The organism is Chryseobacterium sp., assembly GCF_041914225.1.
In the GTDB taxonomy this organism is placed as follows: domain Bacteria; phylum Bacteroidota; class Bacteroidia; order Flavobacteriales; family Weeksellaceae; genus Chryseobacterium.
Map to the genome: position 1 here is coordinate 1 of NZ_JAYSDT010000014.1, position 88,236 is coordinate 88,236.

86 protein-coding genes, 3 pseudogenes and 1 riboswitch are annotated in these 88,236 nt (G+C 37.0%); of the genes and pseudogenes, 37 read left to right on the forward strand and 52 right to left on the reverse strand.

From position 1 onward, the window contains the following. Nucleotides 1–491 (forward strand): annotated as a pseudogene (locus ACE3RB_RS08350) (succinate--CoA ligase subunit alpha); the annotation flags it as partial. A gap of 15 nt (nucleotides 492–506) precedes the next feature. Continuing rightward, nucleotides 507–1,178: a porin family protein gene (locus ACE3RB_RS08355; protein WP_374463813.1), complete on the forward strand. Its 672-nt coding sequence runs from the start codon at nucleotides 507–509 to the stop codon at nucleotides 1,176–1,178. Between the two features lie 126 nt (nucleotides 1,179–1,304). Here ACE3RB_RS08355 and ACE3RB_RS08360 read toward each other — a convergent pair whose 3' ends face one another. From ACE3RB_RS08360 to ACE3RB_RS08370, 3 genes are all read right to left on the reverse strand, one after another. Then, complete coding sequence (locus ACE3RB_RS08360) at nucleotides 1,305–2,615, reverse strand: ABC transporter permease (protein WP_374463814.1); 1,311 nt, start codon at nucleotides 2,613–2,615, stop codon at nucleotides 1,305–1,307. Nucleotides 2,616–2,620: 5 nt separating this feature from the next. Beyond that, a complete protein-coding gene (locus ACE3RB_RS08365) occupies nucleotides 2,621–3,532 on the reverse strand; it encodes an ABC transporter ATP-binding protein (protein ID WP_374463815.1) in 912 nt (303 codons plus the stop codon). A gap of 107 nt (nucleotides 3,533–3,639) precedes the next feature. Further along, on the reverse strand, nucleotides 3,640–3,990 hold the full coding sequence (locus tag ACE3RB_RS08370) for a T9SS type A sorting domain-containing protein (RefSeq protein WP_002977152.1): 351 nt from the start codon (nucleotides 3,988–3,990) through the stop codon (nucleotides 3,640–3,642). Between the two features lie 118 nt (nucleotides 3,991–4,108). Here ACE3RB_RS08370 and hemB point away from each other — a divergent pair, with 118 nt between their 5' ends. Then, entirely contained in the window at nucleotides 4,109–5,098 is a 990-nt protein-coding gene (gene hemB / locus ACE3RB_RS08375; RefSeq protein ID WP_374463816.1) for a porphobilinogen synthase, read from the forward strand. A 79-nt stretch (nucleotides 5,099–5,177) separates the two neighbouring features. On the opposite strand, the gene ACE3RB_RS08380 is transcribed toward hemB, so the two are convergent. Then, nucleotides 5,178–5,471, reverse strand: a complete 294-nt coding sequence (locus ACE3RB_RS08380) for a TM2 domain-containing protein (RefSeq protein WP_374463817.1) — start codon at nucleotides 5,469–5,471, stop codon at nucleotides 5,178–5,180. Between the two features lie 187 nt (nucleotides 5,472–5,658). Between ACE3RB_RS08380 and lptB the strand changes: the two are divergent. Both lptB and ACE3RB_RS08390 read left to right on the forward strand, forming a co-directional pair. Beyond that, nucleotides 5,659–6,384, forward strand: a pseudogene (gene lptB / locus ACE3RB_RS08385) (LPS export ABC transporter ATP-binding protein); the annotation flags it as partial. 504 nt (nucleotides 6,385–6,888) lie between these two features. Further along, a pseudogene (locus ACE3RB_RS08390) lies at nucleotides 6,889–8,611 on the forward strand (ABC transporter ATP-binding protein). Between the two features lie 47 nt (nucleotides 8,612–8,658). Here ACE3RB_RS08390 and ACE3RB_RS08395 read toward each other — a convergent pair. Both ACE3RB_RS08395 and ACE3RB_RS08400 read right to left on the reverse strand, forming a co-directional pair. Next, entirely contained in the window at nucleotides 8,659–9,123 is a 465-nt protein-coding gene (locus tag ACE3RB_RS08395) for a carboxymuconolactone decarboxylase family protein (RefSeq protein ID WP_374463818.1), read from the reverse strand. A 189-nt stretch (nucleotides 9,124–9,312) separates the two neighbouring features. Beyond that, nucleotides 9,313–9,885 (reverse strand): Crp/Fnr family transcriptional regulator, encoded by a 573-nt coding sequence (locus tag ACE3RB_RS08400; RefSeq protein WP_374463819.1) that lies wholly within the window; start codon nucleotides 9,883–9,885, stop codon nucleotides 9,313–9,315. 95 nt (nucleotides 9,886–9,980) lie between these two features. Between ACE3RB_RS08400 and ACE3RB_RS08405 the strand changes: the two genes are divergently transcribed. Further along, nucleotides 9,981–10,934, forward strand: a complete 954-nt coding sequence (locus tag ACE3RB_RS08405; protein WP_374463820.1) for a helix-turn-helix transcriptional regulator — start codon at nucleotides 9,981–9,983, stop codon at nucleotides 10,932–10,934. Between the two features lie 64 nt (nucleotides 10,935–10,998). On the opposite strand, the gene ACE3RB_RS08410 is transcribed toward ACE3RB_RS08405, so the two are convergent. Beyond that, complete coding sequence (locus tag ACE3RB_RS08410) at nucleotides 10,999–11,490, reverse strand: DinB family protein (RefSeq protein ID WP_374463821.1); 492 nt, start codon at nucleotides 11,488–11,490, stop codon at nucleotides 10,999–11,001. 173 nt (nucleotides 11,491–11,663) lie between these two features. Here ACE3RB_RS08410 and ACE3RB_RS08415 point away from each other — a divergent pair, with 173 nt between their 5' ends. From ACE3RB_RS08415 to ACE3RB_RS08440, 6 genes are all read left to right on the forward strand, one after another. Then, entirely contained in the window at nucleotides 11,664–12,248 is a 585-nt protein-coding gene (locus ACE3RB_RS08415) for a hypothetical protein (RefSeq protein ID WP_374463822.1), read from the forward strand. A gap of 334 nt (nucleotides 12,249–12,582) precedes the next feature. Then, nucleotides 12,583–15,003, forward strand: a complete 2,421-nt coding sequence (locus ACE3RB_RS08420) for a TonB-dependent receptor plug domain-containing protein (protein WP_374463823.1) — start codon at nucleotides 12,583–12,585, stop codon at nucleotides 15,001–15,003. A 155-nt stretch (nucleotides 15,004–15,158) separates the two neighbouring features. Continuing rightward, entirely contained in the window at nucleotides 15,159–15,728 is a 570-nt protein-coding gene (locus ACE3RB_RS08425) for a cob(I)yrinic acid a,c-diamide adenosyltransferase (protein ID WP_041461407.1), read from the forward strand. Further along, on the forward strand, nucleotides 15,718–16,365 hold the full coding sequence (locus ACE3RB_RS08430; protein WP_374463824.1) for a thiamine diphosphokinase: 648 nt from the start codon (nucleotides 15,718–15,720) through the stop codon (nucleotides 16,363–16,365). The genes ACE3RB_RS08425 and ACE3RB_RS08430 overlap by 11 nt, the downstream gene beginning before the upstream one ends. A 111-nt stretch (nucleotides 16,366–16,476) precedes the next feature. Further along, the gene (locus tag ACE3RB_RS08435; protein ID WP_374463825.1) at nucleotides 16,477–17,352 is read left to right on the forward strand and encodes a tyrosine-protein phosphatase; all 876 of its coding nucleotides are present in this window, start codon (nucleotides 16,477–16,479) and stop codon (nucleotides 17,350–17,352) included. Nucleotides 17,353–17,474: 122 nt separating this feature from the next. Beyond that, entirely contained in the window at nucleotides 17,475–18,869 is a 1,395-nt protein-coding gene (locus ACE3RB_RS08440) for a decarboxylase (protein WP_002977177.1), read from the forward strand. Nucleotides 18,870–19,072: 203 nt separating this feature from the next. Here ACE3RB_RS08440 and ACE3RB_RS08445 read toward each other — a convergent pair whose 3' ends face one another. Both ACE3RB_RS08445 and ACE3RB_RS08450 read right to left on the reverse strand, forming a co-directional pair. Next, nucleotides 19,073–19,732 carry an HAD family hydrolase gene (locus ACE3RB_RS08445; protein WP_374463826.1) on the reverse strand — a complete coding sequence of 220 codons (660 nt, stop codon included), beginning with the start codon at nucleotides 19,730–19,732 and terminating at the stop codon, nucleotides 19,073–19,075. A gap of 125 nt (nucleotides 19,733–19,857) precedes the next feature. Then, a complete protein-coding gene (locus tag ACE3RB_RS08450) occupies nucleotides 19,858–20,595 on the reverse strand; it encodes an SDR family oxidoreductase (RefSeq protein WP_374463827.1) in 738 nt (245 codons plus the stop codon). A 121-nt stretch (nucleotides 20,596–20,716) separates the two neighbouring features. Between ACE3RB_RS08450 and ACE3RB_RS08455 the strand changes: the two genes are divergently transcribed. The 4 genes from ACE3RB_RS08455 to ACE3RB_RS08470 all read left to right on the forward strand — a co-directional run bounded on the left by ACE3RB_RS08455 (nucleotide 20,717) and on the right by ACE3RB_RS08470 (nucleotide 23,682). Next, nucleotides 20,717–21,037: a winged helix-turn-helix transcriptional regulator gene (locus tag ACE3RB_RS08455; RefSeq protein WP_374463828.1), complete on the forward strand. Its 321-nt coding sequence runs from the start codon at nucleotides 20,717–20,719 to the stop codon at nucleotides 21,035–21,037. Nucleotides 21,038–21,188: 151 nt separating this feature from the next. Beyond that, the gene (gene speB / locus ACE3RB_RS08460; RefSeq protein WP_002977181.1) at nucleotides 21,189–22,046 is read left to right on the forward strand and encodes an agmatinase; all 858 of its coding nucleotides are present in this window, start codon (nucleotides 21,189–21,191) and stop codon (nucleotides 22,044–22,046) included. Between the two features lie 69 nt (nucleotides 22,047–22,115). Further along, nucleotides 22,116–22,958, forward strand: a complete 843-nt coding sequence (locus tag ACE3RB_RS08465) for a bifunctional helix-turn-helix domain-containing protein/methylated-DNA--[protein]-cysteine S-methyltransferase (RefSeq protein ID WP_374463829.1) — start codon at nucleotides 22,116–22,118, stop codon at nucleotides 22,956–22,958. 115 nt (nucleotides 22,959–23,073) lie between these two features. Further along, nucleotides 23,074–23,682 carry an alpha-ketoglutarate-dependent dioxygenase AlkB gene (locus tag ACE3RB_RS08470; protein ID WP_374463884.1) on the forward strand — a complete coding sequence of 203 codons (609 nt, stop codon included), beginning with the start codon at nucleotides 23,074–23,076 and terminating at the stop codon, nucleotides 23,680–23,682. Between the two features lie 241 nt (nucleotides 23,683–23,923). Here the strand turns inward: ACE3RB_RS08470 and ACE3RB_RS08475 are convergent, their stop codons facing one another. The 5 genes from ACE3RB_RS08475 to ACE3RB_RS08495 form a co-directional block, all read right to left on the reverse strand. Then, a complete protein-coding gene (locus ACE3RB_RS08475) occupies nucleotides 23,924–25,783 on the reverse strand; it encodes a CocE/NonD family hydrolase (protein ID WP_374463830.1) in 1,860 nt (619 codons plus the stop codon). Between the two features lie 239 nt (nucleotides 25,784–26,022). Continuing rightward, the gene (locus ACE3RB_RS08480; protein WP_374463831.1) at nucleotides 26,023–27,528 is read right to left on the reverse strand and encodes an outer membrane beta-barrel protein; all 1,506 of its coding nucleotides are present in this window, start codon (nucleotides 27,526–27,528) and stop codon (nucleotides 26,023–26,025) included. Continuing rightward, nucleotides 27,525–28,790, reverse strand: a complete 1,266-nt coding sequence (locus ACE3RB_RS08485) for a hypothetical protein (protein WP_374463832.1) — start codon at nucleotides 28,788–28,790, stop codon at nucleotides 27,525–27,527. Before ACE3RB_RS08485 ends, ACE3RB_RS08480 begins: the two co-directional genes overlap by 4 nt. Before the next feature lie 96 nt (nucleotides 28,791–28,886). Continuing rightward, the gene (locus ACE3RB_RS08490) at nucleotides 28,887–29,306 is read right to left on the reverse strand and encodes an SH3 domain-containing protein (protein WP_202838807.1); all 420 of its coding nucleotides are present in this window, start codon (nucleotides 29,304–29,306) and stop codon (nucleotides 28,887–28,889) included. A gap of 6 nt (nucleotides 29,307–29,312) precedes the next feature. Beyond that, entirely contained in the window at nucleotides 29,313–29,801 is a 489-nt protein-coding gene (locus ACE3RB_RS08495) for a BON domain-containing protein (RefSeq protein WP_002977195.1), read from the reverse strand. A gap of 228 nt (nucleotides 29,802–30,029) precedes the next feature. Between ACE3RB_RS08495 and ACE3RB_RS08500 the strand changes: the two genes are divergently transcribed. Together ACE3RB_RS08500 and ACE3RB_RS08505 are read left to right on the forward strand one after the other, a co-directional pair. Further along, nucleotides 30,030–31,280 carry a dicarboxylate/amino acid:cation symporter gene (locus ACE3RB_RS08500; protein ID WP_374463833.1) on the forward strand — a complete coding sequence of 417 codons (1,251 nt, stop codon included), beginning with the start codon at nucleotides 30,030–30,032 and terminating at the stop codon, nucleotides 31,278–31,280. An 8-nt stretch (nucleotides 31,281–31,288) separates the two neighbouring features. Continuing rightward, nucleotides 31,289–32,014: a phytanoyl-CoA dioxygenase family protein gene (locus ACE3RB_RS08505; RefSeq protein WP_374463834.1), complete on the forward strand. Its 726-nt coding sequence runs from the start codon at nucleotides 31,289–31,291 to the stop codon at nucleotides 32,012–32,014. Between the two features lie 189 nt (nucleotides 32,015–32,203). Here ACE3RB_RS08505 and ACE3RB_RS08510 read toward each other — a convergent pair whose 3' ends face one another. Both ACE3RB_RS08510 and ACE3RB_RS08515 read right to left on the reverse strand, forming a co-directional pair. Next, nucleotides 32,204–35,005: a GH92 family glycosyl hydrolase gene (locus ACE3RB_RS08510; RefSeq protein ID WP_374463835.1), complete on the reverse strand. Its 2,802-nt coding sequence runs from the start codon at nucleotides 35,003–35,005 to the stop codon at nucleotides 32,204–32,206. 194 nt (nucleotides 35,006–35,199) lie between these two features. Continuing rightward, complete coding sequence (locus ACE3RB_RS08515) at nucleotides 35,200–35,655, reverse strand: hypothetical protein (RefSeq protein WP_374463836.1); 456 nt, start codon at nucleotides 35,653–35,655, stop codon at nucleotides 35,200–35,202. 151 nt (nucleotides 35,656–35,806) lie between these two features. Between ACE3RB_RS08515 and ACE3RB_RS08520 the strand changes: the two genes are divergently transcribed. Continuing rightward, a complete protein-coding gene (locus ACE3RB_RS08520) occupies nucleotides 35,807–36,913 on the forward strand; it encodes an Mrp/NBP35 family ATP-binding protein (protein ID WP_002977210.1) in 1,107 nt (368 codons plus the stop codon). 44 nt (nucleotides 36,914–36,957) lie between these two features. Then, entirely contained in the window at nucleotides 36,958–37,206 is a 249-nt protein-coding gene (locus ACE3RB_RS08525) for a NifU family protein (protein WP_002977212.1), read from the forward strand. A 134-nt stretch (nucleotides 37,207–37,340) separates the two neighbouring features. Here the strand turns inward: ACE3RB_RS08525 and ACE3RB_RS08530 are convergent, their stop codons facing one another. The 8 genes from ACE3RB_RS08530 to ppk1 form a co-directional block, all read right to left on the reverse strand. After that, a complete protein-coding gene (locus ACE3RB_RS08530; protein WP_374463837.1) occupies nucleotides 37,341–37,724 on the reverse strand; it encodes a barstar family protein in 384 nt (127 codons plus the stop codon). A gap of 85 nt (nucleotides 37,725–37,809) precedes the next feature. Then, nucleotides 37,810–38,049 carry a hypothetical protein gene (locus ACE3RB_RS08535; protein ID WP_374463838.1) on the reverse strand — a complete coding sequence of 80 codons (240 nt, stop codon included), beginning with the start codon at nucleotides 38,047–38,049 and terminating at the stop codon, nucleotides 37,810–37,812. Nucleotides 38,050–38,070: 21 nt separating this feature from the next. Then, nucleotides 38,071–38,463 (reverse strand): DUF3060 domain-containing protein, encoded by a 393-nt coding sequence (locus tag ACE3RB_RS08540; protein WP_374463839.1) that lies wholly within the window; start codon nucleotides 38,461–38,463, stop codon nucleotides 38,071–38,073. A gap of 170 nt (nucleotides 38,464–38,633) precedes the next feature. Next, nucleotides 38,634–41,672 (reverse strand): choice-of-anchor I family protein, encoded by a 3,039-nt coding sequence (locus ACE3RB_RS08545; RefSeq protein WP_374463840.1) that lies wholly within the window; start codon nucleotides 41,670–41,672, stop codon nucleotides 38,634–38,636. Between the two features lie 138 nt (nucleotides 41,673–41,810). Next, entirely contained in the window at nucleotides 41,811–41,960 is a 150-nt protein-coding gene (locus ACE3RB_RS08550) for a hypothetical protein (RefSeq protein WP_172617085.1), read from the reverse strand. After that, entirely contained in the window at nucleotides 41,957–42,610 is a 654-nt protein-coding gene (locus ACE3RB_RS08555; protein WP_374463841.1) for an NAD-dependent epimerase/dehydratase family protein, read from the reverse strand. Before ACE3RB_RS08555 ends, ACE3RB_RS08550 begins: the two co-directional genes overlap by 4 nt. A gap of 306 nt (nucleotides 42,611–42,916) precedes the next feature. Then, the gene (locus ACE3RB_RS08560; protein WP_374463842.1) at nucleotides 42,917–43,801 is read right to left on the reverse strand and encodes an exopolyphosphatase; all 885 of its coding nucleotides are present in this window, start codon (nucleotides 43,799–43,801) and stop codon (nucleotides 42,917–42,919) included. Continuing rightward, complete coding sequence (gene ppk1 / locus ACE3RB_RS08565) at nucleotides 43,798–45,870, reverse strand: polyphosphate kinase 1 (RefSeq protein ID WP_374463843.1); 2,073 nt, start codon at nucleotides 45,868–45,870, stop codon at nucleotides 43,798–43,800. Before ppk1 ends, ACE3RB_RS08560 begins: the two co-directional genes overlap by 4 nt. A 233-nt stretch (nucleotides 45,871–46,103) precedes the next feature. On the opposite strand from ppk1, the gene ACE3RB_RS08570 reads away from it, so the two are divergent. Together ACE3RB_RS08570 and dnaK are read left to right on the forward strand one after the other, a co-directional pair. Then, nucleotides 46,104–46,808 (forward strand): hypothetical protein, encoded by a 705-nt coding sequence (locus tag ACE3RB_RS08570; protein WP_374463844.1) that lies wholly within the window; start codon nucleotides 46,104–46,106, stop codon nucleotides 46,806–46,808. 199 nt (nucleotides 46,809–47,007) lie between these two features. Further along, the gene (gene dnaK, locus ACE3RB_RS08575) at nucleotides 47,008–48,906 is read left to right on the forward strand and encodes a molecular chaperone DnaK (protein WP_374463845.1); all 1,899 of its coding nucleotides are present in this window, start codon (nucleotides 47,008–47,010) and stop codon (nucleotides 48,904–48,906) included. 111 nt (nucleotides 48,907–49,017) lie between these two features. Here the strand turns inward: dnaK and ACE3RB_RS08580 are convergent, their stop codons facing one another. Then, nucleotides 49,018–49,380 (reverse strand): winged helix-turn-helix transcriptional regulator, encoded by a 363-nt coding sequence (locus tag ACE3RB_RS08580; protein WP_374463846.1) that lies wholly within the window; start codon nucleotides 49,378–49,380, stop codon nucleotides 49,018–49,020. 92 nt (nucleotides 49,381–49,472) lie between these two features. Here ACE3RB_RS08580 and ACE3RB_RS08585 point away from each other — a divergent pair, with 92 nt between their 5' ends. The 3 genes from ACE3RB_RS08585 to ACE3RB_RS08595 all read left to right on the forward strand — a co-directional run bounded on the left by ACE3RB_RS08585 (nucleotide 49,473) and on the right by ACE3RB_RS08595 (nucleotide 52,585). Next, the gene (locus tag ACE3RB_RS08585) at nucleotides 49,473–49,916 is read left to right on the forward strand and encodes a DUF3291 domain-containing protein (protein WP_374463847.1); all 444 of its coding nucleotides are present in this window, start codon (nucleotides 49,473–49,475) and stop codon (nucleotides 49,914–49,916) included. Nucleotides 49,917–50,027: 111 nt separating this feature from the next. After that, nucleotides 50,028–51,170 carry a cytochrome-c peroxidase gene (locus ACE3RB_RS08590; protein WP_374463848.1) on the forward strand — a complete coding sequence of 381 codons (1,143 nt, stop codon included), beginning with the start codon at nucleotides 50,028–50,030 and terminating at the stop codon, nucleotides 51,168–51,170. Nucleotides 51,171–51,472: 302 nt separating this feature from the next. Next, nucleotides 51,473–52,585, forward strand: coding sequence for a heparan-alpha-glucosaminide N-acetyltransferase domain-containing protein (locus ACE3RB_RS08595; protein ID WP_374463849.1), 1,113 nt, complete (start codon nucleotides 51,473–51,475; stop codon nucleotides 52,583–52,585). A gap of 60 nt (nucleotides 52,586–52,645) precedes the next feature. On the opposite strand, the gene ACE3RB_RS08600 is transcribed toward ACE3RB_RS08595, so the two are convergent. The 4 genes from ACE3RB_RS08600 to ACE3RB_RS08615 all read right to left on the reverse strand — a co-directional run bounded on the left by ACE3RB_RS08600 (nucleotide 52,646) and on the right by ACE3RB_RS08615 (nucleotide 55,014). Further along, nucleotides 52,646–52,999 carry a cupin domain-containing protein gene (locus tag ACE3RB_RS08600; RefSeq protein WP_374463850.1) on the reverse strand — a complete coding sequence of 118 codons (354 nt, stop codon included), beginning with the start codon at nucleotides 52,997–52,999 and terminating at the stop codon, nucleotides 52,646–52,648. 12 nt (nucleotides 53,000–53,011) lie between these two features. After that, on the reverse strand, nucleotides 53,012–53,437 hold the full coding sequence (locus ACE3RB_RS08605; protein WP_374463851.1) for a DoxX family membrane protein: 426 nt from the start codon (nucleotides 53,435–53,437) through the stop codon (nucleotides 53,012–53,014). Nucleotides 53,438–53,601: 164 nt separating this feature from the next. Next, the gene (locus ACE3RB_RS08610) at nucleotides 53,602–54,393 is read right to left on the reverse strand and encodes an AraC family transcriptional regulator (protein ID WP_374463852.1); all 792 of its coding nucleotides are present in this window, start codon (nucleotides 54,391–54,393) and stop codon (nucleotides 53,602–53,604) included. A gap of 45 nt (nucleotides 54,394–54,438) precedes the next feature. After that, nucleotides 54,439–55,014 carry a hypothetical protein gene (locus ACE3RB_RS08615; protein WP_374463853.1) on the reverse strand — a complete coding sequence of 192 codons (576 nt, stop codon included), beginning with the start codon at nucleotides 55,012–55,014 and terminating at the stop codon, nucleotides 54,439–54,441. A gap of 82 nt (nucleotides 55,015–55,096) precedes the next feature. On the opposite strand from ACE3RB_RS08615, the gene ACE3RB_RS08620 reads away from it, so the two are divergent. After that, nucleotides 55,097–55,609: a thioredoxin family protein gene (locus ACE3RB_RS08620; RefSeq protein ID WP_374463854.1), complete on the forward strand. Its 513-nt coding sequence runs from the start codon at nucleotides 55,097–55,099 to the stop codon at nucleotides 55,607–55,609. A gap of 80 nt (nucleotides 55,610–55,689) precedes the next feature. Here ACE3RB_RS08620 and ACE3RB_RS08625 read toward each other — a convergent pair whose 3' ends face one another. The 5 genes from ACE3RB_RS08625 to ACE3RB_RS08645 all read right to left on the reverse strand — a co-directional run bounded on the left by ACE3RB_RS08625 (nucleotide 55,690) and on the right by ACE3RB_RS08645 (nucleotide 57,609). Further along, the gene (locus ACE3RB_RS08625; RefSeq protein ID WP_374463855.1) at nucleotides 55,690–56,280 is read right to left on the reverse strand and encodes a hypothetical protein; all 591 of its coding nucleotides are present in this window, start codon (nucleotides 56,278–56,280) and stop codon (nucleotides 55,690–55,692) included. A 135-nt stretch (nucleotides 56,281–56,415) separates the two neighbouring features. Continuing rightward, a complete protein-coding gene (locus tag ACE3RB_RS08630) occupies nucleotides 56,416–56,811 on the reverse strand; it encodes a hypothetical protein (protein ID WP_002977403.1) in 396 nt (131 codons plus the stop codon). A gap of 51 nt (nucleotides 56,812–56,862) precedes the next feature. Further along, a complete protein-coding gene (locus ACE3RB_RS08635; RefSeq protein ID WP_332385154.1) occupies nucleotides 56,863–56,994 on the reverse strand; it encodes a hypothetical protein in 132 nt (43 codons plus the stop codon). Between the two features lie 82 nt (nucleotides 56,995–57,076). Further along, on the reverse strand, nucleotides 57,077–57,433 hold the full coding sequence (locus ACE3RB_RS08640; RefSeq protein ID WP_374463856.1) for a hypothetical protein: 357 nt from the start codon (nucleotides 57,431–57,433) through the stop codon (nucleotides 57,077–57,079). Nucleotides 57,434–57,444: 11 nt separating this feature from the next. After that, nucleotides 57,445–57,609: a hypothetical protein gene (locus ACE3RB_RS08645; RefSeq protein ID WP_241676876.1), complete on the reverse strand. Its 165-nt coding sequence runs from the start codon at nucleotides 57,607–57,609 to the stop codon at nucleotides 57,445–57,447. Nucleotides 57,610–58,068: 459 nt separating this feature from the next. On the opposite strand from ACE3RB_RS08645, the gene ACE3RB_RS08650 reads away from it, so the two are divergent. The 5 genes from ACE3RB_RS08650 to ACE3RB_RS08670 all read left to right on the forward strand — a co-directional run bounded on the left by ACE3RB_RS08650 (nucleotide 58,069) and on the right by ACE3RB_RS08670 (nucleotide 62,382). Beyond that, a complete protein-coding gene (locus ACE3RB_RS08650) occupies nucleotides 58,069–59,082 on the forward strand; it encodes a nucleoid-associated protein (RefSeq protein ID WP_374463857.1) in 1,014 nt (337 codons plus the stop codon). Between the two features lie 62 nt (nucleotides 59,083–59,144). Continuing rightward, nucleotides 59,145–60,107 carry a hypothetical protein gene (locus ACE3RB_RS08655; protein ID WP_374463858.1) on the forward strand — a complete coding sequence of 321 codons (963 nt, stop codon included), beginning with the start codon at nucleotides 59,145–59,147 and terminating at the stop codon, nucleotides 60,105–60,107. 316 nt (nucleotides 60,108–60,423) lie between these two features. Next, nucleotides 60,424–60,594 (forward strand): hypothetical protein, encoded by a 171-nt coding sequence (locus ACE3RB_RS08660; RefSeq protein WP_374463859.1) that lies wholly within the window; start codon nucleotides 60,424–60,426, stop codon nucleotides 60,592–60,594. 79 nt (nucleotides 60,595–60,673) lie between these two features. Further along, nucleotides 60,674–61,525, forward strand: coding sequence for a GLPGLI family protein (locus ACE3RB_RS08665; protein ID WP_374463860.1), 852 nt, complete (start codon nucleotides 60,674–60,676; stop codon nucleotides 61,523–61,525). Between the two features lie 83 nt (nucleotides 61,526–61,608). Beyond that, complete coding sequence (locus tag ACE3RB_RS08670) at nucleotides 61,609–62,382, forward strand: cyclase family protein (protein ID WP_374463861.1); 774 nt, start codon at nucleotides 61,609–61,611, stop codon at nucleotides 62,380–62,382. 97 nt (nucleotides 62,383–62,479) lie between these two features. On the opposite strand, the gene ACE3RB_RS08675 is transcribed toward ACE3RB_RS08670, so the two are convergent. The 6 genes from ACE3RB_RS08675 to ACE3RB_RS08700 all read right to left on the reverse strand — a co-directional run bounded on the left by ACE3RB_RS08675 (nucleotide 62,480) and on the right by ACE3RB_RS08700 (nucleotide 69,664). Continuing rightward, the gene (locus ACE3RB_RS08675; RefSeq protein WP_374463862.1) at nucleotides 62,480–63,232 is read right to left on the reverse strand and encodes a succinate dehydrogenase/fumarate reductase iron-sulfur subunit; all 753 of its coding nucleotides are present in this window, start codon (nucleotides 63,230–63,232) and stop codon (nucleotides 62,480–62,482) included. Between the two features lie 12 nt (nucleotides 63,233–63,244). After that, the gene (locus ACE3RB_RS08680) at nucleotides 63,245–65,161 is read right to left on the reverse strand and encodes a fumarate reductase/succinate dehydrogenase flavoprotein subunit (protein WP_374463863.1); all 1,917 of its coding nucleotides are present in this window, start codon (nucleotides 65,159–65,161) and stop codon (nucleotides 63,245–63,247) included. 11 nt (nucleotides 65,162–65,172) lie between these two features. After that, a complete protein-coding gene (locus tag ACE3RB_RS08685) occupies nucleotides 65,173–65,829 on the reverse strand; it encodes a succinate dehydrogenase cytochrome b subunit (protein ID WP_374463864.1) in 657 nt (218 codons plus the stop codon). A 16-nt stretch (nucleotides 65,830–65,845) separates the two neighbouring features. Then, a complete protein-coding gene (locus tag ACE3RB_RS08690) occupies nucleotides 65,846–67,276 on the reverse strand; it encodes an anion permease (RefSeq protein ID WP_374463865.1) in 1,431 nt (476 codons plus the stop codon). A gap of 20 nt (nucleotides 67,277–67,296) precedes the next feature. Beyond that, on the reverse strand, nucleotides 67,297–68,460 hold the full coding sequence (locus tag ACE3RB_RS08695) for a porin (protein WP_374463866.1): 1,164 nt from the start codon (nucleotides 68,458–68,460) through the stop codon (nucleotides 67,297–67,299). 154 nt (nucleotides 68,461–68,614) lie between these two features. Next, nucleotides 68,615–69,664 (reverse strand): linear amide C-N hydrolase, encoded by a 1,050-nt coding sequence (locus ACE3RB_RS08700; RefSeq protein WP_374463867.1) that lies wholly within the window; start codon nucleotides 69,662–69,664, stop codon nucleotides 68,615–68,617. A 382-nt stretch (nucleotides 69,665–70,046) separates the two neighbouring features. On the opposite strand from ACE3RB_RS08700, the gene ACE3RB_RS08705 reads away from it, so the two are divergent. The 3 genes from ACE3RB_RS08705 (at nucleotide 70,047) to ACE3RB_RS08715 (ending at nucleotide 73,860) form a co-directional block, all read left to right on the forward strand. After that, a complete protein-coding gene (locus tag ACE3RB_RS08705; RefSeq protein WP_374463868.1) occupies nucleotides 70,047–72,245 on the forward strand; it encodes an ATP-binding protein in 2,199 nt (732 codons plus the stop codon). Nucleotides 72,246–72,265: 20 nt separating this feature from the next. Next, a complete protein-coding gene (locus tag ACE3RB_RS08710) occupies nucleotides 72,266–72,817 on the forward strand; it encodes a biliverdin-producing heme oxygenase (RefSeq protein WP_374463869.1) in 552 nt (183 codons plus the stop codon). 116 nt (nucleotides 72,818–72,933) lie between these two features. After that, nucleotides 72,934–73,860: a malate dehydrogenase gene (locus tag ACE3RB_RS08715; RefSeq protein ID WP_374463870.1), complete on the forward strand. Its 927-nt coding sequence runs from the start codon at nucleotides 72,934–72,936 to the stop codon at nucleotides 73,858–73,860. A gap of 310 nt (nucleotides 73,861–74,170) precedes the next feature. On the opposite strand, the gene ACE3RB_RS08720 is transcribed toward ACE3RB_RS08715, so the two are convergent. From ACE3RB_RS08720 to ACE3RB_RS08760, 9 genes are all read right to left on the reverse strand, one after another. Further along, a complete protein-coding gene (locus tag ACE3RB_RS08720) occupies nucleotides 74,171–75,088 on the reverse strand; it encodes an alpha/beta fold hydrolase (protein ID WP_374463871.1) in 918 nt (305 codons plus the stop codon). A 46-nt stretch (nucleotides 75,089–75,134) separates the two neighbouring features. Further along, nucleotides 75,135–75,608 carry a PaaI family thioesterase gene (locus ACE3RB_RS08725; protein ID WP_374463872.1) on the reverse strand — a complete coding sequence of 158 codons (474 nt, stop codon included), beginning with the start codon at nucleotides 75,606–75,608 and terminating at the stop codon, nucleotides 75,135–75,137. A gap of 113 nt (nucleotides 75,609–75,721) precedes the next feature. Beyond that, nucleotides 75,722–76,273: a putative glycolipid-binding domain-containing protein gene (locus tag ACE3RB_RS08730; protein WP_374463873.1), complete on the reverse strand. Its 552-nt coding sequence runs from the start codon at nucleotides 76,271–76,273 to the stop codon at nucleotides 75,722–75,724. Nucleotides 76,274–76,317: 44 nt separating this feature from the next. Then, the gene (locus tag ACE3RB_RS08735; RefSeq protein WP_374463874.1) at nucleotides 76,318–76,890 is read right to left on the reverse strand and encodes a Crp/Fnr family transcriptional regulator; all 573 of its coding nucleotides are present in this window, start codon (nucleotides 76,888–76,890) and stop codon (nucleotides 76,318–76,320) included. A gap of 99 nt (nucleotides 76,891–76,989) precedes the next feature. Continuing rightward, nucleotides 76,990–78,060: a tetratricopeptide repeat protein gene (locus ACE3RB_RS08740; RefSeq protein ID WP_374463875.1), complete on the reverse strand. Its 1,071-nt coding sequence runs from the start codon at nucleotides 78,058–78,060 to the stop codon at nucleotides 76,990–76,992. Between the two features lie 97 nt (nucleotides 78,061–78,157). After that, on the reverse strand, nucleotides 78,158–78,391 hold the full coding sequence (locus tag ACE3RB_RS08745) for a hypothetical protein (protein ID WP_002977426.1): 234 nt from the start codon (nucleotides 78,389–78,391) through the stop codon (nucleotides 78,158–78,160). Nucleotides 78,392–78,493: 102 nt separating this feature from the next. Then, nucleotides 78,494–79,030, reverse strand: a complete 537-nt coding sequence (locus ACE3RB_RS08750) for a GNAT family N-acetyltransferase (protein WP_374463876.1) — start codon at nucleotides 79,028–79,030, stop codon at nucleotides 78,494–78,496. Nucleotides 79,031–79,046: 16 nt separating this feature from the next. Beyond that, nucleotides 79,047–79,439: a VOC family protein gene (locus ACE3RB_RS08755; protein WP_374463877.1), complete on the reverse strand. Its 393-nt coding sequence runs from the start codon at nucleotides 79,437–79,439 to the stop codon at nucleotides 79,047–79,049. Between the two features lie 19 nt (nucleotides 79,440–79,458). Beyond that, the gene (locus ACE3RB_RS08760; protein WP_374463878.1) at nucleotides 79,459–80,244 is read right to left on the reverse strand and encodes a hypothetical protein; all 786 of its coding nucleotides are present in this window, start codon (nucleotides 80,242–80,244) and stop codon (nucleotides 79,459–79,461) included. A gap of 105 nt (nucleotides 80,245–80,349) precedes the next feature. On the opposite strand from ACE3RB_RS08760, the gene pafA reads away from it, so the two are divergent. The 3 genes from pafA to ACE3RB_RS08775 all read left to right on the forward strand — a co-directional run bounded on the left by pafA (nucleotide 80,350) and on the right by ACE3RB_RS08775 (nucleotide 85,225). Then, a complete protein-coding gene (pafA, locus tag ACE3RB_RS08765; RefSeq protein WP_002977430.1) occupies nucleotides 80,350–81,996 on the forward strand; it encodes an alkaline phosphatase PafA in 1,647 nt (548 codons plus the stop codon). Between the two features lie 117 nt (nucleotides 81,997–82,113). After that, nucleotides 82,114–82,292, forward strand: a riboswitch (cobalamin riboswitch). A 30-nt stretch (nucleotides 82,293–82,322) separates the two neighbouring features. After that, nucleotides 82,323–84,149, forward strand: coding sequence for a TonB-dependent receptor plug domain-containing protein (locus ACE3RB_RS08770; RefSeq protein WP_374463879.1), 1,827 nt, complete (start codon nucleotides 82,323–82,325; stop codon nucleotides 84,147–84,149). A gap of 20 nt (nucleotides 84,150–84,169) precedes the next feature. Continuing rightward, on the forward strand, nucleotides 84,170–85,225 hold the full coding sequence (locus ACE3RB_RS08775) for a YncE family protein (protein ID WP_374463880.1): 1,056 nt from the start codon (nucleotides 84,170–84,172) through the stop codon (nucleotides 85,223–85,225). Between the two features lie 157 nt (nucleotides 85,226–85,382). Here ACE3RB_RS08775 and ACE3RB_RS08780 read toward each other — a convergent pair whose 3' ends face one another. From ACE3RB_RS08780 to ACE3RB_RS08790, 3 genes are all read right to left on the reverse strand, one after another. Then, nucleotides 85,383–86,801: a CCA tRNA nucleotidyltransferase gene (locus tag ACE3RB_RS08780; RefSeq protein WP_374463881.1), complete on the reverse strand. Its 1,419-nt coding sequence runs from the start codon at nucleotides 86,799–86,801 to the stop codon at nucleotides 85,383–85,385. A 37-nt stretch (nucleotides 86,802–86,838) separates the two neighbouring features. Continuing rightward, nucleotides 86,839–87,183 (reverse strand): nuclear transport factor 2 family protein, encoded by a 345-nt coding sequence (locus ACE3RB_RS08785; RefSeq protein WP_374463882.1) that lies wholly within the window; start codon nucleotides 87,181–87,183, stop codon nucleotides 86,839–86,841. Nucleotides 87,184–87,288: 105 nt separating this feature from the next. Then, entirely contained in the window at nucleotides 87,289–87,837 is a 549-nt protein-coding gene (locus ACE3RB_RS08790; RefSeq protein ID WP_374463883.1) for an L-threonylcarbamoyladenylate synthase, read from the reverse strand. Nucleotides 87,838–88,236: the final 399 nt, after the last annotated feature.

Sequence of the window (88,236 nt, forward strand, 5' to 3'; positions counted from 1 at the left end):
TTACTTCTGAAGAAGCTAAAATTGGTATTATGCCAGGTTTCGTTTTCAAAAAAGGAAAAGTAGGTATCGTTTCAAAATCAGGTACTCTTACTTACGAAGCTGCTGATCAGGTTGTAAGAGCAGGTTACGGTATTTCTACTGCAATCGGTATCGGTGGTGACCCAATCATCGGAACTACTACCAGAGAAGCATTAGAGCTATTTATCAACGATCCTGAAACCGAAGCTGTTGTAATGATTGGTGAAATTGGTGGAGGTCTTGAGGCTGAAGCTGCAAGATGGTACAAAGCAAGCGGATCTACTAAACCGGTTGTAGGGTTCATCGCTGGACAAACAGCTCCAAAAGGAAGAACAATGGGTCATGCAGGTGCTATCGTTGGAGGTGCAGAAGATACAGCTCAGGCAAAAATGGAAATCATGAGAGAAAACGGTATCAACGTTGTAGATTCTCCTGCAGATATCGGTGCTACTGTAGCAAAAATTTTAGGATAACATAAACCACAGCATATGAAAAAACTTTTATTAGCCTCAGCTTTGACCCTTTCTGCTTTATCCTTTGCACAAGTGCAATGGAATAACACAAGATTTGGTATTACAGGAGGTTTAAACTACTCCAGAGTATCTAATGCCCATAACCCTTCAGGGCCTAGATACACTTTCCAGGCTGGAGCTTTGGCAATGATTCCCGTAGGAAAGGCTAACCAGTTCTTTATTCAACCTGAAGTTCAGTACTATGGTGCAGGAGAAACAGGAAAGGATAAAGATGCAAAAGGAGTAAGCGGTTATGACGCAGTATATGCAAATAACTACCTGAGTGTGCCTCTTTATTTTAAAGGATATTTTTCTGAAGCAGAATCAGAATTCTTTGGACTGATAGGACCAAGGTTTAATTTTTTGCTAAGTCAGAACGTTAAAGATGTTCCTGTAAGCAGACCTTATTATGACCCGGATGTTACCGATCCTAACCAGCCGGCAGGCGTAAACGGAAAGGCGAATAGCTTTAACTGGGGACTAGGACTGGGAGTAGGATATAGCTACAAAAGACAACTTGAGGTCGCTTTAAAATATGACTTAGGTCTGGGAGATACTTATCCTGGTCTCGCTAAAGAAACCAAAGGTACTGATAAGAAAAAATCAGAACAGGTAATTGCCCTTACTTTAAGCTATATATTCAAATAGAAATATTTCAGAATAAAAAAATCCCGGAAACGAAGTTTCCGGGATTTTTATTTTATATATCTGTCGGCCAATCAAATAATTTTTCTTAGCCTTTTCGCTATTTTAGGATTTCGCCATTTAGCATAATTACCCTTTAATCCACTTCCAAAGCTCTTTTAAAGTAGCTTTATTTCCATACATCAAAATACCTACACGATAGATTTTTCCTGCCAGGAAGATCATAAAAATAGTGGTTGCCAGCAATAATACAATAGATAATGCAATTTGCCAGACAGGAACTCCAAACGGGATTCTGGCAATCATAGCCACCGGTGAAGTAAACGGAATAATTGACAGCCAGAAACCTAACGGACCATCAGGATTATTCATTAAGGAAAAACTTCCGTACATTCCTAATGTCAAAGGTAAAATCGCAAATAAGGTAAATTGCTGCGTCTCTGTTTCGTTATCAACCGCAGAACCGATTGCTGCGTAAATAGAGCTGTAAAAGATATATCCTAAAAGGAAGAAAACGATAAATACAAAGATAATTAACGGGAAGTTCAGCTCCAGTAAGCTATGAGAAATCTGGGTAGCAAGCTGTCCTACATCCAGTTTGCTTGCAAGTTCTTCATTTCCTCCCGGAATATTTTTCTGAATAGGAGAAAAACCTGTATTTAATACCAGTGCACCAATTACTGACATTGTAATCCAAATCACGAATTGTGTCAGTGCAACCATCGTTACCCCAAGAATCTTGCCCATCATCAGTTCAAAAGGCTTTACAGAAGAAATAATGATTTCCACAACACGGTTATTCTTTTCCTCAAGCACACTTCTCATTACCCTTACCCCATAAATAATGATGAACATGAAAGTAACATACATCAGCACCATGCTCAGCCCGGATTTAACGCCAAAGACAAGATCCGAATCCTCTTTATTGTTATCCGTAACATTGATGGTTTTTAAGGTAAAGCTTTTATCCAGATTATTCAATTGAACTTCCTGGATACCCAGCTGCTTGATTTTTTCTTTTCTGACAACATTGCTGATGTCAGATACAATTCTCTGTTTCGTATCAAATCCTATTTTGCTGTTGATGATCAGTCTGGTATCATTTTCAAGCTCGTCAAAATTCTGGTTTTTCAGTTCCGGGAGAATCAGGATGCCATCCAGAGATTCGTTGCCTTTTAAATTGTTAATCTTGGATTTTTCGTCGGCTGCAGAAACAAAAACGTAATTTAATTTGTCATTGGATTTCAGTTGGTTGGTAAACAGTCCGCTCTTGTCAACCACTTCTATAATACTATGTGACTCGTTTGCCTTAAACATTAATCCGATCACAGCCCCGAAAGCAATGATCATGATAGGAGCAAGCAGGGTCAATATAATGAAAGATTTTTTCTTAACCTGTGTCAGAAATTCTCTTTTGGTAATTAAAAAAATATTATTCATAAAAATTAAGAATGGTTACTTACAGCATTAATAAACACTTCATTCATACTTGGGATTCTTTCGTCGAATGATCTTACTTTACCTACCTGTACAAGGTCAAGGAGAATACTATTCTGGCTTTCTTCATTTTTAAGGTCAAAGGAAACAAGATTGTTTTCATTGGATACATTGAAAATCTCATATTTGTTTCTGAAATTTTCAAACTGATCGTTATTGATTTCAGAAAGCGTAATTCCGAAGATATTTTTCTTGAATTTTTCTCTTACATCAAAAACCCTTCCGTCAATGATTTTCTTCGAATTGTTAATCAAAGCCACATAATCACACATTTCCTCCACACTTTCCATTCTGTGGGTAGAAAGAATAATGGTTGTTCCGTTATTTTTAAGATCAATGATCTGATCTTTGATTAAATTGGCATTTACCGGATCAAAGCCTGAAAAAGGCTCATCAAGAATCAAAAGATGGGGTCTGTGAAGAACCGTAACTACAAACTGAATTTTTTGTGCCATCCCTTTAGAAAGTTCAGAAAGCTTTTTCTTCCACCATTGATCAATATTCAGTTTTTCAAACCATTTTTTGGCTTCATTCAAAGCATAACTTTTGGTCATGCCTTTCAGTTCTCCGAAATAAAGGATCTGATCACCAACCGTCATGTTTTTATACAGCCCTCTTTCTTCAGGCATGTAGCCAATGTCTTTAATATGGCTTGGGTTCAGTTTCTGTCCATTAATAAAAATATCTCCTGAATCTGCCTGGGTAATTTGGTTGATGATACGTATAAAAGAAGTTTTTCCGGCTCCGTTAGGACCTAAAAGACCATAAATACTGGCTTTTGGAACATGGATGCTGAAATCATCCAGGGCGACCTTTTTTCCGGCATTATAGGTCTTTTTAATATGTTCAGCTTTTAGCATTAAATTGTTCTTTTTACAATTAGTATAAAAAAGTTCCGAAAGTTACGGAAATATTAAAACAGAATTAATGTAAAAGAAAAAATCCTGATGATTATCAGGATTTTAATTTATTGTTTCACGATTTGAGTAACTTTCTGCGTGTTGTCACTTAAAATATAACGGATCATATACTTTCCGGGCTTCAATTTTTCAATATTGATCTCTCCGGAATTCATGTTCACAGTATAATTGGCAACCTGCATACCCAAAATTGAATAGAAAGTCACACTTTTGATCCTTAAAGAAGAATCTTTTGCCTTAATAATAAGGAAATCCTTTGCAGGATTTGGATAGGCAAGTAATACACCATCATCCGCCTTTTGAGTGATGGAACCCGGCTCTCTAAGCTGAGCTTTAAAATTGTTGGAAAATCCAACAAAAGTGCCTACAAATAGAAATAAAAGTAAAAGTTTTTTCATCAAATTTATAATTTCTCGAATATATATAACAAATGTAATACATTCTGCAATTTCATACAATAGTTTTTTGCAGAACTTATATTAAATTTGTAGAAACTTATTCAAAAAGTATTCCAAAATGATACATTCAAGAAATAGAAGACTTAGAGTTAATGAATCTATCAGAAGTCTGGTAAGAGAAAATGTGCTTACAACTGATGATTTTGTAATGCCGATCTTCGTAATGGAGGGCGAAAACAAGCAGGAGGTAATCCCGTCTATGCCGGGAATTTTCAGGCGGAGTATAGATTTAACAGTGAAGGAATGTAAGGAATTATTTTCTTTGGGAGTAAAAGCTGTCAATCTGTACATGAAAGTGTCAGAACATCTGAAAGACAATACAGGAAAAGAAGCATGGAACAAAAACGGATTGATGCAGAACACAATCAAGGCTATCAAAGATGCCGTTCCGGGAATGATTGTAATGCCTGATGTAGCTTTGGATCCTTACTCAATATACGGACATGACGGAATCATTGAGAACGGAAAAGTTCTGAATGATGCAACCAATGACGCTCTGGCAAGAATGTCAGTATCTCATGCAGAAGCAGGAGCAGACCTTGTGGCACCAAGTGATATGATGGATGGAAGGGTACAGGTCATCCGTGAAGCATTGGAAGAAAGCGGATTTACAGACGTAGGAATTGTAAGCTATGCTGCCAAATATGCAAGCTCTTTCTATGGGCCTTTCAGAAGTGCTTTAGACAGTGCCCCGAAAGACAACATGGAAATTCCGAAAGATAAAAAAACCTATCAGATGGATTTTCACAATACCCGTGAAGCATTGAATGAGGTATTTAAAGATATAGACGAAGGAGCGGATGTTATCATGATCAAGCCGGGACTGCCTTATCTGGACATTGTTTCCAAAGTGCGTGAAGCCATTGATCTTCCGATCGCAGTATACAATGTAAGTGGTGAATATGCCATGGTAAAGGCAGCTGCCCAAAACGGCTGGCTGGATAATGACAAAACAATTATTGAAAGCTTAACATGCTTCAAAAGAGCAGGGGCAGACATGATCTTTACCTATTTTGCAAAAGAAGCGGCGATCTTATTAAACAAATAAGATGATATCCATTCAAATAAAAAGTCCGGCTGTTCTGATCAGAACAGCCGGACTTTTTTATTATTAAGTTCATTATTTCTTATAACCATCCTTTTTTGCCATACACATACGTGTCATCAAATTGTTTGTCGCTCATAAAGAGATATAAAATACCTTCAATAAAAGGGATAACAGAGGCTGCTCCAAAAGTGACAATATTAAGGACCAGCTGAATAATAGCTTCTTTCTTGTAGCCCAGATAAAATTTATTTAAAGCCAGCCAGCCTACAAGAATTCCCAACAGAGCAGCAGGGATTTTCTTTTCTGAACGGTAAGGGACACCGCTTTGCTGGTTCTGTACATTTTCTGTTTTTGTGTAACCGTAATTTTCCATTGCTTAGTATTTTGTAATTGATTGATCTGTTTTACAATAAGTAGTTTAAAATGATAAAAAGTTACAGAAAGCAAAAGAGTGGAAAGCCGAAATTGCAAATTCACTTAATTCCCCTTCTGCTATTTGCCTTTTAGCCTTTTTGCTTTTTCGCCTATCTGCGAGTTTATATTTTTGATATATTTGCCCTATGATTTTACGAGGAGAAAACTTAATCAAGGAATACGGTCCTAAAAAAGTTGTAAAAGGAGTTTCTGTACAGGTTCAACAGGGAGAAATTGTTGGTTTGCTGGGTCCTAACGGAGCAGGAAAAACCACATCGTTTTATATGATCGTAGGGTTGGTTAAGCCCACTTCAGGAAAGATTTTCCTGGATAAACAGGAGATCACTACGGATGCCATGTACCGAAGAGCTCAAAAGGGAATCGGGTATCTTGCTCAGGAAGCTTCAGTTTTCAGAAAGCTTTCTGTGGAGGAAAACATTATGGGAGTATTGCAGCTGACCAAGCTTTCAAAGCGTGAGCAGCAGATCAAATGTGATGAGCTGATAGAAGAATTCTCTTTGCAGCATGTTCGTAAAAACAGGGGAGATCTTCTTTCCGGAGGAGAAAGACGTAGAACAGAAATTGCACGCTGCCTTGCTACAAGTCCGAACTTTATCCTTCTGGATGAGCCTTTTGCGGGGGTAGACCCTATTGCCGTTGAAGATATCCAGAAAATTGTAAGAAGTCTTGTTGATAAAAACATCGGAATCCTGATTACCGATCACAACGTACAGCAGACCCTGGCAATTACCAATAAGACGTACATTATGTTTGAAGGAAAGATCCTTAAAGAAGGACTTCCTGAAGACCTTGCGAATGACCCGCAGGTAAGAGAAGCTTATCTGGGTGAAAACTTCGTGTATCAGAGTATTTTAGATAAGCCTAAAAAGAAAAAATATGCCTATAACATCTGGGCAGGAAACTTTGATTCAAAAGCACAGCTGCAGGGATTTGTAGATGAAAATTTCAAACAGTTTGATGATCTGAGGCTCATGTATGGCTTCGAGGATATCAGTTTTGCTTCATTAGCCAACTCTGAAATTGAACATATCTTTAATGATATTGTAGATAAGAATGCCAACAACTCCTTTGTTTTCCAGAAAAAAGAAATCAACAGCCAATATTCTCTGGAACAGGCGGAAGCAGAGTCTAAAGAAGCCAGCAGAAAAGAACTGCATTATCTTACGACTTATATGTATGAAGGATAAAATATAAAGCATTTATTTGCTGAACATGATAATAAAACGTACCTTTTTCTTTTGAAAGCGGTACGTTTTTCATTTAAAATGATTTCTATGGCTAAACCTTTTAACAGAACCGTAACCTTATTCGGAATTTATAAGCAGCTTGTCCCGTTCATCAGACCTTACCGATTAATGATCTACGGAACCCTGTTTCTTACTTTCCTCGGCGCTCTGGCAGCACAGGTCAACCCGATTGTTTTGAAATACACGGTAGATGAGGTCACCAAGCTTACTCATCTTCCACACCCGATGTCAGAAGGAATTCATATTCTGATCATTATTTCCGTTATTTTATTGGGAAAGGAACTTTTGAATATTTTTATCAATTTCGGGCAGAAATTTTATGGGGAAAAGATCAGGATCAATGTCAGTTCTGTATTGGCGCAATCAGCAATTGATAAAATCCTGACCTACAGAGTTGCCTATTTTAACGACGAAAACCACGAGTCCGGAAAGTTGCAGATCAGGATAGACCGTGGAATAGAAAGCCTGACAAGACTGGTACAGAATTTTTTCATTGATATTCTACCATTGTTTTCCAATGCAATCATAGCACTGATTATTATGTATATGCAGAATGTCTATGTGGGGCTTGTTTCCACTATTATTGTTCCTATTTATTTCTACATCAGTTCTCTTCAGGCCAAAAAACTGAGCGGAGTCCGTCGTCAGCTTAGAAATCAAAGAGAAAGAAAAACGTCAGGACTTCTGAACCTGATCAATTCGATTATGGTGATTAAAAGTTTTGTCCGAGAAAAATTTGAAGGGAAGAAACAATATGATCTTCAGATGGAGCTCATGGAAAGCCAGATGGTGACAAGAAGAACCAACTTTATTTATGATGGGTTGAAAACCTTTATTGAGCAGTTCGGGGTGGTTTTGATCATTCTTTTAACCGTTTATCTGGTTCTTGATCAGCAAATGACTATTGGTGCTATTATGCTTCATATCATGCTTTTTAACAATGTTTCGGCACCCATCCGCCAGCTGCACAGGATTTATGATGATATGAATGATGCCATGATTTATGCCGAAGGTTATTTCGATATTTTAAATGCTGATGACGAAGCTGAACCGAATGGAAATTTTGTAGAAAGAGAAATCAAAGGAACTTTTGAACTGAAGAATGTTGATTTTACCTATCCCAACGGTACAAAGGCTTTACATAATGTTTCCATGAAAATTGAAAACGGGAAAACAACAGCTTTGGTAGGGTTGAGTGGCGCAGGAAAATCAACAGTTATCAATCTTTTGTGCAAATTTTACCTTCCCGATTCCGGAGAAATTCTTTTGGATGGAGTAAACCTTAATGAGTATGACAATACTTTCCTGAGAAGTGACCTGGGGCTTGTTCTTCAGAAAAATCACATTTTCCAGGGAAGTATTGAAGATAATATCAGGTATGGAGATATGAATGCAAGTTTTGAAGAAATTCAGGAAGCCGCAAAAAAAGCTTATCTGCATGAGCAGATTATGGATCTTCCCGAGAAGTATCAGCATGATGCAACGCAGCTTTCCGGGGGGCAGCAGCAGAGAATTGCCATTGCAAGACTGTTCCTTAAAAATCCTCCTATCATCTTTCTGGATGAACCGACAGCCAGTCTGGATGCAATAGCCACTGAGCAGATTAAAAACTCTCTGGATGCGATAAAAGAAGGAAGTGATCATTATTTCTCATTCCCTGTCACAGATCCTGGATTCTGATATCATTTACGTAATGAAAAAAGGAAGAGTAGTAGAGAACGGGACTCATGATGAGCTTTACAATAAAGAAGGTACTTACCGTGAAATTTTTGATGCTTCCGCCCGCAGCCTGAATCTGGATAAACTGGTCAATACTTTTAAAGAAAATTAAATAAAAAACTCAGCGGCCAGGCTGAGTTTTTACTTTTTTAGAATTGTTTACTGAGCTTTTTCAGAAACCTGATAGGCTCCTACATCCGCTCCGAAGGCAATATTAATTCTGTTGTAGCTGTTAATCGCAATGACAGCCATGGTTAGATCTACCATTTCGGTTTCGGAAAAGTAATGACTTACTTTTGTATAAATTTCATCGCTCACTTCTTTACCATTTAAAGCTGTTAAAGTTTCTGCCCATAATAATCCGGCTTTTTCTTTATCCGTATAAAACGGGCATTCTCTCCATGCACTTACCAGGAATATTCTCTGTTCCGTTTCTCCTTTCGCTCTTAATTCTTTGGAATGCATATCCAGGCAAAAAGCACATCCGTTCATTTGGGAAACCCTGAAATACATCAGCTCCAGAAATGAATTATCCAGTGAAGAGTTCTGTACCTGAAATCCCATGTTGTGAAGGGCATTTACAGCTTTGTTTCCTACCGCAAATGCGTTGATTCTTTGTGACATAATATTTGTTTTTTGATTAATTATGTGACAAATGTAGAACTGTATTTTCCTGATTTTTTTTACAAATGATAAATTTTAAAAAGAAAGATTTTTGAAGCTAGAAGTTAGAAGCTGGAAGTTACTATCAGGTAGACGATATATATCCGGTCATCAATAACTTCCCTCTTCCTGCCTCCAGTTTCATTTCCTCTAAAACTTCTGTGCCCTGATCCTGCTCAAAGAAACCTGAGTAATGCCGATATAATCTGCAAGATCTCCAAGGCTGATGCGCCGGATAAGATCAGGTCTTTGTTTGAGAAAATTGTGGTAACGTTTTTTTCCGTCATCTTCCAGCATTTCACTGATCCTTCCCATCATATTGACCGGAGCCTTTGAATACAGTTTGCTGAAAAGTGTTTCCGCTGTGTGATACTTTTTACACAATCCTTCAACAACGTCTCTATGCACACGCAGAACTTCAGTAGGTTCCAGAGCTACGATCATATATTTCGACGGCTGCCCTGTAAGAAAACCACTCAGTTCAGTGAAGAACGCATTTTCTGCAAAAAATGTCATAATGAAATCTTTATCACCATTATCAAAAAACAGCTTTACCAATCCTTTTTCAATAAAATAGAAATATCTGCAGGTTTCATCGGCTTTGAGCAGAAAATCTCCTTTCCTGTAAGTTTTAGTTTCAAGATGAGAAACAAGTTCGTCCATGACTGCCTGTTCCGGTTTCAAAATTTTTTCAATAGACTGAACAAAATGAGTATGAAGCATAAAGAAAGAATCTGTTTTTGCAAAAAATAAATTTAATAAAAAACCTGTCATATTTATAAGTATACCTCAAAAAAGAATTTTAGCTTTGTTACATAATGAACGACCACTACCTTAAAAAACTTGATCGGGTAACGGCTATTCTTACCCAGTTACAGTCGAAACCTGTTGTGCGGGCACAGGATCTGGCTGAAAAGTTCGATGTAAGTATCCGAACCATTTATCGTGATGTGAAAACCCTGGAAAATGCGGGAATTCCTATTGTCGGAGAGGCCGGCAACGGATATTCTTTAATGGACGGTTACAAGCTTCCTCCGATTATGTTTACCAAAGAAGAAGTCTTAAGTTTCATTACTGCCGAAAAGCTGATGCAGAAATTTTCCCATCAAAGCCTGGGTAATCATTATCAGGCCGCTATGGAGAAAGTACGGTCGGTATTGAAATATTCTGATAAAAATCTGATCAAAAATATAGAAAAGCAGATTGATGTTTTCAGCTTTCATACGGATTCCGGGGACTCACTGAAAAATGTAATTCCTATTATTCTTGAAAGTATCGCAGAGAAAACACAGCTGATTATAAAATATCAGACGGTAGACGGGAGGGTAAATCACAGAACGATTGAAACCGTCGGGATGTTTTTTGAATTTAATTTCTGGTACATCATGGCGTTCTGTACTTTGAGGAAAGACTTCAGGCAGTTTCGTATAGACCGTATCCTTGAAATTTCAAAAACACAGAATCCTTTTCTACAGGAATACGGTCAGGTGAATGATTACCGTAAAAAATCCAATGGAAATAAAGAAAGGGCAAAACTTCTGGTAGATAAAAAAATAATGTCTCACCTGGTGAATTCTAAAAAATATTACGGACTCATAGAAGAAGTAGAAACCGAACAAGGGATGGAACTCACTTTTGAAACAGAATGGATCAGTGACGGTTTCCCTCGCTGGCTCATTACTTTTGCAGATTATGCTACTGTTCTTGAACCGGAAAGTCTTCGCATACGATTGAATGAACTGCTGAGAAAAATGACAGAAAGACATCAATAAAACCCCAACAGATACCTGTTGAGGTTTAAAGACTTAATTGAGGCAATAAATGAAATGGCTTTTATTAGAATCTTTCCCAGAAGAATGGCGGTTCAATACCTAAAGCTCTTAGATAAACATATCCCTGGCCGCGGTGGTGGATCTCATTGTCAATGAAATAAAGGATATTTTCATACACCGGGAATTCATATTGTCCGAACAGGTTAAATACCTCCTGGAAACGTTCTTCAGAAATCTGATTGAAATAGTGATTGATCACTTCTGTTTCTTCATCCCATTTTTTTAACAGCTCTTCCTTAGAAGCAGGATTGAAGCCGTCTTCACTATAACCTTCCATATTTCCTTCAATGATTCCTTTCAAAGCAGGACCTGCAATACTGATCATCTCTGTGGCAAGTTTGGCAAAAGGTCTCATACCTCCTACAGAAAATTCAAATAATTCTTTTTCAGGAAAAGCTTCAATTACTCTTCTTGTAAGATTTCTGTGTCCCTGCCAGTCTTTTAGTAACTGATCTGTGGTCATAAATTGCTTAGTGGCTGTGGCTGTAGTTGTCATAATATTATTGTTTTTGTTTGTTGTTGATACAAAGATAAGATGAGATAATGACAACAGTTTGTCAGTAGGATTTCCGGGATTTAAAAAATATTTTTTTCTTTGCTAAAATATCCTGACTTACTTTTCCGTTAGAAGAAAGGATATTAATAAAAGAAATCGCTATTATTAGAATTATGAAGAAGTATATTTTGCCTGCTATCACCACTTTTTTATTAGTATCATGCAATAAGATTGAGGAAAAAATAGACCAGACTGTTCAGAAAACAACCGAAACCGTACAGCAGAAAGCGCAGCAGGCCGTAGAAGAAACAGTGAAAAAGACAGTCAATGAATCTGTGAATTCTTTAATTAATTCCGAGGATGTTAAGTTTAATACTGTTTTTCCGGGTAAAGGAGCTTCCATTGTTTCTGAAGAGAAAGGAAAGAAGATTAAAATTCCGGGAAGGCCGGAAGGCTATATCTTTAAATATAAAGCGGATATTGCTGTTTTACTGCCGTTTTTAGAAGCGCAGCCCACTTCTGATGAAAGTAAATCTGATAAAACTGCCCGTAAGATTGACGGACAAAGTATTGTAGACAAAATAAGTTTTCTGTCAAAATTCCTTCCTGACAATACATTTGATGCCAAAATTCTTGAAGATATTAAATCAGATAAGAATATTCAGTATTATAAGCTGAAAAGGTTTCCCAACAGCAGTACCATTATCTACAACCCAAAAAATCAGACCATCATACAATACGTAGAGGTAAATAAATAATTTGGATATGGCCGGTTTCTCCCGGCCATTTTTATTCCCATTCATTGCAAGTCATAAGCGTAGCAATCTCAACCCGTTGAAAATTACCTATCAGAACAAGTAAAATCATATTTATTTCTAATGTTAACTAATTGATTTTTTTATACAAATAAGATAATATTGATTTATTTTTTTTCATGTTATTAATAAATCACTTTATGTTTTGTGGATTAATTATTATTTTGACGAAATGGTATGATTTTAGTAAATATGAAATAGAATTATTATCATATATTTTATTTTAGTAATTAATATTAATTTTTTTATTAGATTTATTGAATATTTAATAATCCACATGAAAAAGAATTTATTTAATGGTAAAATCTATGCATTAGTATTAAGCGGAGCTGGTGCTATGGGATATGCTCAGGACAGCATAAAGCAAAATAAAATAGATGAAGTTGTGGTTACCACGGGTAGAACTAAGCCAAGAACCATCATTACCTCAGCAATTCCTATTGATAATATTTCTGCCGTACAATTAAAATCCACGGGACAGATTACTTTTGACAAGGCTTTAACCTATGCTGTTCCGTCTTTCAATTCATCACAACAAACTGTTTCTGATGCAACGGCTCATTTCGATCCTGCTGATTTAAGAGGATTAGGACCATCCAGAACATTAGTGTTAGTCAATAATAAAAGAAAAAATCAAAGTGCTCTCATTTATGTAAATGATACCCCAGGAAAAGGTGAAGTAGGTACAGATCTGAAAAGTATTCCATCAGCAGCTTTACAGAATGTAGAAGTATTAAGAGACGGGGCATCTGCCCAATATGGTTCAGATGCTATTGCAGGTGTAATCAATATTATTCTTAAAAACAGTGTCGGAAAAAGCACAGTCAATCTTTTTTCAGGGATTACTTCAAAAGGAGACGGCTTTAATATCGGAGCAGATTTTAACACAGGAATCAGGGTTGCAAAAAACGGAAGCTTAAATCTTACACTAGGATTTTCATCCCAAAATAAGACCAACCGTGCAGGTTCTGTTACAAAAGATGAGCTTTTTGGTGTGGATAATGCCTGGACGCAGGCTAATCCCGGTTTAGGAATGATCATCGGACAGCCTGAGACAAGAGTTGCCAATATGTTTGTAAATTTTGAATTACCGACTAGTGAAACGGGTAAATTTTATGCGTTTGGTGGTACGACTTACAGAAACGGGACCAGTTTCGGTTTATACAGAACACCTTATTGGGTAACTTCAGATTTTGGGTTGTTAACTCCAAAAGGACAGCCTTACAATGGATTTCAACCGGAATTTAAAACAGATGTTTATGATTATAATTTAACCTCCGGATGGAAAGGTATGTTTGGAAAATGGAGTTTTGACGGGAGTGCAACATATGGTTCTAATGCAGTGGATTATGTGGTAGGAAATACCATTAATGTATCTTTGGGACCCAATTCACCAACCCGTTTTAAAGCAGGTGGCCATCAGTTCAGTAATATTATAGGGAACGTAGATATCAGCCGGGATTTTGGTGCGCTTGTTTTAGGTGCCGGAGCAGAAGTGCGTAATGAAAACTATCAGGCGAAAGCAGGAGAAGAGGGATCTTATACAGGAAGTGGTGCAGAATCATTTCCAGGGCTGCAGCCTCAAAATGAAGTTAATAAAAACCGTCAGAACATCGGAGCTTATGTGAATGCTGAATGGGATGTTACGAAAAACCTGTTGCTTGGAGGAACAGTGAGATATGAAAACTTCAGTGATTTTGGAAATAATGTTTCCTGGAAAGGAAATACAAGATATAAGTTCCTGGGTGATAAACTGGTTTTCCGTGGGTCTGTTTCTACAGGATTCCGGGCACCTTCATTACACCAGATTTATTATTCCAATGTTCAGACCAAAATTATAGGGAATAGTGTAGCTAATCAGGGTACTTTTAACAATGACTCTCAAATTGTAAGATCTGATCTTGGCGTACCAAAATTAAATGCCGAGAAAGCCTTTAACATTACCGGAGGATTTGCAGTAAAACCTTTTAAAAACCTTACTATTACAGCAGATTATTATAGAATAAAAATTAAAGACCGGGTGCTTTTCTCAGGAGATATCGGTTACAAAACCGGCGCTCCGGGGAGTCCGGATATAACAAACCCTGTGGAAGTCATATTGAACAATAATAAAATAACATCCCTGAAGTTTTTTACTAATGCTGTAAATACAGTTACTCAGGGGATAGATTTCGTTGCCAATTATTATACTTCTGCTATTGGAAAAGGAAGATTGGGAGTTATTGCTGCTTTTAATTATAATGAAACTAAAATAGTAGATAATATCGCCGTTCCACCTATTTTGGCTCAAAATGGTTACTCAGAAAACTTTTTTGACAGAAAAGAGCAATCCAGAATTATTTCTGCAAGGCCAAAAACAAAAACTATCCTCAGTCTTTCATATGATATTTCAAAGTTTAATTTTAATCTTAATAATACTTACTTTGGTTCTGTTACCTGGCAGCACGCCACTGATCCTGCCAAAGATCAGACGTTTTCCGGTAAGGTAGTTACAGATGTAGTTTTAACCTATAAAATCACGAATGATTTTAAAGTTTCCGGAGTTGTAAATAATTTATTTAATATTTATCCGGATGTAATAGACAGCAAAGGAGATGTGGTAACAGATCTTGGAGGAAGGTTCAGGTATCCCTGGGAGGTAAACCAGTTCGGATTTAATGGAACAACTTTTCAGCTTAATGTCAATTATACTTTTTAATCTAAAAGAGAAAGTAACTCAAAAGACATAAAACCTAACTATTCAAATATTAACTGACATTAATTTCTAATGTCAGTTTTATTTTTTCGGATAGAATAGGAAGCTATTACTGCATTTTACTTTTTACATTGTATAAAAAAAGGTATTTTAGTACTATGAAAATTTACACAAAGACAGGAGATAAAGGTCAGACTGCATTGTACGGCGGAACGAGAGTTTCCAAAGCCAGTGCCAGAGTAGACAGCTATGGAAATATAGATGAGCTGAATTCATTTATCGGAATTGCAAAAAGCCATATTGAAGATGAAGAAGTACTGAGACAACTGAAAAAGATCCAGTTTGATTTATTTACAGTAGGTTCTGAAGCTGCTACACCAGTAGATAAACTGATGCTGGCCAACGGAAAATCACGTCTTCCGATCATCATTTCAGAAACAGAAATTGAAGAACTGGAACAATGGATGGATGCCTTCGATGAAAAGCTGGAACCGCTTCAGTATTTTATTCTTCCCGGAGGAGGAAAACCCGCCACTTTTTTACATGCGGCAAGAACAATTTGCAGAAGAGCAGAACGTTCATTAGTTTTCTTAAATGAATCCGAGGAAGTACGTCCTGAATTAATTAAATATTTAAACAGGCTTTCAGATTATCTTTTCGTGCTGGCAAGATATATTTCAAAACTGAACAACGAACCGGAAGAATACTGGAACCCGAATGAAAGATAAAGCATTACTTTTCATCAACGGAGATGCTCCAAAATCATTGCCCAATCCTGAAAATTATGGTTTGATCGCCTGCACAGACGGGGCCTTCCATTATTTGAAAAGAATGGGCTTTCCTTTAGATAAACTGGATTTTATATCCGGTGATTTTGATTCGCACTCCGGATCAGATGAAGATATGTATGAAGAAAAATTTATTCTTACATTAGATCAGGACAAAACAGACTTTCATAAAGCTCTGGAAATTATTCAGGAAAAAGGTTTTTCAGAGATTGATGTTTTTGGAGGAAGTGGAGGTGAACAGGATCATTTTCTTGGAAATCTTACCGTTGCTTATACCTTCAAAGAACATATGGATCTAAAGTTTTATGATGAATATTTAGTGTATTATTTTATCCCTAAAAGCTTTAAGGTAGAAGGAGTGAAAAATAAAATGATCTCTCTATATCCCTTTCCTTCAGCGGAAAATATCACCACAAAAGGGTTGAACTGGCCATTGGAAAATGGAAACTTATCCATTACGTCAAGAATTGGAACCCGGAATTTCGCTGTTGAAAATGAAATTTCCATAGAATATGAATCAGGAGACGTTTTATTTTTTGCAGGGATCAAGGAGATAGAATATCCTGCAATCTATTAAATATTAAAAGAGTCTTTATTGGCATATTATCCTATTAATAGAAGCGGGCATTAGCCTGTTTAATAAAAATAGACGAATCTACTGGCTTTAGCCAAAACTTATTAAAAACCATTGAATAAACTAATCAAAATATCAGTTTTCTCCATTTCATTATGCTGCATTGTTTCATGCAAGACACAGCATTTTGAAACTCCGGAATATGGAAAAAATGAAACTGAAAAAGTAATTCACCTTAAGAAAGTAACCAATTTCCGGACTGTAGGCAATATCAAAAATACGGAAGGAAGAACATTAAAAGAAGGAAAGTTTTACAGGAGTGCCCATCTTCATAAGCTTAAAAAGAAATCTTTTGACCGTTTTGATGAACTGGGCATCAGAGAAATCATTGATCTCAGGAATTCAAAGGAAATCGCTCAGAAACCTGATCAGATTCCTGCAGAAAACACATATAAGAAATATTCAGCGTTTGAAGATGAAGGCGATCAGCTTGCCCAGGCGAAAAAATTGGTCCTTAAAGGTAAAGTGAACGCTTCTGATGCGGATAAAAGAATGATTGGTTTTTACCGTGAGTATGTTACAGAAAGCCCGGAAACTATAAGAACAATTATCACCGAAGTGCTGGAATCCAAAGACCCTGTTCTTTACCACTGTACTGCTGGTAAAGACAGAACCGGGATTATTACAGCGCTGATCCTCACGATTCTGAAATTTGATAAAGAAACTATTTACAACGATTATCTTTTATCCAACAATTACAGGAAAAACCTTGTTCAGAAAAGACTCCGCCTTGCTAACAGGTTACATTTCCTCTATCCGAAGATGGATTTACAGGTGCTGGAGAAACTGAGCTGGGTTGAAAAAAGATACCTTGATGCTGCTTTTGAAGAGATCAATAAAAAGTATGGTTCTGCAGATGCTTATATTCAGCAGGTATTGGGGATTTCAGATACCAAAAGAAATGAATATATTCAGAAGTTTACCTATTGATTATCAGAAGTAAATTTTTCTAAGATCCAATATTGGGTGTTAATTTAAAATTATAATAATTTTAACACCTAAAAATGAAACTTTTTTAGCAATTTTGCATTTCTTAATTCACTTGTTTAGAAATGAAAATAAAGTACTCGGAACTTATTGATCAGACATTATATTTTCCTACGGAGGAATTTAATGTTTCTGAGAACAATTTGTTGTTTCACGATATTCCTTTGATGGATGTTGTTGAACAATTTGGCACCCCGCTAAAGATTAGCTACCTGCCGAGAATTTCTCAAAATATTCAGAAAGCGAAAGGCTGGTTTAAGGAAGCTTTTGAGAAAACCGAATATAAAAAGAATTATACCTACTGTTACTGTACAAAATCCAGTCATTTCAATTTCGTATTGGAGGAAGCCCTGAAGAATGATATTTCCATAGAAACATCGTCTGCTTATGATATGGATATTGTAAAATCTCTTTATGAAAAAGGTAAGGTAGATAAGAATATTGAAGTGATCTGTAATGGTTTTAAAACCGATGATTATCTGGCTAAAATCTCAGATATGATTAATAGCGGATTTGAAAATATTACCCCGATTCTTGATAATTACAGAGAGCTGGATAAGCTTACAGAAAGTATTGATTCTACTTTTGATATCGGAATCAGAATTGCATCAGAGGAAGAACCAAAGTTCGAATTCTATACTTCAAGATTAGGGATCGGATATAAAGATATTATTCCGTATTACAGCCAGAAAATTGCGGAACATCCGAATGCAAGACTGAAAATGCTTCATTTCTTTATCAACACAGGGATTAAGGATACAGCCTATTACTGGAACGAATTGTATAAATGTCTTCGTGTATACGCACGTCTGAAGAAAATCGCTCCGGAAGTGGATTCACTGAACATCGGAGGAGGTTTCCCGATCAAAACTTCTTTGAACTTCGATTATGACTATCAGTATATGGTGGAAGAAATCGTTTCCCAGATCAAGAAATTCTGTGAAGAAGAAGGAGTAGAGGAACCTAATATCTATACTGAGTTCGGAAGCTTTACCGTAGGGGAAAGTGGAGCGAACCTTTATAAAATCATTTCTCAGAAACGTCAGAACGACAGAGAAAAGTGGAATATGATTGATTCTTCTTTCATGACCACGCTTCCTGATACCTGGGCTATTTCAAGACACTTTATCATGCTTCCTCTTAACCGTTGGGAAGATACTTATGAAAGAGTATTCTTAGGAGGACTGACTTGTGATTCCGATGATTATTACAATTCTGAACAGCATACGAACGCAATTTATCTGCCGGTTTTCAGTGATACAAAACCTCTGTATATCGGGTTCTTCCATACCGGAGCTTACCAGGAAACAATCGGTGGTTACGGTGGAGTGCACCATTGCCTGATGCCTCAGCCGAGACACGTCCTGATTCAGAAAGATGAAAACGGTGAATTACAGTACGAAATTTTCCGTGAAAAACAGGAACCTGAAGATGTATTGAAGCTTCTTGGGTATAAATAGACCTTAATCTGTCATTGCGAGGAACGAACGTGACGAAGCAATCCCATCTTAATAAATGTAATCACTCAATGGATCTTAATGTTTTAAAAATGTAACCATTAAGTTTTTTATTAAGAATTAAGTAAAGTTAAGAATCTTCACTTCGCTCAGATGACTAAATACATACAATAAAAAGCTCTCAGATTTTTCTGAGAGCTTTTTATTTAAAAATATTTTGAAACTTTATCCAGTTCTAATTCTTCATAATCAGAAACTACCGTGTCTGCCAAAGTATAATCCTGGTTTTTTGAATGCGGGCTTCTGTATGCCGCACAGAAAATTTTAGCACGGTGTGCAGCAAGAATTCCATTGGTAGAATCTTCAATCACCATACAGTTTTCAACAGGTTCCCCAGCCATTTCTGCAGCCAGGAGAAAAACTTCAGGATGAGGTTTTGATTCCTTTAAATCGGCCCCGCTGATTTTTCCGCTGAAATATTGTTCCAATCCGAATTTCTCAAAAACCATATTGATCGTTGTCATGGTGGCAGAAGAAGCCAGGATTAGTTTTATTCCATTCTCATGATAATGCTCGATCAGTTTTCTCACTCCCGGAATTAAGTCAAACTCATCGTCATTGTAAAAATAATCCTTGAAATGAGATCTTTTGATTCCTGCGATTGTTTCGTAAGTCTGATCTAAATTAAATTCACTGATCAGTGTTTCAGAAACTCTTTTGGTAGAAGCTCCGGTAAAAGAGGTATACAGTTCTTCAGAAACTGCAATTTCCAGTTCTTCAAATGTTTTGAAATAGGCTTTTCTATGCAATGGTTCAGTGTCTACTATGACACCATCCATATCGAAGAGAACAGCTTTTAAAGGCATATCAGGAGTTTTGTACAAAAATAGGTAATTAATATTTAAGTAAGGAATTAAGAAAATGTAATAAGGATGCACTTGATCACCAATTTTGCACAGTATTATTTTATCGTACTGATCTGTCAGGTCTTTTACATAGTGGTTTCTGCATCAACAATAATCTTTTCATTTCTTAGAACAAGAGATTTGTCCGAAATAAGAAATTCCAATATAGGAGCCATATCTTGTGGATTTAAAATTCTTCCAATAGGAGACGTATCCGAAAAATGTTTTAATAGGTTTTTAATTTCTTCATCATTCATGCCGGATTTTTGCTGAATATCACTTTCTGTCACTCCTGGGGCTAAGATATTGACACGAATCCCTTTTGAGGCTAGTTCAATATTGAAAACTTTAGCAACACTTTCTAGAGCAGCTTTACTGGCTGTATAAACACTTGTATTAGAAAATGCCTTAAATACAACTACTGATGATGTTAAAACGATACTTGAAGGATTATTCATAATAGGAATAAATTTCTGAACCGTAAAAAAGGCGCCTTTAAAATTGACATTCATTGTTTCGTCAAAAAGCTCTTCGGATGTACTTTCAAGGCTTTCCGATTTAAAAATTCCTGCATTTATAAACAAACCGTCAATCTTTCCAAACTTATTTTTTACTTTTTTTACTAGATAGTCAATATCGCTAAGATTTGAAGTATCAGATATAAATCCTGTTACTTTATTATCCAATCTCTTTAAAGCAGTACTTAAATTTTTTTCTGATTTACCAGTAATAACAACTTCATATCCATTTGCTAAAAGATGCTGAGCACAAGCAAATCCGATCCCTGTTGTTCCTCCGGTAATAACGACTGTTTTTGTATTCATTTTGTTTATTTTTCTACGAAGTTAAATGTTAACTATATTTGTAACAAGAACTTACTGAAAAGTAATATACTTACTTTTTATACAGAAATATTGTAAATCAAATAATTATTAAATTGAAAAAATGGAAAAAAAATATGATGAAGCTAATGAATGCCCCATTACCATTTTTATGAATAAAATTGGTGGTAAATGGAAACCTGTAATTATATGGTTATTGTTGGAAAATGTAACAATGCGTTTTAGTGAATTGGATAAAGCCATAAATGGAATCACACAAAAAATGCTTTCACAGCAACTTAAAGAACTGGAACAAGAGAATATTATTAAACGAATTTCCTATCCTGTAATTCCCCCAAAAGTGGAGTATGAGCTAACAGAAAAAGGAAAAACCCTTTCCGAACTCTTAAAAGGGGTGATGCAATGGAGTAAAGATAATTTATAGAACTTATAATTAAAAGTACATATCCATTTTTGCATTTTCCTACTCTATTTTTAAACCATAAGACTCTAATACTTTCAACTCATAAACTCTTCGTATCTTTGTGGAATCATTTAATCTTTCAATCATTTAATTTTTTAATTAATAATTATATATGAAAACATACGCAGGAATTCCCGAGGAAAATGCAACGTTAGAGAATTCGAAAGTAATGTTGGTAACTGTTCCTTATGACGGAACTTCAACATGGGGTAAAGGAGCTGATAAAGGTCCGGAATTATTCTTAAACGCTTCTGAAAATATGGAGCTTTATGATATCGAAACACAGACAGAACCTTACCTTCAGGGAGTTTACTTAGCAGGAGAAGTGTCTGAAAATTCTTCTCCGGAAGCAATGACGGAAGCCGTTTATCAGAAAACCAAAGAGCTTTTGAATAATGAAGGTAAATTATTTACTCTTTTTGGCGGGGAACACTCTGTTTCTATCGGTTCTATTCGTGCGGTAGGCGAAAAATTTGAAAATTTAACGGTTCTGCAATTAGATGCCCACACAGATTTACGTCCTGAGTTTCACGGTTCTACTTCAAACCATGCTTGTGCGGTTTTTGAAGCTAACCAGAAACATAATCTAGTACAGGTGGGAATCCGTTCTATGGATGCTGAGGAAGCACAATACTTGCCGGAAGGAAGAGTATTCTTTGCTCACGAAATCGCGAACAATGAGAACTGGATCAATGATGTATTGGAGAAAGTATCAGGAAATGTTTATATCACGATTGATTTGGATGCTTTCGATCCTTCTATTGCTCCATCTACTGGAACTCCTGAGCCAGGTGGGTTACAATGGTATCCAACACTTGAATTATTAAGAAAAGTATTTGAAAAATGTAACGTTGTAGCATTTGACATTGTAGAGTTAATGGATTCTCCAATGGCTAAGCCAACTGCTTTCTTATCTGCGAAGTTATATTACAAAATGCTTGCTTACTACGATATTTATAACAACAACTAATATTCCGCAAGAATCGGATTTTTTCTGCCGTATATTCTTTGGAAATTTGTGAGGTAAAATCATAATACAATGTCCACACAAAGTCAGATAGATTATAACAGAATTGCCAAAGCGATAGAGTATATCCGAAGCAATTTCAGGCTTCAGCCAAGTTTGGAGGAAGTGGCAGAGAATATTCACTTGAGTCCGGCCCATTTTCAAAAGATCTTTACAGATTGGGCAGGAACAAGTCCGAAAAAATTTTTACAGTTCATCAGCCTTGAACATGCTAAAAATTTATTGAAGGAAGAAAAAGCAAGTTTGTTTGATACCGCTTATGAGACAGGACTTTCAAGCACCAGCAGGCTTCATGACCTGTTTGTGAAGATAGAAGGAATGTCTCCGGCAGAATATAAAAACGGAGGAAAAAGCCTCAATATTCATTACAGTTTTTCCGAAAGCCCTTTCGGAAATATCTTAGTAGCTTCTACAGAAAAAGGGATCTGCTATATGGCTTTTGAAGACGATAAAGAAAAAGCATTCGGGGAACTGAAGCAAAAGTTCCCTAATGCTTCTTTTATTGAGCAGCAGGATGCTCTTCAGAAGAATGCACTGTCTATATTCGATAAAGACTGGACCCAACTCAATACGATAAAATTACATTTAAAAGGAACCGATTTTCAACTTAAAGTATGGGAAAGCTTGCTGACCATTCCGATGGGTAAACTGTCTACTTATGGCACTTTAGCCGAAAAAATAGGAAATCCTAAGGCATCCAGAGCAGTAGGAACAGCCATTGGAAGTAATCCGGTTGCATTTCTTATCCCATGCCACCGCGTGATTCAGTCTACAGGACATCTCGGTGGCTACCGATGGGGAAGTGAAAGAAAACAGCTTATTGTAGGTTGGGAAGGATCGCGTATCTATTCGTGAAATAAAACATGTTAGTAAGTTTTGGCTAAAGTCCTTTTCTATTGATGCAAAAATTCGTGTCATTTGTGAAAAATATTAGTGTAATTTGTGTTTAATGAAAAAAAATAAAATGATGATGAGCCTTTTCGAAGAAATATCAGATTATCCACTCAACATACTTCCGCATGACGGAACCGTTCATTATTATGGAAAGGTTTTCACCAAAGAACAATCAGATTTTTACTATGAATATCTGCTCAATCAGATTCCATGGGAGAATGATGAAGCTGTAATCTTTGGGAAACTGATTTTAACCAAAAGAAAAGTAGCCTGGTTTGGAGAGAAAGCATTTGAATATACGTATTCAAAAAGAACAAAATATGCCAGATTCTGGACTCCCGAATTACTGGAACTGAAGAAAAAATGCGAAGAAGTTTCAGGTGAAACCTACAATTCTTGCCTGCTTAATTTATACCATGACGGAAGCGAAGGCATGGCCTACCACAGCGATGGTGAAACAGACCTGAAGAAACATGGGGCAATTGCTTCTCTGACCTTTGGAGCAGAAAGGAAATTTTTATTTAAACATAAAACAACCAAAGAAAAAGTTGAAATATTTCTGGAAAACGGCAGTCTGCTGATTATGAAAGGAACCACCCAGGATCATTGGCTTCACAGACTTCCAACCACTACAAAAGTGAAAACTCCCAGAGTAAACCTGACCTTCAGAATCATTGAAGAGTAGCTTTTAAGAGAAATTTTATCCATAACGTTTGTCACTCCGAAGGAGTCCCAATGATGCTTTATCTAATGGCAAGCCGTTTACCCAGACTTTAGAGGATTACGCTTATCATCTCCATCAATAGAAGTGGGCTTTAGCCTACTTAAACAAAAAGATCAAATCCATCTGGCTTTAGCCGAAACCTAAAAATAAACTTCAGGTTCTCAAAAACAAAAAAGCTGTTCAAACGAACAGCTTTTTCAATTTATTTTAAAACATCAGCTTCAATGGAGCTGTCGTCATATACTTTAATAAATGCTTTGGTGTAATCTTCTTTGTTGGCAAAATTCGGATTATCCATAAATTTCTGCGGGTTGATCGCGAAAAGCGGGAACCAGGTACTGCTGATCTGAATCTGGATTTTATGTCCTTTTTTGAAGGTATGAACCACATCCTGAAGTCTGAAGTTAACAGCCGTTTTCTGGTTAGGAACCAGAGCTTCTCCCTTTTCTTTCGTATTTCTGAACCTTGCAGGCATAATTTCACTTCTTACCATCTGGTGATAGTTTCCATAGATAACGCCTTCTTTCTTTTCTGCAGGTTTGAAATCTTCAGGATAAACATCAATCAGTTTTACTGCAAAATCAGCATCTGTAGATGTGGAAGCAATATTCAGTTTAGCCATGATCTCGCCGGCAAAAGTGATATCTTCAGTAAGTACATCTGTTGTGAATGTTAATACATCAGGTCTTCCCACAGCAAACCTCTGGTCTTCTGACATATAATTCCTTGGAGTGAAACCATTGAAATCTTTTAAATGATCAGAGCTTAAAACAGGATTGTTCGGGTCACTGTAATATTCCGAATATCCTTGTCCTGATGATTTTTTTAAGGTTTTATCCGCCAGGTAGAAATTCACTTTCTGAGCATTTTTAGGAGGGTAAGAAGCAAATTCTTTCCATTCTTTAGCTCCGGTGTCATACATCAGTGCTTCAGGAAGTCCCACATCTTCTTTGGTGTTGCCTTTCAGATAATGATTGAAGAATTTAGTTTCAATATTTTTCTGATAATAGGTTGCAATGCTGTCCCCAAAGTATGTTTCACTGTGGAAATGTTTTCCCTGCTCCTGGGACCAGCCACCATGGGAAAATGGTCCCATTACAATGGTATTTTTGGCTTTAGGACTTGTTTTTTCGATGGTTTTATAAATGTTCAGCGGACCTGAAAGATCTTCTGCGTCAAACCATCCGCCGACAGTCATTACAGCATGACTGATGTTTTTTAAGTGGGGAAGAAGCCCTCTTTTCTGCCAGAATTCATCATAGTTGGTATGATTCATAATTTCTGTCATGAAGAAGTTATTCTTGTAATACTTTTCATACCCGTCTTTCAGGGTACCCATATCTCTGTAAAATTTCAAACCATCTTCAGAAGTCTGCTTGATGAAAGAATCCATATACCATGCCTGCTTTTCCGGTTGTGTCTTTTGAATACCAAAAACAGGAAATGTTCTGAAATAGCCCAGCATAAATCTTCCGTTGTGAAGGAAATCATCATTCCAGAAATCAGAAATTGGTGCCTGCGGAGAAGAAGCGACTAAAGCCGGGTGTTGTGACAATGTTCCTACAGCAGTATAAAATCCGGGATATGATGTTCCAAACTGGCCTACTTTACCATTGTTATCCTTCACATTTTTCAAAAGCCATTCAATGGTATCATAAGTATCCGTACTTTCATCAACATCTTTTTTAGTTTTACGTTCTACCTGTGGCGTCATATTGGTAAAAGTGCCTTCACTCATATATCTTCCGCGTACATCCTGGTACACGAAAATATACTTGTCTTTCATAAGATACGTGTTGGGGCCTACCTTTGTTTTATATTCACTTTCTCCGTAAGGGGCAATGCTGTAGCAGGTTCTCTGCATCAGGAACGGATATTTGTTCTTGTTCGATATATCTTTCGGGATATACACCGCGGTGAAAAGTTTCACGCCATCACGCATTGGAATATAAAATTCTTTCTTGGTGAAATTGTCTTTAACGAAAGTATCTTTCTGTTCCGTTTTCTGAGCTTTTCCAAGAATCAAAAAAAGAATACATAATACTGAAATATGGATTTTCATAAAAAAAATTTGCTGCTAATTTAAAAATAAAAACAGGTTTATTCGTAAATCTTGTTTAAAAGGTTGTTGTAAGAAACCACCCCGTCAAAAATTCTTTGAATTTTCGCCACCTCTCCAAAGGAGAGGAATTTTTCGTCTTCAGTTGTAATGGAGTTTAGGATTGAAATTAAGGCTATCATAAAAATAGCCGGGAAAGATCCGGCCATTATTCAGAAATTATATAAAAGGATGGTGTTGCTTTATTGCGTCTTTTTTCCTGCAAACTTATTCAGCTTCATGCTGATAGAGAACATGACGTACCGTTTCAGGATAAGATCTTCGCGGTCTTCGAAATAAGAATCGGTGATGGTTCTTCTTACGCTTTGATTTTGGTTTAAGACATCATAAACCTTCACTTTTGCCGTAAACTGCTTTTTATAGAATGAATATCCAAGACTGGTATTCCAGAAGTAAAAATCCTTTTTAAAGCCCGGGGCAATATTGGAATTGGTATTGTATTCAAAATCGTTTCCAAATACAAGCCTGCCTTGCAGCATATAATTGGTCAGCTCCAGTTTTAAGGATTGATTGGCTGTATTTACATTCGTTACATTGTAATTGGTATAATTTGAAAAACTGTATCCAAGTCTGTAAGAAGGCTTGATGGTCATTTTGTCTTTGATTTCATAGGTAAGATTAAGTCCCGGATTAAGGCTGTATGAGTTGCTGGTAAAGGCCTGTCCGTCTATAAAACCATTATTGTAAGCATACACCATACTGAATCTCGGGTTGATGGTAAGCTTGTTGTTTTTCCACTTCAGGGTTTTGCTGAAACCTCCGCCTGCGTTGATGTTTTTATTTCCGCTTACGTTGCTGTAGGTAATCACCTGCTTTCCTGCGTTATCATAGGTGGAAAAATTAATGATGTCATTATTCCTGTACGTAAAACCGATATTGAAATAGTAACTGAGGTCTTTTACTTTATTATAATTATTGAAATACAGATAAAGATTGTTGATCCAGGTATTTTTCAGATCAGGGTTTCCCTGATAGGTAATCAATGGATTTGATTCATCTTTATACGGAGTAAGCTGTTCTGCAGTAGGAATATTGAAGTTGGAGTAGTTGTAAATATTCAGGACTTTTCCTTCTCCCAGCTGATAGTAAAGATTGATATTATATTGGGGTAATACAAAATTTTTCTGCAGATCATATTGCTGCCCGTTATAAATAGAGTTTACTTTCATGTCTGAGATGTCAAGATTCATTGAAGCCCAGAAATTCAGTTTCTTTTTATTAAGCTGGTACGTGAACTCAGGAGAGATCTGATTGATTCTTTGCTTCATATTGTTGGATAAAAGCTGATTGAATTTAGTATAATCTCCGGTTGTATTATCAAAATCATTTACATTCCTCAAATTTCTGGCAGATCTGGTTTCATATTTTAATTCAAAACTTACACTTGAAGAATCGGAAACAGGCTCTGTATATCCGGCAGTGAAATTAAAACTGCTGTTCTGATTTTTATTCCTGGCTAACTGATCCCTGTTGTCTACGGTTGTTCCGCCGGATTGATAGAATGTGTTTTGGGACTGGTTCAGGTTATCTCTTTTTGATTCAGAGATGGAGCTGTTTATATTCGCTGAAACCGAGCGGCCTTTTTTTCTGAATTTTCTTGAAAAATACAGATAAGGATTAAATGAATTACTTTCTGAATCATTACTTGAATACGCATTGCTTTCATTCAGAAGCTTGCCGTTATTCAAAGTAGAGAGCGTGAATTATTAAAATTAAAGCTGCTGTTTTTTGTAAATCTTGGAGAAAGGTAGATACTGGTCATGGAGTCCAGTTTGATTTTAGCTGAAGTATCAAAACTGTATTGTTTGGATTCATTTTCTCCGTTACTTTCAGAATTGGTCTGAAGCGTATAATTGGGCAGAAGGGTAGACCTTGAAACTTTGGATCTTGTTTCCATATTGGAATCAGAATGCATCAGACTGAAAGAATCCAGATCAGCATCTTTTCCCAGTTTGTCACTGTAATTTAACCCAATGGTTGTAGACCTTTGAATTCCTTTTGTACCGCCTCCCTGGGTGAAATAAGTCATATTTCCTACCGTTGAGACAGATCCTCCCTGCATCATCCAGGCATTCCGTCCATTTCCCATACTGTCAAAAACCTCATCCCTGGAAAAGCCCTGGGAATTGATATTATTGGAAGAAGCCAGTAAACTTATTTTAGTGTCACCTTTAAAATAACTGGCCAGCCCGCTTGCTTCATACCGCTTATCTGATCCATACCCGACGGTAAGCCTTGTTAGTAACCCTTTATTTTTCTTTTCATCAATATTAAAGTTGATGGTGGTATTCTGAGATTTGGCTGTTTTTCCGCTTAATTCTTCCTCCTTTGTTTTGGTGGTGGTAAACTGAATATTTTTGATGATATCCGCAGGTAAGTTCTGAAGGGCGATTTTGCCATCTTTGTCAAAGAAAGGTTTTCCGTTGATCATGATCTGATCCACATCTTTTCCATTCACTGTAATTTTTCCCTCATTGCTGATCTCCACACCCGGGATCTGCTTCAGAAGCTCTTCTATTTTACTGTCCGGGCGTACTTTGATCGCTGCTGCATTAAATTCAATCGTGTCTTTTTTAATTTTTACCGGAGAAACCGTAATTTTTACCTCATCGATAGCATTCACCAGGCTTTGTTTTTCCAGCTGAATATCTCCCAGGGATAACGACTGATCTATTTTATCAAATTTTTTCGAATAGGAAGATAATTTGTCGGCGTCAATTGTAAGAATGGAAGGCTCTTTTACCTCATCAATTTTCAGAGAGAATTTTCCCTCTTTATTGGTGGCTGTGTAATTAACGATAGATGAATCTTTTTGTTTTAAAAGATAAACGGTCGCATTTTCTATCGGTTTCTTTTCAGAATCTGATATTCTTCCGTCAATGTGTAGTTTTTGGGCGTGCAGTATGATGACTGTGAACATCAAAGTCAATAGCAGCAGAGTTTTCTTCATTAGTTTTTTTTCAGAGCCGTAAAAATATAAAAACATCCCAAAGTTGGGATGTTTCTAGGCTTTTTTTTGTGAAAATTTATTATTTTTTAATAAAAATTATGCTCTTAAATATCTTGAATAAGCATATCCTTCCTGGCCGTCTGCATTTTTCACTTTCCACCAGTCATCAGAAGTCTGCTCAATAAGTGTTACAGAAGAACCTTTTGCAGCTTTACCTACAACGGCAGCTTCAGTAGAAGGCTCCTGTCTGATGTTAAGGTTAGATTCTTCAGTAGCTACTGTAAGAGAAGCTCCTGCAGCAAGACCTGCAACCTGTACATCAATATTGATATCTGAAGCAGAATAAGTAGAATCAATAGCTCCTAAAGCATTCCATACAGCGTCTTTAGCTGCAGTATTGGAAGCATTTCCGGAAACATAAAGAATCCCGTCCTGCTCCTGAACCTGAAGATTGGAAATCCCTGCAGACTGTGCTGCCGAAACTACACTTGAATATTTATCTTGTAATTCGCTCATCTTTAATTATTTTACGATTAGGTTGTTGTTATATTTTCCGATTTTCAAAGCATCTACAGATTCTTTGATTTTTCTTGCCTGTAAGGCAGAAACATTTCCTGTAAGGGTAAGCTGTCCATTTACAACTTCCACTTTTACAGAAGGGAAATCTTTTACCGCATCCTGAACTTTTTTCTGAACAGCAGGATCTACAGCAGATGCCGTTTCAACAGGTGCTGCAGGTGCAGGAGCTGCTACCGTAGACATATCCATTACGTCTTTTACTCCGTTGATTGCCTTTAATTTTGCAATCATCGCGTCTTTAGACTGTTGATCTGCGAAAGTACCGCTTAAGTGTGCCACACCTTCTTTTACTTCAACAGAAGCATTGGGATTAGAAGTTACTATAGTTGTAGCCTGAGTCTGAAGATCGGCATCAGAAACTTTCTTTTTGCAAGAAATAGCACCGAAAGATACAGCTACAGCTAATGCAGCCATTGCAATAGTTTTTTTCATATTGTATATTTATTTTAATGTTGTTATACACTCAAATGTAATAATAAAATTTGTACCAAAAGAATAAAAATTCAATAAATGTTTCTTAATTTTTTTACAAGATTTTCTAAACCAGGGTTTTAATTTTCATGGATTTAAAACTTAGTGAAGGAAATGTGAAAATTATCCACATTAAGAAAATCTTCTGCCAATTGAAAAACCATTATATTTGCGCAAATTGAACTATATATGAAAGGACAGAATAAACTTTTTATAGCAATTATCATTGCACTACTTCTGGGAGTAGGAATTGGGGGAATTGTACATGTAAACTATCCGGACAGTGCAGAGCCCTTTTCTAAAAATATAAAACTGCTGGGGACGGTTTTTATCAGATTGGTACAGATGATTATTGCGCCATTGGTTTTTACAACATTGGTAGTGGGGATTGCGAAGATGAGCGATATCAAAATGATCGGAAGAGTAGGGACAAAAGCGATGCTTTGGTTTATTTCCGCTTCTCTGGTTTCTCTTTTTATCGGGTTGATGCTTGTTAACTGGCTGGAGCCGGGGCATGTGACAAAACTACCTATTCAGGATGTAGCTTCTGCTGATGAGCTTCTTAAAAGCAGCAAAAGTTTTTCCATGGAAGACTTTGTAAAACATATGATTCCTAAAAGTTTATTTGAAGCCTTTGCGACCAATGAAGTATTGCAGATTGTTGTATTTGCCGTGATGTTCGGAGTTGCACTGGCTAATTTAGGAGAAGAATATTCAAAACCCGTTGTAAAGCTTTTTGATATTATTGCTCATGCTATCCTTAAAATGGTAGGATATATCATGTGGTTTGCCCCGCTTGGAGTATTGGGAGCAATTGCAGCCGTAGTGGCAACCAATGGTTTTGAAATCTTTAAAGTATATGCTATTTATTTAAGAGATTTCTTCTTTGCGATAGCCGTTCTTTGGCTGGTCCTTTTACTGGTGGGATATCTTATCTTAGGAAACCGTCTTTTTGACCTTTTAAAAAGAATTAAAGAGCCTTTGCTAATCGCTTTCTCTACTACGAGTTCGGAGGCAGTATTTCCAAAACTGGTTGAAGAACTGGAGAAATTCGGGTGTAACAGCAGGGTAGTATCATTTATTTTACCTTTAGGATATTCATTCAACCTGGACGGAAGTATGATGTATATGACATTTGCTTCCATCTTTATTGCTCAGATCTATGGAATCGAAATGACGCTTGGGCAGCAGATCACAATGCTTCTGGTATTAATGCTTACGTCAAAAGGTATTGCAGGGGTTCCGAGAGCTTCTCTGGTAATCATTGTAGCAACCTGTTCCATGTTCGGTATACCGCCGGAAGGAATTGCTCTGATTTTACCAATTGACCACTTCTGTGACATGGGTAGAAGTATGACCAACGTGTTAGGAAATACTTTGGCAACTTCAGCGGTTTCAAAATGGGAAGGACAGTTAACCGAGCCGTTAGACAAAATTTAAAACAATTCATGAGTTTACATCACTTAGAAAATTATAAAAGCCATATTCTTGAATATGGCTTTGCTGTTATCAATAATGTGTTTTCACAGCGGGAACTTGAAGAAATAGACAATGTTCTTCAAAATATTGATATCTCAAAAGAAAACTTCAGAAAATCGGAAGATCTGTTCGCCATAAGACAGTTTTTAAAAGAAGTTCCGGAAATCAAAGACCTTATTTTTAATGAAAATATCAGGAAAGTAGTTAGGGAAATTTTCGGAGAAAAATATTTTGTAGTTAAAAGTATCTATTTTGATAAACCTGAAACTTCCAACTGGTATGTAGCCTATCATCAGGATCTGACGATTTCTGTTGATAGAAAGCTTGAACTCCCTAGTTTCGGTCCATGGACAACCAAACAGAATCAGTTTGCTGTACAACCTCCACTCAATGTTTTGGAGAATATCTATACCATCCGAATCCATCTGGATGATACTGATGAAAATAACGGAGCTTTGAAAGTGGTTCCAAAATCTCATGCAAAAGGTATTTACAGGCCAGAAACCATCGACTGGACCGTAGAAACAGAAGAAATCTGCAACGTAGAAAAAGGGGGAATTATGCTGATGAAACCTTTAACACTTCACGGTTCCAACCGAACCACCAACGGAAAGAAAAGAAGAGTCATTCACATAGAATTCTCTGATATCAAACTTCCGGAAGTCCTGCAATGGTCTGAAAGAATGAATGCATAAAAAACGCCCTTCGAGTTTTCGAAGGGCGTTTTTATTGCTGGAAGATGGATGCTGGAAGAAGGAAGTTTATGAAAGCCTAAGTACTAATATTAGTCCATTTAAATTTTTGAAAAATCAAAATCTCTAACAAACGGACTTCAGGAAGTAATTCGTCAAATAGAAACTTCCATCTCCCTTCTCCCATCTTCTTTACTTTATAGAAATCTCATCAATAAAAATATAAGCGTCACCTCCGGCTCCCTGATGCCATTCCGGAAGTTTTCCAAAATAGTAGGCTTTTACTTTGATATACCGGGCTTCAGTAGGAAGAATTTCTGTAGAAAAGTCTTTGATCTGAACTTTCTCATCTTTAGGATCAATATCATTATCAATAGATTTCAGAAGAACAAAATCTTTTCCGTTCATAGAAGCGTAATATTCCACTTTTTTAGGCATCAGAATCCATGCTCTGCTGTCCTGAAGATAGGTGGAGGACAGGGTGGTGATCTGCTGAGGTGATTTAAAGTCAATAATAGCTTCAAAATTCTGTCCCTGATATCCGTGCCATTCACCTTTTCTCCAGTTCACATCTCCTCTGATTCCGTCAATAAGAGCAAGATTTCCGGTAGCACTGTATTGAGGAGTTACTTTTGACAGGATATTAATATCCCAATAATTGGGTCTTCTGTTGAAATGAGCGGTTGTCACAGAGCTTTTTTCACCGTTTCTTTCAGCATAAGCCATTACCTGAGTTGTTTTAGTAATGGAGAACGGACCTTTATACGTAGAAAAAGTCTTTCTTTTATTACTGTCACTTTCGTCCATCGTCATATAATATACCTTGTCATTTGGATTCAGTGGAGTGATCCCAACTTTGGTAGAAAAGTCGAAGATTCTGTCGGCAGCAATTACCGGTGAAGCTGTCTGTTCTGCATACTTAAAATCTTTAGCTGGTTTTACGTTTTCGAACCCTAATTTTTTAAGTTCAGCTCTGCCTGTCGTTTTTGTAATTGTTCTTGTAGTGCCGTCTTCAAGGTGAATTTTGATTTCGTCAAAATAAGGAGTGGTAGTTTCCCATTCCGGTAACCCTGGAGTTACAGAATAAATTCCCATTGAGCTTAAAACATACCAGGCACTCATCTGGCCGCAGTCTTCATTCCCGATAAGTCCGTCGGGCGTGTTTTTATAAAAGTTATCAAGGATGTATTTAATTTTGGCATCTGTTTTTTCTGGTTTGTCTACGAAATTGTACAGATAAGCAATGTGGTGGCTTGGTTCATTTCCCTGGGCGTATTGTCCCATCAATCCTGTAATGTCTGCCTGTTCTCTTCCAGTGGTTTTATCAGGAGCGGTAAAGATAGCATCAATGAACTGTTCAAACTTTTCTTTCCCGCCATGAGCCGCAATAAGGCCCGGAATGTCCTGCTGTACGGAATAAGAGTAATGCCATGAATTTCCTTCCGTATAATTGTTGTTGACTTCTCTCGGATCAAATGGCTCATACCAGTTTCCGTTTTTTCTTGGCTGCATGAAACCTGTTTTCGGATTGTAAAGATTTTTCCAGTTCTGAGAACGCTTCATGAAATACTGATATTCTTCTTTTTTGCCTAAAATTTTTGCCATCTGGGCAATGCACCAGTCATCATAAGCATATTCTACGGTTTTGGAAACGCTTTCATGCTCGTCATCTATGCTGATATAATTATTCTGTTTATAAGCATTCAATCCGAAAATATCCTGCATGGCAGAAGCTTTTGCTGCCTGAAATGCCTTCTCGTAATCAAATCCCTGAATTCCTTTAGCCATAGCATCTGCAATGACAGAAACCGAGTGGTAGCCAATCATACATTCCGTTTCATTGGAGGCCAGTTCCCATACCGGAAGTTTTCCTCCCTGTTCGTATTGTTTAATAAAAGTATTGATAAAATCAGCAGTTCTTTTTCTGTCGATTAAAGTCATTAGCGGATGAGCGCCTCTGAAGGTATCCCAAAGGGAAAATACCGTATAATAATCAAAACCGTTGGCAGTATAAAGTTTGTTATCCCTGCCTCTGTACTTTCCGTCAACATCCATATTGATGTTCGGTTGTGTGAAAACATGATAAAGAGCAGTGTAAAAAACGGCTAATTTGTTTTTATCATCAGACTTCACTTCAATCTTTGAAAGCTCTTTGTCCCAGTCAGATTGAGCCTGTTTTCTTACAGCGTCGAAATCTTTCGTCTGTCCTTCTGCCAGCATATTCTTTTCTGCACCTTCGTAACCGGTGGGAGAAACAGAAACCTTTATATTGATCTTTTCTCCTTTTTTAACATTGGTTGAAAATGCCAGAGCTAGCTTTGTTCCTGTAAAAAGGTTGTTTTCCTGTTTTCCGCTGACTTCCTTTTTTGAAATTTTCATCGGTTTTGAAAATTCAATTCTGGCATAGATATACTGGTTGGTTGCCCACGCTTCACTTCTCCTGAACACTTCAATGGTTTTATCATCAATGATTTTTACCTCACCTTCCAGAAGTTTATCCCTGTGGTTGAGGTCCAGGATAATATTGGCATTTCCTGCGTTGTTGAAGGTATATTCATGGTAGCCGACTCTTTTGGTAGTGGTAAGACGGACATCAATATTGTTTTTATCTAATCTGACAGTGTAGAATCCTGCTGTTGCCTTTTCATTTTTATGCGAGAACTTTGAAGAATATTCTTTACTGTTCAGGCTTGGATTTCCCATTGTAGGCATCAGCATGATGTCTCCGTAATCTGAAACTCCAGTGCCGTTCAGATGGGTATGAGAAAAACCATAGATCACAGAATCCGAATAATGATATCCGCTGCATCCGTCCCAGCTGCCGTCAATCCTTGTGTCAGGAGCCAGCTGCACCATTCCGAACGGAACAATAGCACCCGGAAAAGTATGGCCGTGGCCTCCGGTCCCAATAAACGGATTGACATATTGAGAATAGTTCTGTGCGGAAATAATCTGAGTAATACCTATAGAAAATGCAATAAGCGCTTTTTTCATGTTTTGATTTTATAAAAAGCGAATATATTGAAAAACAGTAAAACAGAGCTAACAAATCATTGGAGTTTAGGTCATAAAAGCATTCTAATACTTAAACTCTTTCTTAAGACTCAAGTCATTCTGAATGAAACGGAAATGAAGAATCTCATTATAAGAAGAAATTCTTGCTTAGCCGGAATAACAATGCAAAATATTTACACTTCTCCTTCAAAGAAATCCCTGAGGTACGTCTCTTTGTCTTTTTCTTCCCGTCCGGAACCCAGATATTTTTTCCAGGACTGGGATTCATGATAGACAATACCCATTCCCCATACACAGTACGTTGGCAGATGGGTTTTGTTTCTGTCCCATACTTCAAATTGTCCGGAACCGTCATAATATACGCTTTCCCACAATTCATTTTCACTTCGCCATGTGCAGACCAGCAAAAGATAGTTTTTTCCGCAACGGTGCATAATAACAAATCCGAGATCATCAATGTTTTTAAAGTTTTCTTCGGCATTGTCAATACATTTTTGGGCATTATCAATGTCCTGTTGGGAAATTTCAGCAGGATCACTGGCCAGGTCATACCACTTGAATTTTGTTTTTCCAACGGTGAAAATCCCTTTTGGCTGTGCATATTTGGAAGGATAAGAAGTTATTTTCATATCAATAATTTACTGAAGGTTGGTGTGGTATCAAGACATAAAACAGGAATAAAAAATTTTTAACGATCTGATTTATCACCTGATATTATAGATTTTATTGATTCTAAATTACCGAAAAAAATGCGTAAATTTGTAAACAATTTATATTTATATGTTGACGAAAGAAAAGGTTCAGGAATTCCTTAAAGAAATAGAAGTAGACGATTTGGTGAATAATCTTCAGATTATGGGTGATGATGTGTATATTGACATGACTGCTCATTCACCTGCAATGCACGAAAAGAAAAAGCTGGAAGCTGCCATGAAACAGGCCTTTGCCAGCGAGTTTGGAGAAAACGTTCATTTAAAACTTAAAATAGTTTCTCCGGAGCCTAGTGAAATTCAGCAAAGTCAGATCAAAGGAAAACAAATTCCCGGGATTCAAAATATTATCGCTATTGCTTCCGGTAAAGGAGGGGTAGGAAAATCTACAGTTTCTGCAAATATGGCAGTAACGTTAGCTAAAATGGGCTTTAAAGTAGGATTACTGGATGCCGATATCTATGGTCCTTCGGTGCCTACCATGTTTGATACAGAAGGCGAGAAACCAATTTCTGTAGAAGTTAATGGTAAAAACCTGATGAAACCTATCGAGAATTATGGGGTAAAAATGCTTTCAATAGGATATTTTTCAGGAGCTAATCAGGCAGTAGTGTGGAGAGGGCCAATGGCTTCAAAAGCATTAAACCAGATGATCAGAGATGCCGCATGGGGAGAACTGGATTTTCTGTTAATTGATCTTCCTCCGGGAACAGGTGACATTCACTTATCCATTATTCAGGAAGTACCGGTAACAGGGGCGGTGATTGTAAGTACACCTCAGCATGTTGCACTGGCAGATGTAAGAAAAGGTATTGCAATGTTCCAGATGGAAAGCATTAACATTCCGGTGCTTGGTCTGATCGAAAATATGGCGTATTTTACACCAGAAGAACTTCCTGACAATAAATATTATATCTTTGGAAACCAGGGAGCACAATATTTGGCCGAAGATCTTGGAATTCCTGTATTGGGAGAGATTCCGTTGATCCAGAGCATCAGAGAAGCAGGAGATGTTGGAAGACCGGCAGCACTTCAGGAGGGATCTAAAATTGAAGAAATCTACACAGAAACTGCCAGAAAGATGGTTGAAAGCTTAGTGGAAAGAAATAAAAACCTTCCACCTACTGAAGCGGTGAAGATTTCCACAATGGCGGGATGCTCGCCAAAAGCAAAATAATAATTTCAATAAAATTTGAAAAAAACCGAATTGAACTGAAAAATATGGAAACAAACATAACGCACGAAGATACAGTAACAAGAGTAATGGAAGCTCTGGAAAGCATCAGACCGTTTTTGAATAAAGACGGAGGTGATATTGAGCTTATTGATGTGAAAGATAATCAGGTGTTTGTGAAACTTTTAGGTAACTGTTCCGGGTGTTCATTGAATTTTTCAACCTTAAAGCTGGGTGTGGAGAATACAATTAAACAACATGCCCCGGAAATAGAAAAGGTAATCAACGTAGAATAATTATATCTGAGATATTTTAAAAAGACGGGCTTTTTAAGGCCTGTCTTTTTATTTGAATATACAATACGTTTGGCCCACTAAGCTTAACCAAACCTGACGGGTTTTTAAAACCCGTCAGGTCTCCGATGATAAAATCAGTTCAGGAGAACTTTGATATTATAATTTTCAAAAATCTCAACGATTTGGTTAAATTTTGTTTTCAGGATTGTTTTACTTCTTTTATGATTGATCCAATTGAGTTCCGAAATGGATTTTACTCCGAAATCTCCCCGGAGGCAATCATACAAAGCATATAGATTGCGTCCGAAATATCCAGAAACTCCATTGATTTCTTCTCCCAGTGTACAGAAAAAGCCATCTAAGCTATGGAAATCATTTCCATCAATCTGAATATTGATATTTTCCCTGTTGATTTCAGGTTGAGTCGAATGTAAAGCATGAACAAGCCATCCCTGCAGTTCATCTTTCCTGAAATTTTTCCAGATATGCTTTTTATTAATTTCATTATTAAGTTTCATATCCAAGGCTTTTTGATATCCTTTTGAGTTAGTCCAGACAAAACCTGTTAAAATAATACTTCTTTTTGATTTACTTATTTTTATATCATTTGATAAAAGTTCCAGATAAAATCTTTTTTTGTTGATCAAGTCTATAAATAAAGCCATTGTTCAGATACATTTTAGATGCATTTTCGACAACAGAAATAAGAGCAGGAATATCATGAACATTAACCAGTCTGACTTTTTTATAAGCAATACCGTTAGAACCTTCAATATTGTATACCTGATCTATTAATGAGATAATTTCAGGAGTATTTCCTGTATCTAGTGCAAATCCAAACATGCAAATAGTCTATCTAAAAAATTATTGTTTTACAACCTTATTTCCTACTCCTGTACTGGAAATATCCGGTCTTCCTGATTTTGTCCCTGATGTTTTGTAGTATACTGTGTTATCGGCACCTTCTAGGGTTACTTTATCCACCTTATCAATGTATACTTTGTTACCTGTCCCTGAAACAGCAATCCTTTTTGCACTTCCTTTAATTGTTACGGTATTACCGCCTCCCTGTACTTCAGCATTTCCTCCGTTAAGTGTATAGTTCAGCTTGTGATCTATACCCTCTACCTGTACAATCTTATCATTGTCTGTTTTTTCTATTCCTTTTGTAGATTCTGTTTTTCTGGATTGTGAGAAAGCTGTACCTGTTCCTAATAACAGAAAAGCAAGAATCCCTGCAGTTTTAATATTTTTCATTGTGAATTTGGTTTTTGTTGGGTTAAATATAGATATAAAAAGCTTCCTTCAGGCATTTCGAAAGTTAAATCATCTTAAATAAGAGTCTTCATACAGTATATTGCAGATTCCAATAACAAAAAGCTCCGGAAATCCGGAGCCTTAGATAGAATGATATATTATGATTGATATTACTTTACAATGACTCTTTTGGCTTGTCCTTCAGACGTTTTTACAAGATAAACACCTGTGGACAGATTGGAAGTACTTATTGTTAAAGCATTTTTTTCCTTTCCAATAAGTTTTCCGGACATATCATACAATTCGTAATCCTGTTTTCTATTGAAATAAAGCGTATTTCCCTTATTCACAGGATTAGGGGATACATTGAATGTCGCCTGCTCAGCTTTTATTTCACCGGTGCCAAGTGTTGCCGGTGTAACTACCTCAAACGTAGACAGGGTACCACTGATTTCATTGGCAACAATCACGTAGCCCTTATTGGTTGTTGTATTTTCAGGGGCAATGTAGATAATTCCTTCAGGACCATTATCACCTCCGTAAGCTGATGTAGAGCGGGAATGCTTATAATCAGTGAAAGTAGGGCTGTTAGGATCTGTGATATTATATACCATAACACCGCCGGTTCTTTCCAGTGTGATGAAAGCGTAAGTCTGTCCGTTGATCTTTCCTAGTGCCACACCCTCCGGTTCAGGACCTTTTGCACGGCTTCTGTTTTTAACTGTGTTCGACTCATTATCCGCATTGAAAATTAAAGGATGATTGGCTGCAATATACCTTTCAAACTGATCTCCGCTGTCATATACAATCTGCTTGGTGTCTGCATTGAAAATAGAGAATGAGCGTGCTCCTAAAGCTGCTATTTCTTCAAACTCTGCATCTCCATCCGTATTTCCCGTAGCAGATGAAACCCTGAATCTTCCCAGGTTATGTGAAGCTTTTAAAATTGCTGAATTCGGGAACAGTGCAGGATCTAAAATATAACTGTTTGCACCCACAGTAGTTCTTTCACTGAAGCCGGAAAGGTCTTTTTCATCTCCTTCATTGGCTGTTACAATATAATTGGTATTTCCTACCTTATAATTCTGCACGGCATCAGGAACGTAATAGGCTTTTACCGGCCAGTTGGCAATAACTACCTCACCGTTATTGTCAGAAGCATCAAAACCATTACCCGGCAGGCTCATATCTTTTTTACCCATTCCCCAGATTCCCGTGATGGTTTTTGTAACCAGATTAATCTCAGCAATGGCATTATTTTCCTGAAGGGTTACCCACGCTTTCTGGCTGTCTGCACTGATGGTAACATATTCCGGCTCCAGATCCTGGGAAAGCGTATTGTTGGTTCTTACTTTTCTTAAACCGGTTGCGGTTAATGCTGTCAGTTGAGAATCAAAACTGTTGAAATTAAGCGTTGTCACATTGGTTTGAGTAAGATTTGCAATTCCTCCTGAAATATCAATAATACTGATTGTTCCTTCAGGATCTACCGTGTATGCGTCATTAGGCTCGCCTTCGTTTGCAGTAACGACTTTTGTTCCGTCGGGGGAGAATGTGATCATGTCTGGTAAAGCTCCCACGGTTACCTGTTTCAGGAAGTTTCCGTTAATATCAAAGAATACTACAGAACCGTTTTGCTGAGGGTCTGTATTCGGAGAAGCGGCTGCGATAATTCCGTTTTTTACGGCAATACTTGTAATTCCGCCATACGGAGCCATGTTGACGGTTTTTACTACAGACAGCATTTCCGGATTACTGAAATCGATAATGTCAAAAACATCCGTAATGGAACTGATTGTGAATAAACGTTGTGTGGTTGCATCATGCACCACAATTTCCGTAGAGCTGTTATTGTTTCCCGAAGGATCAAAACTTCCAAGATAATTGAGCTGGATCTGATGCGAAGGAGCCGGTGCCGGTTTATCATTATCGATAATATAAACGGTTGCAGAGTTATCCCCTGAAATTGTTGCTCCGACAGGATTTTCAAGGCTTACCACAAAATACTCGGCTTCCTGTTCTGCCAATGTATCATTAATAATCGGGATATTAACAGTGTAGCTCGTTGTAGCTGGAGTAATATTAATGGTTTGATTGGCTAAAGTAAAATCATTGGCATCAGCCGTACTGAAAGGTGCCGGTTTTACAACCAGATTTACAGTGGATGCCGAAGGATTGTTAATATTGATTTTAAATGCAAGATTTCCTGTATTCTCATTGACTTTAATGAAATTCTTTTCCAGAGAAATTGTTGTTCCTGCAGTAGTAAATGTGCTGGAAGTAACGGCTGTAATTCCATTATCACTGAAGTCTTCCACCGTATTCGGTTTCAGCGCCAGGTAATAAGTCTGGCCCGGCACCATTCCGGAAGTTGGGATTACTGTAATCGTATTGTTGCTGAAAGTTGTAGTAAAAGGGACCTGGGCTCCCGAAGCATTTCCAAGACGGAAATCTATGAGGTTTTGTGCATTGGAATCGTTGATTGCGGAATTATCTGTTAACCTTATATTTTCGTTAAAAGATAACGTTGGATTTACAGTAGTTGAAGCATTGTTGGTATTGTTGGCCGGAAGATAAGTAACTGTTGGCGGCGTGGTATCAACACCTCCTGCAGGAGTAGCATCTACCGTAAAGTTATCAAAACGGTTATTTCCTCCGGTTCCGCCTCCTGTTGCGGAGAATTCAACCTTTAATTTAAAATCAGGATTGTTGTTAGCTCCCTGAATGGCAGAAAAATCCAGGGTGATCAGTTGTGGATCATTATCCTGAGGATTTACAGTCTGGAATGGTACAAACGTAGTTCCGTCCGTTGAATAAGACCATGTCTGTGTTCCTGCTCCCTGTGCAGATCTTCTGGTGGTAAATTTAACAATAATATTATTGTATCCTGTTGTAGGTAAATTAAACTGTAAAGCTCCACCAATCGGATTGTTGAACCTTAAATGGGTGCCGGATGCATCACCGTTTCTTGCATTTAAATTCTGCAAACTAAAATTCTGGCCGGTACCACCAGTAAAATCAATGACACTGGTACCTCCCGCTATAGCAGCAAGGGAAGCGTTCACCAAGGTGGAAGACGGTGTGGTAATAGCTGCAGCAGAAGTATTATTATTAAAATTCCAGTAATGAATCAATGTCTGTCCGAAAAGGCCGCTCTGAAAAAAGAATGCGGCAATTACAGACCCTTTGAGTAAGTAGTTGTTGATCATTTTTTGCTTTTGTTAGATAAATGCAAAAATGAACTTTATGTTTCGCAACTATTTTAATGGAATTTTAAGAAATGTTAAAAAAATAGGTCTGTTCCGATAAAAGATAAATTATATTCAAAGATTATTTTTATAATTCAGCTATTTTCCTGATTTGCCTGAGAAATTTAAAATCTTTCCTGATTTATTTCCTTCCAGAGGATGTTTCTGCATATAGAAATATCCTGAAACGGCAGTTACAAGCAAGAGTACAAAAATAACCAGAACAATTCTTTTTAACATGTCTCTCATATCGCTAAATTTTTAATATCTCTAATTTCTAAAGTAGATGTAGGGTATCCTTTTTGTGTCACATTGATCATTGCTCTACCCACTTCCTGTAAAGTTAAGGATTTTGATTGAAAAAATACAGGAAAAATCCAAATAAAAGGTTTAAAAAACCATTTTACATTGGATTGACCTTCAACGGGTTTCATAAATCCGGGACGGAAATTATAAGCGCCCTTAAAATTCATTTTTTTCAAAGCATTCTCTGTTCTGCCTTTTACACGCGCCCACATCAGCTTTCCGCTTTCCGTGCTGTCTGTACTTGCTCCTGAGACATAGCTGAAAACCATTTCAGGATTTTGGTTCAGCACCGCTTTTGCAAAATGCAGAGTGGTATCGTAGGTGATTTTAGTGTAATCTTCTTCATTAATCCCTATACTGCTGATTCCTGCACAGAAAAAACAGGCGTCATATCCTTTCAGTTTTTCATCCTGAAGATCTATTGTCAGGAAGTCAGGAACAAGGTATTCTTTCAGTTTGGGATGCTTTTTTCCTGACGGCTTCCGGCTTATGCTTAATATTTCAGAAACGCCGGGGTTGTCAAGGCATTCCATTAAAACACCTTCACCTACCATTCCTGTAGCACCTGTAAGAATTATTTTGATTGGGTTCATTGTTTTGCTATTGATATTGGTATGACGGATGGGGATGAGGTTTTACTTTAAAAATTTAGATAAAAAGTAAAAAGTAAAAAGTAAAAAGTAAAAAGATATTCCTTAAATATCTGAATTCAATAGGGGTGGGCTTTAGACAGCCTTAACAAATGAGCTGCCTTCTATTGGCTTTAGCCAAAGCTTAATATGAGAAAAGAGATTGCTTCGTCGCGTTGCTCCTCGCAATGACAAAGGAATTAGGAATAAACAGTCTCTGAAAATAAAAGCCAGCTCAAAAATGGCTGGCTTTCAATATGTCGTAAATTGTTATTTTTTATGCTGCAGCTGACTGTAAATATTATGAATCAATCCGTCTGCTACCGAGATCTTTGGAACAAAAATTCTGCTGATGTCAGACCAGGACATGACATTGTTGAAAATACCCAGAGCATGTACCAAAACATCGGCACGGTCTTCTCTCAGGTTGTATTTTGTCATTCTTTCTTCTACAGAGAGCTCATTAAACTCTTTATACGTTTTTTTCAGGTGAGACAGAGACATCGGCTTTCCGTCTTTGGTTTTGCTCATGGAGAATACTTTGTTGATGTTTCCCCCTGACCCGATAGCAACAATAGGTTTTTTGCTGACGATATTTTTCTTGATCTCATCCTTCATCTCCTTCCAGTTATCCATTGTCACAAGGTTGTTAAGGAGACGGATGGTCCCGATATTAAAAGATTTTTCATACACCATTTTACCGTTTTCGTAAAAGGTAAGTTCGGTAGAACCACCACCGACATCAATGTATAAATAGGCAAATTCTTTATCAAGACCTTCTGCAACATGATTTTCGTAGATCAGGGTTGCTTCTTCGTCACCGGAGATGATTTCGATATTGATTCCGGATGTTTCTTTTACCTGGCTGATGATTTCATTGCCGTTGGAAGCATCACGCATTGCACTGGTAGCACAGGCTCTGTAATGATCTACTTTGTATATTTTCATCAGGTCACTGAAGATTTTCATAGAATCAATGACCATTTTTTCTCTTTCCGGACCAATCTTCCCAATGGTAAAAACATCCATTCCCAGTCTCAGAGGAATTCTGAGAAGGTTCAGTTTAATGAATTCAGGTTTCCTGTTATTGATCTTTACTTCATTGATAAGAAGGCGGGCTGCATTACTCCCTATGTCTATCGCTGCTATCTTCATTTTTTGCTTGTTTTAGCTTTTAAATATTTATAGGTTTCTATCTGTGAACGGCACTCTTTTTTATCATTTCTTACATACTCATTACTCAGCTTTTTGTCTAAAATTCTGGCTTTTACATTATCCCTAAGCTGAATATCAAGAATATCTTTTAATTCTTTCTTAAGGTTTTTGTCTGTAATTTTAGCAGCCGCTTCAATTCTGTAATCAAGGTTCCTTGTCATCCAGTCTGCGGAAGAAATGTACATATCCTCTGCTCCTTTATTGTAAAAATACATAACTCTGGCGTGTTCCAGGTATTCATCTACAATACTGATGGCTTTTATCTTCTCTTTGAATTCCTTTTGATTGACGGCACAGTAGATCCCTCTTACGATCATTCTGGTCACCACTCCGGCTTTTGCAGCTTCATATATTTTTTCAATCAGGGAACGGTCACTCATTGAGTTTACTTTTACGATGATTTCTGCTTTTCGTCCTGCTTTGGCTTCCTCAATTTCTTTATCGATATGGTGAACAATCTTTTCACGCATAAACTGGGGACAAACTAATAAATTTTTACACGTTTTCAAAACCGGAAGGTAATCATCTTTCGGTTTTTTCAGTACATTGAAAACTTTATTGATGTCTGCCATGATGCCACGGTCGGCAGTCATCAGCAGATGGTCTCCATATATTCTTGCTGTTTTTTCGTTGAAATTCCCTGTGCTTACGAAGCCATACTGAATGGTTTTGTTATGGGCTCTTTTCTTGATAACACAAAGCTTGGCATGCACTTTTTTGTTGGGAAGCCCTATCAGAACAGTAATTCCTTCCGGTTCCAGCATATCTTTCCATTCAAGATTGGACTCTTCATCAAATCTTGCCTGAAGTTCCAGCATTACGGTTACTTCCTTACCATTTCTCGCAGCATAAATCAATGCATTAATGATCTTTGAGCTGCTCGCCAGGCGGTACGCCGTAATCTGTATTGATTTTACGTCCGGATCCATCGCCGCTTCACGGAGAAGGTCAATCACCGGATTGTATTTATGATAGGGGAATGTAAGCAGAACATCTTCTTTTAAGATAACATCTGTTACTCTCTCTCCGTGCTCAAACGCCTGGTGGGTAAAAGAAGTTCTTTCCACAGGTCTTTCATATGCCTCAAAAACATCAGGGAAGTCCATGAAGTGCTTGAAATTGTGGATTTTTCCTCCGGGGATGATACTGTCTTTCTTAGTTAAATTCAGTTTTCTGATCAGGAGTTCCAGCAAGGCTTTATCCATATCTTTATCAAACACGAAACGCGTAGGCTTTCCTTTTCTTCGGTTTTTAAGTCCTTTTTCTATTTTTTCTGCAAAATTGGTCCTGATGTCATTATCCAGATCCAGCTCAGCATCTTTTGTTACTTTAAAAGCATTGGCGGCAAATTCATCATACCCGAAATAAGAAAATATATGGGGAAGATTAAAAGTAATTACATCTTCCAGCAGCATTACATTTTTTTCTTCCGGATCCTCTGTTGGCAACAATACGAAACGTCCCACAAAGCGGGAAGGAATTTCAATGATGGCATAATTGCTGGAGTACTGCCAGTCTTTTTTTCTCATCGCTACACCCAGATAGAGACTTTTGTCCCGTAAATAGGGCATAGGAGTATTTTCATGAAGAAGAATCGGGATCACATTGGACTCTACCACTTCATCAAAATATTGTCTGACAAACTCTTTCTGCTTTGCGGTCAGGTTTTTGGCATTTTTAATAAAAACTTTATGATCAGCCATTTCGGCCTGGATTTTTTTCCAGGTTTTATCAAAATTCAGCTGTTGTTTCATCACTACTTCATTGATTCGCTGAAGGATTTTAGATGGTGGCTGGTAGAAAGATTCAGCAATCACTTTCTCTTTGAAATCCATAGCACGTTTTAATCCGGCAACACGCACTCTGAAAAATTCATCCAGATTATTGGAGAAGATGCCAAGGAAACGTATTCTTAAATGTAAGGGAACTTTTTCGTCCATGGCTTCCTGCAAAACTCTTTCATTAAAGGCCAGCCATGTAATATCTCTGGGATTAAAGTGTAATGACATTCTGAATGTGTATATTTTATCAAAAATAACAATTCGTGAAGATTCTTTCTCTATTTCTTAGGTTAAACTTTGATTAATTTTTGAAGATTTAGTGAATTATTCTTTTTAATTATCGTGTTTTATTATAAAGTAATTGGTTTTCAGTATATTTATGTCATGAATAGCCTGATGTTACCCAGGATGTTTTATTTTTTTTGAGAAATATTTCAAGGAATCATAAAAACCTTTTAACCATGAAAAAATTAATAACCATACTTCTGCTGCAGCTATCTGGTTTGATATATAGCCAGTATGTAGAGATTCTGAAAAAAGGACAACTGGAGAATTTATCACCCCAGAAATTCATGATTCCCTTACAGAATCAGGAAAACTATAAATCTGCATTTGTAGGGCAGTACAAAGCACATTATCCGAACACCTATCTGGGACATTTATTTACAGCCATTGCTGATGAAGCAAAAAATTCAGGGGCAAATGCTTATCACATTGTGAGCTTTAAAGAAGGAGATTCCCAAAATGAATCTGAACTGGTATTGGATACTTACCACATTCAGGATTCTAATATCAAATATCAAAGTACGCTGATTGAAAAGAATAAAATTTATATTATCGGAGAACCTGTTGTAAACGGCGGAAATACTTCAAAATTTAAAGTAAACGGAGAGAAAAAAGAAGTAAAAGACAATACGTTTGCCACTATAGCTCTAAAGGAAAATGAAGAAGTGAAAATAGTAAAAGGAGGGATTACAGGAATGGCAGTCTGGGCAAAATGGAAACCGGAACAGTTTAATAAATTCTACAGCTTTTCAGGCATGGGTTTAGATGGTGCTGGTTTTGGAACTAATGGAATGGGAGTTTCCATTAATACAGGAAAGATATATCCTGTAGATCCGGATCTGGGGTATTTTTTAATTCAGGTTTTAAAAGAAAGCAAATAAAGTCTTTGATTAAATAGACTAAAGTTGACATATCTATGCTCAGAAAAATGATATTTTTTCCTGAATACAATATCAAAAACCCCATTATAAAGGGGTTTTTATTTTTATTGTGTCATTTTGTCATAATTCTTCAAATGGTACAGATATTGAGAAATTGAGAGTGTAAATTAAATTTAAAATAGAAAAAATATAAAATATTATGAGTAAAATAATTGGAATTGACTTAGGAACAACCAACTCTTGTGTTGCTGTAATGGAAGGTAAAGACCCTGTTGTTATTCCTAACGCAGAAGGTAAAAGAACTACTCCTTCTATCGTAGCTTTTACAGAAGATGGAGAAAGAAAAGTTGGTGACCCTGCAAAAAGACAGGCGGTAACGAATCCAAAGAAGACAGTATACTCTATAAAAAGATTTATTGGAACTCATTTTAAAGAAGATGCTCAGGAAATTTCAAGAGTACCTTATGAAGTGGTAGCAGGACCAAATGATACTGTAAAAGTAAAAATCGACGATAGAGAATATACACCACAGGAAATTTCAGCAATGACTCTTCAGAAAATGAAGAAAACTGCTGAAGATTATCTTGGACAGGAAGTAACAAGAGCGGTAATTACTGTTCCTGCATACTTCAATGATGCACAGAGACAAGCTACTAAAGAAGCTGGTGAAATTGCCGGTCTTAAAGTAGAAAGAATTATCAACGAGCCTACAGCTGCAGCGTTAGCTTACGGTCTTGATAAAAACCATAAAGATCAGAAAATCGCAGTATATGACCTTGGTGGTGGTACTTTCGATATCTCTATCCTTGATTTGGGAGATGGTGTATTCGAAGTATTATCTACAAACGGTGATACCCACTTAGGGGGTGATGACTTTGATGATGTGATCATCAATTGGATGGCTGATGAATTCAAAGCTGAAGAAGGAGTAGATTTAAAAGCGGATGCCATTGCTCTTCAAAGATTGAAAGAAGCTGCTGAAAAAGCTAAAATTGAATTATCTTCTTCTCCTCAGACTGAGATCAACCTTCCTTATATCACAGCTACAGCTACAGGTCCTAAGCACCTTGTAAAGACTTTAACGAAAGCTAAATTCGAGCAATTATCAGCAGATCTTGTAAGAAGATCTATGGAACCTGTTGCCAAAGCATTAAAAGATGCAGGTTTATCAACTTCTGATATTGACGAAGTAATCCTTGTAGGTGGTTCTACAAGAATCCCGATCATCCAGGAAGAAGTAGAAAAATTCTTCGGTAAAAAACCATCTAAAGGAGTGAACCCGGATGAGGTTGTAGCAATTGGTGCAGCTATCCAGGGAGGTGTATTGACAGGTGATGTAAAAGATGTATTACTACTTGATGTTACTCCGCTTTCTTTAGGAATCGAAACAATGGGATCTGTATTCACTAAATTAATTGAAGCGAACACTACAATCCCAACTAAAAAATCTGAAGTATTCTCTACAGCTTCTGACAACCAGCCAGCTGTAAGCATCAGAGTAGGACAGGGTGAAAGACCAATGTTCAATGATAACAAGGAAATCGGTAGATTCGATCTTACAGATATCCCGCCGGCACCAAGAGGAGTTCCTCAGATTGAAGTAACTTTTGATATTGATGCTAACGGTATCTTGAGCGTATCTGCTAAAGATAAAGGTACTGGTAAAGAGCAGTCTATCAAAATCCAGGCTTCTTCAGGTCTTTCTGACGAAGAAATTGAAAGAATGAAAAAAGAAGCTCAGGAAAATGCTTCAGCAGATGCTAAGAAAAAAGAAGAAGTTGAAATCTTCAACAAAGCTGACGGATTGATCTTCCAGACTGAAAAACAATTGAAAGAATTCGGTGAGAAACTTTCTGCTGACAAAAAAGCGGCAATTGAAACAGCTCACACAGAATTAAAAGCAGCTTTCGAAGCTAAAAATGCTGATGACGTAAAAGCTAAAACTGAGGCGTTAGATGCAGCATGGATGGCAGCTTCTGAAGAATTATATGCAGCTGGTCAACAGCCGGGTGCAGATGCAGGTGCAGGAGCCCAGAATCCTGGTGGAAACACCGGAGCTGAAGATGTACAGGATGCAGACTTCGAAGAAGTAAAATAATAAATGTAAATATTAACATTTAATAATAAATCAACCCGGTAGTAAACAAAGTTTGCTGCCGGGTTTTATTTTACAGGATATTCATTGTACATCAGAAGTATTGTGCAAATTTTAAGTATCTTTTTTATCCTTCAGAATCATTTTCCCCCAATCATTGATATGATCCAGTAAAGGAATAAATGAAAGGCCCATATCTGACAGACTGTATAGAACTTTCACGGGAGGTTTTGTTCCGAAGACTGTCCGGGTTATTAGCTGATCTCTTTCCAGTTGTCTCAACTGAATACTTAAGGTGGTTTCTGTAATAAAAGAAAGCTCTTTCTTGAGCTCGCCAAACCTTTTATCTCCATTCTTTAAATGACAGAGAATAACTCCTTTCCATCTTCCTCCAATGAGATCCATGACGAAACTTACAGCGCATGGATAAGATTTTTGATCAACATTGATATAGGAAATCTCACATTCTTTTTTCATTTTTTAATAGTATCTATATTGATAGTTATTTCATGCTAATAGTGCAGGATTTATTTTTACACAATATTAATCAGAATAATAAAAATAGAAAAATGTATCAGTTAGCACAAATTAATGTTGCCAGAATGATCGGAACCAACATTGAAGATCCTGTAATGGAAGAGTTTGTAAACCATCTTGATTCGGTAAACCAGTTGGCAGAGGAAAGTGATGGCTTTATCTGGAGGCTGAAAGATGATGAAAACAATGCTACAGGCTTTAATCCATTAAACGATGAGCAGGTTATCATTAATTTATCCGTATGGAGAAATATAGAATCGCTGGAATATTTTACTTATAAAACATTTCATGTTGATTTCCTGAGAAGAAGAAAAGAATGGTTTCAAAAATACGGAAAAGCTTACTATGCATTGTGGTGGATTAAAAATGATGAATATCCGGGTATTGATGAAGCATTGAAGCGCTTAGAATATTTACAGGACCATGGTCCCTCTTCCTATGCATTTAATTTTCAGAATGTTTTTCAGGTACTATAGCTGTAATGTAAGACCTTTATATCTGATATTTTAATAGGCAGTACTGAAAACCTTTGCAATAAGTATGTTAATAAAGCTATCTTTGTACAGTTCAGTATTTTATTGAAATAAATGAAAGACAGATATATCGCTTTTCTGGCGCTTGCCGGAGTCATATCCTTACTAAGTTATACTTCTAATGATCCTGCAGGATATACTGTGGAAGAGCTTCGTACATTGTACAGCAGCGGAGATCAGAGTAAGTGGCCGGTTCCTCATTTATTTGATGAAGCTAAAAAAGGTTTTCAGGATATCGGGCCTTTGCCTGAGATGAAATTTCCTGAAGATAATCCCTATTCTGAAGATAAAATGGAACTGGGAAAAATGCTATTCTTTGATCCGAGATTGTCAGGAAGCGGACAAATCTCTTGTGCAAGCTGCCATAATCCGGAAACAGCATGGTCAGATGGAAGCAGGGTTTCTGTTGGGCACAATAAACAGGCCGGAACCAGAAATGCACCTTCTTTGATCAATATAGGATATGCTAAATCATTCTTTTGGGACGGCCGTGCCGCAACTTTGGAAGAGCAGGTGAAGGCACCTATTGAAAACCCGGTAGAGATGAATCTTCATATGTCAATGGCAGCAAAGAATATCGGTAAGATTGAAGAATATAAACCTTATTTTGTAAAAGCGTTCGGAAATGGAGAAGTGACAGAAGAGAAGATTTCAAAAGCTATTGCTACATTCGAACGTTCTCTGGTAAGTCCGCCTTCAAGGTTTGATCAATTTGTTAGTGGAAAGAAAGATGCTTTAACAGATTCTGAAATCAACGGTCTTCATTTATTTCGAACCAAGGCAAATTGCATCAATTGTCATAATACACCCTACTTCTCTGATCAGAAATTTCATAATCTGGGGTTAACTTACTATGGAACGCAATATGAAGATCTGGGGAGATATCTCGTTACTGGAAAAAATGAAGATATAGGAAAATTCAAAACACCTGCGTTGAGAGAAGTTGCTGAGAACAAGCCTTATATGCATAACGGACTTTTTCCTGAGCTGGCGAACGTTGTTATGACGTACAATGCAGGAATGGTAAAAGAAATTCCGAAAGGAAAACAAGTCAATGATTCTAAATTTCCTCACAAATCCGGAATGATAAAAAAGCTGGAACTGACAGACGACGAAGTTTTTGATATCGTAGCATTTTTGAAAACCCTGAACAGTTACAAATACAAAATGCTCCCTCCGGTGCTACCTAAGTCATAAAAACTCTTCCAGGCGGAAGAGTTTTTGATTTCTTGGAATCAATCGTTTTATTTAATCAAAAGATAATGCTGTTTTCAGTCTAGGATGTGATATTGGGATTCGTATCTGGCTGGCTTTTATCCGGAATGAACTGAAATTAATGTGTTAAACGTCTGAATATTAATGGTTTTATTAAAATTTATTAATGAATGATTTGATGTAGTTTTAATTTGTATATTTGATTTTATTTAGAATAAATAAATATAATTTTCAAAAAATATGACTATAATTTTAATCATTTAATTAAAATTTCAGCTAAAACTATGGAACAGCAAAACAAAAGAATCCTCACTCTGGATGTAATAAAGGGCATAAGCGTCATTGGAATGATCATTATACATACCTTACTGGTGTATGCCAATGTAAAATCACAATATGAAACAGCAATTGGAAGTTTTATTGTCTTTCTGGGAAGAGGAACTTCAATATTTTTAATCTGTATGGGGATTACTTTTATGACTTCCAGCCACCAAAGTCTTAAAAGTGCATTAAAACGAGGCATTTTACTTGTATTGGCAGGCTTGTTCATGAATTTTATGAAATTTATGATTCCTGTATTTTTTGGCTTTGCTCCTGATAATTTCATCCAGAAATATGGGTGGAATGCACCTATTGAACAGCAATATGTTTATCTGATATTGCTTGGTGATATTTTACAGCTGGCCGGGATGTCATTGCTGTTTGTTGGTTTTATCAGAGAATATGTGAAAAATAAATATGTTATTCTTGCTATAGGATTATTGGCAGCACTGGTATCCAGAGAAGTAAGCGGAATTAATATAGATTACCCTGTCATTAATTATATTTTAGATCTTCTCTTTAATAATGACTATCCGGCTTACGTCTATTTCCCTGTATTTCCTTGGATGTCTTTTATCATCATCGGAATGTTTTTCGGCAAATGGTTTCAGGAACTGAACTATGACAGCAAAAAGCTGTTCAGAAATATGCTGTATGTAGGATTGATATTTGCTGCCATTGGAGCTCCTTTGGTTTTTTTCTACAGTGAATACAACTACAATGGCTTTTATCATATGGGTCCCGGAGGCGTAGTTTATTTTGCAGGCTGGACATTAATTTTTCTGTGGATCATTTATAATCTTACCGCAAAGAGTAAGGGAAATAAGGTCATTAAAGTACTAAAATACTGCAGCAGAAACCTGACTTCCATGTACATGATCCAGTGGATATTAATCTCTTGGGGAAAAGGGGTTTTCGGATATAGGCAGCATGAAATCGGGTATGTGGCTGTACTTATTGTGTTGTATATTATTCTCACTTTTTCAGTACAGACTTTGGTAGATATGATAAGAAAGAAAAAAACATTAATTGATTTCAGACCGGTATCATCCGATAAAACAGTCTTGAAGCAGTAATCCTGATTTTTTTTCCGAATAAAAAACCACAGTAAATTTTACTGTGGCTTTGTAATCGTCCTAAAGAATTTCCACTTCTTCCGGTACTACAAAAAGAATGGTACAGCCATGCTCAGATTTTACAGAATGTTTAAAACCTGGCGGAGTATACAGGTAATCTCCTCTTTCAAGCTGGGCTCCGGCAATAGTAGCATCACCTTCCATGATAAATAATTCCTCTCCGGCAGGATGATTGTGATAAGGATAGCTGGCTCCGGGCTCAAATTTTAAAAGAATGCTGGTAGAGCGGTTTTTTTCAGGATCAAACTTTAAAGATTTTACAAAAATACCTTCATAATGAATCCCTTTTTCAATTAAAGGCTGCCAATCTTTTTGCTCTGTTTTTACGATGTAATCGTGGATGTTGGTGTTCATGATATATAAATTTTAATTGTTATTGATGTAAAATTGGTCTAAGCTCCATCTGTAGCGGGAAAGAGTACTTAATAGAAATGCTCCGGCACTGAATGCAAAAACCGAATAATCCAGAGGTTCTTTAATGCCGTAAGAAATACTCATGGCAACAGCAAATAATAAAGTAAGAATGGAGGCGCACAAAGCTGTTTTTTTTAACTGATATCCCAAAAGCAGAAAAATTCCTATTGAAAGTTCAGCTGTAGTAGATAATACAGCAATAGCTGGCGCCCAGGATTGGGGTAAAAATGAATTCGTTTCAGCAGCATAGTCCACAAATTTTTTCCAGCCGGAAGATTGAGCTCCCCAAAAACTCAGTCTGCTTGCCACTGCAGATAAAAACCCGAAAGCCAGAGCTATTCTTAATAGAAAAACGGCGATATCCTGTTGCGTTTTCATACCTATAATTTTTTTGGTTTTAATTACAGTACAAAGTTCAGCAAAAGCCGTTGCCTAAAGAATAGACAATTCCGGGAAAAGCATGTAATATTTTAGAAGGGAGAAGGGAACCAGGAAATTATTGTAAAGCTGTTTATTTTTTAGAGGTAAAACCTTCGGCTGCTTTAAATTTCCTTTACTGTTTTCTGATACTCTTTGGGAGAGCGTGAAGTATGTTTTTTAAAGAAATTCGAGAAATAAAAAGGATCATTGAAGCCAAGTTTGTAAGCAATTTCTTTTACGGTCAGTTTTTCATACATCAAAAGTCTTTTGGCTTCAGAAATAGTAAGGCTGTAGATCACATTCTGTGCGGTTTTGTTGGTATGAAGTTTTGAAACCTCATTCAGTTTGGCTTCGGTAGTCCCGAGGAGATCAGCAAAGTCTGAGACCTGATAATTGTTTTTAAAATGGTCCCTTACACTTTCAAGGAACTTTAAGAATAAAGCATCCGGTTTCCAGATTTCATCACCATTGGCAATTTTACTGCGGTTGATTTCTACCAGCAATAATTCAACCAGTGAATGGGTTGAGATCAGATATTGGTAAGGCTGTTCCTGAATCTCTTTTTCAATAGTATTCAGGGTTTCAGTGAAAAATGCAGGATGCCGGACGGTGATCATTTCATTCATTCCGAAATGACAAAAGAGTCCGTTGTGGAAAATAAGCTCAATATCACTGTCGCTTTTACAGAAAAAATCCAGGGTAAATTCCAGGGCTGTAAGTTCTCCTTCAACAGATTTTAACTGATGAAACTGTCCTGATGTAATGGTTACAGTCTGACCGGTTTTCAGAATGAAAGTATTTTCGTCGATCAGGATTTCAGCGCTTCCATGACTGCACCAGAATAAGGTGTATCTGATGACCCGTCGCGGTTCAGGATATCCTGCCTGATTGGAGTATTTTCTTATTTCAATCATTGTTTGATCTGTTAAAAGTTGAATATTAACTTGAACGGATAAATTTTATTTTGATTTTTCGTGATCAATTTTTTCTAACTGCTCTTTAACTGAGTTTACATTTTCTTCTGTAAGTTTGCCATAGCCGTGATCCTTGATTTGACTTAATTGTAATTTTGATATTTCATCTTGCTTATCTTTATTTTTTAATAACTGATCCCGTAATGAAATAAAATTCTGAGCTGAATATACTTCATCTTTCAACAACTCTGAAATATTTTTATTTTCTCCGACACATCCTAGAGTATATTTCATGATTAAAGGATTGTTAGAATAGAAGGTATAGATATCTAAGAATCTTTTATCATTTCTTTTAAATAATTCCTGACCGGAATAAACCTTTAAAGCATTGCTGCCACTCATCGCATAATAATAGAGCTCATCATTACTTGCTATTTTGGCAATTTTTTTAAATTGATTATAAATCTTGCTTTTTTCACCTCCAACTCCAATATTAGGTGACTCTGCATATGAGATATTGTCTAAAGGCTGTGCTAGTTTTTTTACCCTATCAGAAGCCTGGGCATTATACCCTATGTAACTGAAAGTGATTAAAAATCCATAAAAATATTTATTCCTCATTATTTATAATAATATTTAAAGTTAAATAAAATAATTGAACGATTAAATACCTAAATTCGTGTAGACTTAAACAAAATTCAGAATGAAATATTCAAAAATTATTATCGTTGTAACCCTGTTATTATTTCAGTTGGGCGCAGCTCAGGAAAAAGCAGATGTTGTAGTAAATAAAGCTTTTACGGAAGCTAAGGCTAATAAGAAAAACGTTTTACTGGTATTCCATGCTTCATGGTGCAAATGGTGCAAGATGATGGAGAAAAATATGGATCTTCCTGAGACCAAACCCATTTTTGATAAAAGATTTGTCACAGCTTACGTGGATGTTCAGGAAAGAGGAGATAAAAAAAGCCTTGAAAACCCGGGCGGACAGGAGTTGATGAAAAAGTATAAAGGTGAAAATGCAGGCCTTCCTTTCTGGCTGATTCTGAACCCGAAGGGAGAAGTTCTGGCTGATTCTTTTGATGCCAAAGGAGAGAATCTTGGCTCACCGGCAACACCGGAGGAAGTAACTGCTTTCATTGCCAAGATCGAAAAATCTTCAAAATTGAGTAAAGAAGAAGCACAGACAATAGAGAAAGTGTTTGTGAAGAAATAAAAATAAAGGACAAAGAAAAGTAATCCCCCAAAATGAATCTATTTTGGGGAATGTTTTGTATGGTAACCTGCAGATTACAGCTATTTATAATAATATTCAATATTACTCCATAAAACCTGGTCTCCCGATTTTATCATTTCAGAAGGAGTGGAAAACAGGATTCCAAACATATTGTCATATTGTGTCAAACCGAAAGATACGTTCTGAACAATTGTAAGGCCATTACCGTTATCTCTCGGTTCACGTTTCATGTACTGCAATGTTCTCTTTAAAGTAAAAGTGGAGCTCTTTTTATTAAAATCACCTATATACCTGCACTTCGAAGCTTTATCATTAATCAATACCGAATCGTTGTTGATTCTGATGTTATAGACAGCATCAGCAGAATTTCCGGCAATCAGTTGTATAGAACTGTTTTTAAGATCAAGAACAATTTTCTTCCATGCCGGTTGTTGATAAGTACTCCAGTAACTGTTCAAGAAAGATTCCTGAGGAAGAGTCTTACTCCCGGATGTCCCTTTATAAAGAATAGTTTCCTTTACTGCATAACTTTTGAAATCAAATTGGTACACCTCTTTTTCAATCGGTCTCGGATCTTCAATCACATTGTCATTATTTCCACATGAGATCAGAGATAGCGAAATCAATGCAGCATAAAAAAGATATTTCATGGTTATTTTTTTTACAAAAATAGGGTTTTCGCACGTGATGGTGAAATAGATGTGCTGGAAATTCCCTTTAACAGAGCGGAAAAAATAAAAAGCGAAAAGGCAAATTGAGTTCACCTTTTCGCTTTTGTTTAAAATTTATTTTCCAAAATACATCTGATCCTGTTTCTGCTGTTCATTATAAATGATCTGGAAACTTACAGGCATATATTGATAAAGAAGTTTCCAATGCTGGATCTTTGCGTGTTTTTTGAAACTTTCAAAAGATCTTACAAACAGATTTTCAATCATGGTTCTTACATAGGAATTTCCGTTTCTGTAAAGCCAGTCCATCAGCTTGATGTGATGGGCAATAATATTGATCTTCGATTCCTGCAGCAGGTTTTTCAGATAATTCACGGTAGCCTGCATGATTCCGGCGAAATTGTCCTGTACAGACAACTGTGTGATTTCATTGCGAAGTGGCGGATAGAAAAATTTTAAGTATTCAACAGCTATTTTTTGATTAATAGTTTGCATTTGTACTTTCATCATAATTAAGAATTTTTCAAACACTTTGTATTGCAGCGAAATGTATACCAAAATTTAAAGACAGGCTGCAAAAATAAATACTCCTACAATTACAGCGATGTGAGTGAGTAATATCTCTGTATTGTGCTTATTAGTCGTGGTTTTCCAGGTTTTCCAGTCTGAAATTCTTCTGATTTTATTTTTCATAATCTATTGATTGTGAGTTATTTTTATTTTTGTTTAATTTAAACACTTTGTAATGAAACGGATGAAAAATGTAACAAAACCGTTATATACCGTGACTGTAAATTTGTCTTGAATACACCTTCTGAAGGTTGGCAGAAATATGACTAAAAATCACTTTTCTGTATTCCTCACTGCAGAAAGCAGTACAATTGTCCAGAGAATAGATAAAGGTAGTTTCAATAGCATTTTTTAATACCGTATCTCCGTTAGTGTAAATTTTGTCCATTTTCTGTAAACTTCTGAACAGCAGGTTTCTGTCATTCTGGCGGATCATATTTTTAATACGCTCCGTGAAGGTGCGGATAATGCTGTATGAGTTTTGAATTCTGATTTCTTTTACTTCTTTTTCAAAATCGGGAACCACGTCAGTGATTTCCTTTACGGCCTGTAAATAGTTCATAATATGATATTTTAATTTGGATTGTGTTCTAGCATTTTGATGATGGCACCAAAGATGAAAATGGTTAAAAAAGCAAAAAAGAGCAGATGATAAGGTTTCAGCCATTTCGGAGTCTCCGGTCCTTTGCTTTTTAATCTTCTGAGCTTGTCAAGTCTGTTTAAAGTTTTTAAGTCCATTTTTCTATGTTTTCAAATCATGATGCCAATGGTATTCCGTTGAAAGTGAAATATGATTAACGTATTGATATTTAGTGTATTGTAATCTTGTGGTCAGATTTTTTACACAAAAAAACATGTCAAAATGATAAGGTTTTTATCAAAATGGGAGAAAAAATAAATGACTTGCCTTAAAACTCACCACAAAGTCACAAATGAGTTGAACTGTTAAATTATTTAAGGTCGTCAGCTTCACGGATAAGAAGTACTCAGAAGTTTTGAAAATCTAAGATTTTCACCTTTAGTGAACTTTTTAGTGCGTATCATTACGCTTCTAAAATGTGCTAAAAGATTTAAAATAAGAATTTTTGTGCCTTTGTGGTTAAAAATAAAGTTTACGTCATCCCAAAATCAATATTATTTTTAGGTTTCGCAGTAAGGATAAGAATGAATATCTTTGCAGTCCAAATATTCAGAAAAATGTTTTCAAAAATAATAGTACACAGAGTCGGAAATAAGATTAACGGAGATTCCCTGACACTTTCCCAGGAGGAATTGAAACTGGAAGAAGGAATGGCAGAGTTGCTTGAAGATTACTTTTTAGGATCCTTCAAATCGGAAGAAACTTTTCATTTTTACAGTGACACTTATCTGGTGAATAATCCGGTTTACAGTGCTGTTTCCGAAATTTTTGATGATAAATCCAAATTTATCTGGGAATCTGAGAATATTGCCAAACATCTTTTTGAAGCTGCAGAAAACCCAAGGGTTCAGAGCGGAGAACTTTTCATCGTACTTTTTGAAGATGAAAGCGACCGTCCTGACAAAGTAGACAAAATCGGGATCTTTAAAACAGAAAAGAGAGAATCCTTCCTGAAAATCAATCCTGCAGAAGAAACATTTGATATTGAAAAAGATCAGGGTATCGGTTTATCCAAAATTGATAAAGCAGCTTTGATCTACAACAATAATAAAGAAACAGGATATGTACTTTCCGTAGTTGACAACAACAAAAACGGAGATATGTACTACTGGTTCGAAGATTTCCTGAAAGTAAAACAGCGTGATGATGAATATTTCCACACGCAGGAAGCTTTGATGGTGTACAAAGATTATATCACCAAACAACTTCCTCAGGAATTTGAAGTTTCCAAAGCAGACCAGGCAGATTTCCTTAATAAATCTATTAATTTCTTTAAGGAGAAAGAAGAATTTAAGCTGGATGAGTTTGCCAATGAAGTACTGGGTGATGAGCATGTAATTGAACGTTTTGTGAACTTTAAAACGGATTATGAACAGGATATGCAGGTGAATATTGCCGAGGAATTCCCAATCAGTGAAGCTGCGGTGAAAAAGACACAGAGGCACTTTAAAAGTATCATTAAATTAGATAAAAACTTCCATATCTACATCCACGGAGATAGACAGAAAATCGAAATGGGTGAGGATGACAAAGGAAAATATTACAGGCTTTATTTCGAAAAAGAAGTATAAAAAAGAAGTCTCCGGTTCCATAATAATATCATAACTTTATTGCTGATTACAAAATAACAGCTATGAAATTTCTGATCATTTTCTGGGGAATTTTTCTCTTTTTTTTCTGCGCTCCTTTTCCTATTTTATTGTATATGTTGAATGAGGAGCTGGCAACAGAACCGAGAAATTCATTAGCGGTAAGCTATGGGTATCTCAGTTTTTCTTTGTTAATATGGGGATATGTGATTATTTTCTTTATCAATAAGCTTTTTATTACAACTTTTAAAGAGAAAAATACGATAAAGTCTATTCTTCGGAACGGAATTCCAAGAGAAGCCAAAATCATTGATTATAGACTCCTCAAATACATTGCTAAGAAAAACATGAACCTCATTCAGGTTACGCTTTCATTTCCCAATCTCAGCAATACGGTGATAGAACATAAAACGATGTTTCATGATTCTAAACCATACGAAAAAAGATTTGATGCAGGAAACAAAGTAAAAGTACTGCTGAATCCTAAGGTATCGCAGGAACCTTATTTTATTTTAAGTGATCAGAAAGTAGGATTTAATACATCAGGAATAGTTTTAAGAAGTGTGTTTCTTGTATTGCTGATTGCTTATGTTATTGGTCTATACTATTATTTCTACTGGAGAGAATCCTTTGATTTCGGCTGGAGGTTTCTGACATTCATGCATCCGATTATTTTCAGCGGTGTGATGACAATCATCTATGTATTGGTTTTTCAGTTAATTTTCGGCAGGCTTTTAAAAAATACAAAAGAAGAACGCATTCTTTTTTCAGGAAGAAATGCTGAAGCCAATATTATCAGTGTAAGTGAGACAGGTCTTCTTGTCAATAATCAGCCACAAATCATGTTTCAGGTAAGTTTTAAAGATTTCAGAGGAACTGAACATATTGCGGTATACAAGAAAATTGTCAGTTTTCTAAAGCTCTCTTCCATTCCTAAACAAGGAACTATTGAGATTATGTATGATGAGAATGATCCAAAGAAGATTATGATCCCGAGAGGGGTTTAGGGAGTAAAAAGGCGAAAAAGCAAAAAGGCAAAACCGCTAAATATGATAATAAAACATCAGAACAATTAAATATTTTTTTGATGTAAAACTCTGTTTTTGAAATTGACTATTTAACATATAAAAAAAATATCCAAATTTATTTTTTAATAACAGCTTTTTTGTTCGAGTAAAATGATAAAATCAACTCAATTTTATACGCAAAATTTTTAAGCGAAAAATATGTTTTCCTCAGATAAACAACTACTTAACATAATAAAAAATAACCTGCAGATAAGAGTTAGTTGTATATATTTGATACTTACTAAAAACATATTTTATGAAAAAATTTAAAAGAATGACTCGTGAAGACCTTAAAACTGTAAAAGGAGGTGTTAAACAAGTTTGGATTGCAGAATTTTGTGGTCAGACTGCTACTACAACTCAAGATTGGACTGCAGAACAAGCAAATCAATGGCTTGCTAATCTTGACGCAAATTACTGTAATTAATATTTGTTTCATATTAATTATTGCACTTATGGCCTTATAATGTTATAAGTGCATTTTTTTTGCAATCAAAAATAATTCTATGTATTACTATAAAAAATTATTTCAATTATTAGCCTTATTTTTTAGTGTCTTATTTTTTTCTCAATTACATAAAAAAGATAGTCTGCGTGGTGAATTTACCTATTTATTAAAAGCTAAATTGAATACATCAACTCCTGATTATAGACATGAAGAATTTTTTTCATTACAGATAGGTGATGAACGTGCTTTTTTTGCGAGTATTCAGTCATTAAAAAGAGATTCAGTATTCCAAGCACTTCCAATAAAAACTTTAGAAAATGGAGCAAAACTGTTAAGCTCGAAGGGAGTGTCTATCCCAAAAACAAAATTTTCCTTTACTATAATACAATCAAATGAAAATATACAGTATTTTAACTTAGTTGGAATGTCAATACTCACCTATAAAGAACCGATCATTAAAAATTGGAAATTGAGCAATGATACAAAAATAATAAACACAATTAATTGTAAAAAAGCGGAAGTTACCTTTAAGGGGAGAAATTGGATCGTTTGGTACTCTCCCGAAATTCCATTACCCTATGGGCCATATAAATTTAGCGGATTGCCTGGATTGATCGTTAAAATAACAGATGATAAAGGAGAATATGATTTTGAGCTTGTAAAATCTACACCTGCATTTAAATTAAAAGGTAAATTAATAAAGATAAACGAAAATCGATATAATGGAGCTTTTGAAACGACTCGACCGAAATTTGAAAAAGCGTTAAAAGATGCTAATGCAAATTTAATTGGTGTACTTCAAAACTCTGAAACCACTATTATACAAGGCCAAGAAATAATAAGGCAAAGACAAAAGGAACGAGAAGAAAACAAAAAATATGAAAACCCCTTAGAATTAGAAAAAGATTAGTAATGGCTAATCTTTTTTCATTTCCTAATATCTATTCGTCTTTTTTGCCTTATTCGCTATCTTTGTGTTCTTAGCTAAATCATATGAAAACAAAAATTGTCGATCTGACAAAACCTATCCAATACAATGCAGGAGATCCCTGGTTCATGAGGGTTAAAATCAAACATAAAGCCCACAGAAAATCACATTGGCTGATTCGTCTGGCATTGAGACTTCCATCAAGGCTTTTTCCTAAAAACTGGACAGGCTGGGCAGATGACACCATCAAAAATATGGGACTTCATTCGACAACTCACATTGATGCTCCCTGGCATTACGGTCCTGTAGTAGAGGGAAAGCCTGCCAAAACGATAGACCAGATCCCGTTGGAATGGTGTTATGGAGATGGTATTGTGATCGACTGTACCCATAAAGAAGATTTTGTTGCCATCACCGTAGATGATTTGAAAAAAGATCTTGATAAAAACGGAATTACCATTCGGGAAGGAAATATTGTCCTGATCAGAACCGATCGTGATAAAATGATGGGAACTCCGGATTTTGTAGAAAAAGGAACGGGAATGAGTAAAGAAGCTACAGAATGGCTGATTGACCAGGGGGTAAAAGTAATGGGAATCGACCAGTGGGGCTGGGATCTTCCTCTGAAATATATGGCTCAGAAAGCCAGAGAGATGAATGATCCTGAATTTTTCTGGGAAGGGCATCGCGTAGGAATCGAAAAAGAATATCTGCATATCGAACAGCTGACAAATCTGGGAGCATTGCCTCCATCCGGATTTAAAATCTGTGTATTTCCGCTTAAAATCGTTGGCGGTTCTGCTGCTCCGGCAAGAGTAGTAGCAATGATGGATGTATAGGAAATTAATTTTTCCAATTTTTTTAAAACAGAAAGGGAGAATTTGTAATATATAAATTCTCCTTTTTATCTTTTTACGATTTCGGTTTGCCGTTTTATTAACTTTTCTTCCTGAAAAATAGAGCTCTGTTATACTCGAAATTCATTCTGGCAATATTCAGTACAGAAATTCCCTGTGGGCATTCCACTTCGCAGGCCTCTGTATTGGAGCAGTGTCTGAATAATTCCGTATCCATTTGAGTCACCATATCCAGCACTCTCTTGCTTCGTTCTTCTTTCCCTTGAGGAAGGAGTGCCATGTGGGTAATCTTTGCAGAAGTAAATAAGGCTGCACTCCCGTTTTTACACGTGGCAACACACGCTCCGCATCCGATACAAGCAGCAGAATCAAAAGCTTCTTCGGCCGTCTGGTGAGCTACCGGAATGGCAGTAGCGTCAGGAGCCTGACCCGTATTCACCGATACAAAACCTCCTGAAGATATAATTCGGTCAAAGGCAGAACGGTCTACTTTTAAATCTTTCTTCACCGGAAACGCTTCAGCACGGAAAGGTTCTATCAGAATCGTTTCTCCATCCTTAAACGATCGTAAATGAAGCTGGCAGGTCGTTGTATTTTTCAAAGGACCATGGGCAATACCATTAATCATCATTCCACATTGTCCGCAGATTCCTTCACGGCAGTCGTGATCAAATTCTACAGGTTCATCCCCCTCAATAATCAGCTTTTCGTTTAAAGTGTCCAGCATTTCTAAGAAAGACATGTGTGGATTCAACCCTTTAAGGTCGTAAGGGACCAGCTTTCCTTTACTTTTTCTGTCTTTCTGTCTCCATATCTTAAGATGTAAATCCATAATTTTCTGTTTTTATTTGTAACTTCTTACCGTTGGTTGAATTTCTTCAAAGATTAAAGGTTCCTTAATCAGTTCAGGTTCTCCATTTTCACCTTTCCATGCCCAGGCAGAAATAAATTGGTATTCCGCATCATTTCTCATCGCTTCACCATCCGGAGTCTGGAATTCTTCCCTGAAATGAGCTCCGCAGGATTCGTTACGGGTTAATGCATCATAGCACATGAGTTCTCCTATTTCGAAATAATCGGCCACACGGCCTGCTTTTTCCAGTTCGGTATTCATTTTATTACCCTGTCCGGAAACTCTTACATCTTTATAGAATTCCTGTTTCAGTTTTCTTATTTCCTGGATGGCATACTTCAGGCCATCTTCATTTCTGGCCAGCCCGCAATAATCATACAGGAGCTTTCCTAACGTTTTATGGAAATAATCAACGGTTTTGCTTCCTTTGATATTGATAAAATGATTAATCTGATCTTTAACTGCTTTTTCAGCCTGTTTAAATTCCGGAGTATCCGGTGAAATTTTTCCGGTATGAATTTCATCCGCCAGATAATTGGCGATAGTGTAAGGGGCAATGAAATATCCGTCAACTGAGGCCTGCAGAAGTGAGTTGGCTCCTAATCTGTTCGCTCCGTGATCGGCAAAATTAGCTTCGCCTAAAGCAAACAGTCCGGGAATGGTAGTCATCAGTTCATAATCTACCCAAAGGCCGCCCATTGAGAAGTGGGCAGACGGGGAAATCATCATGGGTTCTTTATACGCATCATATCCTGTTATTTTCAGATACATGTCAAATAAATTTCCATATTTTTCTTTGATCTTATCTTTTCCCTGTTCCTGTATTGCTTTTGAAAAATCAAGATAAACGGCGTTTTTCAAAGGCCCGATTCCGAAACCGGCATCAATTCTTTCTTTAGCTGCACGGGAAGAAATATCCCTTGGAGCGAGATTTCCAAAAGCCGGATATCTTCTTTCAAGATAATAATCCCTTTCATTTTCAGGAATATCATTCGGCGGTCTGGTTTCACCTTGTTTCAATGGAACCCAGATCCGGCCGTCATTACGTAAGGATTCGGACATTAAGGTCAGTTTAGATTGATAATCCCCGGATTGCGGAAGCGAAGTAGGGTGTACCTGAATCCAGCTTGGGGAAGCCATTAACGCTCCCTTTTTATGGGCTCTCCAGATGGCAGAGCCGTTACAACCCATGGCAAGGGTAGACAGATAATAAATTTTTCCGAAACCTCCGGTTGCCAATACTACAGCGTGGGCGGCATGTCTTTCAATATCTCCGGTATCTAAGTTCCTTACGATAATTCCTCTGGCTTTTCCATCAACAGTGACCAGATCCAGCATTTCATGTCTTGAAAATAATTGTACAGAGCCTTTTCCAACCTGTCTCATCAAAGCTTGATAAGCACCCAGAAGCAGCTGCTGCCCCGTTTGTCCTCTCGCATAGAAAGTACGGCTCACCTGAACCCCTCCGAATGAACGGTTGTTCAGATATCCTCCATATTCACGCCCGAAAGGAACGCCCTGAGCCACGGCCTGGTCAATGAGGTTCAGAGAACATTCTGCCATTCTGTATACGTTGGCTTCCCGGGCTCTGAAATCTCCTCCCTTCAAAGTGTCTACAAACATTCTGTATACACTGTCACCATCGTTTTTATAGTTTTTTGCTGCATTCACACCTCCTTGTGCTGCCACAGAGTGGGCCCTCCTCGGGCTGTCCTGAAAACAGAATGATTTGACATTATAGCCCATTTCTCCCAAAGAAGCTGCAATTGAACTTCCAGCCAGTCCGGTTCCTACTACAATGACGTCCAGTTTTTTACGGTTGGCAGGGTTAACGAGTTTTGCTTTCTTTTTATAATTTTCCCATTTATGTTCCAATGGGCCCTGTGGTATTTTTGAATCTAAAATCATGATTGTTCCTTTTAATGATAAGTAAAGAATACATACACCGGCATCAATGCAAAACCTGCACAGATAATGATTGAATAAGCAATTCCGATCGTTTTGAACCACTGTACAAACTTTGGATGGTAAAGTCCCAGAGTTCTTATGGCACTGTGTATTCCATGAATCAGGTGGTAACACAAAGCGACCATTGACAAAACATAAATGATAACGTACCACCATTCTTTAAAGACATTCACTACCAGAATGTAGAGATCTTTGTTTCCGTTCTCATCCAAAGGAGGAGTTCCAAATTTGTAAATATACCAGAAGTTCTGGAAATGGATCACCAGGAAAATCAGGATTAATGTTCCGAGAATTCCCATATTTCGGGAAGCCCATGTACTGGCTCTCCCACGTCTGTCCGAGTGATAACTGCCACCGGAATTTCTGTTTTTTAAAGTAATAATCAGCCCGTCTGCAGCATGCAGAATAATACTGGCATACAAGACGTAAGAAACTATTTTGATAATGATATTTCCTGATAAAAAATGCGAATAGGCATTAAACTGAAGGTGCGCCTGTTCTTGTGGTAGAAAAAGCTGAAGATTTCCAAGGAAATGAATCAACAGGAAGAATCCCAGAAAGAGTCCTGTAAGGCACATCAGCATTTTTCTTGACAGTGTTGATAACATATTTTTGATGTATTGATTAATAATATCCTAAGACTTTCATCCATAGTCCTCCTACAACCATATAAATGATCAATAGAACAATTCCTATTTCAAGACCTCTGAGCCACCATGCTTTCAGATTAACATACCCGCTTCCGAAAAATACAGGAGCCGGACCGTGGCCGTAATGAGTAAGTACCCCATAAATAGAACCCATGAAACCCAGCATCATCGCCAATAACATAGGAGGAATTCCCAAAGAAACACCTACACCCAGCAATGCCGCATACATGGCTGCCACGTGAGCGGTAGCACTGGCAAAAATATAGTGACTGAAGAAGTAAACCACAATAATAACAGGGAAAGCTACCTGCCAGCTCAATCCTCCGATCTGAACTTTGATAAGGTTACTGAACCAGCCAATGAAGCCCAGTTCATTTAAAGAGCTTGCCATCATCACCAATACGGCGAACCAAACGATCGTATCCCATGCTCCTTTTTCACCTTTTACATCCTCCCAGGTCAATACTGAAGTTAATAACAGCAATGTCAACCCGATGAATGCAGTAGTTGTGGCATCAATAGAAAGTGCTCCACCAAATATCCAAAGCGCCAGCAGGATAAAGAAGGCTAACAGCATCAGCCATTCGTTTCTGGAGATAGGTCCCATTTCTTTTAATTTCTCTGCTGCCATTTTCGGAGCATCCCCTGTTTTTTTCAATTCAGGCGGATACAATTTGTACAATACCAAAGGAACCACAAAGAATGCTACCGCCCCAGGAATAAAACCTGCTGCTGCCCATGACATCCAGGTAATATCGATACCAAGGTTGGCCGCAAACTTCTGACACATCGGGTTACTGGCTGTCCCGGTAAGGAACATGGAAGAAGCGATGAGGTTCATATAGTAGCTGTTTAAAGTCAGGAATGATCCTAATTTTCTATGGGTTTCCGGCTTTTCAGGAACCGAATCAAAACTGATGGCCATAGATTTCATGATAGGATAAATAATCCCGCCACCTCTTGCTGTGTTACTTGGAATAGCGGGTGCAAGACAAACGTCGGCAAGCCCTAATCCGTAAGCCAGTCCCAGTGAACTTTTCCCGAAAACTCTGATGAATAAAAAGGCAATACGGTTCCCTAACCCAGTTTTGATAAATCCTCTGGCAATAAAGAATGAAATCCCGATCAGCCAGATTACTTTATCTCCAAAACCGGAAAGCGCTTTGGTAATAGATTTTCCGGCATCTCCCGGAGCAACTACCTGCGTAAGGGCAGTAAATCCAATGGCCATCATACACATGGTGCCCATTGGAGCCGCTTTAAGAATAATTCCCAAAATGGTTGCCGCAAAGATGGCAAACAGGTGCCAGGCATTTTCGGCAACGCCTTCCGGGGCAGGAATGAACCATATGATCAACGCAACAACAAATGTGATCGCTACGTTTTTAATATTAATTTCTTTCATGATACTAACTGTTTAATCGTTTAAAACCTACTCTGTACTTGTACTATAAATAGATTGTTGTTGTATTGTGAGGTGTTTTCTATCTGATGTTTGTAACGGTCAAACTGTACTCCCAGCTGAATTCTTGCGCCGTAATTTTTCAGGAATTCCAATCCGAACATCGGAGTAATCGTCTGCCTTGGGTTGGAAGCCATTCTGAAATTGGTGTCAAGATATTCGTAACGGCAGGAAAGTTCGAAGGCACTGAGGTTTTTATGGTTGATTTCATATTTCAGATTCGGAAGGAAATAAGCGCCACGGATCAGATATTGGTCTGGATTTTCAGGCCTCAGTTCAGGAGCAATAGAATTATACAGAACGTGGTTGGTTGCCTGTTTGGCTTCCAGCTGCATATCAAGGCTCCATTTCGGATCAAACTGAATCAGTGAGCTAAGATCCACTCCCAGGGCATATACTTTCTTACTGAAAACTTCCCCGATACCTCCGTTCAGGCCTACATTGAAATTGTATTTTTTGGATAATCCGAAAACAAGACGGGTAGAATACTGTTTTCCGTTGTCATTATCATTAATCTGGTTCTTTCCGTTTCCGTTAACTACTGAAACCGCATATTGGAAAGGAATTTCTCCCAGCTGAAGCTGTCCTGTAGCAGACATTCCGATCTGGAAACTTGTCCAGCCCAGCTTTCCGAATTCCGTATACTGGTTAGACCAGTCTAAAGATTTAATAATGTCGATAGGATAGGTCTCTTCAATACCGAACCAAGGTCTGAACTGTCCTACAGTAATCGCTAATTTGGGATTGAAAGTGTATTTCAGATAAGCATTTTCAAGAACTCTGCTTTTGGGATCATTTTTAAAGTCTGCAAGGTTGGCCAGCACTACAACTTCCGTACGTTTACTGATCTGTGCCCGAACCTGAACCCTCATATATTTGAGCATGAAATTATTATCAGTTCCGGAACCATCGGTATGATGAAGTCCGTTTACATCTACATCTTTACTCATCCCTACAAGATAACGCGCCTGAAAAAGGCCTTTGATCTGCAGCTGAGGATATTTAACATTGTCTTCCTGCTGTGGGTGGGTGGTCTTCAGAGAATCCTGATTCTGTGCATGGGCAGCTAACCCGCAGGCAAGCATACACAGAATGAGGCTTTTCTTTTTAATTGAAAAAAAGGCCATATCTATTTTTGTTTTTTTATTGTAAATTTTATTTTACCACATGTATCTTACATGCATTTGAATGATTATACATTCAGTCATAGTGCGGCATACTTAGGTCTTCATCTGCAGAGATCAGATTTTGCTTAAGCATAAGTGGTTTGTGGTGAAATATCTATTTTAAACCTAAGAACGTGAAGGGTGCGGATTCTTTAAATTCTGCATTGGTTTTACCATTGTAGGTACGGTAGTTACTAAGATCCAGTTTCATCACTTTTCCTTTAGCGCTCAGATCAAAATCTTTAAGATCTACCCAGAAAGTATTCGGTGTAAAAACCGTTTCAAAATAATATACCAGGTTTTTCTGATCCGAAACGGAACGCCATCTTGTTGAAGAAATATTAGGCTCTGTGGCAGAAGTGATTCCGTAAGGAACAGAACAGTTTCTGATGACGCTGAAGACACTGGCTACCGCTGTGCGGGTATCTGCAGTCTGAGGAATCGCATTGATGTAGTAAGAAGCTCTTACAAAGCGGTCTGCAGCACGGTTGGTTCCCGGAAGCATAACGGTTCCCGGAATGCCTTTCCAGTAATTATTGAGAGCCAGCTGCTCTTCAAAAACAGGAGAGTTGGTCATTACCGTATAAGACGGGTCATGATGAATTACCAGTTTTCCGTCAATATATTCAAATACGGCATTGTCTCCCGTAGCATCAGAAATAGAAAGGTGGACGGTTGTAAATCTTTCTGTCCCCGGAATATAATCACTTACAATAACGAAAGGTTCTTTACGTGAAAATTCCACAGCTTCTTTTACGGTGGCAAAATTATCCAGATAATATTGAGCCCATAATGAAATGGCAATTCCCTTTTTACTTCCTTTTCCGTCGAATTTAGGATACTGGGATTCTCCTAACCAGAGCAGGTTGGCAACCAATCCTTTTTCGTTCATTCCGTCTGCTGAAGCAATGTCCCATGATGAGCTGACGAGGCTTCCGTATTTGGCAGTCCATTTTACAGATTTAGGGCCTACCAGTCCGTTGCGGTCTATTCCTTTCGGAAGTACCCAAAGGTTGACCGGGATTTCGTCACGCCAGTCCATAGAACGTGCTGTAATAACGGTATTCTGAGGACCTTTATATACAACTCTTGTACATGCCTCTGACGGATTCCATAATCCTATAGAGAGAATCAGAGAAAATAAAATTAATGGGAACTTTTTCATAATAGTATTATTTGAATTTAAATTTTATATTGAATTTTTTGTTAATAATTCAATGTATTTTGATCATATTCATTATTTGGTGATGTAAATTTAGAGAAATTTGTTTAAATAAAATAATTATAAGGGTTAATAATATGTAATTTATGTTATGAATCATAGTTAAAGGATGATAATTGGATTGTAAGATTTTTTTTCGTATCTTTTAAAAATTTGACATAAAAAATGGTAAAAAAAGAAGAATATTTGAATGTGTTTTTTACTCCTGTTTTATCATCGTTATATCCCATAAGGCGCTGGTTGAAAGGGGTTTGAAATTAAGTACCACAAAATAGAAGGCTGTTAATAAAAATCGTTATATTTGATTAACAGACTGAAAAGACATATGAATTTTATAGAATGCCATGAAGAGCCTATCCATATTCCGGGTTCTATACAAAGTTTTGGCTATTTGATTGGCATTGATGCAGAGCTCTATACCATTACTTTTTTTAGCAGGAATATTTCGGATCTATTTAAAATCGGGAACTCGGAGGAGCTGTTCGGAAGAGAACTTACTGATTTTCCGGAAAGTTTTCAGGGCATTATTGATTCAGAAATCTATACTTCACTGGACAAGTTTACCAGACGCAGTAATGAAACTTATTTCGACAAAATTTTTATCAACGGTAAAGAATATCACTTTTCTGTTTTCAGGAGTGAGCTTTATATCTTCCTGGAGTTTGAAGAGGTACTGATTAATCCCAATAAACGGATTTCCAATAAATACGATAATTTTTATGTCATTGATAATGAAAAGGAACTCTGGAATCATTTGCTGGAAACCCTTTCAAAAGTGGTAAACTATGACCGGATGATGGTCTATAAATTTATGATGGACGGTTCCGGAAAAGTAATTGCTGAAAAGAAAAATGAGAATATGGAAAGCTTTCTGGGCCTTCATTATCCGGAGTCTGATATTCCGAAGCAGGCAAGGGATCTTTATCTGAAAAAAAGAAAACGGATCTTCAGCAATGTATATGCGGATACCGTTCCGGTTCTGAGCAAAAGCACGGATCATATTGACCTTACTTTCTCGGCGTCCAGAGCAATGTCACCCGTTCACGGACAATATCTGAAAAATTCCGGTGTAGCATCAAGTTTCAGTGTTTCCATTATTATTGATGATCACCTTTGGGGTTTGGTAACATGCCAGAATGTGGAACCCAAGCATATTGATCTTGAAGACAGAGTACAGGCCGGGATTTTTACAGCTCTTGCTGCGAATGCTTATTCCTCTTTTAAATCAAAAAGCGAACTGAATTACCGTCTGGAGCTGAATGAGAGAATGTCTCAGCTGAAAACGGAGTTTTTAAAACATAATATTTTGTTTGATTCTCTTATCGAATGTAAGAAAGAGATCAGAAATTTACCCGAAGCAGACGGACTTGCTATTGTTTCGGAAGAAAATGTCGTAACAGATGGCAGTACACCGGATCTGGAAAGTATTAACAGGGTAGTGCAGTGGGCTCTCGGTAATACATCTGAGCGCATTTTTGTGAGCAGAAGCTTTCTTAAAGATCATGGTGAGGAGCTTGGGCTGTCTGAAAATGCTGCAGGAATCATTATTTATTTTATCGAAAGAGAGAAAACTGAAATGCTGGTCTGGTTCAGGAAAGAATTTGATGAACATATCAACTGGGCCGGGAATCCGGAGAAGAAAGTAAGTGTATTTTCGCAGAATGGAGAAGAAAAACAAATGATCTCGCCAAGAACTTCCTTCCGGATTTTTACAGAAAATATAAAAGGACAGTCTAAAAGATGGAATTCCCGGAATATAAGCGCTGTACAGGCTATAAGGGATCTTATCCTGGAAACTTCCCATAAAAATTATAATGCGATCAAAAGGCTTAATGATGAGCTTAAAAAAGTAAATGAGGAGCTTGACAGTTTTTCATATACTATTTCGCACGATCTTGGAACTCCGCTCACCGTAATGAAACTGAATGCTCAGATGCTTTTGGGAAATCTTGCGGATGATTCCGGGAAAAGCAAAACCAAGATCAATACAATTATTGAGGAAATCGACAATATGGCGGAAATGATACATGATGTCCTGCAGCTCAGCCGTGCAAAATATAGTGAAATCCAGCTTGAGCGCCTGAAAACAGTTCATACGATTGAAAAAATCTCTGAAAACGCCAAGATGACCTACGGCAGTCCGAACAGTGAGATCATCATCAAGGAATGTCCGGACGTACTGGCCGATAAAACACTGCTTCATCAGGTATTTCTGAACATCATCAATAATGCCGTGAAATATTCTTCTCATAAAGAAGTTCCCAAAGTGGAAATTGAGGGAACAGAAGACGGACAGACCATTATTTACAGAATTTCTGACAATGGAATTGGTATTCCTGAAGAAGAAAAACATAAGATGTTTAAGATCTTCAACAGGATGGATAATGCCAAGAAGTTTAAAGGAAATGGGGTAGGGCTGTCTATTGTACACCGTATCATGAAAAGAATAGGCGGAAATGTTGATTATGAAAGTAATAATGAAGGAACTTCCTTTATTTTAACGTTTAAAAAGCCTTACATTTGAGAAACTTTTAAAACGTTATTATGGTAACAGAATATCTTAAGCAGAATACGGCAGACTATCACGATGCAGCAGAAAAACTTTTTAATTCTGAAAAGATTTTCAACAAGACTTTCACTTTAGAGGATTATAAAAAAATCATCCATGCCAATTACCTGATGCTTCTTCACAGTGAAGATAAAATATTCAGCAGTCTTTCTGGTAAGTATGCGGAAAAACTTCAGCTCGCTTCACGAAAGAAACTTTCCCTTATAGAAAAAGACCTGAAAAGCCTCTCCCTGGAAAATCAGGAAGCTTCTCACGATCTTGAATTTGACAATGAGCATGAAGCACTCGGCGCTATGTATGTGATTGAAGGTTCCACGCTTGGCGGAAACGTTATTGCAAAGCAGCTTTCTAAAACAGCAGGCTTCGATGAGGTAACGTTCAATTTTTTCGGTTGCTATCAGGAAAATACAGGACCTATGTGGAAAAACTTTAAAGAAGTTCTGGATACGGAAGTGGCTGAAGAAAACTATAACGAAGTGCTTTCCGGGGCAAAAAAACTCTATACGTTTTTACTGAACGTCAATTAATTCATTTAATTCTAATTAAATTTCTGAAAAATTGCGCAATTTTTCAGAAATTGTTAAATTTGGGGAGTTTCAAATTTAAACTTAACTAACAAAAAAATAATTTAAAAAGTAACAATATGAAAGTAACTGTGGTAGGTGCAGGCGCTGTAGGAGCAAGCTGTGCAGAATACATCGCAATGAAGAACTTCTGTTCAGAAGTAGTTTTGGTAGACATTAAAGAAGGGTTTGCTGAAGGTAAGGCAATGGATTTGATGCAGACAGCATCTCTTAACGGATTTGATACAAAAATTACGGGTACAACAGGAGATTACAGCAAAACTGCAGGTTCTCATGTGGCAGTAATCACTTCAGGGATTCCAAGAAAACCTGGAATGACAAGAGAAGAATTGATCGGTATCAATGCTGGTATCGTGAAAGACGTTACTGAAAACTTAGTAAAACATTCTCCGGAAGTAATCATCATCGTGGTTTCTAACCCAATGGATACTATGGCTTACCTTGTACACAAAACTTCAGGTCTTCCTAAGCACAAGATCATCGGAATGGGTGGTGCATTAGACTCTGCAAGATTCAAATACAGATTAGCTGAAGCATTAGAAGCTCCGATTTCTGATGTTGACGGAATGGTAATCGCTGCCCACAGTGATACGGGTATGCTTCCATTATTGAGCAAAGCGACAAGAAATGGTGTTCCTGTAACTGAGTTCTTAAGCGATGAGCAACAAAAATATGTCATCGAAGAAACTAAAGTAGGAGGAGCTACGCTTACCAAATTATTAGGAACTTCAGCATGGTATGCTCCAGGTGCAGCGGTTTCTGTAATGGTTCAGACCATTGCATGTGACCAGAAGAAAATGATCCCTTGTTCTTTAATGCTTGAGGGTGAATATGGGCAAAACGATATCTGCTTAGGAGTTCCGGCTATCATTGGAGCTAACGGAGTGGAATCAATCGTAAACGTAACATTAACTGCTGAAGAGCAATTGAAATTCGCTGAAGCTGCTAATGCAGTAAGAGAAGTGAATGGAGATCTTAAATTCTAATATTTACCAGCTTTTAAGCAGGAATTAAAATAGATAAAATCCGGCTGTTTCAAGATTGAAACAGCCGGATTTGTTTTATGAGTATTTGAATGGTGGAAAGTTTCGGGGGGGGGGGGGGGGGGGCCCCCCCAAGGGAATTTAAAATATATTTATATATACCAGATTTTAACCTGCAATAAAAAACTATAAACCCCGGCTTTAACAATATTCAAACCCCCGTTTTTTTTTTTTGATTATTTTATGGGTGGACTGTTGGGGCGCGGCGGGAGGCCGCGCCGAAATCTTTCATTTAAAATTATAGATATATAACTTATTTCGTTGTATCCACGAAGTGGGTTACAGCCTTCACAAATTCTTTATTTTTTTCATAGTACAAAAGATGTCCGCCATCAATGGAAACTACTTTCTGATTGGGAAACTGAAAGGTTTTATAATGTTGGGTTCCGACTGCCTTATCTTTTTTTCCGGTGATGATTAATACAGGAACTTGGATGTCTTTTGTTATGGGTGCATAATCAGCATAATATTCAGGGAAAGCTTTGGGTTTTGAGATCACTGCCATTCCGAAGTCGATGATACGGGGATGGAGAGAATCTATTTTATCCATTTCTTTTATGGTTTCGATATCTTCGGTAAGGAATTTATACCCGATTCTTTTTTTTCTTAATGCACTGCTGATTTTAGAAAGCTCTGAAGAAAGGCTGTCTTTAGGGACAGATCTGTTTTTTGCCTGTAAAAGACTATTTCCATATTCAATCTGTTCTTTGACGGATTCGTCATTCAGAAAATGAAGTGTAACATTGGCCAGAATGATTCCTTTGGTATGCTGAGGATATTTTTTTGCATAATTGACAGCTATGATTCCGCCAAAAGAATGAGCCAGTAAAAATACCTTTTTCAATTTCAGATGCTGTCTCAGCTCTTCAATATCCTGAGTCATTTTATCAAGATGATAGTTACCCGATGTGCTGGATTCTCCGGAACCCCGTTGATCCATATAAATCATCCGTATATTTTTTTCAAGGTTGTTGCCTCTCATCAGTTCAAAAGATGGATATCCTTGCCCCGGACCGCCTGGAATATAAATACATGCTTCTCCTTTTCCGGAGACTTTATATTTGATCTTTACATGATCTGAGGTTTCAAAGTAACCTTCAGATGGTCTGTTCTGAGCGGAAACGACATTCAGAGAAGTGACAAAAAAGAATAAAAGCACAATTATTTTCATACCATTATAACAATTATAAGGGGTTATTTATTACTAAAATAGCCAATTATCTTCCTTTTGCCTTGTCTCCTCTTAAGGTCATAACAGTACTGGTCATAGCCGCGACAAGTTTTCCTTCAGTGTTGGTTATTTCACAGTGATATACAGTAATGGTTTTACCGGATTGTATTGGTCTTGCATGAGCCGTAAGCTTATCTTTCCATGTTGGGCGGAAAAAATTAATCTTAAGTTCTATACTGGTAAAACTTTCTCCTTCATTCATCAGGGTAGAGTGGGCTGTTCCGATGGCCGCATCTGCCAGTTCACAAAGCAGTCCTCCATGAATGGTTCCCTGCTGGTTTCCATGTATTTCATGATCTGCATTGATGGAGACTTTGGCTTCTCCAGAGGCAACATCAGTTATTTGAAATCCAAGTGTTTTTGAAATCGCTGTTGGATAGATCTGATAGGTTGTAAATTCGTCTACATTTTCACCGTTGACTACTTTGGTAAGGTAATCCAGAATAGGAATTTTTGTCATGGATACAGGATATTTTTACAGATAAATATACAGATCCTTGAATGACAAAATTGGGGGATAACGAAGTTATTTAATTTTTCTATCAAATGCTAAGCTTCTCATCATGCCATTTTTCAGAGTTCTGAAATTTTTTCAAACAATTTAGGGTAGCTGGTGACTAAACCTGTTCCATCTACCGAAATTTCTGCTTTAAAATCGGTTTCGATATTTTCATACAGGTATTTATTAGCTGCTGTGCGGGTGTATTGCTGTTGTACAGGTCTGATATGATGGTTTAAAACATCAATATAAACAACATCAATTTTATGAGAACTGTTCTCTGGAAGTTTTAAATTGTTGATTGGTAACGTATTGGTGAAAGGAGTCAGAGAAATGTCTATGAATTTGAAATTATTAAATTCAGAATGTACAACACCATTGATTTTCCATTGGTTCTGATTTCTTTTTCCTGAAAAAGTTCTTTTAACTGCATTGATCTCGGATTCAATCAGAAAATCCTGAACAGTCCAGTCTTTATCAATAAAAATTTTATAATTTAAAGCATATATTTTATCCTCGTGGCAGCCAATGATTTTTGATTCTACAGTATAACCTTTATCGTCTGATTGTAAATTAAAATATTCAAGGGATTGATAAAAGATGCCTTGCCAGATTAATGTCTTCATATCATATTGTTTGAGTGTTGTGGCTTTTTGGATGGATTTTAATGTCAGCGGGATACCCTTCGTTTCCGGATTCTGCTTAATGTCTCTCTTGCAACTCCCAGAAATGAAGCCAGCTGAGTGAGAGGTATACGCTGAATCATATGAGGATAGTGAGTTTCCAGATATTCGAGTCTTTCCTGTGCTGTATAAAGCTTGAACAAATTGGAAAATTCTTCCTGTCTGGAAGCAAACTGACGAATACAATGGCGTCCTAATGTTTCAATTTCAGGGACTTTGGCAGCAACTTCAAACAATCTTGTTTTATCAAAAATAATGGCATGAAGTTCTTCACAGGCAGTAATGTTAAATTCTGATTTTTGCCCGCTTCCAAAGCTGCTGATATTGGTAGCGATTTCATTCTCAAAGAAAAATCCGGTATTTTTAATATCTCCTTGTATTTCATAATAACTTTTGCAATATCCCTTATCAATATAAAACAGAGAGTTGCAGATCTCTCCTTCCTGTAGCATCAGCTCGTTTTTCCTGTAATTTCTTTCCGATAAAACAGGCAGAAGTAGTTTCCAGCTTTCATCTGAAAATGGTGTGAGTGATCTGATATAGTTCAGAAGATTTTGCATGATATCAGAGCGATCTTTTTGCAAAAATAATAAAATTGAAGAAGGCTGTTTGTACAATTAAGTTTAGAACGGATTATATAAGATTGATAAAAAATACCTTTATTTTGGTATAGGGTCAGCAATATAAAGATTCTTTTTATCGATTTTCAGAATATTGGTATCCTTCGTGTACCAATCCACAAATTTCTCATATTCTGCTTTATTATTAATGAGCCAGCTTTTAAAAGCTTCTTGATCTCCTATCTGAAACAGATAATAATTATAAGCATTAAATAGATTGTTGTCATCCATTATTTGTTGATAGTTTAATAAAACATTTGACGGATTGTTCTTGTGTTTCAAATATTCCTTCAACGCCTTTTTTCTGATGTCTGACAGGGTTTCTAAATTGATTTCTTTTTTATCGACAGTAGCGAGTGCAAAATATCCGCTGTAAAGAAGACAGAAAGGAAGAGGATCAGTAGGTTTACTGTCTTTTTTAATAGTAATAAAGGCCTGGCAAAAATCAACTGTTGTACTTTTATCTTTGAATTTTACTGCTTTTTTATACCCGTCATATAAAAGTTGACTCATTTCCTGGCTTCTGGAAGTGGTGCGTTCCAGATTTAAGAATATTTCACCATAAACGAGACCGTATAGCATATTATTAGAATTTAAAAATAATTTGGCTACTCTGTAATAGTTTGATGGATATGACGGTTGTGCCTTTATCCCTCTTTCGTAGTTTTCAATGGCCTGGGTTATTTTTTTTTGAAGTTCAAGGACAACTCCTTTCTCAAGATAGAGTTTTCCGGAAGACGGAAATTTTTTTAATCCTTCATCATAAGTTTTTATAGCTTGTTCCGGGTTATCAGCATAATCATAGGCATTGCCGAGAAGGGCATAATAGTAGTCATCTATATTTGGATAATCTTTGATTTTTTCTAACAGTAATATGGCACTTTTATAGTCTTCTTTTCGAATATAGGCAAGTGCTATTTCATATGGATAGGTATAATCTTGTGGATCTTTTTTTTCACATTCTCTAAGGATAGCGATTCCATCATCATATTTTTCTTCATCAATAAGTTTGACAGCATCATGAACTTCTAAACATTTGAATGTCTTTTTCTGCGCATACATGAATGAAAAGGCAGTGAGTGCAGCTATAAAATAAGTTTGTCGTAACATGAGCTTTTGATATTAGTCTTATTGCAAATATGCATTTTTTTTAATAAAAAAGAGCGGTAAAAACCGCCCTCAACAAAATTTTCTCTAACAAGTATCTTTATATATAAACACATCCGCATCCTGTTTCCCATTCCTGGCAAAGACGCATTGGTTCATTACATCCCGGATTACCGCCGCCACCGCCGGAAACTCTGTAGCAGGTACCATCGCTGCAATAGTAGGAGCCTATTGTGGGAGGACAGTTACCATCAATATCACATATTGCATATGGAGTGTCTCCTCCGCTGATCAGGACAAGCTGATTTCTCTTTAATTTTTTCAGATTTTTCATAGTAATCATTTTTAATTTGTTGATTACTAATGTATAAATTTTTTAACACACCAGCAAGTGTTTTAATTGAACAGGACTAAAGATTTTATGATAGCGATCTTTCTATTCCACATCTAAAGTCATGAAAAGAGCAATTTCCTCCACATTTTCATAGAGTCTGGTGTTCAGCCCGGTAATATTGAATCCCATTCTCCTGTAAAACTGAATGGCAGGGTAGTTGGTGTTCTGTGTCTCCAGCTCAATAACTCTGCAGTTTAACTTTCTTGCTTCTTTAATGGCGTTTTTAATCAGCATAACTCCGATTCCTTCCCGCCTGTGTTTTTCATCGATCAGAATATTTTCAATATAAAAGCTGTTGTTCCATGTTCTTTGCTCACAGATGATCCAGCCTGCCAGTTCTTCATTGATAAAAGCACCAAAAGAATTTCCCTGTTCAATGATGGTGTTCAGATCTGCAAGGTCTTCAGGAGTGGTATCCCAGGTTTTGGTATAAGGCAAGGACTTTTCTTTTAAAATAAACTCGAATGAACCTCCAAATTCAATAGAAGAGATTGAGTATATTTTGTCCGTTGTATAGCCGTTATGTCCCCAGTTCAAACCGGGGTTGGAAGCTAATTTTTGTAATTTTCTTATTTCCACATCAGAGATTTTAAGTTTATTGGATTTCAGTACAGATTTCCACAAGATAATTGTTGGGATCTTTGATGTAAGCCGTTTTTTGACCCCATGGCTTTACAGCAATATCCTCATAAAGAACAGCCCCGTTTCTTATTGCTTTTTCTACCAGAGCTTCTACATTGTCAGTAGTAAATCCCAGTTCTATTCCGAAGGGCTTGTCTTCTGTTTTTGCGGTTAAAAATCCTTTTTTGATATTGGAACCTGCAAGGCTGACAGACGCGAATGAAAGAGTAGTTTCACCGGTCAAAAGCTCTCCGTAGTCTTTTTCAGGGGTGATAAACTTTATTTCAGAGCCGAAAGTATTTTTGTAAAAATTCATGGACTGCTCTATATCTTCAACATACAGGATGACATATTTGAATTTGATCATATAAGTGAATTAAATGGTTTTAATTTTTATTTATAATATATTCTTCATCCACCATCAGTTCTGCATGAGGTCCTTGTAAAGGATATTCTTTGAAGCTTCCGAAATGACCGAAGTGAAGAGGGTATTTTTGAGTAAGCAAACGTACTTTACTTCCGAAAGAATTGATATCAACCTTTTGAAAAGTATCTTTTTTCTGTCTGCCATTGGTGAAAAAGAGCATCAGGTTACAATGATCTTTAAAATCATAATCATTATAGTAAAATACATGGAGATTTTCTTCTTTACATATCTGCGCTAAGTCATTAATAAGATCTTGCTTATACTGCAAAGGCAGATTACAGTCAATTCTGGCAGCATAATGTTCTGCATTATTTTTTTTGAAATCCGAACCTACCATCTGGATAAAACGGTGTTCTATGTTTCTGAATTTTTCTCTTTCAGGAGGATAGCTTTTACTGGATTGAACGGTAAAAGAAACTCCGGAATCTAATAATACAGCATTTTCCCGGATCAATAATTCTTCAATTTCTAATGCAAACTGAAAATGAAAATCAAAAAGCATATGGTCACCAATATTGATGATCAGTTGATTTCCATCGATATTCAGGTGCAAATACGTTTCTTTGAAACCAGCTTTCAGTTCTTCGAGTTTCAGGATAAGATCATCTGTATTTTCAACCCGGACTTTTGCTGCCAGTTCGGCTGGGTTATCAGCGTGTCCGCCATACCCGGGATAAAATTTGAAAAACTGAAAGTCATATAAATGATCCGGAAATTTGAAATACCAGTATACGCCTAAAATCATAGAAGATGGATTGATGAATTGTACAATAATCAAAATTAAATAAAATTTCACACTCCAAAACTTTCAAAACCCTTAAATTTGTGGTCAATAAAAAATTTTACTTGGATGCTTAGGAACATTTCAATTGCGGCAGCTACTTTATTGTCCGTAGTTACAATCAATGCGCAGAAGAACAGAAATACTCAACTTGAAAGACCCAAATTAGTCGTAGGTCTGGTGGTAGACCAGATGCGTTGGGACTATCTGTACCGTTTTTATGGTAAATACGGAAATGATGGTTTCAAAAGACTTTTGAATACAGGATACTCTTTAAATAATGTACATATTCCTTATGTACCTACCATTACGGCATTAGGACATACATGTATCTACACAGGCTCTGTACCTGCTATTCATGGGATTGCAGGAAACGACTGGACCGATAAGGAAACAGGAAAAGGAGTTTACTGTACTGCAGATGAGAGCGTTCAGCCGGTTGGAACTACCAATGCAAAAACCGGAAGCCACTCTCCGAAAAACCTTTGGTCTACTACGGTAACTGACGAATTGAGACTGGCTACCAACTTCCAGGGAAAAGTAGTGGGGGTTTCTTTGAAAGACCGTGCTTCCATTCTTCCTGCAGGTCATACTCCAAACGGAGCTTTCTGGTTTGATGACAGCACAGGAAATTTCATTACAAGCACCTGGTACATGAATGACCTTCCTCAATGGGTAAAATCATTCAACGCGCAGAATCTTCCTGAAAAATTAGTGGCAAATGGCTGGAATACTTTACTTCCAATCAATGAATATACGGAAAGCGCACCCGACAATTCGCCTTGGGAAGGTTTGTTGGGAAGTGCGAAAACGCCTACTTTTCCTTATAGCAACTTAGCAAAAGATTATCAGGCTAAAAAAGATAATATCCGTTATACACCTTTCGGAAATACGCTGACATTAAAGTTGGCAGAGGCTTCTGTAGAAGGTGAAAAACTGGGTGGTGATAACATCACAGACTTTTTAGCCATCAACCTTGCGTCTACGGATTATGCAGGGCATAAATTCGGACCGAATTCTATTGAGGTGGAAGATGTTTATATCAGATTAGATCAGGATCTGGCAGAATTTTTCAAATATCTTGATTCCAAAGTAGGAAAAGGAGAGTATACGGTTTTCCTTTCTGCTGACCACGGAGGAGCACATTCTGTAGGATTCCTTAAAGAGCATAAAATCCCAACAGGATTCTTCGGAGAAGATGCAGAAAAGAACCTGAACCAAAAACTGAAAGAGAAATTCGGGGCTGACAAGTTGATCAACGCCATCGATAACTACCAGATTTATTTTGACAGAAAAGTATTGGCGGACAGCAAGCTTGAGCTGGATGATGTAAGAAACTTTGCTGTAAAGGAAATTGAGAAAGATCCTACAGTTTTATATGCTGTTTCTGTAGATAAAGTTCAGGAATCCAGCATTCCGGAGCCAATTAAACAGAGAATTATCAACGGAATCAACAGACAGAGAAGCGGAGATATTCAGCTGATCTCTCATGATTCTATGCTTCCTCCATATTCAAAAACAGGAACTACACACAGTGTCTGGAATTCTTATGATTCACATATTCCATTGATCTTTATGGGATGGGGAGTGAAGCAGGGAGAAAGCAATAAGGAATATCACATGACGGATATTGCCCCTACGGTATCTTCTTTACTGAAAATCCAGTTCCCAAGCGGAAATGTAGGGAACCCGATTACTGAGGTTATCGGTAAATAAATGAACAAAATCTATTGATAAGAAAGCTGCTTCCTATGGGAAGCAGCTTTTTTTTCGGGAAAGATATATAATATAGATCGCCGGGATCTGTCTTTTTGGCAAATACATATAAAAAACTATCTTTGCAAAAATTTTGGTTTCCAGTATTTTGGAATGAAAAGGGAATCGGGTGTAACTCCCGGACTGTCCCCGCAACTGTAAATCGCATACAAGTTTCTGCAAAAAAGCCACTGTTTAATAACGGGAAGGGGCAGAATGCGAAAGTCAGGAGACCTGCCAGGATTATAATTAAAAACATATTGCTTTCGGAGGAAAAGTAAAAAGGTATGGATATAAAAAGATCTTTAGTACTGTTTTTTTCATCTTATGGTTGTTTTCTTTTTGGACAGGAGAAAACCATTGACACTATTTATGTCTTCGACAATCAGATGAACAGGGTGAAGCTTTTTCATCCCGTAAAAATAATTTCAGCAGAGGATGCTGAGAAAAACTCCAGCAATCTTTCAGAACTTCTGAGATTTCAGTCACAGGTTTTTATTAAGGAAAATGGCCGTGGGGCTGTTTCTTCACCTTCTTTCAGAGGAACTACCGCCCAGCAGACTGCATTTGTATGGAATGGAATTAATATCAATTCCAATTTTCTCGGACAGGGAGATATCAATAATATTGCATTGTTCGGATATGATCAGATCGGAATAAAAGCCGGCGGAGGAAGCGTGGTCTATGGAAGCGGAGCCATCGGGGGAAGCATTCACCTCAATAATACCCTTGATTTTAATAAAGGTTTCCATGGTTCTCTGTTTTCTGAGGTGGCTTCCTTTAATACTTATAATAATTTTGTAAAAGGTTCTTACAGCAATGATAAGTTCAGTTTTAAAGCTTCAGGAAATTACTCAGTAAGTGAAAATGATTATAAGGTAAGTGACCTTAACTACGTCAACAGAAACGGGAATTATTACAATACAACGTTCAATGTAGGCGCATCCTATAAAATTGCAAACGATCATAAAATTTCATGGCAGAGCCAGTTTTTTGATTCTTCACAGCATTATCCTGTCTATGAAGAAACAGGAACAAAAACTAAATATAAAACGCAAAGCGTAAGGAGCCTTCTTTCCTGGGACTGGAGCAAAACGAAGTTCAGCAACTCTTTTAAGGCTGCCTATACAGAAGAAAATTTTCAGTACTTCGGGTCGTTGACTCAGCCCAAATCCAGCAGTGGAACGGGGAAAAATTATATCTTTAAAAATGATTTCAATTATTTCCTGAATTCAAAATGGAATTTTAATCTGATCGGAGAGTTTCAGGTCAATAAAGGAGAAGGATATCAGAATGGAATAACCAGTGTCAGCAGAAATATAGGTTCTGTTTCAGGGCTATTACGGTATTTTGCAACCAAAGACCTGCGCTTTGAAGGTGGATTTAAAAAAGATTTTGTGGAAGATGTGAAATCACCATTAATGTATTCATTCTCCGGAAAATGGAACGCTGCAAAATGGTATAATGTGAGCATTAACGTTTCCAAAAACTTCAGATATCCGTCATTTAATGATATTTACTATGAGCCGGGGGGAAATAAAGACCTGAGACCGGAAACCTCAACTCAGGTGGATATGACTAATGAGTTCAAAGTGGGAGACTTCAGGCTTAGCCTTTCTCCTTATTATATGAATATTACAGACCTTATTGTATGGCTTCCAACTGCTAAAGGTTATTGGCAGGCTTTTAATGTCAATAAGGCAGAGTCTTACGGACTGGAATCTCAGCTATCTTTCAGCAAACAGCTGGGAAATCATAAAATCCATGCGAATGCAGGATATTATTATGCAAAATCTATTGATAAGGAAACCAACATGCAGAGACCTTACGTTCCTATGCACAGAGGAAACGTTAATGTGGATTATGAATATGGTTTCTTTAAATTTTTTACCCAGGCACTGCTGAACGGGGTTACCTACACCACAAGTGATGAAAAAAGATCAGAAGCTATAGATCCTTATTTTCTTTTAAACATGGGTGTTTCTGCAACCCTTGTGAAAAAGTATACTTTAGGGTTTAAAGTGAATAATCTGACAAATACTTATTATAAAACGGTTTCTTTTTATCCTTTACCCAAAAGAAACTATAGTGTGTATGCAGCAATAAATTTCTAATAATTAAAATTGAATAAATTATGAAAATAACTAAACTTTTAACTGTATTATTTGCAGTGGTACTATTGTTTAATATGTCTTCATGTACAAGTGATTCTGAAGAATTTGAAGTTTCCCCGATCACTTATCAGAACGGATACTTTATCTCTAATGAAGGTAATTATAACAGCCAGGGAGCTAAAGTAACTTTCGTGACGAGAGATTTAAGCCTTAAGCAGGATGATGTATATGGTTATAACAACAATAAAGAGATCCTGGGTGATGTTCTTCAGACGATTGGTCTTAACGGAAATAAAGCTTATCTTGTTTTGAATAACTCAAACAAAATTGTAGTAGTAGACCGTTATACATTTAAGAAATTGGGAGTAATCACACAACAGCTTGATAATCCGAGAGGAATTGCTTTCGCTAATGACTTTATCTATGTTGCTAACACTAATTTCAGTGCAAATACTCAAAGTATAACAAAGTATAAAGCTTCTGATTATTCATTTGTAAGCAAAATTAACATGACTGAAGTTTCTGATAAAACGGTAGAAGCAGGAGGAAATATTTTCGTACAAAATGCTTCATCAGGGTATGGAAACAAGATTACTTATATCAATACTTCCAACGACAGCAAAACTGAAATTACTGTTCCGAATGGTCAGATTGGAAACACTGTTTCTTACAAATCCAACGTTTACACAATTTCTTCCACAGCTACAGATTCTTATATCTATAAGATTTCAGGAACAGGAACTCTTACACCGGTAATTACACTGACAGGAATTCCAAGTGCTACCAACCTTCAGATTGATAATGATAAATTATACTTCAGCTCAGCCAATAAGGTGTACACAACAAGTTTAGCGACGCCAACAGTACCTTCCAGCCCATTATTAACAGCTGCAGATGGAGGTCCTTATTTTACATTGTATGGATTTAATGTTATTGACGGAAGAATTTTTGCTTCAGATGTAAAGCAGTTTACACAAGAAAGCGAAATGGTTGTATACTCAGCAGCTACAGGAAGTAAAATTGTTACTGTAAAAACAGGAGGTATCGGTGCAAACGGAACTTTTGTGAATCCATAATAATTTATTACTTCTAAAAATAATTTTTTATTTTTTCATCATTTGTTTTTTTTTCCGGCCGGTTTATTTGAAACCGGCCGGCTTTGTTTTCATACTAAGCAAAAAATTCCGGCGGGATGGAACATCCCGCCGGAATTTTTATATTTTATAACTTGGATTATATTGTCAATCCCAGTTTCTCAGCCTCGGCTATCACAAATTTCGTAGCTTCTTCCTTTTCATTGGGAATTTCACCCTCCAGAATAGCTTCTTTTACTTTCTCCTTTAAAATACCGATTTCACGGCCCGGCTTAAGATTGAACATTTCCATAATCTCTTCGCCGGTAATAGGTGGCTGGAAGTTTCTTACCTGATCCTTTTCTTCCACTTCTTTGATTTTTACCGCCACATATTCAAAGTTTTTTTTGAACTTCTCCTGTTTCCTGGAGTTTTTCGTGGTAATATCTGCCTTGCAAAGAGTGAAAAGATCTTCCAGGTTTTCTCCGGCATCAAATAAAAGTCTTCTTAAAGCAGAATCTGAGGCATCATCAGTGATCAGAGCAATGGGTCTTGACGAAAGCTTTACCATTTTCTGAACATATTTCATGTCACTTCCCAACGGAAGTTTCAATCTTTGAAAAAGTGTTTTAACCATTTTTGAGCCTAAAAACTCATGGCCATGGAAGGTCCATCCCGTTCCTTCCACAAATTTTTTGGTTGGAGCTTTTCCAATATCATGGAGAAGGGCAGCCCAACGCAGCCAAAGGTTATCTGTATTCACGGAAATATTGTCAACGACTTCTAATGTGTGGTAAAAGTTATCTTTATGTGTTTGTCCTTCCACTTCTTCCACACCCTTCAGTTCAATCAGTTCAGGAATAATCAGCTTTAAAAGGCCGGTTTGTTCCATTAATCTAAGACCAACAGAAGGTTTTTCGGAAAGCATGATCTTGTTGAATTCTACCATGATCCTCTCCATAGAAACAATCCTGATTCTTTCCGCTTCCTGCTGGATAGCTTTCAGAGAGTTTTCCTCAATTTTAAAATGTAAAGTAGAAGCAAAACGTACCGCTCTCATCATCCTTAAAGGATCATCAGAATAAGTCTGGGCAGGTTCCAGCGGAGTCCGTAAAATTCCTTTTTCAAGATCATCAATTCCATTAAAAGGATCGATCAGTTCTCCGAAATTATTTTTGTTTAAAGAGATAGCCATCGCATTGATCGTAAAATCTCTTCTCTTCTGGTCATCTTCAAGGCTTCCGCCCTCCACTTCAGGCTTGCGGCTGTTTTCCGTATAGCTTTCCTTTCTGGCTCCTACAAATTCAAGCTCAAGCTCTTTATATTTAATCATGGCTGTTCCGTATGTCTTGAATACGGAAACCTTCAATTTCGGATCTATATCCTGAGCTACATTCTGGGCAAGCTCAATACCGCTTTGCTCCGTTACAAAATCTATATCCGTAGAAGCTTTTCTGTTCATCAGAAGGTCACGCACATAACCGCCCACAATGTATACGGACTGGTTATTCCTTTCTGCTGCTTCAGAAATGATTTTAAAAAGTTTTAAATTCTTATTTTGATTAAGATTGATTTTCATTGTTAATACCAGTGTCAATTTCTACCGATGTTACCCATTAATCATAATGAGCATACATTCTACTAATTTTTTCATCTTCATTAAAAAACATGACTTCCACAGCATGTTTATCCATAATCGACTTATAAAATAATGCTACCGAATCTACTCCCGCCGTGGAATGGATCAGGTCAAAATGAAGGTCCGGAAATTTATCCAGTGCCTTTCTCCAGTATTCACGGACCGCATCTTTTCCTTTTAAAGAACTTTCTTTACCGCCTGTGGCCATAGCAATCATAGGAGTGGTGATCTCAATGTCATCCGCGTAATGGGACAGAATATCCTCTAAATTGTGAGAATTCCAGACATTCACCCACGTTTGAGCAAATTTTTGATGATCCATAGCAAATAGTTTATGAGTTGAGTTTGCAAAGATAGAATTAAAAAAAGAAATCCTGCCAGGATGAACTGACAAGACTCTAAAAATAAACAGGTAATTACAGAATAATTACTCTCTCAGAACTTTTATCCTGTTATCATTCCATATTTTGATTACCGAAGAACCCGAATATTTTGAAACTTTTTCTCTGTCTTCCTCTACTGCATAATCTACAAGGTCTATCATTTCCTGGGAAATATCAGAAAATTTCAAAGGACTTTTTTCGCCACTGAAGTTGGCTGAAGTAGATACCAGAGGTCTGTTTAATTTTGTAATCAGTTTTTTGCAGAAATCATTTTTTACAAGACGGATTCCGATACTTCCGTCTTCAGCAAGAAGTTCTTTAGGTAAACCTCTTGGATTTTCATAAACGATGGTTACCGGCTTTTCGCTGAGATCCATAATTTCCCATGCCATTTCAGGAACATCTACCAGATCCTGAAGCCTTTTCTCAGACTCCACAAGGATGATCATGGATTTATTCTTTTCACGTTTTTTGATTTCAAAAATTTTATTGACTGCTTCTATATTGGTGGCATCACAACCAATCCCCCAGATGGTATCAGTAGGGTAAAGAATCGTTCCGCCGGATTTTAATATTTCGATAATATGTCCCATAATTGTAAGTGAATTCAAAGAGTGGATAAAGGTAGAAAATCTGTGAGTTTTGGGCAAAAAAACAGGGCGTGAATGTGATGATAAGTTTTGGCTAGACCAATAGAAGGTAATCAATAGAATTAAATGGCTTTACTCCATAATAAAGGAACAATCCTTTGCTTTGGCCAAAAACTCTTCAAATTTTAAAATTATATTTTCCAAATAAATTTCCATTAATTCTCAATAAAGTTATTTCACGATTTAATATAATTTCTGACCATATTTTTTCTTTTCTGAATAGAAACAGTTAGGTGTACATCTTGCCATTTATCATTTGTTATTTATGTTTTTTGTTTGATAAGAAGTTTTACACTCTTCTGTTTGTGCATTTGTTCAGGTGTTTTCATATAACACGACCAA

Coding starts and splice junctions, on each gene's coding strand:
- ACE3RB_RS08355 (WP_374463813.1), top strand. CDS start 507: ATGAAAAAACTTTTATTAGCCTCAGCTTTGACCCTTTCTGCTTTATCC.
- ACE3RB_RS08360 (WP_374463814.1), bottom strand. CDS start 2,615: ATGAATAATATTTTTTTAATTACCAAAAGAGAATTTCTGACACAGGTT.
- ACE3RB_RS08365 (WP_374463815.1), bottom strand. CDS start 3,532: ATGCTAAAAGCTGAACATATTAAAAAGACCTATAATGCCGGAAAAAAG.
- ACE3RB_RS08370 (WP_002977152.1), bottom strand. CDS start 3,990: ATGAAAAAACTTTTACTTTTATTTCTATTTGTAGGCACTTTTGTTGGA.
- hemB (WP_374463816.1), top strand. CDS start 4,109: ATGATACATTCAAGAAATAGAAGACTTAGAGTTAATGAATCTATCAGA.
- ACE3RB_RS08380 (WP_374463817.1), bottom strand. CDS start 5,471: ATGGAAAATTACGGTTACACAAAAACAGAAAATGTACAGAACCAGCAA.
- ACE3RB_RS08395 (WP_374463818.1), bottom strand. CDS start 9,123: ATGTCACAAAGAATCAACGCATTTGCGGTAGGAAACAAAGCTGTAAAT.
- ACE3RB_RS08400 (WP_374463819.1), bottom strand. CDS start 9,885: ATGCTTCATACTCATTTTGTTCAGTCTATTGAAAAAATTTTGAAACCG.
- ACE3RB_RS08405 (WP_374463820.1), top strand. CDS start 9,981: ATGAACGACCACTACCTTAAAAAACTTGATCGGGTAACGGCTATTCTT.
- ACE3RB_RS08410 (WP_374463821.1), bottom strand. CDS start 11,490: ATGACAACTACAGCCACAGCCACTAAGCAATTTATGACCACAGATCAG.
- ACE3RB_RS08415 (WP_374463822.1), top strand. CDS start 11,664: ATGAAGAAGTATATTTTGCCTGCTATCACCACTTTTTTATTAGTATCA.
- ACE3RB_RS08420 (WP_374463823.1), top strand. CDS start 12,583: ATGAAAAAGAATTTATTTAATGGTAAAATCTATGCATTAGTATTAAGC.
- ACE3RB_RS08425 (WP_041461407.1), top strand. CDS start 15,159: ATGAAAATTTACACAAAGACAGGAGATAAAGGTCAGACTGCATTGTAC.
- ACE3RB_RS08430 (WP_374463824.1), top strand. CDS start 15,718: ATGAAAGATAAAGCATTACTTTTCATCAACGGAGATGCTCCAAAATCA.
- ACE3RB_RS08440 (WP_002977177.1), top strand. CDS start 17,475: ATGAAAATAAAGTACTCGGAACTTATTGATCAGACATTATATTTTCCT.
- ACE3RB_RS08445 (WP_374463826.1), bottom strand. CDS start 19,732: ATGCCTTTAAAAGCTGTTCTCTTCGATATGGATGGTGTCATAGTAGAC.
- ACE3RB_RS08450 (WP_374463827.1), bottom strand. CDS start 20,595: ATGAATACAAAAACAGTCGTTATTACCGGAGGAACAACAGGGATCGGA.
- ACE3RB_RS08455 (WP_374463828.1), top strand. CDS start 20,717: ATGGAAAAAAAATATGATGAAGCTAATGAATGCCCCATTACCATTTTT.
- speB (WP_002977181.1), top strand. CDS start 21,189: ATGAAAACATACGCAGGAATTCCCGAGGAAAATGCAACGTTAGAGAAT.
- ACE3RB_RS08465 (WP_374463829.1), top strand. CDS start 22,116: ATGTCCACACAAAGTCAGATAGATTATAACAGAATTGCCAAAGCGATA.
- ACE3RB_RS08470 (WP_374463884.1), top strand. CDS start 23,074: ATGAGCCTTTTCGAAGAAATATCAGATTATCCACTCAACATACTTCCG.
- ACE3RB_RS08475 (WP_374463830.1), bottom strand. CDS start 25,783: ATGAAAATCCATATTTCAGTATTATGTATTCTTTTTTTGATTCTTGGA.
- ACE3RB_RS08485 (WP_374463832.1), bottom strand. CDS start 28,790: ATGAAGAAAACTCTGCTGCTATTGACTTTGATGTTCACAGTCATCATA.
- ACE3RB_RS08490 (WP_202838807.1), bottom strand. CDS start 29,306: ATGAGCGAATTACAAGATAAATATTCAAGTGTAGTTTCGGCAGCACAG.
- ACE3RB_RS08495 (WP_002977195.1), bottom strand. CDS start 29,801: ATGAAAAAAACTATTGCAATGGCTGCATTAGCTGTAGCTGTATCTTTC.
- ACE3RB_RS08500 (WP_374463833.1), top strand. CDS start 30,030: ATGAAAGGACAGAATAAACTTTTTATAGCAATTATCATTGCACTACTT.
- ACE3RB_RS08505 (WP_374463834.1), top strand. CDS start 31,289: ATGAGTTTACATCACTTAGAAAATTATAAAAGCCATATTCTTGAATAT.
- ACE3RB_RS08510 (WP_374463835.1), bottom strand. CDS start 35,005: ATGAAAAAAGCGCTTATTGCATTTTCTATAGGTATTACTCAGATTATT.
- ACE3RB_RS08515 (WP_374463836.1), bottom strand. CDS start 35,655: ATGAAAATAACTTCTTATCCTTCCAAATATGCACAGCCAAAAGGGATT.
- ACE3RB_RS08520 (WP_002977210.1), top strand. CDS start 35,807: ATGTTGACGAAAGAAAAGGTTCAGGAATTCCTTAAAGAAATAGAAGTA.
- ACE3RB_RS08525 (WP_002977212.1), top strand. CDS start 36,958: ATGGAAACAAACATAACGCACGAAGATACAGTAACAAGAGTAATGGAA.
- ACE3RB_RS08530 (WP_374463837.1), bottom strand. CDS start 37,724: ATGAAACTTAATAATGAAATTAATAAAAAGCATATCTGGAAAAATTTC.
- ACE3RB_RS08535 (WP_374463838.1), bottom strand. CDS start 38,049: ATGTTTGGATTTGCACTAGATACAGGAAATACTCCTGAAATTATCTCA.
- ACE3RB_RS08540 (WP_374463839.1), bottom strand. CDS start 38,463: ATGAAAAATATTAAAACTGCAGGGATTCTTGCTTTTCTGTTATTAGGA.
- ACE3RB_RS08545 (WP_374463840.1), bottom strand. CDS start 41,672: ATGATCAACAACTACTTACTCAAAGGGTCTGTAATTGCCGCATTCTTT.
- ACE3RB_RS08550 (WP_172617085.1), bottom strand. CDS start 41,960: ATGAGAGACATGTTAAAAAGAATTGTTCTGGTTATTTTTGTACTCTTG.
- ACE3RB_RS08555 (WP_374463841.1), bottom strand. CDS start 42,610: ATGAACCCAATCAAAATAATTCTTACAGGTGCTACAGGAATGGTAGGT.
- ACE3RB_RS08560 (WP_374463842.1), bottom strand. CDS start 43,801: ATGAAGATAGCAGCGATAGACATAGGGAGTAATGCAGCCCGCCTTCTT.
- ppk1 (WP_374463843.1), bottom strand. CDS start 45,870: ATGTCATTACACTTTAATCCCAGAGATATTACATGGCTGGCCTTTAAT.
- ACE3RB_RS08570 (WP_374463844.1), top strand. CDS start 46,104: ATGAAAAAATTAATAACCATACTTCTGCTGCAGCTATCTGGTTTGATA.
- dnaK (WP_374463845.1), top strand. CDS start 47,008: ATGAGTAAAATAATTGGAATTGACTTAGGAACAACCAACTCTTGTGTT.
- ACE3RB_RS08580 (WP_374463846.1), bottom strand. CDS start 49,380: ATGAAAAAAGAATGTGAGATTTCCTATATCAATGTTGATCAAAAATCT.
- ACE3RB_RS08585 (WP_374463847.1), top strand. CDS start 49,473: ATGTATCAGTTAGCACAAATTAATGTTGCCAGAATGATCGGAACCAAC.
- ACE3RB_RS08590 (WP_374463848.1), top strand. CDS start 50,028: ATGAAAGACAGATATATCGCTTTTCTGGCGCTTGCCGGAGTCATATCC.
- ACE3RB_RS08595 (WP_374463849.1), top strand. CDS start 51,473: ATGGAACAGCAAAACAAAAGAATCCTCACTCTGGATGTAATAAAGGGC.
- ACE3RB_RS08600 (WP_374463850.1), bottom strand. CDS start 52,999: ATGAACACCAACATCCACGATTACATCGTAAAAACAGAGCAAAAAGAT.
- ACE3RB_RS08605 (WP_374463851.1), bottom strand. CDS start 53,437: ATGAAAACGCAACAGGATATCGCCGTTTTTCTATTAAGAATAGCTCTG.
- ACE3RB_RS08610 (WP_374463852.1), bottom strand. CDS start 54,393: ATGATTGAAATAAGAAAATACTCCAATCAGGCAGGATATCCTGAACCG.
- ACE3RB_RS08615 (WP_374463853.1), bottom strand. CDS start 55,014: ATGAGGAATAAATATTTTTATGGATTTTTAATCACTTTCAGTTACATA.
- ACE3RB_RS08620 (WP_374463854.1), top strand. CDS start 55,097: ATGAAATATTCAAAAATTATTATCGTTGTAACCCTGTTATTATTTCAG.
- ACE3RB_RS08625 (WP_374463855.1), bottom strand. CDS start 56,280: ATGAAATATCTTTTTTATGCTGCATTGATTTCGCTATCTCTGATCTCA.
- ACE3RB_RS08630 (WP_002977403.1), bottom strand. CDS start 56,811: ATGATGAAAGTACAAATGCAAACTATTAATCAAAAAATAGCTGTTGAA.
- ACE3RB_RS08635 (WP_332385154.1), bottom strand. CDS start 56,994: ATGAAAAATAAAATCAGAAGAATTTCAGACTGGAAAACCTGGAAAACC.
- ACE3RB_RS08640 (WP_374463856.1), bottom strand. CDS start 57,433: ATGAACTATTTACAGGCCGTAAAGGAAATCACTGACGTGGTTCCCGAT.
- ACE3RB_RS08645 (WP_241676876.1), bottom strand. CDS start 57,609: ATGGACTTAAAAACTTTAAACAGACTTGACAAGCTCAGAAGATTAAAA.
- ACE3RB_RS08650 (WP_374463857.1), top strand. CDS start 58,069: ATGTTTTCAAAAATAATAGTACACAGAGTCGGAAATAAGATTAACGGA.
- ACE3RB_RS08655 (WP_374463858.1), top strand. CDS start 59,145: ATGAAATTTCTGATCATTTTCTGGGGAATTTTTCTCTTTTTTTTCTGC.
- ACE3RB_RS08660 (WP_374463859.1), top strand. CDS start 60,424: ATGAAAAAATTTAAAAGAATGACTCGTGAAGACCTTAAAACTGTAAAA.
- ACE3RB_RS08665 (WP_374463860.1), top strand. CDS start 60,674: ATGTATTACTATAAAAAATTATTTCAATTATTAGCCTTATTTTTTAGT.
- ACE3RB_RS08670 (WP_374463861.1), top strand. CDS start 61,609: ATGAAAACAAAAATTGTCGATCTGACAAAACCTATCCAATACAATGCA.
- ACE3RB_RS08675 (WP_374463862.1), bottom strand. CDS start 63,232: ATGGATTTACATCTTAAGATATGGAGACAGAAAGACAGAAAAAGTAAA.
- ACE3RB_RS08680 (WP_374463863.1), bottom strand. CDS start 65,161: ATGATTTTAGATTCAAAAATACCACAGGGCCCATTGGAACATAAATGG.
- ACE3RB_RS08685 (WP_374463864.1), bottom strand. CDS start 65,829: ATGTTATCAACACTGTCAAGAAAAATGCTGATGTGCCTTACAGGACTC.
- ACE3RB_RS08690 (WP_374463865.1), bottom strand. CDS start 67,276: ATGAAAGAAATTAATATTAAAAACGTAGCGATCACATTTGTTGTTGCG.
- ACE3RB_RS08695 (WP_374463866.1), bottom strand. CDS start 68,460: ATGGCCTTTTTTTCAATTAAAAAGAAAAGCCTCATTCTGTGTATGCTT.
- ACE3RB_RS08700 (WP_374463867.1), bottom strand. CDS start 69,664: ATGAAAAAGTTCCCATTAATTTTATTTTCTCTGATTCTCTCTATAGGA.
- ACE3RB_RS08705 (WP_374463868.1), top strand. CDS start 70,047: ATGAATTTTATAGAATGCCATGAAGAGCCTATCCATATTCCGGGTTCT.
- ACE3RB_RS08710 (WP_374463869.1), top strand. CDS start 72,266: ATGGTAACAGAATATCTTAAGCAGAATACGGCAGACTATCACGATGCA.
- ACE3RB_RS08715 (WP_374463870.1), top strand. CDS start 72,934: ATGAAAGTAACTGTGGTAGGTGCAGGCGCTGTAGGAGCAAGCTGTGCA.
- ACE3RB_RS08720 (WP_374463871.1), bottom strand. CDS start 75,088: ATGAAAATAATTGTGCTTTTATTCTTTTTTGTCACTTCTCTGAATGTC.
- ACE3RB_RS08725 (WP_374463872.1), bottom strand. CDS start 75,608: ATGACAAAAATTCCTATTCTGGATTACCTTACCAAAGTAGTCAACGGT.
- ACE3RB_RS08730 (WP_374463873.1), bottom strand. CDS start 76,273: ATGAAGACATTAATCTGGCAAGGCATCTTTTATCAATCCCTTGAATAT.
- ACE3RB_RS08735 (WP_374463874.1), bottom strand. CDS start 76,890: ATGCAAAATCTTCTGAACTATATCAGATCACTCACACCATTTTCAGAT.
- ACE3RB_RS08740 (WP_374463875.1), bottom strand. CDS start 78,060: ATGTTACGACAAACTTATTTTATAGCTGCACTCACTGCCTTTTCATTC.
- ACE3RB_RS08745 (WP_002977426.1), bottom strand. CDS start 78,391: ATGAAAAATCTGAAAAAATTAAAGAGAAATCAGCTTGTCCTGATCAGC.
- ACE3RB_RS08755 (WP_374463877.1), bottom strand. CDS start 79,439: ATGATCAAATTCAAATATGTCATCCTGTATGTTGAAGATATAGAGCAG.
- ACE3RB_RS08760 (WP_374463878.1), bottom strand. CDS start 80,244: ATGATTTTAGGCGTATACTGGTATTTCAAATTTCCGGATCATTTATAT.
- pafA (WP_002977430.1), top strand. CDS start 80,350: ATGCTTAGGAACATTTCAATTGCGGCAGCTACTTTATTGTCCGTAGTT.
- ACE3RB_RS08770 (WP_374463879.1), top strand. CDS start 82,323: ATGGATATAAAAAGATCTTTAGTACTGTTTTTTTCATCTTATGGTTGT.
- ACE3RB_RS08775 (WP_374463880.1), top strand. CDS start 84,170: ATGAAAATAACTAAACTTTTAACTGTATTATTTGCAGTGGTACTATTG.
- ACE3RB_RS08780 (WP_374463881.1), bottom strand. CDS start 86,801: ATGAAAATCAATCTTAATCAAAATAAGAATTTAAAACTTTTTAAAATC.
- ACE3RB_RS08785 (WP_374463882.1), bottom strand. CDS start 87,183: ATGGATCATCAAAAATTTGCTCAAACGTGGGTGAATGTCTGGAATTCT.
- ACE3RB_RS08790 (WP_374463883.1), bottom strand. CDS start 87,837: ATGGGACATATTATCGAAATATTAAAATCCGGCGGAACGATTCTTTAC.